Below are 115,343 nucleotides of genomic sequence, written 5' to 3'. Positions count from 1 at the left end.
ATGTTCGCCTTGATCAGACCGGTGATCACGTCCACCGAAGGACGCTGGGTCGCGAGGATCAAGTGGATACCGGCCGCACGGGCCTTCTGGGCGATACGGGCGATCAGTTCTTCAACCTTCTTGCCGACGATCATCATCATGTCGGCGAATTCGTCGACGACCACGACAATGGTCGGCAGTTTTTGCAGCAGTGGCGCTTCGTCGTGGATGCTTTCGCGCTTGTACAGCGGATCGCTCAACGGCTCGCCAGCGTCCTGGGCTTCCTTGACCTTGGCGTTGAAGCCCGACAGGTTACGCACGCCCATCTTCGCCATCAGCTTGTAGCGCCGCTCCATCTCGGCGACGCTCCAGCGCAAGGCGTTGGCGGCGTCCTTCATGTCGGTGACCACCGGGCACAGCAGGTGCGGAATGCCTTCGTAGATCGACAGCTCAAGCATTTTCGGGTCGATCATGATCAGTTTGGCGTCTTCAGGGCCAGACTTGAACAGAATCGACAGGATCATCGCGTTCACACCCACCGACTTACCGGAACCGGTCGTACCGGCCACCAGCAAGTGCGGCATTTTCGCCAGGTCGGTGATGACCGGTTTGCCGCCGATATCATGACCCAGGGCCAGGGTGACCGGGGACTTGAAGTTATCGTACTCGGGGGTCGACAAGACCTCGGAGAAGCGCACGATCTGCCGGTCTTCGTTGGGGATTTCGATACCGACCGTGGTCTTGCCCGGAATCACTTCCACGACACGCACACTGGTCACGGCCAGGGAACGGGCCAGGTCTTTCGCCAGGTTGGAGATGCGGCTGACTTTGACGCCGGCCGCAGGCTGGATTTCGTAACGGGTAATGACCGGGCCCGGGTGAATCGAATCCACCGAGACTTCGACGCCGAATTCCTTGAGCTTGATTTCCAGCAAGTGGCCGACGGCCGCCAGGGATTCAGGCGAATAATTGAGTTGTTTCTTTTCTGCCGGGTCGAGAATCGAGATCGGCGGCAAGGTGCCTTCCACGGCGCTGTCGACGAACAACGGCGCCTGTTTCTCTTTTTCCACGCGTTTGCTGGGCGCTGCGGGTTTGGGCGGAGCCGGGGCAATCACCGGCGGTACCTGTTTCTCGCGCTCGGACATGTGCTTGCTCAAGGCCTGCTCGCGCTCGATCAGGCGCTCCTTGACCTTGGCCTGCTCGCGTTTGTCGGTGACGGTCGGCGCGACCACGTCATGCACGCGATCGTCGACTTCACGCAGTTGGGCGACCAGTTGCTTGCGTTCCATACGGGCTGCCCACCAGCGATTGGCCGCGCCCTGAAACAGTTCGAACAGATCAAGGGTGATCTTGCCGGTGACGTCCATCACCTTGAACCACGACAGGTCGGTGAACACTGTCAGGCCGAACAGGAACAGCGCGATGAACAACAACGTGCTGCCCTGGATGTTCAGCGCGTTCCGGGCCAGATCGCCGAGGCTTTCGCCCAAAGCGCCACCCGCGCCGGCCGGCAGACCGGTCGCCGCATGGAAATGGATGTGGGCCAGCGCTGCACCCGACAGCACCAGAAACACCAGGCCGATCAGGCGCCAGGAGAACAGCCAGCCGCTCCACTGCCACGGCTCGTGGCGCTGGCGGAAGATCTGATACGCCTTGATCGCCAGCAACAACGGGAAAATGTAGGCGAAGTAACCCAGGACCATGAACAGGATGTCGGCGCTGTAAGAGCCGGCCGGCCCGCCGAAGTTCTGCACATCGTCGATCTTGCTGTTATGGCTCCAGCCCGGGTCGTCCTTGCCGTAGGTCAACAAGGCCATCATCAGGAACAGGCACAAGGCGCCGATGGCGATCAATGCACCTTCCTTGAGCCGGTAGTGCAATTGCTGGCGCCAGAGCGGGACGACTGTTTTAGGTGCTGCGGTGGATTTCTTCAAAACGCTTCTTTTCCTGCGCCCATGGCGCGTCCATCTGTTGAATGACTATAAAAACTGCCCAATCCAGGCAGGTAAAAAAGTTAACAGGCGCAACTGGGACTACTTTTAACACTGCGCCCCGGTTTTTCGAAATACGGCACGCAGCGCTTTTTTGATACAAACACTGTTACAAGCGAGCATTGTACGGGTTTGTTCACCCGATGCCATGCTTGAGACCTTGGGTGCAGCATAGTCAACAGCACAGTACGCGCGGTCCAATTTGAGCATGCATTCTCTTTTGTGACAAAGGCTTATGAGGTGTTTTTATGACTGAAGCGAAGCATTCCCGCCTGATCATTCTGGGTTCCGGCCCTGCCGGTTACAGCGCAGCCGTTTATGCCGCTCGCGCCAACCTCAAACCCGTTGTCATCACCGGCATACAGGCAGGTGGCCAGCTGACCACCACCGTCGAAGTCGACAACTGGCCCGGCGACGTCGAAGGCCTGACCGGCCCGGTACTGATGGAACGCATGCAAAAACACGCCGAACGCTTCGACACAGAGATCGTTTACGACCACATCCATACGGCCAAGTTGCAACAGCGCCCGTTCGAGCTCATCGGCGACAGCGGCACCTACACCTGCGATGCGCTGATTATCGCCACCGGCGCTTCGGCCCAATACCTGGGGCTGCCATCGGAAGAAGCCTTCGCCGGCAAAGGGGTTTCGGCCTGTGCCACTTGCGATGGCTTCTTCTACCGCAACCAGGTGGTCGCAGTGATCGGTGGAGGTAATACGGCCGTTGAAGAAGCGCTGTACCTGTCGAACATCGCCAAGGAAGTCCACCTGATTCACCGTCGCGACAAACTGCGCTCGGAGAAGATCCTCCAGGACAAACTCTTCGAAAAAGCCGCCAACGGCAATATCCGCCTGCACTGGAACCAGAATCTGGACGAAGTACTGGGCGACGCCAGCGGCGTGACCGGTGCCCGCCTGCGGCACAGCCATACGGGCGAAACCAATGAATTGCCGCTGGCCGGCGTATTCATCGCCATCGGCCACAAACCCAACACCGATCTGTTTCAGGGCCAGCTGAAAATGCGTGACGGCTACCTGCTGGTCAAGGGCGGCAGCGAAGGTGACGCCACTGCCACCGACATCGAAGGCGTGTTCGCCGCCGGTGATGTGGCCGATCATGTTTACCGCCAGGCGGTGACGTCCGCCGGGGCTGGCTGCATGGCCGCGCTGGATGCCGAGAAGTATCTCGATGACATCCCCACCGTTTGACGGTTAACCTCCTACAAGGCGGGCGCAACGGCCCGCTACCGCCCTCCCCTTCTGCAAGCCCGGATGCCATGCTGACTTGGTTACAACGCAACACCCTGACTTTCCCGCCGCTGGAAAAAGCCATGCGCGACCCCAACGGGCTGCTGGCCGCGGGTGGCGATTTGTCCGCCGATCGCCTGATTCAAGCCTATCGTCACGGCTGCTTTCCGTGGTTCTCGGAGGGTCAGCCGATTCTCTGGTGGTCGCCAGATCCGCGCACAGTACTGTTTCCCGACGAACTGCATGTCTCCCGCAGCTTGAACAAACTGCTGCGCCAACAGCGCTATCAAGTGACCTTCGATCGGGATTTTGCCGCGGTCATCCGCGCCTGCGCCGCACCGCGCGAGTACGCTGACGGCACCTGGATCACCCAAGCGATGCAGGACGCCTACGTCGAACTGCACAGGCGTGGTTACGCCCACTCGGTGGAGGTCTGGGACGATGGCGTGCTGGTCGGCGGGCTCTACGGCCTGGCTATGGGGCAGTTGTTTTTTGGCGAGTCGATGTTCAGCCGCGCCGACAACGCCTCCAAATATGGCTTCGCCACCCTGGTGCGCCACCTGAAAGACTCAGGTTTTGTGCTGATCGACTGCCAGATGCCTACCGATCATCTGCACAGTTTGGGTGCTCGAGCGATTCCCCGCCGCGAATTTGCCGGCTACCTTGCGCGACACCTGGATCAACCGGGCCGTGCCACCTGGGTTTGCTGAGCGACTTTTGCGCGCGTGGCTTACACTTAATGCGGGGAAACGAGTTGAGAACGCCCCCCCAATCAAAAGCTTATCCCGAGGGTTGATCATGACCGAGTTGGCGCGTTTGAAGTTCTATGCCACTCAGCCCCACTCTTGCAGTTATCTGCCCGAGGAGCAGGCCACGACGCTGTTCCTCGACCCTAGCCAGCCCATGGATGTGCATGTCTATGCAGACCTGTCTGAAATGGGTTTCCGTCGCAGTGGCGATCATCTCTACCGGCCCCATTGCCAGCATTGCAATGCGTGCGTACCGGCGCGCATTCCTGTGGCGCAATTTACGCCCAACCGTCAGCAGAAACGCATTGTCAAACGCAATGCCGACTTGCAGGTGCGTCCGACCAGACCAAAGTTCAGCGAAGAGCATTTCGACCTCTATCAGCGCTACATCGAACAACGTCACGCCGATGGCGATATGTATCCGCCAAGCCGCGACCAGTTTTCGACCTTCCTGGTGCGTGACCTGCCGTTCTCCCGCTTCTACGAATTTCGCCTCGAAGGCCGACTGCTGGCAGTGGCCGTCACTGACTTGCTGCCCAACGGTTTGTCGGCGGTCTACACCTTCTACGAGCCCGGCGAGGAGCGTCGCAGCCTGGGGCGTTACGCGATTCTCTGGCAGATCGCCGAGGCCCGGCGCCTGGGGCTGGAAGCGGTCTATCTCGGCTACTGGATCAAAAACTGCAAAAAAATGAGCTACAAGACCCAATATCGCCCTATCGAACTGCTGATTAATCAGCGTTGGGTCATCCTGAGCTAGAACCCCTTGGCTTAAACCCCATTTTTCGGGCACAATGCACGCCGCTTTTGCCTGGCGCAGTTGCACCGGGCCATTCATTGGACACCGAGGGCTTTACTGCATGTCGAAAGAAGACAGCTTCGAAATGGAAGGCACTGTCGTCGACACCCTGCCCAACACCATGTTTCGTGTGGAGTTGGAAAATGGGCACGTCGTAACCGCGCATATTTCCGGCAAGATGCGCAAGAACTACATCCGTATTCTTACCGGCGACAAAGTGCGCGTCGAGCTGACGCCCTATGACTTGAGCAAAGGGCGCATCACCTACCGCGCTCGCTAATCAAGTCAATACAAAACGCCCGGCTATGCCGGGCGTTTTTGTTTGTGCGTGAATTAGCTGCCACATTTCGAGCCATTGCACAGATCCTGTGGGAGCGGGCTTGCCCGCGATAGCGGTGGGTCTGCTTGCCCGGATGCTGAATGTGCCGCCGCCTTCGCGGGCAAGCCCGCTCCCTCAGGGTTTTGTGCTTATCGCTTGAAATCGACCCGACAGCAAAAAGGCGCCAATCGGCGCCTTTTTGCTTTGTTGCGGTGTAACGTCAGGCCATTTCAGCCGTGGTCTCGAACTCGAAGGTCAGCTCGCCGTCCTTGATGTCGATGTGTACCACACCGCCATGTTCGGCCAGTTCGCCAAAGAGGATCTCTTCGGCCAGTGGACGCTTGATCTTGTCCTGGATCAAACGCGCCATCGGACGAGCGCCCATTGCCGAGTCGTAGCCACCGGCCGCCAGCCAACTGCGAGCCGCGTCGGTGACTTCCAGCAGCACACGCTTGTCTTCCAGCTGCGCCTGAAGTTCGGTAAGGAACTTGTCCACCACGCTTTTGATGACCTCATGACTGAGGCGACCAAACTGGATAATGGTGTCCAGACGGTTACGGAATTCCGGCGTGAAGCTCTTCTTGATCACTTCCATCGCATCGGACGAGTGGTCCTGATAGGTGAAACCGATCGAAGCACGCGCTGCAGTCTCGGCACCGGCGTTAGTCGTCATGATGACGATCACGTTACGGAAGTCCGCCTTGCGCCCGTTGTTATCGGTCAGCGTACCGTGGTCCATGACCTGCAGCAGCAGGTTGAAGACTTCCGGATGCGCCTTCTCGATTTCATCGAGCAGCAGCACGCAGTGAGGCTGCTTGGTGATGGCTTCGGTCAGCAGACCGCCCTGATCGAACCCGACATAGCCTGGAGGTGCACCGATCAGACGCGATACGGTGTGGCGCTCCATGTACTCGGACATGTCGAAGCGAACCAGTTCGACTCCCAACGCCTTGGCCAATTGCCGCGCGGCCTCGGTTTTACCCACACCGGTCGGCCCTGCGAACAGGAACGAACCGACGGGCTTGTCAGGCGACTTGAGGCCGGCACGGGACAGTTTGATCGCGGTCGACAGCGAGTCGATCGCCGCATCCTGGCCAAATACCGTGAGTTTCAGGTCACGCTCAAGGTTACGCAGCAGCTCTTTGTCGGAACTGGTGACGTGCTTTGGCGGAATTCGCGCAATTTTCGCGACGATGTCCTCGACCTGAGGCACTTCGATGCGTTTCACGCGCTTCTCGATCGGTTGCAGACGCTGATAGGCGCCCGCCTCGTCGATAACGTCGATGGCCTTGTCCGGCATGTGCCGGTCATTGATGTAACGCGAGGCCAGTTCAGCAGCGGCGCGCAGGGCTTCATCGCTGTATTCGATGTTGTGGTGCGCTTCGAAACGCCCTTTCAGGCCACGCAGGATGCCAATGGTGTCTTCCACCGAAGGTTCCGATACATCAACCTTCTGGAAGCGCCGAGCCAGGGCACGGTCCTTCTCGAAGATCCCGCGGAATTCCTGGAACGTGGTCGAACCGATGCAGCGAATGTCGCCCGAAGACAGCAATGGCTTGAGCAGGTTCGAAGCATCCATGACGCCACCGGACGCAGCGCCCGCACCAATGATGGTGTGGATCTCGTCGATGAACAGAATCGCCTGCGGACGTTTTTTCAGCTCATTGAGCAGCGCCTTGAAGCGCTTCTCGAAATCGCCGCGATATTTGGTCCCGGCCAGCAAGGCCCCCAGATCGAGGGAATACACCACGCTGTTGGCCAGCAGATCCGGCACCTGGTTGTCGACAATGCGTTTGGCCAGGCCTTCGGCAATCGCGGTTTTACCCACGCCCGCCTCGCCCACCAGCAGCGGATTGTTTTTGCGACGACGCGCGAGGATCTGCGCGACACGCTCGACTTCCAGCTCACGGCCTACCAACGGATCGATACGACCCTGGCGCGCGAGTTCGTTGAGGTTGCTGGCATAAGCATCCAGAGGATTGCCTGAAGAAGAAGACTCACCGCCCTCGTCGTCCTGCATATCTTGCTCACCTTCAGAGTGATCGCCATGCCCCGGTACCTTGGAAATGCCATGGGCGATGTAGTTGACGACATCGATGCGCGCAACGCTCTGCTGTTTCAGCAGAAACACTGCCTGACTCTCTTGCTCACTGAAGATTGCGACCAGCACGTTGGCGCCAGTCACTTCGCGTTTGCCCGAGCTCTGTACGTGAAAGACAGCACGCTGCAATACACGCTGGAAGCCCAGGGTTGGCTGGGTTTCACGATCCTCGTCATGAAGAGGGATCAATGGCGTGGTGGAGTCGATGAACTCCTGCAGATCATGCTTGAGTTTGTCGAGGTTTGCGCCGCAGGCACGCAAAACGGTGGCGGCAGCCTCATTATCCAATAGGGCCAGCAGAAGGTGCTCGACGGTCATGAATTCATGACGCTTCGAACGAGCCTCCTTGAAGGCAAGATTGAGGGTGACTTCGAGCTCGCGGTTTAACATAGCTTCACCTCATACCCAAGTGGTCGGCGATTAACCGTCCTTCTCGATTTCACAGAGTAGCGGATGCTGGCTTTCCCTGGCGTACTGGTTGACCTGCATGGCCTTGGTCTCGGCGATGTCGCGGGTAAACACTCCACATACTGCCCGTCCTTCTGTGTGGACGGCCAGCATGACCTTGGTCGCCAGCTCGCGATTCAGGTTAAAAAACACCTCGAGCACTTCGACGACGAAATCCATCGGTGTGTAGTCATCATTGAACAAAACCACCTTGTACATCGGTGGCGCCTGTAAAGCAGGCTTAGCCTCCTGAACAGCAATGCCTGCGGAATCGTCGTCGTGTTCCTCCGGGTGATCTTTTTGGAGAGCCGGGCGATCCTGATTGAATGTTAGTCGAATCTGGCTGATTGCATGCATGGAAAGAAAGGTTCGTCAGTTGTGCAAATACAGTGGTGGGGGCGCTCATGAACGTTTTCAACTCCGACTGCCCGGTCACCTTGACTATCGGTAAATCGGTGTTACAAACAATAGAGCCCACAGTGGGTAAAAAAGGTCCGCGGAGTCAATCTTAATTACAAGATTAGACTGCGGATTAACTGGATGATACTCCAGTGATGGAGTCTGTTGCAGAGGGATATGAGTATGGCTGTCGGCAAGGTGAAATGGTTCAACAATGCCAAGGGGTTCGGTTTCATTAACACCGACGCCAGAGAAGGTCGCGACGAGGATGGCAAGGACATCGATTTCTTTGCCCACTTTTCGGCTATTGAAATGGACGGATACAAAACCCTCAAGGCTGGGCAAATCGTTAGCTTCGATATTGTTCAGGGCCCCAAAGGGCTGCATGCAGTAAAGATCGCGTCTGCCACCTCTCCGAACGAACAGAGCGCCACTGCCACCCGGCAAGAAACAGTGTCGGGCTGACGCAGCTCGTCATCCAGCCATAAAAAAACCGCCCGAAGGCGGTTTTTTTGTCAGCTGGTTTACGTGTGCGGCTTACATATGCGAGATGAGCGCATCACCAAACGCGGAAGACGACAGCAGTTTCGCGCCCTCCATCAGACGTTCGAAGTCATAGGTCACGGTTTTCGCGGAGATCGCGCCGTTGGTGCCTTTGATGATCAGGTCGGCCGCTTCGGTCCAGCCCATGTGACGCAGCATCATCTCAGCGGACAGAATCAGCGAACCCGGGTTGACCTGGTCCTTGCCGGCGTATTTCGGCGCAGTACCGTGGGTCGCTTCGAACATGGCCACGGTGTCGGACAGGTTGGCACCCGGCGCGATACCGATACCGCCCACTTCGGCCGCCAGGGCGTCGGAGAGGTAGTCGCCATTGAGGTTCAGGGTCGCAATCACATCGTACTCGGCCGGACGCAGCAGGATCTGCTGGAGCATGGCGTCGGCGATGGCGTCCTTGACGATGACGTTCTTGCCGGTTTTCGGGTTCTTGAATTGCATCCACGGACCGCCGTCGAGCAGGGTCGCGCCGAATTCTTCAGCGGCCACTTCGTAGGCCCATTCCTTGAAGGCACCTTCGGTGAACTTCATGATGTTGCCTTTGTGCACGATGGTCAGCGAGTCGCGGTCATTGTCGACCACATACTGCAGAGCCTTGCGCGCCAGACGCTTGGTGCCTTCCAGGGAAACCGGCTTGACGCCGATACCGCAGTTTTCGTCGAAACGGATCTTGGTGACACCCATTTCTTCTTTAAGGAACTTGATGACCTTGGTCGCTTCCGGCGAACCGGCTTTCCATTCGATACCGGCATAAATGTCTTCCGAGTTTTCACGGAAGATGGTCATGTCGACATCGCCAGGCTTCTTGACCGGGCTCGGTACGCCTTCGAACCAGCGCACCGGGCGCAGGCACACATACAGGTCGAGCTGCTGACGCAGGGCCACGTTCAGCGAACGGATGCCACCCCCGACCGGCGTGGTCAGAGGGCCCTTGATGGAAACCACGTAATCCTTGACCGCGTCCAGGGTTTCCTGAGGCAGCCAGGTGTCCTGATCGTAAACCTGAGTCGCTTTCTCCCCGGCGTAGACTTCCATCCAGGAAATTTTGCGCTCGCCGCCGTAAGCCTTCTTAACAGCAGCATCGACAACCTTGATCATGACCGGGCTGATATCAACGCCAATACCATCGCCTTCAATGAAGGGGATGATCGGGTTGTTAGGAACATTGAGAGAATGGTCCGCGTTGACGGTGATTTTGTCGCCGACGGCTGGAACCTGAATCTTCTTGTATCCCATGCTGTACTCCATTGTTTGGATTGAACATCTGGCTGCGTTCGAGCGTACCCCAGTTAAATCGGCGCGCAAACCCTATGTTCCGACCATCTGCCGCAAAGCTGCACAGTTCGCGACGTACAAGCCTGAAAGCAAAGGGAAAAGCGCCAAACTCAAGCACGGCGAATGACTCTACGCCCCACACCGGCCTGCGACCTTTAGACCAATGGACGAAAAACGTTGCCTATGAACCATCGGCAGATTGCCAGCTACCTATGTATAATGCCGCCGCTGACCACAGAGTCACGACGGCCGACCGCTCTATCACAAGACGTTGGGCCCGAATAAGCCGGATTGCTACCGCAGTCCACCCGCTTGACGCTCGACTGATGCACCCAACATCACCGCGAAGAAATCTCGACATTCGGCTCATGGATGACTTTGAACGAACGCGCTTACCCGGCGCCCCTCGAGTTTCTGCGCACGCTTTAGCAAAGAAGAGAGAGTTAATCCGAATATGCCCACCCGCTCGAAGATCATCTATACCTTCACCGACGAAGCCCCAGCCCTCGCCACCTATTCACTGTTGCCTATCGTAGAGGCTTTCACCGCCTCGGCTGATATCGCCGTTGAAACCCGCGATATCTCTCTTGCAGGGCGCATTCTGGCCAGCTTCCCCGAGCAATTGGGTGACAAAGCCGTAGCCGACCACCTCGCCGAACTGGGCGACCTGGCCGTTACGCCTGAAGCCAACATCATCAAGCTGCCGAACATCAGCGCTTCGGTTCCGCAATTGCAGGCCGCGATCAAAGAGCTGCAAGCCCAGGGCTTCGCACTGCCGGACTACCCTGAAACAGTGACCAGCGATGCCGACAAGCTCGCCAAGTCGCGTTACGACAAGATCAAGGGCAGCGCCGTGAACCCGGTTCTGCGCGAAGGTAACTCCGATCGTCGCGCACCGCTGTCGGTCAAGAACTACGCGCGCAAGCACCCGCACAAAATGGGCGCATGGGCCAAAGACTCCAAGTCCCACGTCGCTCACATGAGCACCGGCGATTTCTACGGCAGCGAAAAAGCCGCCCTGATCGACGCCGCTGACGCCGTCAAAATCGAACTGATCGCTCAAGACGGCACCACCACCGTCCTGAAAGAAAAAACCACCGTGCAAGCCGGTGAGATCCTCGATTGCGCCGTTCTGAGCAAAAAAGCGCTGCGCAGCTTCATCGCAGCCGAGATCGAAGACGCCAAAGCCAAAGGCGTGCTGCTGTCGGTTCACCTGAAAGCCACCATGATGAAGGTCTCCGACCCGATCATGTTCGGCCAGATCGTTGCCGAGTTCTATAAAGACGCACTGGCCAAGCACGCTGACGTGCTGGCGCAGATCGGCTTCAACCTGAACAACGGCATCGGCGACCTGTACGCTCGCATCAAGGCTTTGCCTGCCGAGCAACAAGCGCAGATCGAAGCTGATATCCAGGCGGTCTACGCCGTTCGTCCGTCGTTGGCCATGGTCAACTCCGACAAAGGCATCACCAACCTGCACGTGCCGAGCGACGTCATCGTCGACGCCTCGATGCCAGCGATGATCCGTGACTCCGGCAAAATGTGGGGCACTGACGGCCAGCTGCACGACACCAAGGCTGTGATCCCGGATCGCTGCTACGCCACCATCTACCAGGCGGTGATCGAAGACTGCAAGGCTAACGGCGCTTTCGATCCAACCACCATGGGCAGCGTGCCAAACGTTGGCCTGATGGCGAAGAAAGCCGAAGAGTACGGCTCGCACGACAAGACTTTCCAGATCAAGGCAAATGGCGTGGTTCGGGTTTCCGACGGTGCCGGCCGCACTCTGCTGGAACAGTCGGTTGAAGCCGGCGACATCTTCCGCATGTGCCAGACCAAAGACGCGCCGATCCAGGATTGGGTCAAACTGGCCGTCAACCGTGCCCGTGCAAGCGCAACTCCGGCCATTTTCTGGCTGGACCCAATGCGCGCCCACGACGGCGTAGTGATCGAGAAAGTTCAGGCGTACCTGAAGGATCACGACACTTCCGGCCTGGACATCCGCATCATGTCGCCAGTCGACGCAATGAAGTTCACCCTGGACCGCACTCGCGAAGGCAAGGACACCATCTCGGTGACCGGCAACGTATTGCGCGACTACCTGACTGACCTGTTCCCGATCATGGAACTGGGCACCAGCGCCAAGATGCTGTCGATCGTTCCGCTGATGAACGGCGGTGGTCTGTTCGAAACCGGCGCTGGCGGTTCGGCACCGAAGCACGTTCAACAGCTGCTGGAAGAGAACTTCCTGCGCTGGGATTCCCTGGGTGAGTTCCTGGCCCTGGCCGCTTCCCTTGAGCACTTGGGTGTTACCTACAACAACCCTAAAGCGCTGGTGCTGGCCAAGACCCTGGATCAGGCCACTGGCCAGTTCCTGGACAACAACAAGTCGCCATCGCGCAAAGTCGGCAACATCGACAACCGCGGCAGCCACTTCTACCTGGCGCTGTACTGGGCTCAAGCCCTGGCCGCCCAGACCGAAGATACTGCACTGCAAGCGCAGTTTGGCGAACTGGCCAAAACCCTGGCCGAGAATGAAGCAACCATCGTTGCCGAACTCAACGCCGTTCAGGGCAAGCCAGTGGACATCGGCGGTTACTACCACGCCAATGCCGAGCTGATCAGCAAGGCCATGCGCCCGAGCAACACCTTCAACGCCGCGATTGCTGCGCTGGTTTAAGGTTGTAAGGATGCAAAGAAGCCCCGGCCCAGTGCCGGGGTTTCTGTTTCTGGTTTCTACACATATCTATCTGTCGAAACAAAACCCTGTGGGAGCTGGCTTGCCTGCGATAGCCATTTATCATTCAACATTGATGTCGACTGACCCACCGCCATCGCAGGCAAGCCAGCTCCCACAGGATCGGGTTTCAACATTCAAACTGAGGAAGACTCATGGATTGGCTACCCCACATCACCGTTGCCACCATCGTCGAAGACAATGGTCGTTTCCTGATGGTCGAAGAACTCAAGCACGGACAAACGGTGCTCAACCAACCGGCCGGCCATCTGGACCCGGACGAAACCCTGATCGAAGCCGCCGTTCGTGAAACCCTTGAGGAAACCGGCTGGGACGTCGAACCGACCGGCGTGGTGGGCATTTATCTCTATACCGCCCCGAGCAACGGCGTGACTTACCAGCGGGTCTGCTTCACCGCAAAACCGCTCAAACACCACCCGGACTATCAGCTGGATGACGGTATCGTCGGCGCAAAATGGCTGACGCGTGACGAACTGCTGCAACAGCGCGCAAACTGGCGCAGTGAGCTGATCATCCGCTGTATCGATGATTATCTGGACGGCAAACACTTCAGCCTCGAGCTGATCCGTCCTTCTCTTTAGCCTTGCGGGCTCCGGCCTGCTAGAATCGCGTCCTTTTTCAAGACACTCATTGAATCCCTATGCGTGATCCAGCCCCTTCTGACACACAAAAGAAGCGCGTCATTGTCGGCATGTCCGGCGGCGTGGACTCTTCCGTTTCCGCTCTCCTGCTGATCGAGCAGGGCTATGAGGTGGAAGGCCTGTTCATGAAGAACTGGGAAGAAGACGATGGAACGGAATACTGCACCGCCATGGATGACCTGGCGGACGCTCAGGCCGTGTGCGACAAGATTGGTATCAAGCTGCACACCGCCAACTTCGCCGCCGAGTACTGGGACAACGTGTTCGAGCATTTCCTGGCCGAATACAAGGCCGGTCGCACGCCGAACCCGGACATCCTCTGCAACCGCGAAATCAAGTTCAAGGCGTTCCTCGACTACGCCATGATGCTCGGCGCCGACCTGATCGCCACCGGCCACTATGTGCGCCGCCGCGACATCGATGGTCGCACCGAATTGCTCAAGGGCCTGGATCCGAACAAGGACCAGAGCTACTTCCTACACGCCGTCGGCGGTGAACAGATCGCCAAGACTCTGTTCCCGGTCGGCGAGCTGGAAAAACCCGAAGTGCGCGCGATTGCCGAGAAACACGACCTGGCCACCGCGAAGAAAAAGGATTCCACCGGAATCTGCTTTATCGGCGAACGCCGTTTCAGCGACTTCCTCAAGCAATACCTGCCGGCCCAGCCAGGCGAGATCAAGACCACCGAAGGCGAAGTCATCGGCCGTCACCACGGCTTGATGTATCACACTATCGGCCAGCGCCAGGGCCTGGGCATCGGCGGCTTGAAAGACGCCGGTGACGAGCCGTGGTATGTGCTGATCAAGGACCTGGAACACAACGAGCTGATCGTTGGCCAAGGCAATGACCACCCTTATTTGTTCTCCCGCGCCCTGCTCGCCTCGGACATCTATTGGGTCAACCCGATCGATTTGACCGAGCCGCGCAAACTGACCGCCAAGGTGCGTTATCGCCAGAGCGACCAGCCTTGCACGCTGGAAAAGACCGCCAGCGGCTACCGCGCGACCTTCGATGACCCGCAACGCGCGGTCACCCCAGGCCAATCCGTGGTGTTCTACGACGGCGAAATCTGCCTCGGCGGTGGCGTGATCGAAGTGGCCGAACCCTGGACCAGCAAGGGTCAGCGTTCATGAGCCCGACTCAGGAGCAACTGACGGCCCTGGGCGGTGTGTTTCTCGCCGCCGTACTGGTCGACAAAATCGCCAAGAGTGGCCAGACCAACGAAGCCGGCCTGACCTGCATGCTCGGCAGCCTGTTGATTCGCGACCCCAAGGACACGCTGGAAGTCTATGGCGGTGACGACATCAATCTGCGTGAAGGCTACCGCGCATTGATCGGCGCCCTGGAGCGCGACCCCAGCACCCTTCAGCGCGAACCGCTGCGCTATGCCCTGTCAATGCTGGGGCTGGAGCGTCAATTGGCCAAGCGCGAAGACATGCTGGAAGTGATCGGCAAGCGTTTGCCACAGATCCAGTCCCAGGTCGAACACTTCGGGCCGGCTCATGAAAACGTAATCGCCGCCTGCGGTGCGCTGTATCAGGACACCCTGAGCACCCTGCGCCAACGGATTCAGGTGCATGGTGACATGCGCAACCTGCAGCAACCGAGCAATGCCTCAAAGATTCGCGCGCTGTTGCTGGCCGGGATCCGTTCGGCACGCCTGTGGCGTCAGTTGGGCGGTCATCGCTGGCAGTTGGTGATCAGCCGGCGCAAGCTGCTTAAAGAGCTTTACCCGCTGATGCGCAGCAGCTGAACCGCGCCCGCAATACCGCTTTGTAGTCAGTAACGCGTAATACGCCGGTCAGTTGGCAACGGACCGGCGGATTTTTTCATGTATGATACGCGCCCCATTTCGTTGCCCGACTGTCCGAGAACACCCCATGCAGCTCTCTTCGCTCACTGCGGTTTCCCCTGTTGACGGCCGCTACGCCGGCAAAACCCAGGCCCTGCGCCCGATTTTCAGCGAATACGGTCTGATCCGTGCTCGCGTCCTGGTTGAAGTGCGCTGGCTCCAGCGCCTGGCCGCTCACCCTGCCATCAGCGAAGTGCCGGCGTTCTCCGCCGAAGCCAACGCTGTATTGAACACCCTGGCGGAAAACTTCTCTCTGGAGCACGCCGAGCGTGTCAAAGAGATCGAGCGCACCACCAACCACGACGTCAAAGCCATCGAATACCTGCTCAAAGAGCAAGCGGCCAAGCTGCCAGAACTGGCTGCCGTCAGCGAATTCATCCACTTTGCCTGCACCAGCGAGGACATCAACAACCTGTCCCACGCCCTGATGCTGCGCGAAGGCCGTGATGATGTGATGCTGCCGCTGATGCGCCAGACCTGCGACGCCATCCGCGAGCTGGCCATCCGTTTCGCTGACGTGCCGATGCTGTCGCGTACCCACGGTCAACCGGCCTCGCCGACCACCCTGGGCAAGGAGCTGGCGAACGTGGTCTACCGTCTGGAGCGTCAAATCGCTCAAGTCGCCGCCGTTCCGCTGCTGGGCAAGATCAACGGCGCTGTCGGCAACTACAACGCTCACCTGTCGGCCTACCCTGAGATCGACTGGGAAGCCAACGCCCGCGCCTTCATCGAAGACGAGCTGGGCCTGGGCTTCAACCCGTACACCACGCAGATCGAACCGCACGACTACATCGCCGAGCTGTTCGACGCGATCGCGCGCTTCAACACCATCCTGATCGACTTCGACCGCGACATCTGGGGCTACATCTCCCTGGGTTATTTCAAACAGCGCACCATCGCTGGCGAAATCGGCTCGTCGACCATGCCGCACAAGGTCAACCCGATCGACTTCGAAAACTCCGAAGGCAACCTGGGTATCGCCAACGCACTGTTCCAGCACTTGGCGAGCAAGCTGCCGATCTCCCGCTGGCAGCGTGACCTGACCGACTCCACCGTACTGCGCAACCTCGGTGTTGGCTTCGCCCACAGCGTGATCGCGTACGAAGCCAGCCTCAAAGGCATCAGCAAACTGGAGCTCAACCAGCAGAAGATTGCCGCTGACCTGGACGCGTGCTGGGAAGTGCTGGCCGAGCCGATCCAGACGGTAATGCGTCGCTACAACATCGAAAACCCGTACGAAAAACTGAAAGAGTTGACCCGTGGCAAAGGCATCAGCCCTGAAGCACTGCAAACTTTCATTGACGGCCTGGACATGCCAGCCGCCGCCAAGGCTGAGCTGAAACTGCTCACCCCGGCAAACTACATCGGTAACGCTGTAGCGCAAGCCAAACGCATCTGATCGACCGCTTTACCCGTTTGAGACGCCCGGCAGCGCCGGGCGTTTTTATTCCCGTCTGAAAAGTGCTTTTTTTCAATAGGTTACACATGAATCCTGACACTCCTCTTCAACTTCTGGGCGGCATCACGGCGCGCGAATTCCTGCGTGACTACTGGCAGAAAAAACCCCTGCTGATCCGTCAGGCGATTCCTGATTTCGAAAGCCCGATCGACGCCGATGAACTGGCCGGCCTGGCGCTGGAAGAAGAAGTCGAATCGCGCCTGCTGATCGAGCACGGCGAGCGTCCATGGGAATTGCGCCGCGGCCCGTTCGCCGAAGACGAATTCAGCAAGTTGCCGGAACGCGAATGGACCCTGCTGGTGCAAGCCGTCGACCAATTCGTCCCGGAAGTCGCCGAGCTGCTGGAAAACTTCCGTTTCCTGCCGAGCTGGCGCATCGACGACGTGATGATCAGCTTTGCCGCCCCGGGTGGCAGCGTCGGTCCGCACTTCGATAACTACGACGTGTTCCTGCTGCAGGGCCACGGCAAGCGCAACTGGAAAATCGGCCAGATGTGCGATTCAGAGAGCCCTCTGCTGCAACACGCGGACCTGCGCATCCTCGCTGATTTCGAAGCCACCGATGAGTGGGTTCTGGAACCGGGCGACATGCTCTACCTGCCGCCGCGCCTGGCTCACTGCGGCGTGGCCGTTGACGACTGCATGACTTACTCGGTCGGTTTCCGCGCACCGAGCGCCGCTGAAGTGCTGACCCACTTCACCGATTTCCTCAGCCAGTTCCTGTCGGACGAAGAGCGTTACACCGACGCCGACGCCCTGCCGGCGGTCGATCCTCATCAGATCCAGCACGACGCCCTCGATCGCCTGAAAAGCCTGCTGGCCGAGCACATGAGCGACGAGCGCCTGCTGCTGACCTGGTTCGGCCAGTTCATGACCGAGCCGCGCTACCCGGAACTGGTGGTGGGCCCGGAAGAAATCGAAGAAGACGACCTGCTCGCCAGCCTCGAGCAAGGCGCGATCCTGATCCGTAACCCGAGCGCGCGCATGGCCTGGTCTGAAGTCGATGACGATCTTCTGCTGTTCGCCAGCGGCCAGAGCCGTTACCTGCCGGGCAAACTGCGCGAGCTGCTGAAAATGATCTGCGCCGCCGACGCACTGCATGTCGACAACCTTGGCCAATGGCTGAGCGATGAAGACGGTCGCGGCCTGCTGTGCGAGCTGATCAAGCAAGGAAGCCTGGGATTTGCCGATGAATAAAATTCACGTTCGTGTCGCAGACTGGCAAAAGGATAACGCCGAGATCCGGCGCATTCGTGAGACGGTGTTCATCGCCGAGCAATCCGTTCCGCCTGAGCTGGAATGGGATGCTGATGACGCAACGGCAGTCCACTTTCTGGCCTTTGAAGGCGACTTCCCGATCGGCACCGCCCGCCTGCTGCCAGATGGTCACATCGGCCGGGTGTCGGTGCTGAAGGACTGGCGCGGCTTGAAAGTCGGCGATGCGCTGATGCAAACGGTGATCGGTGAAGCCGAGGAACGCGGACTGAAGCAGCAGATGCTGAGCGCACAAGTGCAGGCCACGGCGTTCTATGAGCGCTTGGGTTTCAGCATGGTCAGTGAGGAATTCCTGGAGGCCGGGATTCCGCATGTGGACATGGTGCGTCACTCCGCCTGAGCCCCTCTGTAACTGATCGTTCCCACGCCCCGCCATCCTCGGATGCCGGGGCGTTTTGCTGTCTACGATTCAACTTGCCCCACCGCGGGCCGACAAACTGGCAATATCAAGACTTTGAAGGCCGGAGATAACGGATATGTCCCTACGCACCCTGCTCACCACGCTGCTGCTGACCTGCAGTTTTTCGGTCATGGCCGCCACCGAGATCGTGCCCTTGAACTATCGCACCAGCGACGATCTGCTGCCGGTGGCGCAGAATTTCATCGGCAAGGACGGCCAGGTCAGCGCCTATGGCAATCAGCTGATCGTCAACGCAGAACAGCGCAAGATCGACGAACTTAAGGCCTTGATCGGCCAACTCGATGTGGCCGCCAAGCGCTTGCTGATCACCGTCGACACCAACGAGAACAACTTCCAGGGTGATCAGGGTTACTCGGTGAACGGTGCCAAGCCGAGCCAGACTCGCATCATCAACCGCAGCACCGACAGCCGCGACGGCGGTATCCAGCAGGTTCAGGCCAGCGAAGGCACGCCGGCGCTGATCCAGGTCGGCCAGAGCGTGCCGCTCACCAGCACCCAGACCGACAGCTATGGCGATCTGCGCAGCCAGACCGAATACCGCAATGTCACCCAAGGCTTCTACGTCACTGCCAGCGTCACTGGCGACATCGTTCATCTGGCAATCAGTACTAACCGTGACCGGATGAGCCAGGAACGTTCCGATGTAGTGAACGTGCAAAGTACCGACACAACTGTCAGTGGTCGACTGGGCGAGTGGATCACCCTGGCCGGCGTAAATCGCCAGACTCAGGCCGACAAACAGGGCCTGACCCGCAGCTACTCGACTCAGGGCCGGGATGACATGATTCTGCGGGTGAAAGTCGATACGCTGGACTAAAGCACCAAAAACTGACTGATTAGTCGTATTAGACCAAAGATGTAGTGCTTGAAAAAAAGCACTACAAAACGTTTGACGAGCCAAAAAAGCAAAGGCATGATGGCCTCGCTCCCGCTAATCAGAGGCCCTGGCAAGGGCTTTCGAGTCGCTGTTCGCACCTACCCCGCGAGCCGATTCGTGTCTGTACCGCCCACAAGGTGTGTTTGACGAGGTTGCCGACTGGAACGAAGTTGTCCCGAGGGACGGAAGCGTATTTAGGTAACCCGGCTCCACACTGAAGTTCGCACCAAGGCCCACGACGCCCGAATGCGCTCGCCAGTTCGCCCTTACCTGCTCACTTCCCCTCGAGCCCATCGTTCATCCCGTCGCCATCCCCGCCGAACCCGACTTGACCGCCTAAGCTTCTGGTCAGCGAGCAGCCTTTTACGCCCCTTTGAATTGCGTACTTGGCTCGCAGGATTTGTCCACCCAGAACCACTTTCGATTAAAGACGCGACGAGGTTTATCCCCATGGCACTGACACGCGAACAGCAAATTGCAGCCCTCGAAAAAGATTGGGCTGAAAACCCGCGCTGGAAAGGCGTGACACGCAATTACTCCGCTGCTGACGTCGTCCGCCTGCGTGGCTCGGTTCAACCTGAGCACACCTTTGCAAAAATGGGCGCCGACAAGCTTTGGAACCTGGTAACCCAGGGTGCCAAGCCGTCCTTCCGTCCCGAGAAAGATTTCGTCAACTGCATGGGCGCCCTGACTGGCGGCCAGGCTGTGCAACAAGTCAAGGCCGGTATCCAGGCGATCTACCTGTCGGGCTGGCAAGTGGCGGCGGACAACAACTCCGCCGAATCGATGTACCCGGATCAGTCGCTGTACCCGGTGGATTCGGTTCCGACCGTGGTCAAGCGCATCAACAACTCGTTCCGTCGCGCTGACCAGATCCAGTGGAAAGCCGGCAAGAACCCGGGCGACGAAGGTTACATCGACTACTTCGCTCCGATCGTGGCTGACGCCGAAGCCGGTTTCGGTGGCGTACTGAACGCTTACGAGCTGATGAAGAGCATGATCGAAGCAGGCGCCGCCGGCGTTCACTTCGAAGACCAACTGGCCTCCGTGAAAAAATGCGGCCACATGGGCGGCAAGGTACTGGTTCCTACCCAGGAAGCCGTGCAGAAGCTGACCGCTGCTCGCCTGGCCGCTGACGTTGCCGGTACACCGACCATCATCCTGGCCCGTACCGACGCTAACGCAGCCGACTTGCTGACTTCCGATTGCGACCCGTACGACCAGCCATTCGTGACTGGCGAACGTACCCAGGAAGGCTTCTACAAAGTGCGCGCCGGTCTCGACCAGGCCATCGCTCGCGGCCTGGCCTACGCACCGTTCGCCGACCTGATCTGGTGCGAAACCGCCAAGCCGGATCTGGACGAGGCTCGTCGCTTCGCTGAAGCGATCAAAAAGGAATACCCGGACCAACTGCTGTCGTACAACTGCTCGCCTTCCTTCAACTGGAAGAAAAACCTGGACGACGCGACCATCGCCAAGTTCCAGCGCGAACTGTCCGCCATGGGTTACAAGCACCAGTTCATCACCCTGGCCGGCATTCACAACATGTGGCACAGCATGTTCAACCTGGCGCACGACTACGCCCGCAACGACATGACTGCCTACGTGAAGCTGCAAGAGCAAGAGTTCGCTGACGCTGCCAAGGGTTACACCTTCGTGGCTCACCAGCAGGAAGTGGGCACCGGCTACTTCGACGACATGACCACCGTGATTCAAGGTGGCACGTCCTCGGTGACCGCGCTGACTGGTTCGACCGAAGAAGAACAGTTCCACTGATCTGCTTCGCTTAAGCAAACGGCCCTTGCGGACCGAATAAAAAGCTAACCGCAAAGCCGCTCATCTGACGCCCCGACTGGTTCGGGGCGTTTTTTTTGCCTGCGATTTATCCGCCACCAAGAAACCCTGTGGGAGCCGGGCTTGCCCGCGATGGCGACCTGTCAGTCAACATCTGCTGCGTCTGACACACCGCCATCGCGGGCAAGCCCGGCTCCCACAGGGAACGCGTCAACCCACAAGATTTTGCGAAACGCATTGATCCAGAGCAGTTTCACGACCCGGAAAATCAGGTAAAACGACCACGCTCGCTACTTGCAGTAACACGCATATAAGACAACTTCCCAACCACTAACCCGTTAAACAGTTTGAAAACCACGACAAATAATATTGATTATCATTTAGCGAGAACTATGTTCGTTACATTCCCTACAAGACATATTTGACAAAACCCCCGCTAATGCCCGAGCGGCATGGGCTACAGGGCTTTGGAGGCGCGCTATGTCCTTATTCTTGTAAATAATTTCGCTATCTGAATTTTACTTGCTCGGTGTTTAGCCATAAAATCACCGCGATTGATTGCTGCGACATATCGTCACTGCTTTGTTTCTTTTCAAGCTCAGAGACCTTTGCTCTCTGTTAAGGATTACCAGCATGCCCGAAGCGACCGGACTCATGGCCCACAACTGGGGCTTTGCCATTTTCCTTCTGGGTGTCGGCGGCCTTTGCGCCTTCATGCTCGGCGTCTCCAGCCTCCTCGGGTCAAAAGCCTGGGGCCGCAGCAAAAACGAACCGTTCGAGTCCGGCATGCTACCTACAGGTGGCGCCCGCTTGCGGCTCTCAGCCAAATTCTATCTGGTCGCGATGCTCTTCGTGATCTTCGATATCGAAGCCCTTTTTCTCTTTGCCTGGTCTGTGTCCGTCCGCGAAAGCGGCTGGACCGGATTCGTCGAAGCTCTCGTTTTCATAGCAATTCTGTTGGCAGGTCTTGTCTACCTATTCCGAGTGGGCGCCCTTGACTGGGCTCCGGAAGCTCGTCGTAAGCGGCAAGCGAAGCTGAAACAATGAGGCTTTGGCAATGCAATACAATCTCACCAGGATCGACCCCGATGCTCCTAACGAGCAGTATCCGATTGGCCAACGGGAAACCGTTTCCGATCCGTTAGAAGATCAAGTTCACAAAAACATTTTCATGGGCAAGCTCGAAGACGTGCTCAACGGCACGATCAACTGGGGGCGCAAGAACTCTCTGTGGCCGTATAACTTCGGTCTTTCGTGCTGCTACGTGGAAATGACCACCGCCTTCACGGCGCCCCACGACATCGCGCGCTTTGGCGCCGAGGTTATCCGGGCATCGCCGCGCCAGGCGGATTTCATGGTTATCGCCGGTACCTGCTTCATCAAGATGGCGCCGATCATTCAGCGTCTCTACGAGCAAATGCTCGAGCCTAAATGGGTCATCTCCATGGGTTCGTGCGCCAACTCCGGTGGCATGTACGACATCTACTCCGTCGTTCAAGGGGTGGACAAGTTCCTGCCCGTGGACGTCTACGTGCCTGGCTGCCCGCCCCGCCCTGAAGCTTTTCTGCAAGGCTTGATGCTGTTGCAGGAGTCGATTGGCCAGGAGCGTCGCCCACTTTCCTGGGTCGTTGGCGATCAAGGCGTTTACCGCGCCGAGATGCCTTCGCAAAAGGAACAGCGCCGCGAACAGCGTATTCAGGTAACCAACCTGCGCAGCCCCGACGAAGTCTGATCCAGATCTGTTCTTACAAAGAAACGAGAAACTGGCTTCATTCTTTACGTTGACCGAAAGCGATAAATAACCATGACTACAGGCAGTGCTCTGTACATCCCGCCTTATAAGGCAGACGACCAGGATGTGGTCGTCGAACTGAACAATCGTTTTGGCCCGGAGGCGTTCACCGCCCAGCCAACCCGCACCGGCATGCCGGTGCTTTGGGTTGCCCGCGCCAAACTCGTCGAAGTCCTGACCTTCCTGCGCAACCTGCCCAAGCCGTACGTCATGCTCTATGACCTGCACGGCGTGGACGAGCGTCTGCGCACCAAGCGTCAAGGGCTGCCAAGCGGCGCCGACTTCACTGTGTTCTATCACTTGATGTCGATCGAACGTAATAGTGACGTAATGATCAAGGTCGCCTTGTCCGAGAGCGACCTTAGCGTGCCGACCGTTACCGGTCTCTGGCCGAACGCCAACTGGTACGAGCGTGAAGTGTGGGACATGTACGGCATCAACTTTGCCGGTCACCCGCACCTGACCCGCATCATGATGCCACCGACCTGGGAAGGTCACCCGCTGCGCAAGGACTTCCCGGCCCGTGCCACCGAGTTCGACCCGTTCAGCCTGACCCTGGCCAAGCAACAGCTTGAGGAAGAAGCCGCGCGCTTCAAGCCTGAAGACTGGGGCATGAAGCGTTCCGGACCGAACGAGGACTACATGTTCCTCAACCTCGGCCCGAACCACCCTTCGGCGCACGGTGCATTCCGTATCATCCTGCAGCTGGACGGTGAAGAGATCGTCGACTGCGTGCCCGACGTCGGTTACCACCACCGTGGTGCCGAGAAGATGGCCGAGCGTCAGTCCTGGCACAGCTTCATTCCGTACACCGACCGTATCGACTACCTCGGCGGCGTGATGAACAACCTGCCGTACGTGCTCTCGGTCGAGAAGCTGGCCGGCATCAAGGTGCCCGAGAAGGTCGACGTCATCCGCATCATGATGGCCGAGTTCTTCCGGATCACCAGCCACCTGCTGTTCCTGGGGACTTACATCCAGGACGTCGGCGCCATGACCCCGGTGTTCTTCACCTTCACCGACCGCCAAAAGGCGTACACGGTGATCGAAGCCATCACCGGTTTCCGTCTGCACCCGGCCTGGTACCGCATCGGTGGCGTCGCTCACGACCTGCCGCGCGGCTGGGAAAAACTGGTCAAGGATTTCGTCGAGTGGATGCCCAAGCGTCTGGACGAATACCAGAAAGCCGCACTGGACAACAGCATCCTGCGTGGCCGGACCATCGGCGTCGCCGCCTACAACACCAAAGAAGCCCTGGAATGGGGCGTCACCGGTGCCGGCCTGCGTTCGACCGGTTGCGATTTCGACCTGCGCAAGGCTCGCCCTTACTCCGGGTACGAAAACTTCGAATTCGAAATCCCGCTGGCGGCCAATGGCGATGCCTACGACCGTTGCATCGTTCGCGTCGAAGAAATGCGCCAGAGCCTCAAGATCATCGAGCAGTGCATGCGCAACATGCCGGAAGGCCCGTACAAGGCGGATCACCCGCTGACCACGCCGCCACCAAAAGAGCGCACGCTGCAACACATCGAGACCCTGATCACGCACTTCCTGCAAGTTTCGTGGGGCCCGGTCATGCCGGCCAACGAATCCTTCCAGATGATCGAAGCGACCAAGGGCATCAACAGTTATTACCTGACGAGCGATGGCGGCACCATGAGCTACCGCACCCGGATTCGTACTCCAAGCTTCCCGCACCTGCAGCAGATCCCTTCGGTGATCAAAGGCAGCATGGTCGCGGACTTGATCGCGTACCTGGGTAGTATCGATTTCGTTATGGCCGACGTGGACCGCTAAGCATGAACAGCCCGCTTATCCAGACAGACCGTTTCGCCCTGAGCGAAACCGAGCGCTCGGCCATCGAGCATGAGCTGCATCACTACGAAGACCCGCGCGCGGCGTCGATCGAAGCCCTGAAGATCGTCCAGAAGGAACGTGGTTGGGTGCCTGACGGCGCGCTCTACGCCATCGGCGAAATCCTTGGCATCCCGGCCAGCGACGTTGAAGGGGTGGCAACGTTCTACAGCCAGATCTTCCGTCAGCCCGTGGGCCGTCACATCATTCGCGTCTGCGACAGCATGGTCTGCTACATCGGCGGCCACGAGTCGGTGGTCAGCGAAATCCAGGGCAAGCTTGGCATCGGCCTGGGTCAGACCACCGCCGACGGTCGTTTCACCCTGCTGCCCGTCTGCTGCCTCGGCAACTGCGACAAGGCGCCGGCGCTGATGATCGACGACGACACGTTCGGTGATGTGCAGCCTGCCGGCGTTGCCAAATTGCTCGAGGGCTACGTATGACCCTGACTTCCTTCGGTCCTGCCAACCGCATCAAGCGTGTCGCAGAGACTCACCCGCTCACCTGGCGTCTGCGCGACGACGGCGAAGCCGTATGGCTCGACGAGTACCAGGCCAAGAACGGTTACGCCGCTGCGCGCAAGGCCTTCGCCGACATGGCCCAGGACGACATCGTCCAGACCGTGAAAGACGCAGGCCTTAAAGGTCGCGGCGGTGCAGGCTTCCCCACGGGCGTGAAGTGGGGCCTGATGCCCAAGGACGAATCCATCAACATCCGCTACCTGCTGTGCAACGCGGATGAGATGGAGCCGAACACCTGGAAAGACCGCATGCTGATGGAGCAACTGCCCCATCTGCTGATTGAAGGCATGCTGATCAGTGCCCGTGCGCTGAAAACTTACCGTGGCTACATCTTCCTGCGTGGCGAATACACCACCGCCGCCAAGCACCTGAACCGTGCAGTGGAAGAAGCCAAGGCTGCTGGCCTGCTGGGTAAAAACATCCTGGGTTCGGGTTTTGATTTCGAGCTCTTCGTGCACACCGGTGCAGGGCGTTACATCTGCGGTGAAGAAACCGCACTGATCAACTCCCTCGAAGGCCGCCGCGCCAACCCGCGCTCCAAGCCGCCCTTCCCTGCCGCCGTTGGCGTGTGGGGCAAGCCGACTTGCGTGAACAACGTTGAAACCCTGTGCAACGTACCGGCGATCATTGCCGACGGCGTGGACTGGTACAAATCGTTGGCCCGCGAAGGCAGCGAAGACATGGGCACCAAGCTCATGGGCTTCTCCGGCAAGGTCAAGAACCCGGGGCTGTGGGAATTGCCGTTCGGCGTCACCGGTCGCGAGTTGTTCGAAGACTACGCGGGCGGCATGCGCGACGGTTACAAGCTCAAGTGCTGGCAGCCAGGCGGCGCCGGTACCGGTTTCCTGTTGCCGGAACACCTGGATGCACAAATGTATGCCGGCGGCATCGCCAAAGTAGGCACCCGTATGGGTACCGGCCTGGCCATGGCGGTGGACGACAGCGTCAACATGGTGTCCTTGCTGCGCAACATGGAAGAGTTCTTCTCCCGCGAATCCTGTGGCTTCTGCACCCCATGCCGTGACGGTCTGCCGTGGAGCGTCAAGCTGCTGCGCGCGATCGAGAATGGTGAAGGGCAAGCCGGCGACATCGAGACCCTGCTGGGTCTGGTCGGTTTCCTCGGCCCAGGCAAGACCTTCTGTGCACACGCACCGGGTGCCGTGGAGCCGTTGGGCAGCGCCATCAAATACTTCCGTCCAGAGTTCGAAGCCGGCATCGCGCCTACCAGCGCCGTCGTCCCGCCTCTGGCAAAGCCGATCGTAGTCGGCGCGTAACGCTTAAAAAAGGCGAAGGGTCCGTGCCCTTCGCCTTTCGTCCGATGACGCCTTTCGAGGCTGTTTGGATTCGGACGAATAACAAGATTCCATTAGCCACGCCCGCTGACACCGGGCCAACGAAGAACTTTGAACCATGGCCACTATCCACGTAGACGGCAAAGAGCTCGAAGTCGATGGGGCAGACAACCTGTTACAGGCGTGTCTGTCGCTAGGCCTCGATATCCCTTATTTCTGCTGGCACCCAGCCCTCGGCAGCGTTGGCGCTTGCCGCCAGTGCGCGGTCAAGCAGTACACCGACGAAAACGACACCCGTGGTCGCATCGTCATGTCCTGCATGACCCCTGCCACCGACGGCACCTGGATCTCCATCGAAGATGAAGAATCCAAGGCCTTCCGTGCCAGTGTTGTTGAATGGCTGATGACCAACCACCCTCACGACTGCCCGGTCTGTGAGGAAGGCGGTCATTGCCACCTGCAAGACATGACGGTCATGACTGGCCACAACGAGCGCCGCTATCGCTTCACCAAGCGTACTCACCAGAACCAGCAACTGGGGCCGTTCATTTCCCACGAAATGAACCGCTGTATCGCTTGCTATCGTTGCGTGCGCTTCTATAAAGACTATGCCGGCGGCACTGACCTCGGCGTGTTCGGTGCTCACGACAACGTGTACTTCGGTCGCGTTGAAGACGGCACCCTCGAAAGCGAGTTCTCCGGCAACCTCACCGAGGTCTGCCCGACCGGTGTGTTCACCGACAAGACTCACTCCGAACGCTACAACCGTAAGTGGGACATGCAGTTCTCGCCGAGCATCTGCCATGGCTGCTCCAGCGGTTGCAACATTTCCCCGGGCGAGCGTTACGGCGAACTGCGTCGCATCGAAAACCGTTTCAACGGTTCGGTGAACCAGTACTTCCTGTGCGACCGTGGCCGTTTCGGTTACGGCTACGTCAACCGCGAAGACCGCCCGCGTCAGCCACTGCTGGCCAACGGCGCGAAGTTGGGCCTCGACGAAGCACTGGATAAAGCCGCTGACCTGCTGCGCGGTCGCAACATCGTCGGTATCGGTTCGCCGCGCGCCAGCCTCGAAAGCAACTACGCGTTGCTGGAACTGGTCGGCGCCGAGCACTTCTACTCCGGTATCGAAGCCGCTGAGCTTGAGCGCATTCGTCTGGTTGTGCAGGTGCTCAAAGCCAGCCCGCTGCCGATCCCGAACATGCGCGACATCGAAGATCACGATGCGATTTTCGTCCTCGGCGAAGACCTGACCCAGACTGCTGCGCGCATGGCCCTGGCCCTGCGTCAATCGGTCAAGGGCAAGGCCGAAGACATGGCCGACGCCATGCGCGTTCAGCCATGGCTCGATGCCGCGGTGAAGAACATCGGTCAGAACGCACTGAACCCGCTGTTCATCGCCAGCCTGGCTGAAACCAAGCTCGACGACGTGGCTGAAGAATGCGTCCACGCAGCTCCTGACGACCTGGCCCGCATCGGTTTCGCCGTGGCTCACGCCCTCGACGCCAGCGCGCCAGCCGTTGAAGGCCTGGACGCTGAAGCCCTCGAACTGGCTCAGCGCATCGCCAACGCCCTGCTCGCGGCCAAGCGTCCATTGATCATTGCCGGCACCTCGCTGGGTTCCAAGGCGTTGATCGAAGCCGCGGCGAACATTGCCAAGGCCCTGAAGCTGCGCGAGAAGAACGGTTCCATCAGCCTGATCGTGCCAGAGGCCAACAGCCTCGGCCTGGCCATGCTCGGTGGTGATTCGGTCGACGCAGCCCTGCAAGCGGTGATCGACGGTAAGGCCGACGCCATCGTCGTGCTGGAAAACGATCTGTACACCCGTACCGACAAAGCCAAGGTCGATGCTGCCCTGAATGCCGCGAAAGTGGTGATCGTGGCGGACCATCAGAAGACCGCCACCAGCGATCGCGCGCACCTGGTTCTGCCAGCCGCCAGCTTCGCTGAAGGCGACGGTACGCTGGTCAGCCAGGAAGGCCGCGCCCAGCGTTTCTTCCAGGTCTTCGACCCGACTTACCTCGACGCAAGCATTCTGGTTCATGAAGGCTGGCGCTGGCTGCATGCCCTGCGTTCGACCCTGCTGAACCAGCCGATCGACTGGACCCAACTGGACCACGTCACCGCTGCCGTTGCTGCGAGCAAACCGCAACTGGCGCGCATCGTCGATGCCGCACCGTCCGCCGCGTTCCGCATCAAAGGCCTGAAACTGGCTCGCGAACCGTTGCGTTACAGCGGCCGGACCGCCATGCGCGCCGACATCAGCGTGCACGAACCGCGTACTTCCCAGGACAACGACACCGCGTTCTCGTTCTCCATGGAAGGTTACTCGGGCTCGGTCGAACCGCGTCAGCAAGTACCCTTCGCCTGGTCTCCGGGCTGGAACTCGCCGCAAGCCTGGAACAAATTCCAGGACGAAGTCGGTGGTCACATCCGCGCTGGCGACCCGGGCACTCGCCTGATCGAAAGCACCGGTGATTCGCTGAACTGGTTCGCCAGTGTTCCGCGCGCGTTCAACCCGGCTCCGGGCACCTGGCAGGTCGTGCCGTTCTTCCACCTGTTCGGCAGCGAAGAGAACTCTTCCAAAGCCACGCCGGTTCAAGAACGCATTCCAGCCGCTTACCTGTCGCTGGCCAAGTCCGAAGCCGACCGCTTGGGCGTCAATGACGGTGCCCTGCTGAGCCTGAACGTGGCCGGCCAGACCTTGCGTCTGCCGCTGCGCATCAACGAAGAGCTGGGTGCCGGCCTGGTCGCATTGCCGGCCGGTATTGCCGGCATTCCGCCTGCGATCTTTGGCAAATCCGTTGACGGTCTGCAGGAGGCAGCGCTATGACCTGGTTCACGCCTGAAGTGATCGACGTAATCATCGCGGTCCTCAAGGCCATCGTGATTCTGCTCGCCGTGGTGGTGTGCGGCGCGTTGCTGAGCTGGGTCGAGCGTCGTCTGCTCGCCCTCTGGCAGGACCGTTACGGTCCGAACCGCGTCGGCCCGTTCGGCGCGTTCCAGATTGCGGCCGACATGATCAAGATGTTCTTCAAGGAAGACTGGACCCCGCCGTTCGCCGACAAAGTGATCTTCACGTTGGCACCGGTCGTGGCCATGAGCGCCTTGCTGATGGCCTTCGCGATCATCCCGATCACCCCGACCTGGGGCGTGGCGGATATCAACATCGGCATCCTGTTCTTCTTCGCCATGGCCGGTCTGTCGGTCTACGCGGTTTTGTTCGCCGGCTGGTCGAGTAACAACAAGTTCGCCCTGTTGGGCAGCTTGCGGGCCTCGGCACAAACCGTGTCGTACGAAGTGTTCATGGGCCTGTCGCTGATGGGCATCGTGATCCAGGTCGGCTCGTTCAACATGCGCGACATCGTTGAATACCAGGCGCAGAACCTGTGGTTCGTCATTCCGCAGATCTTCGGTTTCCTGACCTTCTTCATCGCTGGCGTCGCCGTGACTCACCGTCACCCGTTCGACCAACCGGAAGCGGAACAGGAACTGGCCGACGGTTACCACATTGAATACGCCGGCATGAAATGGGGCATGTTCTTCGTCGGTGAATACATCGGCATCGTGCTGATTTCGGCGCTGCTGGTGACCTTGTTCTTCGGTGGCTGGCACGGTCCGTTCGGCATTCTGCCGCAGATCCCGTTCATCTGGTTCGCACTGAAAACCGCGTTCTTCATCATGTTCTTCATCCTGCTACGCGCCTCGATTCCGCGCCCACGGTATGACCAAGTGATGGATTTCAGCTGGAAGTTCTGCCTGCCGCTGACCCTCGTCAACATGCTGGTGACCGCTGCGGTCGTGTTGCTCAACACGCCCGCCGTCGCGGCTCAGTGAGGATAGAGAATCATGAAGTACATTTTTGACATCGTGCATGGCTTCTTCACCCAGCTTCGCAGCCTGGTGATGATCTTCGGCCATGCCTTCCGCAAGCGCGACACGCTGCAATATCCGGAAGAGGCGGTGTACCTGCCGCCACGCTTCCGTGGCCGTATCGTGCTGACCCGCGACCCCGACGGCGAAGAGCGTTGCGTAGCTTGCAACCTGTGCGCCGTGGCGTGCCCGGTCGGTTGCATCTCGCTGCAGAAAGCTGAAACCGATGACGGTCGCTGGTACCCGGAGTTTTTCCGTATCAACTTCTCGCGCTGCATTTTCTGCGGCCTCTGCGAGGAAGCCTGCCCGACCACCGCGATCCAGCTGACACCGGATTTCGAGATGGCCGAGTTCAAACGTCAGGACCTTGTGTACGAGAAAGAAGATCTGTTGATCTCCGGCCCCGGCAAAAACCCTGATTACAACTTCTATCGTGTTGCAGGTATGGCGATTGCCGGTAAGCCAAAAGGCTCCGCGCAGAATGAAGCCCAGCCGATCAACGTGAAGAGCTTGCTGCCTTAAGGAAGAAAGATGGAATTCGCTTTCTATTTCGCATCGGGTATCGCTGTTGTGTCCACGCTTCGCGTGATCACCAACACCAACCCCGTGCACGCCCTGCTCTACCTGATCATTTCGCTGATCGCCGTGGCCATGACGTTCTTCGCCCTCGGCGCACCGTTTGCCGGTGTACTGGAAGTGATCGCCTACGCCGGCGCCATCATGGTGCTGTTCGTGTTCGTGGTGATGATGCTGAACCTGGGCCCCGCCTCGGTTCAGCAAGAGCGCGTCTGGCTCAAACCCGGCATTTGGCTGGGCCCGGTCGCACTCGGCGCCCTGCTGCTGGCTGAACTGCTGTACGTGCTGTTCAGCCACTCCAGCGGCCAGGCCCTCGGCCACACCACCGTAGACGCCAAGGCCGTGGGCATCAGCCTGTTCGGTCCTTATCTGCTGGTGGTCGAACTCGCCTCGATGCTGCTGCTCGCCGCAGCCGTCACGGCGTTCCACTTGGGCCGCAACGAAGCCAAGGAGCAATGACGATGCCTGCTATCCCTATGGAGCATGGTCTGGCGGTTGCCGGCATCCTGTTCTGCCTCGGTCTGGTCGGCCTGATGGTCCGGCGCAACATTCTTTTCGTGCTGATGAGCCTGGAGGTCATGATGAATGCCTCCGCGTTGGCGTTCATCGTTGCCGGTAGCCGCTGGGCGCAGCCGGATGGACAGATCATGTTCATCCTGGTGATCAGCCTGGCAGCCGCCGAGGCCAGTATTGGCCTGGCGATTCTGTTGCAGCTGTATCGCCGCTTCCACACTCTCGATATCGACGCTGCCAGCGAGATGCGCGGATGAACCTTCTCTATCTGACTTTCGTATTTCCTCTCATAGGTTTCCTGCTGCTGGCGTTCTCACGCGGTCGCTGGTCGGAAAACCTTTCGGCGCTGATCGGCGTCGGCTCCATTGGCCTGTCGGCAATCGTCACTGCTTACATAATCTGGCAGTTCAACGTTGCACCACCTGAAGGCGGTCACTACACCCACGTGTTGTGGCAGTGGATGGCGGTAGAAGGCTTCACGCCTAACTTCGCGCTGTACCTGGATGGTCTGTCCCTGACCATGCTCGGTGTGGTGGTCGGCGTCGGCTTCCTGATCCACCTGTTCGCGTCCTGGTACATGCGCGGTGAAGCCGGTTATTCGCGCTTCTTCGCCTACACCAACCTGTTTATCGCCAGCATGTTGTTCCTGGTCCTGGCCGATAACCTGCTGTTCGTGTACTTCGGCTGGGAAGGCGTGGGCCTGTGCTCGTACCTGTTGATCGGTTTCTACTACAGCAACCGCAACAACGGTAACGCGGCACTCAAAGCCTTCATCGTGACCCGCGTCGGCGACGTGTTCATGGCCATCGGCCTGTTCATCCTGTTCCAACAGTTGGGCACGCTGAACATTCAGGAACTGCTGGTCAAGGCGCCTGAGCACTTCAAGGCCGGTGACTTCTGGATCGTTCTGGCGACCCTGATGCTGCTGGGCGGCGCTGTCGGTAAATCCGCGCAACTGCCGCTGCAAACCTGGCTGGCGGATGCGATGGCCGGCCCGACTCCGGTTTCGGCACTGATCCACGCCGCGACCATGGTAACCGCCGGTGTCTATCTGATCGCCCGTACTCACGGCTTGTTCGCCCTGGCGCCGGACATCCTGCACCTGGTGGGTGTTGTGGGTGGCGTGACGCTGGTGCTGGCAGGTTTTGCCGCACTGGTTCAGACCGACATCAAACGTATCCTCGCCTACTCGACCATGAGCCAGATCGGCTACATGTTCCTGGCTTTGGGCGTAGGTGCGTGGGACGGCGCGATCTTCCACCTGATGACCCACGCCTTCTTCAAGGCGCTGTTGTTCCTTGCATCCGGTGCTGTGATCGTTGCCTGCCACCACGAGCAGAACATCTTCAAGATGGGCGGCCTGTGGAAGAAACTGCCACTGGCCTACGCCAGCTTCATCGTCGGCGGCGCAGCCCTGGCGGCCTTGCCTCTGGTGACCGCGGGCTTCTACTCCAAGGATGAAATCCTCTGGGAAGCGTTCGCCAGCGGTAACCAGGGTCTGCTTTATGCAGGTCTGGTTGGTGCGTTCATGACCTCGCTGTACACCTTCCGCCTGATCTTCATCGCGTTCCACGGTGAAGCGAAGACCGAAGCACATGCGGGTCACGGCATTGCTCACTGGCTGCCACTGTCGGTGCTGATCGTACTGTCGACGTTCGTCGGCGCAATGATCGTTCCGCCGCTGCACGGTGTGCTGCCGGAAAGCGTCGGCCATGCCGGCGGCGAAGCCAAGCACAGTCTGGAAATCGCCTCGGGCGCCATCGCCCTGGCCGGTATCCTGCTGGCCGCGCTGCTGTTCCTCGGCAAGCGTCGCTTCGTCACCGCCATCGCCAACAGCGGCGTCGGCCGTTTCCTTTCGGCCTGGTGGTTCGCTGCCTGGGGCTTCGACTGGATCTACGACAAACTGTTCGTCAAGCCTTACCTTGCGATCAGCCATGTACTGCGCAAAGACCCGCTCGACCAGACTATCGGTCTGATCCCGCGTATGGCCAAAGGCGGTCACACCGCCCTGAGCCGCACCGAGACCGGTCAATTGCGTTGGTATGCCGCCTCGATGGCTGCTGGTGCCGTGCTGGTAATCGGCGCCGTCGTGCTGGTAGCGGTCTGATATGAACCTTGCGAACTTGCGAAAGGAAACGAGCCCGTCATGATTCTGCCTTGGCTAATCCTGATTCCCTTCATCGGCGGCCTGCTGTGCTGGATGGGTGAGCGCTTCGGCTCTACCCTCCCGCGCTGGATTGCGCTGTTGACCATGTCCCTGGAACTCGCTCTCGGCCTCTGGCTGTGGGCCCATGGCGACTATTCATTTGCTCCGGCGCCTGGCGCCGATCCGACCTGGGTGATTGAGTTCAAACACGTCTGGATCCAGCGTTTCGGCATCAACGTGCACCTGGCCCTCGACGGCCTGTCGCTGTTGATGATCCTGCTGACCGGCTTGCTGGGTGTCCTCTCGGTACTCTGCTCGTGGAAAGAGATCCAGCGTCATGTGGGCTTCTTCCACTTGAACCTGATGTGGATCCTGGGCGGTGTCGTCGGCGTGTTCCTCGCCCTCGACCTGTTCATGTTCTTCTTCTTCTGGGAAATGATGCTGGTGCCGATGTACTTCCTCATCGCGCTCTGGGGTCATAGTTCTTCGGATGGCAAGAAAACCCGGATCTACGCGGCGACCAAGTTCTTCATCTTCACTCAGGCTTCCGGCCTGATCATGTTGGTGGCGATCCTGGGGCTGGTACTGGTCAACTTCAACGACACCGGTGTGATTACCTTCAACTACGCCGATCTGTTGAAGACCAAGATGTCGATGACCACCGAGTACATCCTGATGCTCGGCTTCTTCATCGCCTTCGCGGTCAAGCTGCCAGTGGTGCCGTTCCACTCCTGGTTGCCTGACGCTCACGCCCAGGCACCGACCGCGGGTTCCGTGGACCTGGCCGGTATCTTGTTGAAGACTGCGGCGTATGGCCTGCTGCGTTTCGCCCTGCCGCTGTTCCCGAATGCCTCGGCCGAGTTCGCGCCGTTCGCCATGACCCTGGGTCTGATCGGGATCTTCTACGGTGCGTTCCTGGCCTTCGCGCAAACCGACATCAAGCGTCTGATCGCCTTCTCGTCCGTTTCCCACATGGGCTTCGTGCTGATCGGCATCTACTCCGGCAGCCAGCTGGCGCTGCAGGGCGCAGTGATGCAGATGCTGGCGCACGGTCTGTCGGCGGCGGCACTCTTTATCCTCTCCGGTCAGCTGTACGAGCGTACCCACACCCGCGATATGCGTGAGATGGGTGGCCTGTGGTCGAAGATTGCCTACCTGCCGGCTCTCAGCCTGTTCTTCGCCGCCGCGTCCCTGGGCTTGCCGGCGACCGGTAACTTTGTCGGCGAGTTCCTGATTCTGATCGGCACCTTCGCCAGCGCCCCATGGATCACTGTGATTGCGACGTCCGGCCTGGTGTTCGGTTCGGTCTACTCGCTGATCATGATCCACCGTGCCTACTTCGGCCCGTCGAAATCGGACGCGGTGTTGCATGGCATGGACGGTCGCGAACTGATCATGGTGGTTGGGCTTGCGGCGCTGCTGATCTACATCGGCGTGTACCCGCAGCCGTTCCTCGATACCTCTGCCGCGACGATGCATGGCGTGCAGCAGTGGCTCGGCACCGCCTTCACTCAACTCGCTTCGGCCCGGTAAGAGCGCTATGGAATTCACGACTCAACACTTTATCGCGCTTGCGCCGTTGTTGATCACCAGCGCCACGATCATCGTGGTGATGCTGGCTATCGCATGGCGCCGCAACCACTCACAGACCTTCCTGCTGTCGGTGGCAGGTCTGAACCTGGCTCTGCTGTCGATCCTGCCAGCTCTGAAAGTCGCGCCGCTGGCCGTGACTCCACTGCTGCAGATCGACACCTTCGCCTGCCTGTACATGGCGCTGATCCTGGTCGCCACCCTCGCTTGTGTCACCCTCGCCCACGCCTACCTCGGCGATGGCGGTTCGGGTTACCCGGGCAACCGTGAAGAACTTTACCTGCTGATCCTGATGGCCGCCGCCGGTGGCCTGGTGTTGGTCAGCGCGCAGCACCTGGCCGGCTTGTTCGTCGGTCTGGAACTGCTCTCGGTACCGGTTTACGGTCTGGTGGCTTATGCCTTCTTCAACAAGCGCTCGCTGGAAGCCGGTATCAAGTACATGGTGCTGTCGGCCGCCGGTTCCGCGTTCCTGTTGTTCGGCATGGCCCTGCTCTACGCCGACGCTGGCAGCCTGAGCTTCAACGGCATCGGTCAGGCCCTGGCGGCCACCGGTCTGCCAAGCTCTCTGGCTCAACTGGGCCTGGGCATGATGCTGATCGGCCTGGCGTTCAAATTGTCGCTGGTACCGTTCCATCTCTGGACCCCGGACGTTTACGAAGGTGCCCCGGCACCGGTGGCAGCGTTCCTGGCCACCGCGTCGAAAGTCGCTGTGTTTGCGGTGATGGTGCGTCTGTTCCAGATCTCGCCAGCGGCGAGCAGCGGTGTGCTGAGCGACGTGCTGACCATCATCGCCATCGCGTCGATCCTGTTCGGTAACCTGCTGGCACTGACCCAAAGCAACCTCAAGCGTCTGCTGGGTTACTCGTCCATCGCCCACTTCGGCTACCTGCTGATCGCCCTGGTGGCGAGCAAAGGCCTGGCCGTGGAAGCCATCGGCGTGTACCTGGTCACCTACGTGATCACCAGCCTCGGCGCGTTCGGCGTGATCACCCTGATGTCCTCGCCGTACAACGGCCGTGACGCGGACGCCCTGTACGAATACCGCGGCTTGTTCTGGCGCCGTCCGTACTTGACCGCCGTCCTGACCGTGATGATGCTGTCCCTGGCCGGTATCCCGCTGACCGCGGGCTTCATCGGCAAGTTCTACATCATCGCTACCGGTGTCGAATCGCACCAATGGTGGCTGGTCGGCTCCCTGGTGCTGGGCAGCGCCATCGGCGTCTTCTACTACCTGCGTGTGATGGTCACCCTGTACCTGATGGAACCGAACCTGCGTCGCCACGATGCCCAGCTGCACTGGGAACAACGTGCAGGCGGCGTAATGCTGCTGGCGATTGCCGTACTGGCATTCTTCCTCGGCCTGTATCCACAGCCGCTGCTGAACCTGGTTCAACAATCGGGGTTGGCGGGTTGATCGCTTAAGCGATTCTCGGTAACAAACAAAAACGGCACCTTCGGGTGCCGTTTTTGCGTTGGCTAACAGCACATCGCTACCACCCCTTCTTCCTCTTCAAGACGATCCACCCGCCGTTTTATGTGTGAAAAATCTCGCCTCCCTTTAGGAAAATTCATCACGTGCACAAGAAAAATCCAGTCAGGCGTCTTCACCGCTGACGTTGCTTCAATCACTCGCTGAAAAATCCCACATTACCTCCGCCGAAAAACGTTGACCCAGGTGAGGCTTCCCGAATTTCCTCAGGGGATTCAACCCCCGACACTGCTGTTGCTCTCTGGCCCGGCAGCGTTTCAAGCCTAGGTTGATGTGTACGTATTTCGACACCCTCCCCAACCCGGAACTGAAACGCCTGGACATTTTTGACCCTCCACAATTCGCCTTATAGATTTGGCTCGTGCTTGAAACAGCACCTTCAACCATAAAAAAAGGAACTTCCCAATGGGTTACATAAGTAGCTGGAACGCCAACAAAATCGTGGAACTGGATGAGCAGGAAACCAGCCATCCGGATCACATCGAAGCGCTGCAACTGAGCGAAGAGGAACTGGCGGAACTCGACGCCGAGTAACGGAATGAACGGGGGATGAAAATCCCCCGTTCTTTTTTGAGGAAGGTAAGCATGGACAGAGCAAGGATAATCGAGCGCGAACTCACGCCAGAGCAGGCACATCAGCGTATCCAAACCGAACTTGGCCGTCTGGGACTGACCCCGGTCACCCGCACCCTTGGCCACCACGTTGTTTCGGTACAGGCAGCACTCACTGACAACGACGGCCAACCCTTGGCCCGCGGCGCCGGCAAAGGTTATGCGGCCGCAGCAGAGCTGGGTGCTCTTTATGAAGCCCTTGAGCACTACTGGACAGACTCGCTCACGGCAGACGACTTTCACTTCGTCTGCGCAAGTTACTTCGCTCAGACAGCGCTGTTCAGTGAAGACCCTGTGTTGCGCATCGCCGACCAGCAAAACAAGCGGGTCCCGTGCCGAATCTATACGTGCCCCGGACAATGCCCGCCGTTTTCCTATCCGGTCGCGCTGACCTCCCCCAACACCGTACAGTCTGTGTTTGAGCACGAGGCGGCGGACTGTCGCGCCCTACACCGTTATTCCAGCAACAGTGGCACCGCCATTGGTGCCAGTTACAACGAAGCCCTGCTGCATGCCATTAATGAATGCATCGAACGGGATGCTGTCTCGCTGTTTCTGCTGGATCACTTTTACTACCAGAATCACCCGCCACTGCGCCAGGTCACCCGCCCCAGCCATGACACTGTTCTCGGCCGACTGTGGGCGGATGCCGAACGGGAAATCGGCGCGGATGTCGTGCTGCTGGACATCAGCCGCGAGTTCGTAGCACGCACCTTCCTGGCTTTTTCCGCTGCACCCGGCGTTCACATTCGCATATTCGGCACGGGTTGTTCCCTGGATCCACGCCATGGTGCCTGGCGCGCGCTCACGGAACTGGTGCAACTGCACCTCGCCGCGTCAGAGCCCGAATACAAGCAGTACCTGTTCAATGCGCAGCGCCACCTGCACCCCTTTCCCCGCTTACTGCGCTGCTTGCAATTCAACCCTGACACCCTGCTGCATCGCTGCGCTCAGCACACGGTGATACTGCCCGAAGCCTGCGTGGATACGTCGTTGCCATTGCAGATCGAGCAATTGACCAGGGATCTTCAACACCACGGCCGGACCCTAGGCGCAACAACCCTTCATCAAACCGAACTCGGCACCACTCTGGTCAACGTGGTGATTCCCGGGCTCGAACGGTTTTTCATCGTGTCCAGCGGCAACGTGGTGATTCCCCACACCCGAGGTCGGCGGCTGGAAAAACGGTATCAGGGAATTAACCCATGAACAGTCGAGCAAAAGACACTCCAAAGGCGCGTGAGCTCTCGCTGGCAAAAAACATGGCCAACCACATCACGTGCGCCGGCCCGATCAGTTGTTTCGTCGAGCCACCGGGCAATGGCTTGCATCAGGTATTTTTGCTGCGTGTGAGGGGCTGTGACTGGGTGGGCCGCAAGGTGTTGCAGCGTGACCAGCATCATCGCTGGGGCCTGAGCAGCATCTTGATCCCTGCCATGTTGTTGGGACCGCACAGGCAGTCGCAATGGGGCAACGAAGGTGTGTCGATCTACTTTCAAGCATCGACGGAGAAAGAAAGAACCGAAGCCTTCGAAACGGCACTGACCTGCCCGGACAGCGAGATCCATTTTCCCTTTGCCGTGACGGACGATAGCGGTCAGGAGGCCGTTTGCCCATCCGACTACTGGCAAGGCAACGAATCCCTCGCCGCGCTATTGAACGCAGACGAACTTCACTTTCGCGAACACTGCGTGACCGTGCTCAGGACACTCTTGAAACCCGGCGACCTGGTGTACGACCCGGCCTGCTCGACCGGCGAGTTCATCGCCCATCTGGCCACCGAACTCGCCGATGGCCGCTACCTCGGAACAGATCGTTCAACCTCAATGATCGAATATGCGCAACAGCGCCATAGCGCTTCCTCTGTCGAGTTTCGGGTGATGGAGGCCACAACATCCACTGAATCCAATATTCGCTGCGAGGTACTGATCCTTCGCTTCCTGAATGCCGAAGTCATGACCCGCCGCCAAGCACACTGCGCATTTGAAAGCCTGGTACGTTGCGTGAAGCCTGACGGCACGATTCTGGTGTTCGGACACTCCCCGGTTTTACTGGCGCTGCCCTGGCTGGCGCACACCTTCGCACTGGCGATCATCTGCAGCGTATCGGCGCGCACCGGGTGCCAGGAGTTGTTTCAGTTCTACCGCCTGACGGTTCCGACCGTATGACCGGCGCAAACGGTTACCTCGCCACCGATGACGGCCATCAACTGTACTGGGAGCGCCACGGAACTCTCGGCGGCGAGCCGGTGTTCTTCTTGCACGGAGGCCCGGGCGGGCGCTGTAGCCGCCATCATCTGGAGTTCTTCGATCTGCGCTGTTTTGACGTCATTCTGCTTGACCAACGTGGATGTGGCCGTTCACGTCCGTACGGGCAAACCCGCCGCAACAGCACCGGCCTGAACGTCGAAGACATCGACGCTTTGCGTCTGCACCTTGGGTTGGAGCGCATCAGTTTGCTGGGGGTTTCCTGGGGCAGCTGGCTGGCCATCCAATACCAGCAGCGCTACCCCGCCGCCCTGCTGAAAACCACTCTGGTGTCGATTTTCGTACCGTTTGAGGCGAACAGAAGTGCCTACGAAGAAGCGATCGATGCGGCCTTGTCCGAAGTCGGTGGCGGTACCACCCGGGACATCCACCAAACATTGAACAACGGGGGTTGCGAACAACAGCGCCAGGCCGCCATCCACTGGTTGCAAGCCACGTTGCGACTCAACGGGCAATCGATGCCCCTTGGTGCACTCAAGGTGTTTGTCGACGAAGAGGCCGTGCATGCCATCCGCCTGGAACTGCATTACCACGTCAATCGCTACTTCTTCAGCGTGGATGACGAAAACCTCTCGCTCAATACCGACACCCTGGTGATACAAGGCATCAAAGACACTTTCGGCATGGCCAGTCTGCGCTGGTTGCGCGAGCGCCAGCCCATTCACTGTCGCCTGCTGCGCGCTGGGCACAACGCTTTCGAATTGCCGGTATTGAAAGCCGTGCGCCAGTCGTTGAAGCGCGCATATACGCTGTAGACCACGCCGACATGACGAAATTGTAATTCCCCCATCACCTTGGCGTTATCCGCAGATTGCAACGATGTCACCCGGCGACCATGCCGGTGGGCCCTTGCCCGCCGAACCACGCGATCATCAGCAAGTTCGAATCCGGGTTTACCCAAGGCACCGTTGGGGTTGGGGTCGATGCGTTTGCGATGATCGGCTTGAAACTCGACACCGGTGGCGGGCGCAACGCTAACGCGGGCAAGCCCGGCTCCCACAGGTTCTGTGGTGTACACAAGTTCGGCAAGCATCGCGGAAAACTGTGGGAGCGGGCTTGCCCGCGATGGCGTCGGCACAGCCAACATCTTCGTCGACTGCCCCCCCGCCATCGCGAGCAGGCTTGCTCCCACAGGGCTATGCAGCCGGCTCGACGTTATCCAACGCCTGATTCACCGCCAATTCTCCCAGCATCACCACTTGTGCAATTCCCAGCAAAGTCTTGCGGTGGCTGCCTTCCAGCAGTGCGGCGAAGTCACCGAGCATGACCGTGGCCGAGGACAATGACTCGCTGGCATTGGCCAGCAGGGATTCGGTGTCGGCTTTGGGATTGGCGAAAAACATCTGGTTGGGGGTGTAGGGCGTGGCCATGACGTGGGCGGTAGGGTTCAGGTAGTAATCGAGCGCACGTTCGGCAGCTTCGTGGAGTTTTTTGGAGTCGAGGGAGGTGTAGGGGGACGTTGAGTCGGCGTCCGCAACGGTGTCTACTTCGGGAGGGTTGGGTGTTGGCTTTTTCATTGTGTTTCTCCGGTCTAGCGGTGGAGCTGGCCCATTCGGTTTCCGAACGAAGGGGTGGCAGCTGTGCGCAGGTTGGAAACCCGGGGAACGGAGAACCCGGTTGACCCGAAGGTCTCCCGCGCACAGCCGCCATAACGGAGTGCACACATTGAAGGTGCGCAAGCATACGTTATGAAAGGCGCTTGTGCGCTCAGTTCGCCTCGGGGTTTCCAATCCCGGTCGCTGAATTGGCAGCGACGTACACAGGCTAGAGACCGGACGTCCGACGGACAACCTGAAAACATTGTGGGAAGGTTCAGCCTTTGCGACACAACTTTTAAACATCCCGAATTGAAATACGATCTGTGTGGTGCGCGGACAAACCGGAATTCCGATTAAAAAACGCACCTGTAGAAGCTGCCGAAGGCTGCGATCTTTTGATTTCTCTTCTAAAAATCAAGATCAAAAGATCGCAGCCTTCGGCAACTCCTACAGGGGACGGTGGTTTCAGTCACCACGGTGCGCACGGGGATCGGATGTCGGTCATGCGCCCTCACCCACCGCGCTGCGACAGTCTCCCGCCACGGTGTATTTGATGGTGTTGAGCTGGCCCCGGGAATCTTCATAGGTCATTGAAGTGGGTACTACAGCGCAGGCAACCCGCGGTCATACGACACTTGCCACTTTCACTACATCCAGTTTCATCCCGTATTCATAGTCTTTCACCACCCGGCGCCGGTTTGCCCTGGTTGGCGGCGTATTGCGCCATGGCTTTGGTATTGGCGCTCAACATCTTCTCGAACGTCCTGTCACCACCACCTTCAGCGAACACATTCAGGGACATCGCCATAACCCCGACAAACGTAATCAACTTAAAGAACTTCATATTCACTTTCTTCAAAAACCGGCTCATAAACAAGCCCGGCATCAGGACTCGATGACGGGCTTGTTCAAACGCGGCACGCTTACAAGTCTTTGGTCTTGTCGTCTTTCTATTCATTCACAACGACGCGGTCGCCCGCCTGCTCTTTGGCGACAAACTTCTCTACCGACCGGTCATTGGCCGCCATCATTTTTTCGAATGCCCGGTCGCCACCGCCTTCAGCCAACACCACGGAAGACATCACCAACGCCGCTGCAAACGCACTCAGTTGTGCACGTTTCATGTTTGATTCCTCGTTTAATTAACTAACGGGATCAAGGTAACAATCCGAACCTTTCGTGACGGTGGCGTGGAGATTACATATCCGTTATGTGGGAGGGGCAGTCATTGCAGAGTATTGATCACTCAGAAAATCTGCAGACCGAGAAATACCTGTGGCGAGGGAGCTTGCTCCCGCTGGGGCGCGAAGCGGCCCTTGCTCTTCATCTGAAAAGCGGGGCCTGCTGCGCAGTCCAGCGGGAGCAAGCTCCCTCGCCACAGGGGTTGTATTCACAAAGTTGGTTTAGGGGGGGAGGTACTTCCTCATCCCGTCGATGGGCTAGCTGATACAACGCAGGCAATATCAACAGCGTGAGAATGGTCGAGGATAGGATCCCGCCGATCACCACCGTTGCCAGCGGACGCTGTACTTGCGCACCGGTTCCGGTTGCCAGGGCCATGGGCCTGGCCATCGTGCGTTCGATCAGGAGCCTGCATCAGGGGTGGCCGAAATTGAAAGCCTGCCCGGTGCGATGACCGTGTTCATACTGGTTTTTCCCAGAAACGAAAATGCAATGTAGATACCGTCTTGAACCTCACCGAGCAAGCGCAGGTTTCGGGTCATAAGACTGGCCCGCATCTTCCCCCTCCTCCCCGATATCCAGAATCCCCTCGCCAGAAAATCAGCCGCGTCCTACATCCCGATCCTGTCTTCGACTTTAACGTAATGACTTGACTGAATTGGGCAGGAACAGAAGCCTTGACCTATTCGATTCTTGTGATAGAAATATACGCAGGTAACGTACAGAACATGGACGCTCTTTTTATCGAATTACCCGTATTTCAAAAGCATCGAAGTGACTACCTGGATGATGATCTGTTTCACCGGTTCCAGCAGGAGCTGCTGCAAAACCCGGAAGCGGGGGATGTCGTCGAAGGCACCGCAGGTCTGCGCAAAATTCGGGTGGTGGATGAGCGGCGAAACAAGGGCAAGCGCGGTGGGCTGAGGGTGATTTATTACTGGCGGTCCGGTTTCGACCAATTCTGGCTCTTTACCTTGTATGGCAAAAACGAACAGGATGATCTGACGCCACAACAGAAAAAACTGCTTAAAGAAATGCTTTATCGAGAAATCAAAGCGAGAACGAGCGATGAAACGTGACATTTTTTCCGAGCTGGTAGAGGGGTTTGAAGCCTTGGCCGATGAGCGCCAAGGTAAAGTCACTCTACGCACGCACAAAGTAAAACTGGCCAAACTGGCTCCGATTACGGCAGAGGAAGTGGTTGGCATCCGCCAGCAACTGAATCTCTCCCGGCCGGTGTTTGCGATGTACTTGCGCACCAACACCCGGACGCTGGAGAACTGGGAGCAAGGACGGGCGAAACCTAATGCTCAGGCGACAACACTGATCCGGCTGGTTGAGCGCTTTCCAGAGACGGTTCAACAATTGGCGGCGCTGACCTGAAGTGTTTGCGGCGTTTTCCATGACGCCTTCGCGAGCAAGCCCGCTCTCATCCTCAGTCTAATTCCTGCGCAAGACACAAGCGGGCTTGCTCGCGAAGGCGGCCCATCAGGCACAAATGAAAACGGCACCTTTCGGTGCCGTTTCGCTTCACGCGGTACAGCTGTTTACTTACGCGCCGCCTCCCACGATTTCAGCAGTTCGGCATAGCTCACGGTTTCGCCTTTAGGCTTCTCGTTCGCCAGTTTCGCTTTCGGCGCACCCGGTTGGTCGAACCAGTACTGTGCATCCCGCTCCGGATTCATTTTCGGCGCGCAGGTGGCTTGAGCCTTCGAGCGTTCCAGACGGGTCATGATCGCGTCCTGATCCTTGGCCAAACCGTCCAGTGCCTGTTGTGGCGTTTTCTCGCCACTGGCCGCTTCGGCTATGTGGCTCCACCACAGTTGCGCCAAACGAGGATAGTCCGGCACGTTGGTCCCGGTCGGGGTCCATTGGACGCGGGCCGGGCTGCGGTAGAACTCCACCAGGCCACCGAGTTTCGGCGCCAGGTCGGTCATGGCTTGCGAGTTGATGTCCGACTCGCGAATCGGCGTCAGGCCGACGATGGTTTTCTTCAGGGACACGGTTTTCGAGGTCACGAACTGCGCGTATAGCCAGGCCGCGAGCTTCTGTTTCTCAGGCGTGGATTTCATGAATGTCCAGGAACCGGCATCCTGATAACCGAGCTTCATGCCCTCCTCCCAGTACGGACCTTTTGGCGAGGGTGCCATGCGCCATTTCGGCGTGCCGTCGGCGTTCATCACCGGCAGGCCAGGTTTGGTCATGTCGGCGGTAAACGCGGTGTACCAGAAGATCTGCTGGGCGATGTTGCCTTGGGACGGCACCGGGCCAGACTCGGAGAAGGTCATGCCCGCCGCTTCCGGTGGCGCGTATTTCTTCAGCCAGTCGACGTACTTGGTGGTTGCATAGACTGCCGCGGGGCCATTGGTATCGCCGCCGCGGGTCACGCTGGAACCGACCGGATGGCAGTCTTCGACACGGATGCCCCACTCGTCCACCGGCAAGCCGTTGGGAATGCCCTTGTCGCCAGCACCGGCCATGGAGAACCAGGCATCGGTGAAGCGCCAACCCAGCGACGGGTCTTTCTTGCCGTAGTCCATGTGCCCGTAGATACGCTTGCCGTCGATTTCCTTGACGTCTTCGCTGAAGAATTTGGCGATGTCTTCATAGGCCGACCAGTTCACCGGCACGCCCAGTTCATAACCGTATTTTTCTTTGAATTTGGCTTTCAGATCCGCCCGCTCGAACCAGTCGGCACGGAACCAGTAGAGGTTGGCGAACTGCTGGTCGGGCAGTTGATAGACCTTGCCGTCCGGCGCGGTGGTGAACGAGATGCCGATGAAGTCTTTGAGATCCAGCGTTGGCGAGGTGTAGGCCTTGCCTTCGTTGGCCATCAGGTCGGTGATCGATTCGGTCTTGCCGTAGCGAAAGTGCGTACCGATCAGGTCCGAATCGTTGACCCAGCCGTCATAGATGTTCTTGTCCGATTGCATCTGGGTCTGCAGCTTTTCCACCACGTCGCCTTCCTGCAGCAAGTCGTGGGTCAGCTTGATCCCGGTGATCTCGGTAAAGGCTTTGGCCAGCGTTTTGGATTCATATTCGTGGGTCGCGATGGTTTCCGAAACCACCTTGATACTCATCCCGCGAAACGGCTCGGATGCCTTGATAAACCACTTAAGCTCTTCCAGCTGTTGTTCAGCAGTCAAGGTGGACGGTTTGAACTCGCTGCCAATCCATTTCTTGGCGGCGTCTTCATAGGCATCGGCCCAGGCTGTAGCACTCAACCCGCTGAGTGCCAGCATGGCTGCCAATGAAACGCTATGTCGCAGCTTATTGTTTTTGTCGAACATAGAGACCTCCTGTTTGATTTTCGGAGCAACATTGCCGAGCAATTCGACTAGCCCCAACGCATCACAGCCAACAGCCACACCAGAGACAACGCGAACGCTACCCAGATGCTCCAGTCGGTGACGCCGATTACCAGCAAATGCAGGTAGGCGCTGCCGAGAAGACCGATAAACAGCCGATCGCCACGAGTAGTAGCAATCGGCAGAAAACCACGCCGAGGGACACTCGGCGAACGCAATTCCCAGGTCGTCATACCCGTCAGGATCAAGGCAATGACGCTGAAGAACGCCGCCGTGGGGCCAGTCCAACTCATCCATTCCATCATCAGTTCCTCATACCCGACCCAGGGCAAAGCCCTTGGCCACGTGGTTGCGAACAAACCAGATCACCAGCATGCCCGGCAGGATGGTCAACACCCCCGCTGCCGCCAGCACACCCCAGTCGATGCCGGACGCCGAGACCGTGCGGGTCATCACCGCCGCGATAGGCTTGGCGTTTACCGAGGTCAGGGTTCGCGCCAGCAGCAGCTCGACCCAGGAAAACATGAAGCAGAAAAACGCCGTGACGCCGATCCCGGAGCCGATCAGCGGGACGAAGATCTTCACGAAGAACTTGGGAAAACTGTAGCCGTCGATGTAGGCGGTTTCGTCAATTTCCTTGGGAACGCCGGACATGAAGCCTTCAAGAATCCACACCGCCAACGGCACGTTGAACAGACAGTGCGCCAACGCTACCGCGATGTGTGTGTCGAACAGTCCTATCGAGGAATACAACTGGAAGAACGGCAGCAAAAACACTGCCGGTGGTGCCATACGGTTGGTCAACAGCCAGAAGAACAGGTGCTTGTCGCCGAGGAACCGATAGCGCGAGAACGCATACGCGGCCGGTAATGCCACGCTCAGCGAAATCACAGTGTTCAGGCTCACGTAGTACAGCGAGTTGAGGTAACCGGTGTACCAGCTCGGGTCGGTGAAGATCACCTTGTAGTTGGCGAAAGTGAAATCCTGGGGAAACAGCGTCAGACCGCCGAGGATTTCGGTGTTGCTCTTGAAGGACATGTTCAGCAGCCAGTAGATCGGCACCAGCAGGAACAGGATGTAGATCAGCAGTGGAATAAGCTTTCTCTTGCTCATGGCGGGCCTCACCGATTGGCGTCAGAGTGAGTCATGGCGGTGTAGAACAGCCACGACACCAACAGGATGATCAGGAAGTACACCAGCGAGAAAGCCGCCGCCGGGCCGAGGTCGAATTGTCCTACGGCCATTTGGGTCAAGGTCTGACTCAAGAAGGTCGTGGCATTGCCCGGACCGCCCCCCGTCAGTACGAACGGCTCGGTGTAGATCATGAAGCTGTCCATGAACCGCAGCATCACCGCGATCAGCAGCACGCTCTTGAGCTTGGGCAACTGGATGTGTCGGAAAACCGCCCAGGCCGACGCTCGATCAATCCGCGCCGCCTGGTAATACACGTCCGGAATCGCCCGCAAACCGGAGAAACACAACAGCGCCACCAGCGACGTCCAGTGCCACACGTCCATCACCAACACCGTGACCCAGGCGTCCATGGTGTTGGATGCATAGTTGTAGTTCAGGCCCATGGCCTTGAGGCTGGCGCCGAGCAGACCAATGTCCGCGCGGCCGAAAATCTGCCAGATGGTGCCGACCACGTTCCAAGGGATCAGCAGCGGTATCGCCAGAATGATCAGCACCAGCGACGACCAGCGGCCCTTGATCGGCATGGTCAGGGCGATGGCGATGCCCAACGGGATTTCGATCAGCAGCACGCAGCCGGAGTAGATGAACTGGCGCAGCAACGAGTCATGCAACCGTGGGTCGAGCAACACCTGCCTGTACCAGTCGGCGCCGACGAAGTAGCGGCTCGACTGGTCGAAGATGTCCTGCACCGAGTAATTGACCACGGTCATCATCGGGATCACCGCACTGAATGCCACCAGCAGGAACACCGGCAACACCAGCCACCAGGCCTTGTTGTTCTGCACCTTGTTCATGGCAGCACCTCCAGCAGGTAATCATCGGCATAGACCATCAGCCATTGCGCCGGAAAACTGATGTAGGCCGTGCCTTCGGGCACCGGTTTGTCTTCGGCCAGGCGTACTTTCAGCGGCGCGCCGTCGAGGTTCAGGCTCATGATCTTGTAGGTGCCCAGGTCTTCAACGTGTACGACCTGCGCCTGCATCGCGTCATCACAGGGTTCGTCCCACACATGAACGAACTCCGGACGAATGCCGACCTTCAGGGTTTTCCATTCGGACTCGGCGATTCGTTTCTGCATCGCGTCGGACAATGGCAAGTGGGTCCCGGCAAAACCGACACCGCCGGCTTGTGGCTGGACCTCGATCAGGTTCATCCCCGGGCTGCCGATGAAATAACCGACAAAGGTGTGGCTCGGCCGCTCGAACAATTCCCGTGGCGTACCGAACTGCACGATCTGCCCGCCATACATCACCGCGATCTTGTCAGCGAAAGTCGAAGCCTCGAGCTGATCGTGGGTGACGTAGACCATGGTGATATTGAACTGCTCGTGGATCTGCTTGAGCTTGCGTCGCAGCTTCCATTTCAGGTGCGGGTCGATCACCGTCAGCGGTTCATCGAAGAGGATCGCCGATACGTCATCGCGCACCAGCCCACGGCCCATGGAGACTTTCTGTTTTTCATCGGCGGTGAGATTGCGCGCCTTCTTGGACAGCAATGCCTGGAGGTCGAGGACTTCAGCGATTTCCTGCACCTTGGTGTGAATTTTCGCCTCGGCCATGCCCTGATTGCGCAACGGGAAGGCCAGGTTATCGAACACCGTCATGGTGTCGTAGACCACCGGAAACTGGAAAACCTGGGCGATGTTGCGCTTTTCCGGGGTCAGTTCGTTGACCACTTTACTGTCGAACAGCACTTGGCCCTGAGACGGACTGAGCAACCCGGAAATGATGTTGAGCAAGGTCGACTTGCCGCACCCCGAAGGCCCGAGCAGCGCATAAGCACCGCCCTGCTCCCAAACGTGGTCCATCTCGCGGATCGCGTAATCCTCAGGGCCGGTCGGCGTAGCGGTGTAGCTGTGGGCAAGGTTCTGCAAACGGATTTCGGCCATCAGGCAACCCTCGCAATGCGGCGACCGGGCGCCTGGACCAGCCGCCCCTGCATATCGAACACAAACAGTTTATGGGTCGGGATATAGATGCGAATCGGCGCATCGACGTCGTATTCGTGAACACCCGGCAAGTGCAGCACCAGCAAAAAATACTCGTTGCGCACGTGCAGGAAGGTTTCCGAACCGCTGATCTCGGCCACCTCGACGGTCACCGCCAGTTCCAGGTCATCGTCGTTGCTCGGCACCAGCGAAATGTGGCTGGGGCGCACACCGAAACGGAACTCGCCCTCGCCCACCGGCCGCAGATCGACGTTCAACGGGAAGTGCACAAAATTGGCGAAACTGACTTCGTTGCCGACGATCCGCCCCGGCATCAGGTTGATCGGCGGCTCGGAGAACAACTCCGCCGCCAGCACGGTTTGCGGCTGGTGATAAACCTCGGAGGACTTGCCGCTCTGAATCACCCGACCTTCGTGAAGAATCGTGGTGGTACCACCCAGCGCCAGGGCTTCGTTGGGTTCCGTGGTAGCGTAAATCGCGATGGTGTGCCGGGCCTTGAACAGCTCGCGCATTTCCTGGCGCAGCTCTTCGCGCAGCTTGTAGTCGAGGTTGACCAGTGGCTCATCGAACAGAATCAGCTCGGCGTCCTTGACCAGCGCCCGGGCCATGGCCGTGCGCTGTTGCTGGCCACCAGAGAGCTCCAAAGGATGGCGCTGGAGGAATTTCTCGATGCGCAACATCTTCGCGGTTTCCAGCACTTTGCTCTGGATCAGCTCATTGGAAACACCGGACTGACGCAGCGGCGAGGCGATGTTCTCGAACACCGTCATGGTCGGATAATTGATGAACTGCTGATAGACCATCGACACGTTGCGTAAACGCACCGGGCGCTGGGTGACGTCGACGCCGTTCATCAGGATGCGACCGCTGTCGGGCTTGTCCAGACCTGCCATCAGGCGCATGAGGCTGGTTTTGCCGGACAGCGTGCGACCAAGCAAAACATTGAACGATCCGGGTTCGAAGTTAAGGCACGCATCATCGATCCAGGTCTGACCCTCGACGGTACGGCTGACGTGCTCCAGGATTAGTGACATGGCTCGGCCTTTTTATTATTGGAGTCAAGCGACTGGAGCACTACAGCGACATTCGTGCCAGAAATTCCAAGCGATTGATCTGGCTTGAAAATCCTTAAAATGAGGTAAAAACAGCGTTCGTTGCTGAACAGAAATGAACAACCGCGACTGAACAATTGAACAGTTCAACGGTTGACAATGAACAATAGTGAACAACACTCTACGGATGCTTTTTACCGTTCCTGGAGCAATGCCAGCGTGCGGAACCTGTGGGAGCGAGCCTGCTCGCTCCCACAGGGAACTACCTATAACAACAATAAAAAGCTTTATTCAGAGGCTGACTGTAATGGCCGCACCTTCCCCCGCGTTATCCCACGACGCCATCATCCAGGACTCCTGGTCCCGCTGCCGCGCGTTTGGGCTCGATCATCAGAGCGCGCCGGCGTTCGATCAGCTGCCGGCCGATGGCATCGCCCAGTTGCTGGAGAGCCAGCATTCACTGGTGCAGACCACCCATCAGGAAGTCCTGCCGTATTACGAGAACATCCTCAGTAACTCCAATTGCCTGATCATGCTCGCCGACAATCAGGGCCAGGTGCTGACGTCCTGGGGTACCCAGCGTTTCATCGAACCGAGCCTGACTCGCGGTTTCAGCGCTGGCGCCAGCTGGATGGAGCGTTGCAGCGGGACCAATGCGATCGGCACCGCGTTGGCCTGCGAGCAGGCGGTGCACATCGAGCACGATGAACATTTTCTCAAGGCCAACCGCTTCATGACCGGTTCCGCCGCACCGATTTTCGATGCCGAGCGCAAAGTGATCGCGGTGCTGGATGTGTCCAGCGACAGCTACCTGCCACCGTCGCACACCTTGGGCATGGTCAAGATGATGAGCCAGACCGTGGAGAACCGGCTGATCCTCAACCTGTTCCATGGCCAGCATTTCCAGCTGACCTTCAACACCGGGCTGAATAACCTCGACAGCCAATGGGCCGGATTGCTGATCTTCGACGAAACCGGTCAGGTGCTGTCGGCCAATCGCCGGGCCGACAACTTGCTGGGCATCAGCCTGTCGCGGGTCAGCGTCGAAAGCCTGTTCAAAGTCTCATTGCTGGAATTGCTGAACCAGCCGGACGGCCTGCCATTTGCCCTGCAAGCCTCGGGGCGCAACCGGTTTCAATGCCTGTTGAAACGACCGAAACAAGCGCCGATTCAGGCTAGGCTATTTTCTGAAACAAAGAGCGTCGAACCCAGCGTGGCGGTGCCCGCCGCGATCAGCCTCAATACCCTGCATTTTGGCGACAGCCGCGTGGAAAAAGCCGTGCGCCAGGCCGAACGCTTGCTGGAAAAGGACATTCCGCTATTAATCCACGGGGAAACCGGGGTCGGCAAGGAAGTCTTCGTCAAAGCCCTGCACCAGGCCAGTTCACGCAGCAAACAGCCGTTCATTGCCGTCAACTGTGCCGCGATCCCCGCCGAACTGGTGGAGTCCGAGCTGTTTGGCTATGAGAAAGGTGCGTTCACCGGCGCCAATCAGAAAGGCAGCATCGGGCTGATCCGCAAAGCCGATAAAGGCACCCTGTTCCTCGATGAAATCGGCGATATGCCGTTGCCGACCCAGGCCCGGCTACTGCGGGTGTTGCAGGAGCGTTGCGTGCAACCGGTGGGCAGCAGCGAGTTGTTCCCGGTGGACATTCGGATCATTTCAGCGACTAACCGCTCATTGCGCGAGCAGGTTCAGCTGGGGCGGTTTCGTGAGGATTTGTATTACCGCATCGGCGGTTTGACCCTGGAACTGCCGCCGCTGCGGGAACGCAGCGATAAAGAAGCGCTGTTCAAACGGCTATGGGAACAGCACCGCGAACCGAGCCAATGGGCTGGCTTGAGCCGTGAAGTGATGGAGCTGTTCAGTCGTCATCCGTGGCCGGGGAATTTGCGTCAGGTCAGCAGCGTGATGCAGGTAGCGCTGGCCATGGCCGAAGAGCAGCCCGTGCGGCCGGAGCATTTACCGGATGATTTTTTTGTCGATCTGGAGATGGAGCCGGTGGATTCTCCGGAGACGTTGGCGGTGGATTTGAATGATGCCGAGGAATTGAATCGGCAATTGCAGGCGGCGGGAGGCAATATTTCCCATTTAGCCCGGAGGCTGGGCGTTAGCCGGAATACCCTGTACAAGCGATTACGTCAGGTTGAGTGACGAAGACCACATGGATTGTGTTCGGCTTGAGACCATCGCGGGCAAGCCCGCTCCCACAGGGATTTGTGTCGTATACAGAACCGGGGTCCACCTCGGTCATTGTGGGAGCGGGCTTGCCCGCGATGGCGCCAGCATGGGCACCGCCGCACTTACACCCTGCACATAAACAAAAACCCGCACAAGGCGGGTTTTGTTTGATCGTTCCCACGCTCTGCGTGGGAACGATCATCAGTCAGCCAATCGCCAGGTCGTCCCGCCCTTGCCGTCTTCCAGCACCACGCCCATGGCGGTGAGCTGGTCGCGGATGCGGTCGGATTCGGCCCAGTCCTTATTGGCACGAGCCGTCAAACGAGCCTGGATCAGTGCATCGACCTCAGCCGCATCAACCCGCCCTTCGGCACCGGCCTGCAGGAAGTCATCGGCTTCAAGTTGCAACACACCCAACACGCTGGCCAATTCTTTCAAACGAGCCGCCAGACCCGCCGCCGCATCGAGATCGCTCTCACGCAGACGGTTGATCTCGCGGACCATCTCGAACAGCACCGCGCAGGCTTCCGGCGTGCCGAAGTCGTCGTTCATCACCTGAGTGAAGCGCTCGACAAAGGCTTCGCCACCGGCCGGCGCCACGTTCGGTAGGCCTTTCAACGCGTGGTAGAAACGCTCGAGCGCGCCTTTGGCGTCCTTGAGGTTGTCTTCCGAATAGTTGATCGCGCTGCGGTAGTGGCTCGATACCAGCAGGTAACGCACGACTTCCGGGTGGTACTTTTCCAGCACGTCGCGAATGGTGAAGAAGTTGTTCAAGGACTTGGACATCTTCTCGCCATTGATGCGAATCATGCCGCAATGCATCCACGCGTTGGCGTAGGTCTTGCCGGTGGCCGCTTCGCTCTGGGCGATTTCGTTTTCATGGTGCGGGAACTCGAGGTCGCTGCCGCCGCCATGAATGTCGAAGGTCTCGCCGAGGCAGCAGGTCGACATCACCGAGCACTCGATGTGCCAGCCCGGACGTCCGTCACCCCAAGGCGATGGCCAGCTCGGCTCGCCTGGCTTGGCGCCTTTCCACAGCACGAAGTCCAGCGGGTCCTGTTTCGACTCGTCGACTTCGATCCGCGCGCCGATGCGCAGGTCTTCGATCTTCTTGCGCGACAGCTTGCCGTAGCCCATGAACTTGGCGACGCGGTAGTACACGTCGCCATTGCCCGGTGCGTAGGCATAGCCCTTGTCTATCAGGGTCTGGATCATCGCGTGCATGCCGGCGATGTGGCCGGTGGCGCGCGGCTCCATGTCCGGTTTCTGGATGTTCAGGCGCGCTTCGTCTTCGTGCATCGCCGCGATCATGCGCTCGGTCAGCGCTTCGAACGACTCACCGTTTTCACGAGCACGATTGATGATCTTGTCGTCGATGTCGGTGATGTTGCGCACGTAGGTCAGGTCGTAACCGCTGAACCGCAACCAGCGGGTCACCAGGTCGAACGCGACCATGCTGCGGCCATGGCCCAGGTGGCAGTAGTCGTACACGGTCATCCCGCAGACGTACATGCGCACCTTGTTGCCATCCAGAGGCTTGAAGACTTCTTTGCTCTTGGTGAGCGTGTTGTAGATCGTAAGCACTTTAATTTCCTTGAATCACTGGCCCCACGAATCACGCAAGGTCACGGTACGGTTGAACACCGGATGACCGGGTTTCGAGTCCTTGATATCCGCGACAAAGTAACCTTCGCGTTCGAACTGGAAACGGTCTTCCGGCTGTGCATTGCCAAGCGAAGGCTCGGCACGACAACCGGTGAGGACTTGCAGCGAGTCAGGGTTGATGTTGTCCAGGAAACTGGCGCTGTCTTCGGCCTTCTCAGGGTTGGCCGAGCGGAACAGGCGATCGTACAGGCGCACTTCACACTCGACGCTGGCCGCGGCCGGCACCCAGTGCACCACGCCTTTGACCTTGCGGCCTTCAGGGTTCTTGCCGAGGGTTTCCGGGTCATACGAGCAACGCAGTTCGACGATGTTGCCATCGGCGTCCTTGATCGCTTCGTCGGCGCGGATCACGTAGCTGCCGCGCAGACGCACTTCGCCAGCAGGCTCCAGGCGCTTGTAGCCTTTTGGCGGCTCTTCCATGAAGTCTTCACGGTCGATGTAGAGCTCACGGGCGAACGGCAGAACGCGCACGCCCATGTCTTCTTTCGGGTGGCACGCCAATTCGAGGTTTTCGACCTGGCCTTCCGGGTAGTTGGTGATCACGACTTTCAGCGGACGCAACACGCACATGGCGCGTGGGGCGCTGTGGTCGAGGTCGTCACGGATGCTGAATTCCAGCATGCCGAAATCGACGACGCCGTCGGAACGGTTGGTGCCGATCATTTCGCAGAAGTTGCGGATCGATTTCGGCGTGTAGCCACGGCGGCGGAAGCCCGACAGCGTGGACATGCGCGGATCGTCCCAGCCATGAACGTGCTTTTCATCGACCAGTTGCTTGAGCTTGCGCTTGCTGGTGATGGTGTAATTCAGGTTCAGGCGACTGAACTCGTACTGACGCGGGTTCGCCGGTACGGGCAGGTTCTCGAGGAACCACTCGTACAGCGGACGATGGCTTTCGAACTCCAGGGTGCAGATCGAGTGGGTGATGCCTTCGATGGCGTCCGACTGACCGTGGGTGAAGTCGTAGTTCGGATAGATGCACCACTTGTCGCCGGTCTGGTGGTGATGCGCGTGACGGATGCGATACATGATCGGGTCGCGCAGGTTCATGTTCGGCGAGGCCATGTCGATCTTGGCCCGCAGCACGCGTGCGCCGTCCGGGAATTCGCCGGCGCGCATGCGGGCGAACCAGTCGAGGTTTTCTTCCACGGAGCGGTCACGGAACGGGCTGTTCTTGCCCGGCTCGGTCAGGCTGCCACGGTATTCCTTGGCTTGCTCAGGGCTCAGGTCATCGACGTAAGCCTTGCCGGCCTTGATCAGCTCTACCGCCCAGTCGTGCAACTGGTCGAAATACTGCGAGGCATAGCGCACTTCACCGGACCATTCGAAGCCCAGCCATTTGACGTCGCTTTCGATCGCGTCGATGTATTCCTGGTCTTCCTTGGCCGGGTTGGTATCGTCGAAACGCAGGTGCGTGACGCCGCCAAATTCCTGGGCCAGACCGAAGTTCACACAGATCGACTTGGCGTGACCGATGTGCAGGTAGCCGTTGGGCTCAGGCGGGAAACGGGTGACGATCTGCGTGTGCTTACCCGAGTCCAGGTCCGCCTGGATGATCGGGCGCAGGAAATTGACCGGCACGGCAGGGCCAGTCTTGGAATTCGAGGTAGGGTCGACAGTGGGCTTGCTCATAGGATCCTTGAACGTACAAGTGCGCGGCCAGTTGGCCAAATCAAAGCGGCTGTTATAAATCAAAGGGGCTTATCATAGCCGATGCTGTCAAGTGGCTGACAGAGCAGGCCGGCAATCGGTTGCATTTAATCGGTTGCCAATGAAAAACAGCCTCGAAATTCGCGCCCGGCACGCTAAACTGCCTGCCTTGGCCGACACTGGCCGGACTGGTTGAGGGCCTGAACGCCCCGAAACCCACGAATTCATAGAAAACGCTTTACCTCATAAAGAGTGATGATCATGACCCAAGTCAAACTGACCACCAACCAAGGCGACATCGTCCTGGAACTGAACGCTGAAAAAGCCCCGATCACCGTGGCCAACTTCATCGAGTACGTTAAAGCCGGTCACTACGAAAACACTGTTTTCCACCGCGTCATCGGCAACTTCATGATCCAGGGCGGCGGTTTCGAGCCAGGCATGAAAGAAAAGAAAGACAAGCGCCCAAGCATCCAGAACGAAGCCGACAACGGCCTGCCGAACGTGAAGTACAGCGTAGCCATGGCCCGCACCATGGAGCCGCATTCGGCTTCCGCCCAGTTCTTCATCAACGTGGCTGACAACAGCTTCCTGAACCACAGCGGCAAAACCGCTCAGGGTTGGGGCTACGCCGTATTCGCCAAAGTAGTCGAAGGCACCGACGTGGTCGACAAGATCAAAGGCGTGGCCACGACTTCCAAAGCCGGCCACCAGGACGTACCAGCAGAAGACGTGATCATCGAGAAAGCCGAGATCATTGAGTGATACTGCTGATTTCAGACTTGCATCTGGAAGAGGAGCGCCCGGACATTACCCGGGCGTTTCTGGATTTGCTCGCTAGACGTGCCCGCTCAGCGAGTGCGCTGTACATTCTGGGCGACTTTTTCGAGGCGTGGATTGGCGACGATGCCATGACGCCGTTCCAGCGTTCCATCTGCCAGGCCCTGCGCGAACTTAGCGACAGCGGCACGGCCATTTTTCTGATGCACGGCAATCGCGACTTCATGCTTGGCCAGGCCTTCTGTAAACAGGCCGGTTGCACGTTGTTGAAAGACCCGAGTGTCGTGCAGTTTTACGGCGAGCCAGTGCTATTGATGCACGGCGACAGCCTCTGCACCCGTGACGTCGGCTATATGAAGCTGCGACGCTACCTGCGCAACCCGATCACCCTGTTCATCCTGCGGCACCTGCCCTTGCGTACTCGCCATAAACTGGGGCGCAAGCTGCGCAGCGAAAGTCGTGCGCAAACGCGGATGAAGGCCAATGACATTGTTGATGTCACGCCGGAAGAAGTGCCGCGGATCATGCAGCACTATGGCGTGAAAACCTTGATCCACGGGCACACCCATCGCCCCGCCATCCACAAATTGCAGATTGGCGAGCAGTCGGCCAAACGCATTGTGTTGGGGGATTGGGATCGTCAGGGCTGGGCACTGCAGGTGGATGAGCAAGGGTTTGCGTTGGCGCCGTTTGACTTCGCCCCGCCGCCACAACTGGCAGCACCCACAAACTAACGCCCGCTCCCACAGGGGTTTGTGTTTATCTCAATGACCGGCGACAGCAGGCCCTGCCTTCGCCGCAAACGGCGGTTTCGCCAGCCACACCAGCACAATCAACCCCATGAACGCCCACCCCAGCAACGTGAAGTAATCCACGGTGGAGAGCATGTACGCCTGGCTGGTCAGCACATGATCCAGTTGCGCGTAAGCCGGGTTACTCGCCCCGCCGAGCGCATTCAAGGCATCCCGAGTCGCCGGCTCAAACGTGGTGATGCTTTCACTCAAATACGCATGGTGCTGATCGGCGCGGCGAATCCAGATCCAGGTGGTCAACGACGCCGCAAAACTACCGCCCAGGGTCCGCAGGAACGTCGCAAGCCCTGCGCCGTCGGCAATCTGGCTCGGCGGCAAATCCGACATCAAAATGCTCAAGGTCGGCATGAAGAACAGCGCCACGCCAATGCCCATGAACAGCTGCACCAAAGCGATGTGCTGGAAGTCCACTTCATTGGTAAACCCGGCGCGCATGAAGCAACTCAAACCGATGCACAGGAACGCACCACCGGCCAGCAGGCGCAGGTCGAATTTGTGCGCGTACTTGCCGACAAACGGCGACAGCAGCACCGGCAGAATGCCGATCGGCGCCACCGCCAGTCCGGCCCAAGTGGCCGTGTAGCCCATCTGGGTTTGCAGCCATTGTGGCAGTATCAGGTTGATCCCGAAGAACCCGGCGTAACCCAACACCAACACAATGGTGCCGATGCGGAAATTACGGTAAGCGAACAGCCGTAGGTTGACCACCGGATGTTTGTCGGTCATTTCCCAGATCACGAACACCGCCAGTGCTATCACCGAAATGGCCGCGCCGATCAGGATGAAGTTCGACTCGAACCAGTCCAGGTCATTGCCCTTGTCGAGGATCACCTGCAACGCGCCGACGCCAATGATCAAAGTGATCAAACCCACGTAATCCATCGGCTGGTAACTGGTCACCACCGGCCGCGCCTTGAGCTGCGAGCGCACGACCATTACCGCAAAAACACCGATCGGCACGTTGATAAAGAAAATCCACGGCCAGCTGTAGCTGTCAGTAATCCAGCCGCCGAGGATCGGCCCTGCAATCGGCGCCACCACCGTGACCATCGCCAGCAACGCCAGGGCCATGCCTCGCCTGGCGGGCGGATAGACGGCAATCAACAGCGTCTGTGTCATCGGATACAACGGCCCGGCCACCAGGCCTTGAAGCACACGAAAGCCGATCAGCTCCGGCATCGAGGTCGAGATACCGCAGAGAAACGAGGCCAGCACGAACAGCATCGTCGCCCAAAGGAACAGCTTCACCTCACCAAAGCGTCGGCTGAGCCAACCGGTCAGCGGCAGCGCAATGGCGTTGCTTACGGCAAACGAGGTAATGACCCAGGTGCCCTGCTCCGAACTCACGCCCAGGTTGCCGGAAATCGTCGGCAAGGCCACGTTGGCGATGGTGGTGTCGAGCACCTGCATGAAGGTCGCCAGCGACAGGCCGATGGTGCTGAGCAGCAGGCTGGGCGGCGTGAAAGACGCGTTATTGCTCATCGCAAATCCTTTGAAACCTGATTGGCGCTACGTCTGTTACAGACGCAGCTGACCTTGTGGGAGCGAGCCTTTGTGGCGAGGGGGCTTGTCGGAACGCCGCATCGCCCCGTTGGGTCGCGAAGCGGTCCCAAAAGCTTTGCGACTGCTTCGCAGCCGAGCGGGAGCAAGCTCCCTCGCCACAAAGGCTCGCTCCCAGGGTCGGTGTCAGCGTTGAACGGTTTTACTGACCACGGCGCTGTTGTCGTGGATCAGCTGGGTGATCATCGCGTCGGCCTCGGCCAACTGACGGTCGTAGATGCCGGTGCTGAGCGAAGCCTTTTGCGGCGGCAGTTGCGCCAGCACCGGACCACTCTGGTCACGCAGGTTCACATCGACCTGAGTCGACAGGCCGACCCGCAATGGGTGCTTGGCCAGTTCTTCGGCGTTGATGTGAATCCGCACCGGCACCCGCTGGACGATCTTGATCCAGTTACCGGTGGCGTTCTGCGCCGGCAGCAAGGCAAACGCGCTGCCAGTCCCGGCGCCGAGGCTGTCGATGGTGCCACTGTATTTGACGTCGCTGCCGTAGAGGTCAGCCTCGATGTCCACCGGCTGACCGATACGCATGTCACGCAGTTGGGTTTCCTTGAAGTTGGCGTCGATCCACAGTTGATCCAGCGGGATCACCGCCATCAGCGCCGTACCCGGCTGGACCCGCTGCCCCAATTGCACGCTGCGTTTGGCAACATAACCGGTGACCGGCGCGATCAAGGTGCTGCGGGCATGGGTGAGGTACGCCTGACGCAATTGCGCGGCGGCGGACATCACGTCCGGGTGCGACGACACCACGGTGTCATCGACCAGCGCGCTGGTGGTCATCAGCTGTTGCTTGGCGTTGGCCAGGGCGTTTTGTGCCGAGGTCAGGTCATCGCGGGCGTGGGACAGTTCTTCCTGGGAAATCGCGCCTCCAGCGGCGAGGTTTTTCCGGCGATTGAAGTTGTCCTGCGCCTTTTGCACCTCGGCCTGCTGTGCATTGACCTGGGCTTTCATGCCGTCGACGTTGCTGTACAAACCACGCACCTGACGCACGGTGCGGGCCAGATTGGCCTGAGCACTTTGCAGCCCGACTTCGGCGTCGTTCGGGTCGAAGTTGACCAGCACCTGGCCTTCGTGGACCAGATCGCCATCGTCGGCACCGATGCTGACCACGGTGCCGGTAACCAACGGCGTGATTTCCACCACGTTGCCGTTCACATAAGCGTCGTCGGTGCTTTCGTTCCAGCGACCGTAAAATTGGTGATAACCCCAGACGCCGAGCCCGGCGAGGATCACCACGACGGTCAGTGCAAACAGCATCACTTTGCGTTTGCGTGGGTTGCTCGTGTCTTGAGCGTTGTCAGGGGCTTTGGATGTATCGACAGTGGCCATGACGGGTACCTTGAATTAGTTGTGCTGCGTGGCTGGGGTTGCGTTGGCTGCGGTCAGGGTTTCGCCCTGGAAGCCGCCGCCCAGTGCCTGCATCAGTTGAATCGACAGGTCGATCTGCTCGGCATTCAGGTTGGCCAGCTGACGCTGGGCCTGGAGCAATTGCTGCTCGATGCTGAGCACGTCCAGGTAATTACCGATGCCGGAACCGTAGCGCTGGACCACGGTGTTGTAAGAATCCTGGGCAATGTCGGTGGCGTGCTGCTGTGCACCGATCTGCCGACCGATATCGCGCAACTGGTTGATGGTGTCGCCGACATCGCCCAGGGCTTTCACCAGGCTTTTGTTGTACTGCGCCACCGCGAGGTCGTAATCGGCGTCGCGGGAATCGAGGTCGGCCCGCAGGCGGCCGCCGTCGAAAATCGGCACCGAGATCGTTGGCGCAACATTGAAGAAGCGACTCGCCGAACCGAACATCGCATCGCCCAGCAACGACTCGACACCCGCCGCTGCGCTCAGGTTGAGGTTGGGGTAGAACTGAGTCTTGCCCGCCGCGATGTTTTTGCTCGCGGCTTCAACCCGCCAGCGTGCCGCCACCAAGTCCGGACGACGACCAAGCAATTCCGCCGGCAACACCGACGGCAAAGCGACGGCGCTTGCCTGGAGAACTTTCGGTCGGGCGATTTCGTTACCACGATCCGGACCTTTGCCCAGCAGCACGGCCAAGGCGATTTTCGCGCTTTGCAGGCGTTTCTCGGCGTCGATCAGGCTGGCTTCGGCGCTGGCTTCCAGGCTTTCGGTCTGCTGGAACTGGTACTGGCTGTCGATCCCCGAACTCAGGCGACGCTGGCTGAGGTCGAGCATTTGTTGGGTACGCTTGAGGTCTTCGCTGGCCAGGTCATGGATGATGTGCGCCTGCCCCAGATCGCTGTAAGCGTGGGCGACGTCGGCGGACAAGGTCAGTTGCGCAGCCTGCTGATCGACTTCGGCGGCACGGGCCTGGCCCAATGCGGCTTCCCAGGCATTGCGCTGACCGCCCCAAAGGTCGAAGTTGTAATTGAAACTCGCGTCAACGTTGCGCACGGTGGAGTAAGTGCCGCCCTGCCCGCTCGGGTCCTGATCGCGAGCCAGACGCGAACGGCTGACACCGGCGCTGGCATCCAGGGTCGGCATCCGCGCGGCGTCGGCGGCATAGGCAGCGGCGCTGGCCTGATGGGCGCGGGCGTCGGCGATTTGCATGTCCGGGCTGTCGTGCAGGGCTTCGCGGATCAGGCCATCGAGTTGTGGATCGCCAAGGCTTTTCCACCAGTCGCTTTTCGGCCACGCCGCGGGCGACAGGGTCACGCCGTTGAGGGATTGCCCGGCCTTGAGATTTTTCGCATCGAGGCTGACGCCTTCGGTGGTCAGGCCGCTGTAACTGGCGCAGCCGGCGAGGCTCATGGCCAACAGCACCAGGCTCAGACCGCTACGCAGGCTTTTACTGTTCATGGCCACCTACCCGCAGCAGAGTGATCGAGTCACCCGCGGCTACCAGAATTTTCTTCAGGATTTGTTCCAGGGTTTTCAGTTCTTCCGGGGTGATGGCGCCAGCCAGTTCATTCATGGCATCGGCGCCGATCTGCGGCAGCTGATCGGTCAGCTGCTGGCCCTGTTCGGTCAGCACCAGCTGAACCTGACGCCGGTCTGCCTCGGAGCGTTGGCGAGCGAGGAAACCTTTCTGTTCCAGACGATCGAGCATGCGGGTCATCGAACCGCTGTCCAGCGACAGGTGACGGCACAGCTCGGCCGGGGTATCGACGCCGAACTGGGCCATGATGATCAGCACTTTGAACTGCGCGGCGGTGATGCCGTGGGGTTCCATGTGCGTGTCGATGATCCGGTCCTTGAGCAGCGCGGCGCGCCCGAGCAGGAGGCCGAGATGGCAATTGTGGAAATCGTATGAGGTGAAATGTTTCATCTGACCGCCAATTAGCTGCCTAGGCAGAGAATGTATGTCGAGATGTTACTGCCTAGGCAGCGAATGTCAACGTAATAGTTAGGTTGCTTTGTATTTGACTGATAAATGGCGATAGTTTTTGCGGTGAACACTCTGACGCCATCGCGGGCAAGCCCGCTCCCACAGGGATCACACTGAACCTTGTGGGAGCGGGCTTGCCCGCGATTGGGGGCGACGCGGTATCGGGAAGAAAACGCGGGCCTAGAAATCCCGCTTGTAGAAGATGTCCAGCGAACTGGCCACGCCGCTGGCGGCTTCGAGGTAGACCTTTTTGCTCAGTTTGTAGCGCAAGGCGATGGTGTTGGCCGGCTCGAACACGCCGACGCCATAACGCAGGCTGAGTTTTTCCGAGATGTTGCCGCTGGCCACCACGGCGGTGCTGGTGCCGCTGCCTTGGGTATCGAGCTGGAAATCCTGAATCCCCAAGTCCTTGGCCAAACCGCTGGTTACACCCGAACTACCCATCAAACCCAACCCGAGGGCAGCCTGGGCGAGCATGTTGTTGTCTTCACCGGTGGTGCTCAGCGGACGCCCCAGCACCAGATAGGACAACGCCTGCTCCTGACTCATCGCCGGTTCGGAAAAGATCTGCGTGGTCGGCTGCTCGGCGCTGCCACTCAGGCGAATGCCGGCGATGACGTCGTCGGTCTGGCGAATCGCTTCGATATCGAGATACGGCTGATCAATGGGACCTGCAAACAACAGACGCGCCCGGCGCACCGTCAGTCGCTGACCGTAGGCGCGATAACGCCCGTCGTTGAGCCACAGCTCGCCACGGGTGTCCATGTTGTCGCCGATGTGCACCTGACCTTGCAGGTTGGCGGTCAGGCCGAAGCCGGCAAAGCTGAGTTTGTCCTGCCCGACCACTACATCGATGTCCATCGCCATGGCCATCGGCGGTTTACCTTCTTCGGTTTGCTGACCGACGATCACCGTGTCATCGGAGACCTTGACCGTGGACGGCGGCAGCTCGCGCACGGTGATTTCACCCTTGGGCACCAGCACTTTGCCGACGATTGCCAGCCTGTCGTCCTTCATGGAGATCTTCAGGTCCGGCGCGACTTCCAGCGCGGCGTAGGGTTCGACGGTGACAGGTAAGTGCGAGCCCTTGAGCGCCAGATCCACCACCAGCGCCTGGCCCCAGGCGATATTGCCATTGAGGCTGCCCTGCCCGGTCTTGCCGCTTTTCCAACCGCCGTTCAGTTGCACGGTTTCGCCGGCAATCACGGCTTGAAGTTGCAAGGCTTCGAGTGCCATCGGCAGTTCAGGCCCGGAGATTTCACCGTCGCGCAGCTCAAGGTTGCCATTGACCAGCGGCGCCAGCAGTCCGCCGGACAATGTGCCGCTGCCGCTCAAATGCCCGGTGAGTTTCTCGACCATTGGCACAAACGGCCGCGCCACCGACAAGTCCAGACCACTGAGGCGGAATGAACCGGTCAGCGGTTTGTTCTTCGGCAGCGGGTTGATCTGCGCCTGAACCATCAGTTCACCGAGTTTGCCGCCAACAAAATTGAGATCGGTGTCGATGCGTTTTGGCGTGAGTTTGCTGGTGAGTTTCAGCGTCTGGTACGGGAAGTCCAGCCATTGCTCCTTCTCACGCATACGCAAGGTGCCGCCGCTGGCGTCGATGCTGACCAGACCGTTCGGACCGCTGGCCGGCAAGTCCAGTTGCAGGTCGGCGTTGAGCTTGCCCTTCCAGGCAAAATCCTTTGGCAACCATTGCGCGAGGCTGTCGATGGGGAACTGCTTGAGGTGATAACGCAGCTTCGGCTCGGGCATCAAGCGCTGGTCTTCGCCACACAGGCTGGCCGGGCCGGACATCCAGCAATGGGCACCGAAGTTGATTTTGCCATCCGCCAGTCGTTCAAGCTTCGCCGGATTTTGCAGTTTCCAGTCCTGACCGCCGGCCTGGATATCACCACTGGCCAGACGCCCGCGCCAATTGCCCTTGTCCAGCGTACCGTCGAGACCGAGCGCCAGTTTCAGCTTCGGTCCTTGCAGGTCGAGGGCGAGTTTCTGGTTTTTGATGTCGCCCTGACCGCTGGCGGTCAACGTGCCCAGTGACGTGTCGCCGGTTTGAATGCCGCTACCCTTGAGGTCGATCTTCGCCCGCTGGGCGTTGTCGAGGGTGGCGTCCAGATTGAGACTTTGCAGGCGATTGTCTTCGAAGGCCAGTTGCGTGCCTTGCAGGCCGAGTTTGCCTTGTGGCGCCTTGAGCGTGCCGGCGACATCGACCCGGCCATTGAGCTGCCCGCGCAGTTGCGGCCAGAGCTGGGCCAGACGCGGCATCTTGATGTCGATCCGGCCGGCGAGTTTCTGTTGCAGGCTGCCCTGGCCGTTGATGCTGTTGTCACCTAGGCGAATCTGCAACGCGCTAAGGTTCCATTGCTCGCCGCCGCCATCGGCCTTGGCTTGCAACACCGCCGGTTGCCCGCGCAGCTTGCCTTTCAAGTCCAGGTCGGCGGTCAGGCTAAGCGCTTCGTTCTTCATCTCACCTTTGCTGCGCAATGACCCAGCCAAGGTGCCCGGCAACTCCGCGAGCCAGTACGCCGGATTGATTGCCGAGAGGTCCAGCGCCGTATCCCAGGCGATACCGTCGGCAAACTGCAGGTTCAGGTGCCCTTCGGCCTTGCCCTGCCCGGCTTCGAGTTTGAATTGCGGCAGGTGGATTTTGCTCAGATCGCCGCTGAACGGGCTGTTCAGGCTGAACGCCCCGGCCGGGCCATCCAGTGCGGCTTTGAAGTTACCGATGTAGTTGCCGTCGGTGTAGGAGACTTCACCGTTGAAGCTGCGCAGCGCTACTTGCGGCTCGTCGATCAGCGGATAGAGACGGTGCCACGGGAAATCCAGCCAGTCGATTTTCGCCTCAGCGCTCAGGCCTTTGCTCCAGTCCACAAGCCCGGTGAGCTTGAGGCTTTGTTTGTCGTTGGCCGTCAGGTCAAGGCCGGCGATCTGCGCGCCCTTGGCGTCGACCTTGCCTTGCAGCAACAGCGCAACCGGGCCTTGCTCGGCAGGCAACGTGGCTTTGCCGAACAACTGGTAACCGTTTTTCAGGTCGCCGTCGCCGGTGAGTTCCAGTTGATTGAGTTGCAGGGTGTCCGGTAGATCAGCGCTGGCCTTGAAGCCGTCGGCGGTGATGCGCACTTTGGCCGGCAGGTTTTCCACCAGCGGTTGCAGTTCGCCGGTGAGTTGCCCGTTCAGGTAACCGCTGCTGTCGGCTTTCAGGTTCAGGGTTTTCAGCAGATCGCCGTCGACTTTCAGGGCCAGAGCCCAGGGCTCGGGGGCCGACAGGGTCAGTTTGCCCTCGGCTTTGAGCGGCCAGTTGCCAGAGGGTTGCAACAGGCCGGACAGGTTCAGGCTCAGTTCATCACGCTGCAAGTGCACCGAGTCGATCTGCAAACCCTTCTCGGTCCAGTGCGCCGCCAGTTGCAGCCCCTTGAGTTCTTCACTGCCGTTGAACAGCAGGCGGCCGATTTTAACGTCGCCCAATTCGATGGCCAGCGGCAATTTCAAGTCTGGAAGACTGATCGGGCCGCTGCTTTGCTCTTCCACGCCCGGCGGGAATTGCAGGCTGACCTGCTCGGCCTGCAATTGCTCGATACACAACGTCATGCGCATCAGGCACAGCGGCGACCAGGCGAAAATTGCTTTGTTCAGCTCAACCCGACTGCTGTCCTGCTGCCACACCAGATGATCGGCGCTCCACTGCCCACCCAAACGGCCCTGGAAATTCTCCACAGTCAAACCCGGTACAAACCCGAGCGCCCAGCGACTGCCCGTCGGAGTGCCCAGCACGGTGACCAGTGTCAGCACGATCAGCATCAGCAGCGCCGGAATCGCCAGCAGCGTTATTTTCAAACCACGCTTCACAGCTCAGGCCCCATGGAAAAGTGCAGTCGAATGCCGCCGTCATCGTCCATCGCGTGGGCCAGGTCGAGGCGAATCGGCCCCACCGGTGAGACCCAGCGTACGCCGATACCGACACCCGTCTTCAGGTTCGGCAGTTCGAGCGTGTTGAAGGAGTTGCCCTGGTCGATGAAGGTAGCGACCCGCCATTTTTCGGCAATGGAGTATTGATACTCGACACTGCCGGCCACCATGTAGCGGCCACCGATGCGGTCGCCATCGGAGTTTTCCGGGGACAGGCTCTGGTAATCGTAACCGCGCACGCTCTGATCGCCACCGGCGAAGAAGCGCAAGGACGGCGGCACCGATTTGTAGCCGTTGGTGGCGCTGCCGCCGACCTGCACCCGACCGAGCAAGCGGTGTTTGTCGAAGACCGTGGTCAGGCCTTTGACCAGCGCCGTGCCGTAGACCAGGTTGGTGTCCGAACCTAATCCTTCCTTGGCGACTTTGGTTTCGAATTGCAGGCGATAGCCGTTGTGCGGATCGATGCGGTTGTCGCTTTTCAGGTACGAATAACTCACGCCAGGCATCAGCAAAGTGCTGAGCCCCGAATCGTCACCGAGTTGGTATTCCTCGCGTTGCCACTTGAGCGACACCACCCGCTGCCAGCCGCTGGGCAACTTGCTGTGCCACTCGGGGCCGAGGGTCAGCAGTTTGCTGAGGGTATCGGTGCCAGCGATTTCTTCATATTGATAACCACCGGCAAAGCGCAGTTTGTCGGTCAATGGTGGGTCCAGCGGAACATCGTAAAACAGCCCGACGTTCTGCCGAGGCGCCGAAATTTCGGCCTCCCAGCCATAGCTGTGCCCCTGAGGATTAACCCAATGGCGGGTCCAGTTGGCTTTGACCCGTGGACCGACGTCGGTGGAAAAGCCCAGACCGAGCCCCATGGTCCGTGGTTTGCGGGTTTCCAGTTTGACCGCCACCGGAATCACGTCGTCCTTGGACGCGGTCGGCGCCGCGTCCACGCGCACGCCCTCGAAATAGCCGCTCGATTGCAGCGCCTGATTGAGTTCGGCGATCAGTTCGGAGTCATAGGGCGCACCAGCCTTGAACGGCACCATGCGTTGCAGCAGGTCTTCGTCGAACGGTGTGTCGCCTTCAAAACTGACTTTGCCCAGCGCATAACGTGGGCCGCTGTCGTAGATCAATTCGATGTCGGCGACGCCGGCACGCGGGTCCACCAACAGTTTCTGGCGGGTGAAGCGCCCACTGAAAAAGCCATAGCGCGAGGCCTGGTTCTGGATCAGCCGCTTGGCGTCTTCGTAACGGCCATGGTTAAGCACCGCGCCGGGTTTCAGCAGATCGCTTTTCGGTACACGAAAGGATTTGAACGAGGCCGCCGGGCCGTCGATGCGCACCGTGACGTTGCGCAAATGGATCGGCTCGCCGGGGTCGATATTCAGCACCAGGCGCGGCGTCTTGCCGCCCTTCACGTCGCTGTCGATTTGCGGCTGGTAATAACCCAAAGCCTGGGCGGCCTTGCGCGCTTGCTCTTCGGCGCCGCGACTGAAGCGTTGCAAGGCTTCTTCATCGCGATCGCCGAGGCTACCGATATAGCCTTCTATATTGGCCTTCAGTTCATCGTTGGACGGTTTGATCCGCACATCCAATTCACTTTGCGCCAGCGCCGCGCAGCTGGAAATCAGTATCAACACGCCGCTGGTAAATCTTCCGGAAAACTTCATAGCGCGGATGCTATCACGAGCCTGGGGGCCTGATAGAGCCTGACCTGCCGCGAAAGTTCTACTGTTATGCCGTTGCCGTTTGTAACACCTGCGGGTTGGCGTGGAAAAATACGTGCTCGCGAATCGGTCCTACGGCCACTTCACCGATTTCCTCGTAGCCCTGACGCTTATAGAACTCCAGATAACGAGGATTCCCGGTGTCGAGGATCACGCCCTGTGAGTGCTCATCGACCGCGCACCAGTTATGGACCGCTTGCAGCAGTTGCTCGCCGAAGTGCTTGCCCTGGAATTGCGGATGAACCCCCAGCAATGGCAAAACATGCACCGAGTCGGACGGCACGCACGCCATCACGGCGGCGTGGTAATCGAGGTAGCGTCGGGTGCAACGAAAACCGGTGCTGAGCACCATCCGCAGGCGCCAGGCCCAACTTTCGGTAATACCCAGGCGACGTTGCGGCGGTGCAATCAGAGCGATGCCGATCAAGCGATCATTCACCAGCAGGCCAATGGCCGGCAAATCCTGCAAAAAGTGCTGTTTGACCAGTTCCCGCACCGTCGCCCTCACTCGTTGTTCATAACCGGGGCGTTCGGCTTCGAACAGATAGCCGAACGTCGGCTCGTGTCGGTACGCCTGGTACAACAGGGAACGTGCTTCGCGGGAATAGCCGCTGTCGAGCATGTGAATATCGGCGATGACGGTCGAGGTTTCGGGCATAACGGCAGATCTCCCCTGGGCGCGGCTCAGAAGGCCACGTTCTTATTGGTACGAGCCTTTGGGTGGCTTCACAGTTCCCCACACAGGTATAGACCAAGCCAGGATCTTCATCGACTGGGCTGACGCCTTCGCGGGCAAGCCTCGCTCCCACAATATCCGTGGCGCTCATAGATTTTGTGTACGCCACGGACACTGTGGGAGCGGGCTTGCCCGCGAAGAGGCCCGATCTGCTAGCACATCCCTCCCACAGTTTCAGTGGCGTTCGCAGACTTTGTGTACGCCACGGACACTGTGGGAGCGAGGCTTGCCCGCGAAGAGGCCCGATCTGCCAACACATCTCTGACAGAACACAACGAATCCCCTCACCCCAAGGCTGGCCCCATTCCTACATGTCAGCTAGCATCGCACTTTTGCCAGGACTGCCGACCATGAAGATCGTCTCCTTCAACATCAACGGGCTGCGCGCTCGCCCGCATCAGCTGGCGGCGCTGATTGAGAAACATCAACCAGACGTGATCGGATTGCAGGAAACCAAGGTCCACGACGACCAGTTTCCCCTGGCCGAGGTTCAGGCACTGGGTTATCACGTGCATTTCCATGGGCAAAAAGGCCACTACGGCGTGGCCCTGCTCTCGCGCCAGGAACCGATTGCCTTGTACAAAGGTTTCACCACTGACGAAGAAGACGCTCAGCGACGCTTCATCTGGGGCACGTTCGCCGACGCCAATGGCGTGCCGGTGACCATCATGAACGGCTATTTCCCACAGGGCGAAAGCCGCGATCACCCCACCAAATTCCCGGCCAAAGAACGTTTCTACAGCGATTTGCAGCAATTGCTGGAAAGCCAGTTCAGCAACGACCAGCCTATTGTGGTGATGGGCGATGTGAACATTTCCCCGGAAGACTGCGACATCGGCATCGGCCCGGACAACATGAAACGCTGGCTGAAAACCGGCAAATGCAGCTTCCTGCCCGAAGAACGCGAATGGATGGCCCGCCTGAAGAATTGGGGTCTGGTCGACAGTTTCCGTCACTTGAACCCGGACGTTGCCGACCGTTTCAGCTGGTTCGACTACCGCAGCCGCGGCTTTGAAGATGAGCCCAAGCGCGGGCTGCGGATTGACTTGATCATGGCGTCCCATGGGTTGTTGCCGCGAGTGAAGGATGCCGGCGTGGATTACGATCTGCGCGGGATGGAAAAACCTTCCGATCATGCGCCGATCTGGCTTGAGTTGAGCTGACCCGGTTTTGCTGATCGTTCCCACGCGCAGCAAAGGAATGCATCCCGTGACGCTCTGCGTCACATTCAATAGCGGAACGCGGAGCGTCCCCGGCGGCGTTCCCACGCAGAGCGTGGGAACGATCATTGTCATCGTTCAGAAACCTTACTGACTTATTCTCCCGGCACTTTCCCAGGCTTATAGGTGTCGGCATGACGCTGCGCGTGTTGTTTCTGTCGATGCTCACCGCTCTGCTGCCGTTGACGGTGTCGGCCAGCGATTTGCCGACACCCGAACATGGCCCGGTGCTGCGCATCCAGGGCTCCAACACCATTGGTGCGGCACTAGGCCCGGCACTGATCGAGGGCTTGATGCGTGAACAGGGCCTGCTCAAGGTTCACCGCGAAACCCCGGACAAAGCCAACGAACAACGCATCGTCGGCGAAACCGTTCAGGGCCGTCGAGTCGAAGTGGAGGTTGCGGCCCACGGCTCCAGCACCGGGTTCAAAGCCCTGAAAAACGCCTCTGCCGAGCTCGCTGCCTCCTCGCGCCCGATCAAGGACAGCGAACGGCTGGATCTTGAGCCGCTGGGCGATCTGAAAAGCCCGATTGCCGAGCAAGTCATCGCCATCGACGGGCTGGCAATCATCCTTCATCCACACAATCCGCTGCAGCAACTCAACACCGTACAACTGGCGCGAATCTTCAGCGGCGAAGCGAAAACCTGGGAAGAACTCGGCGGCACCGGTGGGACAATTCATCTCTATGCGCGGGACGATCAATCGGGCACCTATGACACGTTCAAGGAACTGGTCCTCAGCCCGCGTGGGAAAATGCTGAGCGGCAACGCGAAACGCTTCGAATCCAGCGAGCAATTGTCCGACGCCGTCAGTCTGGACCCGCAAGGCATTGGCTTCATCGGTTTGCCTTATGTGCGCCAGGCCAAAGCCGTGGCCATTGTCGATGGCGACTCCCAGGCCATGCAGCCGCTCAATAGCCTGATCGCGACGGAAGATTACCCGCTGTCCCGTCGGCTGTTCTTTTACCTACCGCCGAATGGGAGAAATCCCTGGGCCAAGGCCTTGGTGACGTTTGCCCAAAGCAGCAAAGGCCAGGCGATCGTTGCGGCCAATGGCTTTATCGCGCAGACGGTTCAGGCCATGGCCGTCACACCGAATGCGTTGATGCCCGAGGGTTATCAGGCACTCAGCCGTCATGCCCAGCGGCTGACGGTGAATTTTCGTTTCGAAGAAGGTAGCGCGACGCTGGACAACAAGGCCCGGCAGGACCTGTCGCGGGTGCTCGACTATATAAAGCAGCACGACAAAACCAATCGGCAGGTGACGCTGGTAGGGTTTGGCGACGCCAAGAGCGACCCGGCGCGGGCCGACCTGCTGTCGAAACTACGGGCCATGGCGGTGCGGCGAGAGCTGGTGAAAAGCGGCGTGGTGTTTCGCGAGATTCGCGGGTTCGGCGCCGAGATGCCGGTGGCGACCAACAGCGGGGATGAGGGGCGGATCAAGAATCGGCGGGTTGAGGTTTGGGTGTATTGAATCTGATGTTTATGGGCTGAATGGGCCGACGCCATCGCGGGCAAGCCCGCTCCCACAGTGTCCGTGTCGTACACAAAAGCTGTGAACACCACTGCACCTGTGGGAGCGGGCTTGCCCGCGATGAACGATGACGCGGTGCCTGTCAGTGACCGCTACGCATCATCTCTTTAGGCACATATTTGCCGATCTCGAACTTGCCGATCGCTGCGCGGTGTACTTCGTCCGGGCCGTCGGCCAGGCGCAGGGTGCGTTGCATGGCATACATGTAGGCCAGCGGGAAATCGTTGGAAACCCCTGCCCCGCCATGGATCTGGATCGCCCGGTCGATCACCCGCAATGCCACGTTCGGCGCGACGACTTTGATCTGCGCGATTTCGCTCTTCGCTACCTTATTGCCGACGGTGTCCATCATGTACGCGGCTTTCAACGTCAGCAGACGCGCCATGTCGATCTCCATCCGCGAGTCGGCGATTTTGTCGATGTTACCGCCCAGGCGCGCCAGGGGTTTGCCAAACGCGGTGCGGTTGACCGCACGTTTGCACATCAGCTCCAACGCACGCTCGGCCATGCCGATCGAACGCATGCAGTGGTGAATCCGACCTGGGCCAAGGCGACCCTGAGCAATTTCGAAGCCGCGCCCTTCACCCAACAGGACGTTTTCGTACGGCACCCGAACGTTCTCGAACAGTACTTCGGCGTGACCGTGAGGCGCGTCGTCATAACCGAACACCGGCAGCGGACGCACAATCTTCACGCCCGGGGCATCCACCGGTACCAGAATCATTGAGTGCTGCGCATGGCGCGGTGCATCCGGGTTGCTCAGGCCCATGAAGATCAGAATCTTGCAGCGCGGATCGCAGGCGCCAGAGGTCCACCATTTCTTGCCGTTGATCACCCATTCGTCGCCATCACGCACAGCGCGGGCGGCCATGTTGGTGGCGTCGGACGAGGCCACGTCCGGCTCGGTCATGGCGAACGCCGAGCGGATCTCGCCGCGCAATAGCGGTTCGAGCCAGCGTTGTTTCTGTTCTTCATTGGCGTAACGCACCAGCACTTCCATATTGCCGGTGTCCGGTGCGGAGCAGTTGAACGGCTCAGGGCCCAGCAGCGAACGGCCCATGATTTCCGCCAATGGCGCATATTCGAGGTTGGTCAGGCCGGCGCCGAGTTCGGATTCAGGCAGAAACAAATTCCACAGGCCTTCAGCTTTGGCCTTGAGTTTGAGTTCCTCCATGATCGCCGTCGGCTGCCAGCGATCGCCCTCGGCGACCTGGCGTTCAAACACCGCTTCAGCGGGATAAACGTAGGTGTCCATGAACGCGGTCACGCGCTCACGCAGTTCCTGGACCTTGGGCGAATAAGCGAAATCCATGGCAGCTCTACCTTTTTATCTGGGGTTCAGAGGAGTTGTTCAGGTCATGCAATCGATGCTAGAACAGCTACGAAAATTTACCTAACCTATTCTCGGCGTGTATTAACATTCATCACCGATATATGATCGACTGAGTGCCAAGGCCCTCGGGTCCGATCAAGACGCCCCTAAAAACAAGAGTGCAGCGCATGAATCTGAGCAAGGTCGACCTCAACCTTTTCATCGTCTTCGACGCGATCTACACCGAAGCCAACCTGACTCGCGCCGGGCAGATTGTCGGCATTACTCAACCGGCCGTCTCGAACGCTCTGGCCCGCCTGCGCGAGACCTTCAACGATCCGCTTTTCGTGCGCACTGCCCAAGGCATGGTGCCGACGCCAATGGCGCAAAACATCATCGGCCCCGTGCGCAATGCCCTCTCCTTGCTGCGCGTGTCGGTGCAGGAAAGCCGCATCTTCAACCCGTTGCAGGCGGTCAAGACCTACCGCATCAGCATGACCGACCTCACTGAAGCGGTGATCCTGCCGCCGCTGTTCCAGCGCCTGCGTCGCCTGGCGCCGACGGTGATCATCGAAAGCTTCTTGTCCAAACGGCGTGAGACCACCAAGGAATTGGCCGCCGGGCGTCTCGATTTCGCAGTGGATGCGCCACTCAACACCGACCCGCAGGTGCGTCACGTCAAGTTGATGGAAGACCGTTACGTGTGCGCCATGCGCAAGGGCCATCCACTGGCAGGCAAAGACAAATTCACCCTCGACGATTATCTGTCCCTGACCCACATCCATATCTCCAGCCGTCGCAGCGGTCTGGGCTATGTCGACCTGGCCCTGGGCAAAATGGGCATACAGCGCAAAATCGCCCTGCGCTCCCAGCATTACCTGATGGCGTCCCAGGTGTTGCAGCAGACCGACATGGTCATGACCGTGCCGGAACGCTTCGCCCGTCGCCATGACTTGTACTCGGTGAACCTGCCGGTCAAAGAAGTTCCGCCGGTGGAAACACACCTCTACTGGCACGAAAGCACCGACCAGGACCCGGCCAACCGCTGGATGCGCGAGCAGATGATCGAGTTGTGCCAACAGGTCACGGCGCATGAGAAGAAGTTCGATAAGGTGTAGGGCTTTGGACCGCAGCGCCCTCATCGCGAGCAGGCTCGCTCCCACAGGGAATCTCTGTTTTACACAAATGTTGTGTTCAACATAGCTCTATTGTGGGAGCGAGCCTGCTCGCGATGAGGCCCGCAAGCACACCGAAGATCCATGCCCCTTGACGTAAACGTCAACCTGCCATTAGCTTAGCGCCATGACCTTTTTCGAGCGCTTCCATGAGCAGCCAGACCTATAGCATTTCCGACCTCGCCCGCGAGCTCGACATCACCACCCGGGCCATTCGCTTCTATGAGGAGCAAGGCCTGCTCAGCCCCGAGCGTCGTGGCCAGGAACGCATTTATTCGCCCCGTGACAAGGTCAGCCTGAAGCTGATCCTGCGGGGCAAGCGCATTGGTTTTTCCCTGGCCGAATGCCGCGAGCTGATCGAGCTCTATGACCCTTCCAGCGGTAACACCAAGCAACTGCACAGCATGCTGGTGAAAATCGCCGAACGTCGGGAACAACTCGAACAGCAACTGCTGGACATCGAACAGATGAAACTGGAACTCGACACGGCTGAAGAGCGCTGTACCCAGGCGCTGGAACAGACGATCAAGAGCCAGGAATCAGTCCAGTAGATCTACACAATTCCCTGTGGGAGCGGGCTTGCCCGCGATGAGGGCATGACATTCAACATTGATGCTGACTGACCCACCGCCATCGCGGGCAAGCCCGCTCCCACAGATTCTCTGAACATTCAGACAATCAGCACAGGTCGATTCCCATGTCCCTACCCACCCACGTACGCCTGGTCGAAGTCGGCCCCCGCGACGGTCTGCAAAACGAAGCCCAGCCCATCAGCGTTGCCGACAAGGTGCAACTGGTCGACGCACTGAGCGCCGCGGGCCTGGGCTATATAGAAGTCGGCAGTTTCGTCTCGCCCAAATGGGTGCCGCAAATGGCCGGTTCCGCCGAGGTCTTCGCGCAAATCCAGCGCAAACCGGGCGTGACCTATGGCGCCCTCGCCCCCAACCTGCGGGGCTTTGAAGATGCCATTGCCGCCGGGGTCAAGGAAGTCGCCGTGTTCGCCGCAGCGTCCGAATCGTTTTCCCAGCGCAACATCAATTGCTCGATCAGCGAGAGCCTGGAGCGCTTCGTACCGATCATGGATGCCGCCAAACAACACGGCGTCAGCGTGCGCGGTTACGTGTCCTGCGTGCTGGGCTGCCCTTATGAAGGTGACATCGCACCGGAGCAAGTCGCCCGGGTCGCTCGCGAGCTCTATGCGATGGGCTGCTACGAGGTTTCGCTGGGGGACACCATCGGCACCGGCACCGCTGGCGCGACCCGCAAGATGTTCGAAGTGGTTTCGGCCGATGTGCCACGTGAAAAACTAGCCGGGCACTTCCACGACACCTATGGCCAGGCCATGGCCAACATCTACGCCAGCCTGCTGGAAGGCATCGCGGTGTTCGACAGCTCCATCGCCGGCCTCGGTGGCTGCCCATACGCCAAGGGCGCCAGCGGTAATGTCGCGACTGAAGACGTTGTTTACCTGCTCAATGGCCTGGGCATCGAGACCGGAATCGACCTGGATGCCTTGATTCGGGCCGGCCAACAGATTTGCGCTGTGCTGGGGCGCCCTACCGGTTCGCGCGTGGCCAACGCCCGCAGCGCGCAGTGACAGGTGTGGATGTGTCCGGGTGTTACCGCGTGTGCTGAAACGTGGGCGGAAACGAGTAACACGGAAACAAATTGTCAGGTTTGGGTGGGATAAGAAATCCTACGAAAAACTCAAAGCATTGAATTTAAAGGGTTTTTAAAAGTTGGCACGGCTTCTGCTATCTCTATGGCATAACAAGAATAAAAACTGCAAACCAATAAAAATAAGACGTAACGACTCTGACATAACAAGAACAACACGGCAGAGACGCAGCTAACAGATTTTTTTGGAGAGGATGTGCTTTTCTGGGTGCTTTTCGAAGTAACCCGCAACCGGGCAGAGAACAATAAAACTACCCTCAGGTAGCTCCCGAATTGGTTGGATCGCTTAGCGAAAAAGTAGATCAGCGCTCAAAAAAATACGTTTGCTCTTGATCCCGAATGGGGATCGACAAAAACAGCGGTAAAGGGCCACGGTTACCAAAAACAACAACAGACCGCCCCTCAATAATAAAAAAAGAGCACGTACGACAAAATTAAAGGGGAGCTTCGGCTCCCCTTTGTGCTTTCTCGTGTTTGCCATTTCCATTGCGCCCCCCTTGTGGAAGCGAGCCTGCTCGCGATAGCGGTGGATCAGTCGCATCTCTATTGGATGTGCTGCCGTCATCGCGAGCAGGCTCGCTCCCACAAGAAATTGAGGTCAGGCCTGGTTATCTCGCAGCTCCTCAATGCTGATCTCACGCATCCGAAACTTCTGGATTTTGCCGGTCACGGTCATCGGAAACTCCTCGACGAATTTGAAGTAACGCGGCGTCTTGAAGTGTGCGATGCGCTCCTTGCACCAGGCTTGCAGCTCCTGCTCGGTGGCGCTGTGGCCGGGGTGGAATTTGATCCAGGCAACGATCTCTTCACCATAACGGGAACAAGGAATGCCGATCACCTGCACGTCGGCGACCGCCGGGTGGGTGAAGAAGAACTCTTCCAGCTCCCTTGGGTAAACATTCTCTCCGCCACGGATGATCATGTCCTTGTTACGCCCGGCGATGCACACATAGCCTTCGTCGTTCATGCTTGCCAGATCGCCGGTGTGCATCCAGCCCGCCTCATCGATAGCCTCGGCGGTGCCTTGCGGATTATTCCAGTAGCCGAGCATCACGCTGTAGCCCCGAGTACACAGCTCACCAATGGTGCCGCGTGGCACCAGGTTGTCCGCCTCGTCGATAATTTTGCTTTCCAGTTGCGGCTGGGTTCGGCCAACGGTGGTGACGCGCAGTTCCAGTTCGTCTGACGGACCGGTCTGCAAAGACACAGGGCTGGTTTCCGTCATGCCGTAGGCAATTTGCACTTCGCTCATGTGCATTTCGCTGATAACCCGGCGCATTACCTCGATCGGACAGGTCGCCCCGGCCATGATCCCGGTGCGCAGGCTCGACAAATCAAACTCGGCGCGCTTGGGCTGATCGAGCATGGCGATGAACATGGTCGGCACGCCGTAAAGCGCGGTGGCTTTTTCTTCAGCGACGGTGCTCAGCGTCAGCAATGGATCGAAAGCGTCGCTGGGGTAAATCATGGTGCTGGCGTGGGTGACGCAGCCAAGATTGCCCATGACCATGCCGAAGCAGTGATACAGCGGCACCGGAATCACCAGCCGATCATTGGCGGTCAGCCCGAGGCTTTCGCCGACCATGTAACCGTTATTGAGAATGTTGTAGTGACTGAGGGTCGCGCCCTTGGGGAAACCGGTGGTGCCGGAGGTGTACTGAATGTTCACCGCTTGGTCGAAATGCAGGCTGTCCTGACGTTCGCGCAATTGCTCGATCGACACGCTGGCCGCCAGATCGGTCAGCTGCGACCAAGGCAGGAAACCCGATGGCGGTTGCGCATCCAGGCTGATCACCCCGCGCAGTTCCGGCAGACGTTCGCTCTGCAACTGGCCGATGGATTGCTCCGCCAGTTCCGGTACCAGCCCTTGCAACATGCCGTGATAGTCGGAGGTCTTGAAGGCGCCGGCACAGACCAGCCATTGGCAACCGGACTGCTTCAACACGTATTCGAGTTCGGACCTGCGGTAAGCCGGATTGATGTTGACCAGAATCACGCCGATTTTCGCGCTGGCGAACTGGCTGATGCACCACTGGGCACAATTCGGCGCCCAGATGCCGAGCCGGTCACCGGTCTGCAAACCCAACGCCAGAAATGCTCTGGCGTGCAAGTCGACGGCCTCTGACAGCTGCTGCCAAGTGTAGCGCAGCTGTTGATGACGCACGACCAACGCCTCCCCATTCGGGTATTGCGCGACCGTGTTATCGAACGCCTGACCGATGGTCATCGCCAGCAAGGCTTTGTCCTGGGAACCACGGGTATAGCTGCGCTGCGGGTTTGCACTGGGTTGATCCATGATGACCCCTATTGTCTTTATTGTCGGAGCGAGGCTTGTGTGGCGAGGGAGCTTGCTCCCGCTCGGCTGCGCAGCAGTCGTGAAATCAGCAATCAGGTGCTGCCTGCCACACCTCGGTTGCTGATTTTGCGACCGCTTCGCGCTCGAGCGGGAGCAAGCTCCCTCGCCACAGTCTTTCAGAACTTGCTCTACTCTCGCTCAAGTTGACGTTAACGTAAAGGGTGATTGACAGCCATTCGTCACAGGCTTACGTTAACGTAAAGGTGAGAGCCGAATCACTGCCCTCCCCGCCCTACAAAAAAGCCAAAAGGTGCCCCATGAGCTACCCATCCCTGAACTTTGCCCTCGGTGAAACCATCGACATGCTGCGCGATCAGGTTCAGTCCTTCGTCGCCAAAGAGATCGCCCCGCGCGCCGCTCAGATCGACATCGACAACCTGTTCCCGGCCGACCTGTGGCGCAAATTCGGCGACATGGGCCTGCTCGGCATTACCGTGCCAGAAGAATACGGCGGTGCTGGCCTGGGTTACCTGGCGCACGTCGTCGCCATGGAAGAAATCAGCCGTGGTTCGGCCTCGGTCGCCCTGTCCTATGGCGCCCACTCCAACCTTTGCGTCAACCAGATCAACCGCAACGGCACTCACGAACAGAAAAGCAAATACCTGCCCAAATTGATCAGCGGCGAGCATATCGGTGCCTTGGCCATGAGCGAACCGAATGCCGGTTCCGACGTGGTGTCGATGAAACTGCGCGCCGACAAACGCGGCGATCACTACGTACTCAACGGCAGCAAAACCTGGATCACCAACGGCCCTGACGCCAACACCTACGTGATCTACGCCAAGACCGACCTGGAAAAAGGCCCGCACGGCATCACCGCGTTCATCGTCGAGCGCGACTGGAAAGGCTTCAGCCGCAGCAGCAAGTTCGACAAACTCGGCATGCGCGGCTCGAACACTTGCGAGCTGTTTTTCGATGACGTCGAAGTCCCGGAAGAAAACATCCTCGGCGTGCTCAACGGCGGCGTGAAAGTGCTGATGAGCGGTCTCGACTACGAGCGCGTAGTGCTTTCCGGTGGCCCGACCGGGATCATGCAAGCCTGCATGGACCTGATCGTTCCTTACATCCACGACCGCAAGCAGTTCGGCCAGAGCATTGGCGAATTCCAGTTGATCCAGGGCAAGGTCGCCGACATGTACACCCAACTCAACGCCAGTCGCGCCTACCTCTATGCGGTGGCCCAGGCCTGCGAGCGCGGCGAAACCGCGCGCAAGGACGCCGCCGGAGTGATCCTCTACAGCGCCGAATGCGCGACCCGGATGGCCCTCGACGCGATCCAGATTCTCGGTGGCAACGGTTACATCAATGAATTCCCGGCCGGCCGTTTGCTGCGTGACGCCAAGCTGTACGAAATCGGCGCCGGCACCAGTGAGATCCGTCGCATGCTCATCGGTCGCGAACTGTTCAACGAAACCCGCTAAACGGAGCTGCACATGGCCATCCTGCATACCCAGCTCAACCCCCGTTCAGCGGAGTTCGCGGCCAACAGCGCGGCGATGCTCAAACAGGTCGACGCCCTGCACACCCTGCTTGCGCAAGTGCAGCAAGGTGGCGGCCCGAAGGCTCAAGAACGCCACACCTCGCGGGGCAAACTGCTGCCGCGTGAACGGATCAATCGTCTGCTCGATCCGGGTTCGCCATTTCTCGAAATCAGCCAATTGGCGGCCTACGCGGTGTATGGCGAAGACGTTCCCGCCGCTGGGGTGATTGCCGGTATCGGCCGGGTGGAAGGCGTCGAATGCATGATCGTCGCCAACGATGCCACTGTGAAAGGCGGCTCGTATTACCCGCTGACCGTGAAAAAGCACCTGCGCGCACAAACCATCGCCCAGCAAAATCGCCTGCCCTGCATCTATCTGGTGGACTCCGGCGGCGCCAACTTGCCGCGTCAGGATGAAGTGTTCCCGGACCGCGAACACTTCGGGCGGATCTTCTTCAACCAGGCCAACATGAGCGCCATGGGCATTCCGCAGATTGCGGTGGTCATGGGCTCGTGCACCGCCGGTGGCGCTTATGTACCAGCGATGGCCGATGAAGCAATCATGGTCCGTCAGCAGGCAACGATTTTCCTCGCTGGCCCACCGTTGGTGAAAGCTGCGACGGGTGAAGTGGTCAGCGCCGAAGACCTCGGCGGGGCCGATGTGCACTGCAAGATTTCCGGTGTTGCCGACCATTACGCCGAGAGCGATGAACACGCCCTCGCATTGGCCCGGCGCAGCGTCGCCAACCTCAATTGGCGCAAGCTCGGTGAACTGCAACAACGCACGCCGATCGCGCCGCTGTACAGCCGCGACGAGTTGTACGGCGTGGTGTCGGCGGATGCCAAGCAACCATTCGACGTGCGCGAAGTGATTGCGCGCCTGGTGGACGGCTCGGTGTTCGATGAGTTCAAGGCGTTGTTCGGCACTACGCTGGTCTGCGGCTTTGCTCACTTGCACGGTTACCCGATCGCGATCCTCGCCAACAACGGCATTCTTTTCGCCGAAGCCGCGCAGAAAGGCGCGCACTTCATCGAACTGGCCTGCCAGCGCGGCATTCCATTGCTGTTCCTGCAAAACATCACCGGTTTCATGGTCGGCCAGAAATACGAAGCAGGCGGCATCGCCAAGCACGGCGCGAAACTGGTGACCGCCGTGGCCTGCGCCAAGGTGCCGAAATTCACCGTGATCATCGGTGGCAGCTTCGGCGCCGGTAACTACGGCATGTGCGGTCGGGCTTACGATCCACGCTTCCTGTGGATGTGGCCGAACGCGCGGATTGGCGTGATGGGAGCAGAACAGGCGGCGGGCGTGCTGGTGCAGGTCAAGCGCGAGCAGGCCGAGCGCGGTGGTCATGGTTTCAGCGCCGAGCAGGAAGCCGAGATCAAGCAACCGATCCTCGATCAATACGAAGAACAGGGGCATCCCTATTATTCCAGCGCTCGACTGTGGGACGACGGTGTCATCGACCCGGCGCAGACCCGCGACGTGCTGGCCCTGGCCTTGTCGGCATCGCTGAATGCGCCAATCGAACCGAGCCGCTTCGGCGTGTTCCGGATGTGATTTTCTGTGGGAGCGGGCTTGTGTGGCGAGGGGGCTTGCCCCCGTTCGATTGCGAAGCAATCGTAAAACCGGTTATCGCGTTCGCGAGCAAGCACGCCCCCACAAGGACCGTGGAGACGGATGAATATGAGCGACTTCAACACCCTCGAACTGCTGAGCGATCCAAGGGGTTTTGCGACCTTGTGGCTCAGCCGTGAAGAAAAGAACAACGCCTTCAACGCCGAAATGATCCGCGAACTGATCCTCGCGCTGGACAAAGTGTCGAGCGATGCCAGTCTGCGTTTTCTGCTGATCCGCGGTCGCGGCAAGCATTTCAGCGCCGGCGCCGATCTGGCCTGGATGCAGCAATCGGCCGAACTCGATTACCACACCAACCTCGACGACGCCCGGGAACTGGCGGAGTTGATGTACAACCTCGCCAAGCTGAAAATCCCGACCGTGGCGGTGGTACAAGGCGCGGCCTATGGCGGCGCGCTGGGCCTGATCAGTTGCTGTGACATGGCCATCGGCGCCGACGACGCGCAGTTCTGTCTGTCGGAAGTGCGCATCGGCCTCGCGCCGGCGGTCATCAGCCCGTTCGTGGTGCAAGCCATCGGCGAGCGCGCGGCACGGCGCTATGCCTTGACCGCCGAACGTTTCGGCGGGCAACGGGCTCGGGAAATTGGCTTGTTGTCGGAAAGCTACCCGATGGCTGAACTGGAGCAGAAAGTCGATCAGTGGATCGACAACCTGCTGCTCAACAGCCCGGCGGCCATGCGCGCCAGCAAGGATTTACTGCGTGAAGTCGGCCATGGCGCACTGACCCCGGCGCTGCGGCGCTACACCGAAAACGCCATCGCCCGAATCCGCGTCAGCCCCGAAGGCCAGGAAGGCCTGCGCGCCTTCCTGCAAAAACGCTCGCCAACCTGGCAAGCCGAAACCACCCTCAAGGAGCCGCGTTGATGAGCGCACCTGTTCTCACCACCCTGTTGGTGGCCAACCGCGGCGAAATCGCTTGCCGAGTGATGCGCACAGCCAAGGCTCTGGGCCTGACCACTGTGGCCGTGCACAGCGCCACCGACCGTGATGCCCGGCACAGCCGCGAAGCCGATATACGCGTCAACCTGGGCGGCAGCAAAGCCGCCGACAGTTACCTGCAAATCGACAAACTGATCGCTGCCGCGAAAGCCAGCGGCGCTCAGGCGATTCATCCCGGTTATGGTTTTCTCTCGGAAAACGCCGGGTTCGCCCGCGCGATCGAAGCGGCCGGCCTGATCTTCCTCGGCCCGCCCGCCTCGGCCATTGACGCCATGGGGAGCAAGTCCGCGGCCAAAGCCTTGATGGAAACCGCCGGCGTGCCACTGGTGCCCGGCTATCATGGCGAAGCTCAGGACCTCGACACCTTCCGCGACGCCTGCGAACGCATCGGTTATCCGGTGCTGCTCAAGGCCACGGCGGGCGGTGGCGGCAAAGGCATGAAAGTGGTCGAGGACGTCAGCCAATTGGCCGAAGCCCTGGCCTCGGCGCAACGTGAAGCGCAGTCGTCGTTCGGCGACTCGCGGATGTTGGTGGAGAAGTACCTGCTCAAGCCACGCCACGTGGAAATCCAGGTATTCGCCGACCAGCATGGCAACTGTCTGTACCTCAACGAACGTGATTGCTCGATCCAGCGTCGGCATCAGAAAGTCGTCGAAGAAGCCCCGGCTCCGGGTCTGAGCCCGGAACTGCGTCGGGCCATGGGCGAAGCCGCCGTGCGCTCGGCACAGGCTATCGGCTACGTCGGTGCCGGCACCGTGGAGTTTTTGCTGGATGCGCGCGGTGAGTTTTTCTTCATGGAGATGAACACGCGCCTGCAAGTCGAACACCCGGTCACCGAAGCCATCACCGGCCTCGACCTGGTGGCCTGGCAGATTCGCGTGGCTCGCGGTGAAGCGCTGCCGATGACTCAATACCAGGTGCCGCTGATCGGCCATGCGATCGAAGTGCGGCTGTACGCCGAAGACCCAGGCAACGATTTTCTACCGGCCACCGGACGTCTGGCGTTGTATCGCGAGTCCGCCGCAGGACCGGGGCGTCGCGTGGACAGTGGCGTTGAAGAAGACGACGAGATTTCGCCGTTCTACGACCCAATGCTCGGCAAGCTGATTGCCTGGGGCGAAGACCGTGAACAGGCGCGGCTGCGTTTGCTGAGCATGCTTGATGAGTTTGCCATTGGTGGACTGAAGACCAACATCAACTTCCTGCGCCGAATCATCGGCCACCCTGCCTTTGCCGCGGCGGAGCTGGATACCGGTTTTATTCCGCGTTATCAGGAACAACTGCTGCCAGCACCTTCAGACCTCAGCGATGAATTCTGGCAAGCGGCCGCGCAGGCATTCGCCCAGAGTCAGCCGAGCACGACCCGCGCTGATGACCTGAGTTCGCCTTGGGGTATCGGCAACGGATTCCGTGCCGGACTACCGACAGAAATCACCCTGCATTTGAGTTGCGAAGGGCAAGACCGGGCGCTGACCCTGGGCGATGCCGACGCTTATACCGCACAGTTCAAGGGTGAATACCTGCTGACCGAACATAACGGCTTGCGCCAACAGCATCGGGCAATCCGCCGTGGCGATACGCTATATCTGCAATGGGACGGTGAACTGCGCCGCATCGAGTCGTATGACCCGATCAGTGCCGTCGAAGCCAGTCACAGCCATCAGGGCGGACTCACCGCGCCTATGAACGGCAGCATCGTGCGAGTGCTGGTGGAGGCCGGGCAAACGGTCGAAGCCGGGGCGCAATTGGTGGTGCTGGAAGCGATGAAAATGGAGCACAGCATTCGCGCGCCCCACGCCGGAGTGATCAAGGCGTTGTATTGCCAGGAAGGCGAAATGGTCAGCGAAGGCAGTGCTTTGGTGGAGTTGGAACACGCGTAAAATGAAGATCGGTCCTACGCATTGCGAGGACCGATCTGATTAGAATTTGGCAGTCGCCTGAACCACCACGCCGATGATTCGGCATTCTTCGGTGTAAAGGGCTTTCGGATAGGTCGGATTGAGCGGGACCAGGTAACGCTGCCCGCCCTCTTCGATCAGTTTGCGAAAAACCGCCTCGGCGCTGCCAGGCCATTGGGCGATCACCAGTTTGCCAGGCTCCGGCACGATGGCCGGGTCCACCAGAATCAACATGTCCGCGGCAATGCTCATACCCGAGGGTGCGGTCATCGCATCACCGACCACCACCAGCCAGAACGCAGCGCCCTGTGCGTGGTAATCGGACAGCTCGAAGCGCGGCTTGCTGACAGCCGATGAAGCGCCGTAGGTCAATAACTCCCCGTCGCGCACCTCCCCGGTTTCCCGCCAGTCACTGACCGGGTAGCGAAAGTACGGGTTGTACTTCTGCGTCAGAGAGATCTCTTCATCCTGTGAGATCTGCGGTTCCCTGATCACCATCGCGACTTCCAGATAGTCCATCCCCAGCGCCTGCAAGACACGGTTCATCTCTTGGATGCGGGGCTGACGACGTTTATTCAGCCAATGGCCGACGCCGCCCTGGGACATTCCGATGCGCTCGGCGAGTATCTCTTGAGTGACTTTGAGTTCACTCATTTTGGCCTTGACCAATTCAATCCATTTATCCATGTGCGGCACGATACGTGGGGTACTCCGACCAACAAAACACAAATTGTAGTATTTAAATTCAAGACACAAATACAGTACGTACTAAGCTGGGCTCACGGATTTGAATCTATCACGGAGCTCGCCATCGTCATGACCATCCCCAGCATTCCCCTGCCCGATACGCAATTCGACACTACGCTCAACTCGCCAAAAGGCTCTGCTGCCGCACAGCGGGCACTGGACTATTACTTGAAACCAGCTGTGTCAGAAGAGGCCGGCGAAGAACGTTTCTTCGATGTGAACCGTAACATCAGCAGCGAAGAAGCACTGGTCCATGCTTCGGATCTGTTGCGCTGTGCCGCCGCCACCGCGCATGAATCAGCCAACCAGCTGCAGGGCGCAAGCCGGGATCTGGCGTTTTCGACGGTGCACATGATCGACATGGCCAAGGCGATGGTCGACCGGTCCCTGGAGGGCAATCAGAACGATTGAGGAGGAAGCGCTCAGGAGCTGAACAGGAAAATTTCCAATCGCGCAGATAAAAACATTTGACTTGCAAATGATAATGATTATTATTGCATGCATCTGATCGCGAGATCAGTCGATGGCCCAAGGGACCTTAGGTCGGTCTCCTGGACTATCTCCTCATCAGGCTAATCACGGTTTTTGACCCGGCTTTTTGCCGGGTCTTTTTTTTGCCAGTTATTCTGGCTTTTGCTTCAGGCTAATGAAGTCTGTGGATGCTGCAAATTCGATTGGCGCGGATGATATCAAAAGAATATCTGTTGGCAAGAGAGGCCCGGTAGCATTGGGCCAAACTAACGAAAATAGCACTTGAGAATCACTCGCGCAGTCTCTAAGCTGCATCGGCGTCAAGGAGGACGCCCCCCCTTTTTATCCCCCGCAATTTCCCCCGGTTTCTCCCTCCCTTGCGTGTAAAGTAGCAGCCATAAAAATCATATTCAGGAACCGATTATGGCCGTGGGTAAATCTTCTTTCGACATCAGTGCAAACTTCGACAGCGGCAACATCGAAGTGCTGGACATCAGCAATCCTTTGCAAGCGCTGCTGGCGATCAAGCCAGACACCCGCAGCCAGCACTTCCAGTGGTTCCACTTCAAGGCCAGCGGTCTGCACGTTGGTCAAGATCATTGGTTTCGTCTGAACAACGCCAGTAAATCCTCGTACAACAAGGCTTGGGATGGCTATCAGGCGGTGGCGTCCTATGACCATGTCAACTGGTTCCGGGTGCCGACCATTTTTGAAGGCGACTGCCTGCGTTTCAGCCTCGAAGCCACTGCCACCCATGCCTGGTTCGCCTATTTCGAACCTTACAGCCGTGGCCGCCATGACTGGCTGATCGAACAGGCCCTGACCAAAGCCGGCACCGAACTGCTGGCCACCGGCAAAAGTGTTGAAGGTCGCGACATCCAGTTGTTACGCAAAGGCACGGGTGCCGAAGGTCAGCGCAAGGTCTGGATCATCGCCCAACAACACCCCGGCGAACACATGGCCGAATGGTTCATGGAAGGCGTGATCGAGCGCCTGGAAAAACACGACGACCCGGTGCTGAAAAAACTCCTGGCCAGTGCCGACCTGTACCTGGTGCCGAACATGAACCCGGACGGCGCCTTCCACGGTCATTTGCGCACCAACGCCATGGGCCAGGACCTGAACCGTGCGTGGCAGAGCGCCAGCCAGGAAATCAGCCCGGAAGTGCTGTTCGTTCAGCAGCAGATGGAAAAGTATGGCGTCGACCTGTTCCTCGACATCCATGGCGATGAAGAAATCCCCCACGTGTTCACTGCCGGTTGCGAAGGCAATCCGGGCTACACGTCGCGGATCGAAAAACTCGAAGAACATTTTCGCAATCATCTGAAACATCAGACCAAAGACTTCCAGACCAAACACGGCTACACCCGCGACGAGCCTGGCAAAGCCAACATGACCCTGGCCTGCAACAGCGTCGGTCAGAAGTTCGACTGCCTGTCGCTGACCCTGGAAATGCCCTTCAAAGACCACAACGACGCACCGAACCCGCTGACCGGCTGGTCCGGCAAACGTTCGAAGCAGTTGGGCAAGGATGTGCTGACGACCATCGCCGACATGGTCGATACCTTGCGTTGATTATTTAAGATCAAAAGATCGCAGGCTTTCGCCAGCTCTGTACGCCTGTAGGAGCTGGCGAAGGCTGCAATCTTTTGATGTTTCACTCGGCAGCAATCCGCACACAATCCTCCGGCCCCAACAAACGCCCATCTTCGGCACGCAGTTCCAGCGGCCGCACCGGTCGACCGTTCTCACGATCGACAACCCGCGAATGTGCCTCCCCCGCCTCAAAGAAAAACGCCTCGCCCCACTGCCGTAACCCGATGATCAACGGGAACAGGCCCTTGCCCTTCTCCGTCAGCACGTATTCCTGATACGCGCTGCCGTCCGACGCTGGCACCAGATCGAAAATCCCGTGAGCCACCAATGTGCGCAGGCGTGCCGAGAGAATATTTTTGGCCATGCCCAGATTGCGCTGGAACTCACCGAATCGCCGCAGGCCATCGAACGCATCGCGCACGATCAATAACGACCACCAATCACCAATCGCGTCCAGTGAACGGGCGACCGGGCATTCGGCGCCTTCCATGCTTGTACGTTTAACCATGACCACGTCCGCCGGCAACAAATGTGGTTGCAATATAAAACCAGACTCCCTACCGTACAACTGGTTTTATTTTGAAACCACCAAAGGAAGCCTGTGATGAAACCTGACCTCCCGTTAAGCGGCGCAGTGGTGCTGCTATTTGCCGTCGCCTGCGGCCTGGCCGTTGGCAATGTGTATTACGCTCAACCGCTGCTCGATGCCATGGCCGAAGCCTTCGCCATGGACCCGGCAACCATAGGTATCGTCATTACCCTTACCCAGATCGGTTATGGCGTGGGTCTGTTGTTGCTGGTTCCGCTAGGGGATTTGCTCAACCGTCGCCGGCTGATCGTCGTACAAACCCTGCTGTCGGCGCTGGCGTTGTTGATGATCGTATTAGCGCCGAGCAGCATCTGGCTGTTGCTCGGCATGGCGCTGACCGGGTTACTGGCGGTCGTGACGCAAGTCCTTGTGGCTTACGCCGCGACCCTGGCCATCCCGGCGCAACGTGGACGAGTGGTGGGCGTGATTACCAGCGGCATTGTCGTCGGTATTTTGTTGGCACGAACGATGGCGGGCGGCATGGCCGATCTGGCCGGTTGGCGTTCGATTTATCTGTTGTCCGCCGGGTTGACCCTGATGATGGCGCTGCTGTTGTTTCGTGTGCTGCCCAAGCACGAAGAGGCGCGACCGGATAGCGCTTACGCTGCGTTGATCGGCTCGGTCTTCACGTTGTTCAAGGAGGAACCGGTATTGCGTCAACGGGCCATGCTTGCCCTGCTGACCTTCGCCAGCGCCATGGCGCTGTGGACACCCTTGGTGTTGCCGCTGAGTGCCCCGCCGCTTTCACTTTCCCACACCGAAATCGGACTGTTCGGCCTGGCCGGAGCCGCCGGTGCGCTGGCCGCCGCGCGCGCCGGGCATCTGGCCGATCGCGGGTTGGGTCAATGGACCAGTGGACTATCGTTGCTGCTGATGCTCGCCTCATGGCTGCCCATCGCCCTCACCCAATCCTCGTTATGGGCGCTGCTGCTCGGGGTGATTACGCTGGATCTGGGTTTGCAGGCCGTTCATGTCACGAGCCAGAGCATGATCTACAGCGTGCGCCCCGAAGCGCAAAGCCGACTCACCGCTGGCTACATGCTGTTCTATTCGATCGGCAGCGCCTTGGGTTCTATCGGTTCGACGGCGATGTACGCCTGGGCCGGATGGATTGGGGTGTGCTGGCTGGGTGCGGGGATCAATGCCGTGGCGTTGATTTATTGGTGGCTGACGCTCGCCACCAAAACACCCAACACCTGTGGCGAGGGAGCTTGCTCCCGCTCGGCTGCGCAGCAGTCGTAAGAGCGTCTGACTAACTGCATTTGGGGCTGCTGCGCAGCCCGACGGGAGCAAGCTCCCTCGCCACAGTCGCGCCAGCCTCCTGATCAACCGCGATCCTTACCCCGCAACATGCTGTTCAGCACATCATCCCGGCGCACCCAGCCGTGAAACAACGCCGCTGCCAAGTGCAACAACACAGTTAGAAACAGCAGATACGCCAGATACCCATGCGCCTTGCGCAGGAACGCAAACACCTGCGCATTCGCCGGCAGAATCGATGGCAACTGCAACGAACTACTGAGCATCACCGGATCGCCGGCCGCCGAAATCATCGCCCAGCCCAACAACGGCAAAATCAGCATCAAGGCGTACAGCAAAACATGCGAAGCCTTGGCCGCGAATGCTTGCCAACCCGGCAGGTCCGCCGGCAGTGGTGGTTGCCGAGTCGAAAAACGCACGGCCAGGCGCACGATCACCAGCAACAGAATCGCAACGCCCAAAGGTTTGTGCAGGTGGATCAGCCACTCATGACGCTCGGACACCGAGGCCACCATACCCGCGCCGATAAACAGCATCGAGATGATCATCAGCGCCATCAGCCAGTGCAGCAGCCGCGCCAATGGTGCGAAATGGTTCGGTTGAGCACTCATTGTCGAGACTCCTGTTTGGCGGTGGGCAATTGCTTCACTTCGCTGGTGCGGCGCAGGTAGGAACGGGCGTAACCCGCTGAGCGAGCGGCAAGCAGCGGGTCGTCGGAGCCTTCGATACCGCTGGGCAACACCAACGGGTCGTAGTTGATGTCACGACACTCGCCATCGAGTTGCGGCTGGGTGCTTTCAAGCACCAGCGTGCCGGCGTTCAGCACTTTTCGGCCGTCGGGCCAGGCCTTGCTCGCGTCGTTGACCGGGTCCCCGGGGTTCGCCAGAGTGATGTCCAACTGCCAACGTAACGGGCCGGCGGATAAGCGCTGCACCAGATCTTTCTCGAGGAAATCACCGCCCTCGGGGGCCGTTGCTCCTGCCGCGTCCTGAGCCAATGGGGTCATGCTCCAACGCACCGCCTGCCGTTGCCCGGCCGCGTTCACCAGGTAAAACGCGTTGACGCTGTTATAGGTTTCCGTCGCGTAACTGGCCGACGGTTTGGCGGTTTTGATCCAGGCCAGAAATGGCGCAGCTTCCGGATGAGAACCGAAAAACGCTGGCACAGCCGCCGGGTTCGGTTTGCCGGTAGCCGGATCCGGTGACTGTGCTTGTTGCAACTGATAGAACGCCTCGGGCGTGCCCACCGGGAACACCGGCATGCTGTTCATCCCGGTGCGCCACTGCTGGCCGTTAGCCTGGGTGAAACGCAACGCCAGGCTGCGGATCGGCACGCTATTGTCCGGTGCGTAAGGGTTGCCGGCAGGCAGCGCGAAACGCCCGATCACCGGGGTCCGCGCCTCGCCGAACACTTGGGCGCTGGAATACTCGCGCATCTGGCCACTGCTCTCGAAATGCCCGATCACGCACACCCCTTTGGCGTGATTGCGACGAAACCCCGGGTGCACGCCGTTGTTTTTCTCCAGCACATTGACCAAGTCTTTCGGCGTCAGGCGCTGTGGGTCGAGTGTGCCGTTGACGTAGGCAAAAGCCCCGGCCAGCGCGGCGACCACCACGGCAATGCCAGTCAGGCGCAACGTCAGGCTCGTGGCACTCAGCGGTGGCCGAGACGGCCCTGTTGTAGATGAACGATCAACCATGAAAGTCTCCAGGGCAACGGGCTACAGGGGAAAAGACCTATGAGACGAACGTCACGTAGGATTATTCCCTCTGAACTGTAGTTTCTTTCAAAGCGCTGCGAGCGACGGATCCTCAAGGCTGGTCAAACACGGTTAAAACACGGTTCACGCTTCTCCAAAAAGGCCTGCATACCTTCCTTTTGCCCCTCCGTAGCAAACAAACCATGAAACACTCTTCGCTCGTACAGAAGGCCATCGCGCAACCCCGACTCCAGTGCCCGGTCCACCGCTTCGCGCGCAGCCCATGTGGCGGTTTTAGCGAAACCGGCAATCATCTGCGCGGCGACCAAGGATTGCTCCAGCAGATCGCAGGAAGCGATTACACGCGACACCAGCCCTGCCCGCTCAGCCTCTTCGGCCGACATCGTGCGTCCGGTCAGTATCATGTCCATGGCTTTCGACTTGCCAATCAGGCGTGTCAGACGCTGGGTCCCTCCCATACCGGGCATCACCCCCAACCTGATTTCCGGTTGGCCAAAGCGGGCAGTATCCGCGGCGAAGATCAGATCGCACATCATCGCCAACTCACAACCGCCACCGTATGCATAACCGGCAACAGCGGCCAGTTTGGGCGTACGTAATGCGGCAAAGGCTTCCCACTCGGCAAAATAGTCCTCGTGAACCATGTCCAGGTAAGACTTTTCGTACATTTCCTTGATATCCGCGCCAGCCGCAAAAAACTCCGCCGTCCCGGTAATCACAAAACAGCCGACCCCGGGGTCGCGGTCCAGCCGTTGCAATGTGTCCAGTAGTTCGCGCATCAGGGCCGAGCTCAAAGCATTCCTGGCTTGGGGGCGATTGAGACGAATCAATACAACTCGATCATGACGTTCGATCAGTGTGTGCATGGTGACCTCATTGAATACGGGTGAAATATTTGAATGAAAAAACACGCGTGGCGAGCATCAGGAATCCCAGATTGCGCCATAAGCCGGAATCCCCCGCCCCTCCATTTCCTCAACCACTCGCTGAGTGAGCGTCTGGTTCGAAATGCAGATCACCGCCTCGGCACCGAACGTTCGAACGGCGTCATAGGCCAGTTGCACAAGGTCTGGCTTGCCGAGCACATCGGTGTCCCAGATCAAGGCATCAGGATTGGCCCGCAGGATTTCTTCCACCAACTCATCACCGTAGGTTTTTCGGGGGCTACGGGTCGACCAGACCAGACGTATCGGTACTTGTTTGGCCAGCAAATGCGGCAGCACCGGCCCGATGCCGCTGCCCGTGGCGATGTACACCACCGATTTGAACAGCGTTTCGATGTGTGCCACGCCGGCAGTGGTGATGCCTTTGACCCAGACATGAGTCGGCATTTGCTCGATCAACTCGCCGGTCCAATCGCCCGCCCGGGAAATGATCAGGCGAAAACCGGCTTCTCCCGGTGTGGGGATATTGGCAAAGGAATGCCACTCCATAAGCGGGTTGAGACTGATCGCGTTAGACGACCCGGCGAACGGCGTGACATGGCCAAAACGGGCTATCACCGCATGAGAAGAAGGCCTGATCAGTTGCACCGGCACTTTGCGCAGACGAAACCATGGCAAGGCAATACTGAACGTCAGCACGATCAGCATCCAGAATGGCACCGACGTCGATAGCACCTCGTGCACCGGGATCTGCGGGTTCTGATCCCGGGTAAACAGAACGGTCCATACCCAGAACAGGCCGAGTGCGGTCCATCCACCAAAGCGGTGCATTCGCTCGAACCCGTTGTGAAAACGCGAGCGAATCCGTGGATGAGCCATGATCGCCACCAGCAACAAGATGCTCAGCAATCCGGCGCTCACTCCCAGTAAGGCCAGGGAAATCCCACCCAGGCCCGCAATCCAGTGCCAGATCAAGGAGCCACACAACAGCGCGAACCAGCCAATAGCCGCCAGCGCGCCGCCGCTGTGCAGGCCGCCGAAGTGATAAACCTTGGCCAGTGAGCGGCGAATTGCAAGTGGCCAGCAAGTGGGCGCCCGGGTTGCCAGCCAGAACAGCAGATTGATGATGTATTGCTGGCGAATCAAAATCGCCATCGACAAATTTGCCACCACCAGACCCGACAGCGCCTCAAGGACAATTCCGGAGGATGTCCACCACTGCCCGGCGGTCAGCCCATGCGCCAGCGCCGCAACATTGAGTGCAAGCACCAGGGCTACCAGGCGGTTGTAATGAGAAAATATCGACAACGTTCCCAATCGCCGCCACAGCGCGCGTTTTGCGGGCAGCGCGGTAGCCGGAATCGCCCCGCTCATGCGCTCACACCTTGCCTGGTCGCCGCGGCAAGGTCGGCCTGATGCGTCATCGCCCATTCCAGCAACAAGCGTTTGTCGACCTTGCCCCGTGATGTCAGCGGAATTTGCTCCACGGCGAGGATCAGCGAAGGAACGCAATAGTAGGCAAGCCGTTCTTCACAGCGACGCCTTGCGGCATCGATGTCCGTAGTGACGGGATAGACGAAGGCCACCAGATGGCGACTGTCGAGTTTCAACGTGACCGCCCGCTCGCACCGCTCCGTTGACTCCAGAGCCGCCGAAACAGAATCGAGCTCCACCCGAAACCCTCTGACCTTGACCTGATCATCGACGCGTCCCAGGTGTTCAAGTTCGCCGTTCGCTGTCCAGCGCCCCAGATCACGAGTGCGGAACATCATCCGGCCCTGCCCTAGAAACGGGTCGGGCCGATAACGTTCGGCGGTCAGGGTCGGGTTACCCAAATAACCGGCCGTCACACAGTCGCCTCCGGCCCACATCTCGCCTTGCTCACCCACCTTGCAGAGCCGGCCCGCCTCGTCCAGTACGTACACGGTGTTGTTGGGCGTGGGTTTGCCAATCGTCAACGCACCTGCACCCCTGTAATGCTGCAGGGTATTGACGATGGTGGTTTCGGTCGGGCCGCAGGCATTGTAAAAAGTGCAGAACGACGACCAGCGACCAGCCAGGGGTTGCGGGCACGGCTCTCCTGCAAGGGCCACGACCTTGGCTTGCTGACAACGCAATGGATCGAGTGTGCCGAGAATCGAGGGTGTGGCGATCAGCACATCGCATTGTTCGGCAGTCTGGCCGATGTCCTTGCCACGGATCATCAAGGTCGCGCCATGAGCCAGGCAACCGAGTATTTCCCAGGCCGCCATGTCAAAGGCAATGTTAAGTATCTGTCCGACCTTGAGCCCAGGCCGCATGCCGAGACTGCCAGGGCCTGTCAGCAAAATATTGCACACATTGCGCTGGGTCACCCGGACTCCATTGGGCAGGCCGGTGGTACCGGAGGTAAACAGAACGAAACACTGTGGATCCGGTGTCGCGGTCAGCGAACAGCCCTCATTCAGATCGTCTGCTGGTGTTGACTCCACCTTCATGAACTCATCGAGGCAAATACAGAGTTGCTGCGATGTCCGGGGAATTCGCGACTCGAGGCTCGACAGCGTCAGCACCACCCGCGTCGAGGCCACTTCCATGATGTGGCGCAATTGCGCGGCGGGAGTAATCCCTACGTCCTGAGGGATGTAGGCAGCGCCCACTTTCAATGCTGCCAATATTCCCACCAGCATCGGGATCGAGCGTTCCACAAACAAAGCGACGTGATCGCCCGGGATAACGCCCTTCTGACGTAACACCGCAGCCAGGCGATTGGCCTGCCGGTTTAATTCGCCGTAGCTGATGGTCTCTCCCAGATGATCGGCGGCAAGGCCCTGCGGATTAACCGCGGCTTGTGCTTCGATGGCGTGATGAATCAGCAGAAACTCTGGCTGAACCGTTGGCCCACGACCGAATCGCTGCCACGCGTCCTGGGGATCGGTCGAAAGCAGCGAGCAGGCCGCTGCCGATTCAAGGTTAAATTCGCACTCTTGCATGTCAAAAAGTCTCTTCAGGCTCAATATCAATGTCCAAGCACAGGAGGGTCTGCACAGCCCGGTGAGAGGCTGGGCTGATTGCCTGTGCTGCTGCATGGGTTGAGCCACGAAGTTCGATGCCATTACATGGATTACAAATCCATCAGAAAACTCCTACAAAATTTTCCCGCCGAGGGAATAACCTGCTGTGGCCGGCGTCCTTCTTGTCAGTGCCACTCATCACAGCCAGAGAACACGCTTTTTCCATGAACAACATCGACGGACAATTGCGTGAAATCATTCCCAGACTGCGGCGTTTCGCCGTATCGCTGACGCGCAACCCCAGCAGCGCCGACGACCTGGTGCAGACCTGCCTCGAGCGCGCGTTGTCGAGTTGGGGCGACAAACGTCCCGAGGGCGACTTGCGTGCCTGGCTGTTTTCGATCCTTTATCGCCAGTTTCTCGACGCTCATCGCCGCTCCCGGCGTTATGCGCGGATGCTCGAATTCTTTACCGGCCATGATGATGCGCAGCCTTCAACAGAACGCACGGTGATCGCCCAATCGACCCTGCAAGCCTTCGATCAGCTCACCACCGAACAGCGCGCGCTGCTGCTCTGGGTGTCGGTGGAAGGCTTGAGCTATAAGGAGGTCGCCAAGATTCTCGACGTCCCCATCGGCACCGTGATGTCGCGCCTGTCCCGCGCACGCCAGGCCTTGCGCCAGCTCAGCGACGGCGAAATCACCCACCCTTCCCTGCGGAGACTCAAATGATCAGCATGCCTCCCAGCGAACGTGACCTGCACGCCTACGTCGATCACCAACTCAGCGATGCCGACCGACATTTGGTGGAAACTTATCTGGCCAACAACGCCGAAGTGGCCGCGCAAGTACGCGCCTGGCAGCACGATGCCCAACAATTGCGCGCGGCCCTGAGCGGCGTCTTGCAGCAACCGGCTAACCCGCAACTCGACCCCGCAATGATTCGCCAGCGAGTCAAACGCCAGTCGCGCCGCCATCTGGCCAGCGCGGCGATGTTGCTGATCGCGGTCAGCGTCGGTGGTTTGAGCGGTTGGCAGGCGCGGGAAATGACCCTGATCAGCGCCCCTCTGCCGATGACCGATGCGATGCAGGCCTACCGGCTGATTGCCCAGCAAGGCATCCTGCCGGCGGACTACACAGTCAGCGATGACGGCGATATGCAGGGCTGGCTCGATCGGTATTTCAATCAGGCTCATCGTCTGCCGAACCTGACCGCTGCCGGATACAAACCCATCAGCGGTCGGCTGCTCAGCACTGAACAAGGGCCGGCGGCGATGGTGGTGTACGAGGATCAGGGTGGCCACAAAGTCAGCTTTTACGTCCGTCCACCCGGGCCGAAAAACACTCTATTGCCTCGCGGTAGTCGCAGCGACGGTGAACTGCAAGCAGAGTACTGGTCGGGGGCCGGGTACAACTATGCGATGGTCAGCCCGAGTGATACGCCGGCGGCGCAGATGCTTAAACAGACTGCGCAGTTCTGATCATCACCGCCAATCCCTGTGGGTGCGACCTGTGGCGACACTCAGCGCCGCCACCGCCCGGCCTTCGCGGTCGAGGATCGGCACGGCCACCCCGGCCATTCCTTGCAATACGCCGGTATTGCGCCCGGCGTAACCAAGGGTGCGCACATTCTCGACTTCCGAGCGCAGGAACACTTCGTCGTACAGATGAAAATCCTTGAGCCGCGGCAAGTTGTAATGAATCACCGTGTCGCGCTCCTCTTCCGGCAGAAACGCCAGAATCGCCAAGCTGCCCTGCCCCACGCCGAGCGCCACCCGCCCGCCGATATCTCCCGTAAACGTGCGGATCGGAAACGGCCCTTCGCTGTGGTCCAGACAGCCACCACAACTTTCCCGCTATCATGTCGCCCATTTCCAGGCCCTCACGCCCTTCTCCTTATCAATAGCGAACCTGCCCATGGATACCCTCGCACAACTGCGCGCCGGCCAACTGTCGGGCATCACCCGCCTGGACTTGTCCTGCGGACTGACCGAGTTCCCCCGGGAAATCTTCGACCTGGCGGACTCGCTCGAAGTGCTCAACCTCAGCGGCAACGCCTTGCGCAGCCTGCCGGACGACCTACACCGCCTGACCCGTTTGCGCGTGCTGTTCTGCTCGGACAATCAGTTCACCGAACTGCCCGCTTGCCTTGGCCAGTGCACCGCGCTGACGATGATCGGCTTCAAGGCCAACGCCATCGAAAACGTGCCGGGCGCCGCCCTGCCGCCGCTGTTGCGCTGGCTGATCCTGACCGACAACCGCCTCACGGATCTGCCGACCGAACTGGGTGAATGCCCGCACCTGCAAAAACTCATGCTCGCCGGCAACCAGTTACAGCGTCTCCCCGAAAGCCTGAGTCATTGCCATCGACTCGAACTGATCCGCATCGCCGCCAATCAGCTCACCGAGCTTCCCGAGTGGCTGCTGACCCTGCCGAGCCTGACCTGGCTGGCGTACGCCGGTAACCCGCTGGAAACCGAAGCCGACGCTGCCGCCCTCCAAGCTACGGCGAGCATTCCCTGGTCCCAACTGAGCCTGGAGAAAAAACTCGGCGAAGGCGCGTCGGGGGTTATTCATCAGGCGTTGTGGGAGCAGACGAAACAGGTCGCGGTAAAACTCTACAAAGGCGAGATGACCAGCGATGGCTCGCCGCTGCACGAAATGAACGCCTGCATCACCGCCGGCATCCACCCCAACCTGATCCGGGTCGAGGGCCGGATTGTCGATCACCCGCAGCAAACAGCCGGGCTGGTGATGCAACTGATCGATCCGAGTTACCGCAACCTGGCCGGGCTGCCGAGCCTCACGTCCTGCACCCGCGACGTCTACGCCGACGACACCCGGTTCAGCGCTGACGTGGCGCTGCGCATCGCCAGTGGCATCGCTTCAGTGGCTGAACATTTGCACCGCCAGGGCATCACTCACGGCGACCTCTATGGTCACAACATTCTGTGGAACGAGCACGGTGATTGCCTATTGGGCGACTTTGGCGCGGCGTCTTTCCATGCCACTTCGGACAGCCTTGAAAGCCGCGCACTGCAGCGGATCGAGGTGCGGGCATTCGGGGTGCTGCTGGGGGAATTGCTGGCGCGGATCGACTCGGGATTGAGCGATGAAGGGCGTGAGCCGTTAGAGGCGTTGCAGCAGCGCTGCTGTGAGCCGGATGTGCTGGCGCGGCCGGGGTTCAGCGAGGTTGTGCGGGAGTTGGCTGCGTTCAACTAGCAGCAAATATAAAACCTGTGGCGAGGGAGCTTGCTCCCGTTCGGTTGCGCAGCAGCCGTCGCTTTTTGGGGTCGCTTCGCAACCCAACGGGAGCAAGCTCCCTCGCCACAGGCAAGCCCCCTCGCCACAAGTCAGACCACAAACTGTCGGAACCGCTTAACCCGCCAACCCGACAAACATGTCCTGTACGTCATCATGGTTATCGAGGCCTTCGAGGAACGCTTCGACTTCCGCCATCTGCTCGTCGCTCAGGCCGCTGACCGGGTTCTTCGGCTGGTAACCCAACTTGGCCGACAACACGGTGAAACCCTGCTCCGGTAGCGCTTTCTGGACCGCATCCAGGTCTGCAGGTTCGGTCAGGAACAGCGTCGCGCCGTCTTCACCCGGTTCGAAATCCTGGGCACCGGCTTCGATCGCAGCCATTTCCGGATCGGCGTCAGGGCTGTCCGGGGACGCCTCGATCATGCCGACGTGGTTGAAGTCCCAGGCCACCGAACCGGAAGCGCCCAACTGGCCCTTACGGAACGCGACGCGGATTTCAGCGACGGTGCGGTTGATGTTATCAGTCACGCATTCGACGATCAGCGGCACCTGATGCGGTGCGAACCCTTCATACGTCACGCGATGGTATTGCACGGTTTCGCCCAACAGGCCCGCGCCTTTCTTGATCGCGCGATCCAGGGTTTCCTTGGGCATCGAGGCTTTCTTGGCCTGCTCGACCACCAGACGCAGGTGTGCGTTGGTGGCAGTATCGGCACCGTTGCGGGCGGCGATGGTGATTTCTTTTACCAGTTTGCCGAAGATCTTGCCCTTGGCGTTAGATGCCGCTTCTTTGTGTTTAACCTTCCACTGTGCGCCCATTACTCACTCTCTTGATCTGTGGCGCCGAGACATCTATTGGCCGACGCATGGCGCAAGTTTATACGGCCTAAAGATGCCAATCGACCAAAAATTCCAAGATCTTCACCCCGTGAAGAATCGACATCTTCACCAGTGTTTGTAGGGCGATTCTGAAAAGTCGATTTACGGTGACGCTTCAGGGTCGTGGTTCCGTACCCTCTGCGCCCATCCTCCCTGGCAGAAGCGCGTTCGATGCACAACGACAAGGAAAGCCCCTTCACCCTGACACTCCTCGACGGCGATTTGAGTCTGCAGGTGTTGCAGTTCAGTGGCCGTGAAGGTCTCAACCAGCCCTATCGATTCGACATCGACGTGATCGGCCTCGCCCCGGCGATGCACCTCGACCAATGGCTGCAACAACCGGCGTTTTTGCGGTTGGCGGATGACCAAGGCATTCACGGCGTGATCCACAGCGTCAGTCGCGAACATCGCGGCAAGCACCGGGTCGGCTACTCTCTGGTGCTCGCGCCTCATCTTCAAGACTTGGATCGGCACCGTTCGCGTCGGGTGTTTCATCGTCTCAGCGTGCCCGCGATCATGCGCCAGTTGCTGGAGGAGCATCAGTTGCCCGAGCGCAGCTATCGCCTCGAACTGGTAAACGGCTGCTACCCGCCCCGACCTTTTTGTATTCAGTACGATGAGAGCGATCTGGCCTTCCTGCAGCGGCTGTGTGAAGAGGAAGGCATCCACTATCACTTCGAACATCAGCACGACGGACACGTGCTGGTGCTGGCCGATGACAGCTTGAGTTTTCCTCAGGAACCGCTGCTGATGCCGTTCCAGGACGACGCATTCAACGACTCCACCTTGCCAGTCATCAGCGAACTGTTCCAACGCCATGACCCGGCCCCCGCCCCTGCACGATGGGAGGCCAGAAACCGCGGCGCGCAGGTGATCGGCGATGGAGCGGCCAACCACCCGTTCACCAGAACGGGGCCGATGACGGCACGCCCCGCGCCCGAACAGCTGCATCACGACCAGCTCAGCCGCCGACGGCTGGAACGCCTGCGTTGCCCACAACGGCAGATCCACGGCCAAAGCAACCAGAGCGAACTGTGCAGCGGACGTATCCTGCAAGTGGCGCAGCACCCGCTCTCGAGCTTCAACGATCAGTGGCTGCTCACCGATATCCGGCACCAAGGACAGCAGCCGTCGATTCTCGCCGAGCACCAGCCCGGCAGTGCTCGGCGCTACAGCAATCAGTTCACGGCCATTCCCTGGTCAACGGTCTTCAGGCCGGCGCTCAAACAAACCAGGCCGAGCATCCCGGGCTATCAGACCGCCCGGGTGCAGGGCCCCGCCGGACAACCCGCGGTGCTCGATGATTTGGGCCGGATACAGGTCAGACTATGGCCGACGCAGGCATCCGACGCGGATGAATCCGACGGTTTCTGGTTACCGGTCGCCCTCGCAACGCCGGACGCTCGGATCGATCCGGCCAGGCTGCCGATGGCCGGCACCGACGTTCTGATCAGTTTTCTCGACAGCGACCCGGACCGACCGGTGCTATGTGCTGGCATGGGCCATCCCCAGCCTTCCCGCCCCCCTCCCGAGCCACGCCGCGATGGCCGTCTGCTGCTCGATTGGCTGGTCAACCGCTCGGATCTCGCCCCCTGAGCCTCACCCCTTGTAGGTCTTGCCCGCCGCCGCGGCAAACTTCGCTAGCCGCACGTCGAGGTGCCGTGGCCGATGCCCGTGATCCTCCGCGCGCTCCTCACGAAAAAGCGCCAGTACCTTTGACGGAACTGGCGCTTTTTTGTGGCCGATTACTTGATTCAGAGCATTGAACAGCCCATTGGTCTCAGGCAAATCCCCCAAACAGGATTACAGTTAACCCACGCCGTCGAACAAGAACGGTGACTTCAGACCAGACCTGTGAGGAAACACTGTATGCCCTGGAAAAATTCCGAATCGCGCTACAGCACCGTATCGATCGCGCTGCACTGGTTGATGCTGGTTCTGCTAATAGTGGTTTACGCCTGCATCGAATTGCGCGGGATATTCCCCAAAGGCAGTGGCGGCCGGACGCTGATCAAGGAAGCGCATTTCATGCTCGGCTTGACGGTGTTCGTGCTGGTCTGGCTGCGTCTGTTCGCCCGCAGTCTGGGGCCGGCACCGCAGATCTTCCCCGCCTCGCCTCGTTGGCAAACCCTGCTCGCCAAACTGATGCATTGGGCGCTGTATATTTTCATGATCACCATGCCGATTCTGGGCTGGCTGATTACTAGCGCCGAGGGGCATCAGGTGATGTTCTATGGCATCGATCTACCGTTGCTGATCGAAGAAAACAAACCGCTGGCCAAGCAGCTTGAGGGCTGGCATGTGCTCGGCGGGACGATCGGCTATTGGCTGATCGGCCTGCACGCCGTGGCTGGGCTTTATCACCATTATGTGGTGCGCGATAACACCTTGCTGCGGATGATGCCCAAGCGCGGTTGAGCTCGGCTACCGAAACCACTGATATCTGCGGTGAGAAGGCTTGCCCTAATGCTGGTAAGTCGCAGAACCTGTGGGAGCGTGGCTTGCCCGCGAAGAACGATGACGCGTAATACCCTGAAAAACCGCGGTGCATTTTTCGCGGGCAAGCCTCGCTCCCACAGGATTTTCGTCGCTCAAATTTCTTAGCCCTCTCGCCGTGAACTGAAACCCCGGCGGCCCTGCAAGCCGCCGGTGTGGATGAAGATCAGCCGCGTGCCCCGGGCAAATTTACCCGCCTGGGCTTGTTGTTTGAGCGCAAGCAACGCTTTGCCGGTGTACAACGGTTCGAGGGGAATGCCGCTGGCCTGTTCGGTCTGCTCGATGAACGCAAGCAACGGCGGATCGACTTTGGCAAAACCGCCACGGCTGGCGTCCAGCAGTTCATAGGCGGGATCGATCAGGCCGGCTTCCTGCACAATCATCTCAACCTGCTGCGCCACGCCATGATCGTCAGGCACCGCCAGCGCGCCATACACCGGATGCTCACCCGCCTCGGCCAGAAACAGCCCGGCCAGGGTCGTGCCCGTTCCGCAGGCCAGCCACCAACCATCGTAGTGGTTCCAGCCCAGACCGCTCAGTTGTTCGTAGGCCATCTCCTTCAGCCGCATGCAGCCCTTCGCCCCAAGCCAGCCGCCGCCACCTTCCGGCACTGGATGTAGCGCAGGGTATTGCTCCCGCCATGGCTGCCAGAAACCCGGTTCGTGTCGCGCTCGATAACCGCCATAACCCAACCAATGCAAGTGCATGCCGAACGCCTGCAAGTCCTTCACCGTCGGGGTGTCTTGCGGATGCCCGCGCAGTAGGCCGACCGTGGTGAAACCAAAGCGTTTGCCCGCTGCGGCCAATGCATGGAGATGGTTGGAATGAGCACCGCCCAGGCTGATGATGCCTTGGGCGCCGGTCTGGTCGGCGGCTTTCAGGTGTTCGATGAGTTTGAACCATTTGTTGCCGCTGATCAGCGGGTCGATCTGGTCCAGACGCAGGATTGCTACTTCGATGCCGGCGGTGGTGAGCCAGTCGAGGTGAAGGGGTTCGAGGGGGGCTTGGGGTAGCCAATCGTCGGGTGGGAGAAGCATCGAGTGCCGGCTCTGGGAAAGAAGCCGGCATCTTAGCAGCCTTGAGGATGCCATCGCGGGCAAGCCCGTTCCCACAGGGATTTTGCGTCGCTCACAAAATGCATGAACAACATAGAATCTGTGGGAGCGGGCTTGCCCGCGATGGCCATTGGCACGCGGGGCCTGCTGTTACAACTCAGCCGCCAACCGCGAACCCTGGTTGATCGCACGCTTGGCATCCAGCTCCGCCGCCACGTCCGCGCCGCCGATCAAGTGCACACTCTGCCCGGCAGCGACCAGACCTTCCTGCAATTCGCGCAACGGATCCTGCCCGGCGCAGATCACAATGTTGTCCACCGGCAGCACCTGCGGTTCGCCGCTTTCACCGATGCGGATGTGTAGGCCTTCGTCGTCGATCTTCAGGTATTCGACACTGTTGAGCATCTGCACCTGCTTGTTCTTCAGACCCGTGCGGTGAATCCAGCCGGTGGTCTTGCCCAGGCCGTCGCCGACCTTGGATGTCTTGCGTTGCAGCAGGAACACTTCACGGGCCGGTGCATGCGGTTCAGCCTTGATCCCAGCAACGCCACCGCGCGCTTCGAGGTGTGTATCGATGCCCCACTCCTTCCAGAACGCTTCACGATCCTGACTGGTGGCCACGCCTTCGTGAACGAGAAATTCCGACACGTCGAAACCAATACCACCGGCGCCGATCACCGCGACGCGCTTGCCCACCGGTTTGCGCTCGAGGATCACGTCCAGGTAGCTCAGCACCTTGGCGTGTTCGACGCCCGGAATTGCCGGGGTTCTTGGGGCGATGCCAGTGGCGAGAATGATTTCGTCGTAACCGCCATCGACCAACTGCGCCACATCCACACGGGTGTTCAGGCATAGCTCGACGTTGGTGGTCTGCAATTTTCGGTTGAAGTAGCGCAGGGTTTCGAAGAACTCTTCCTTGCCCGGCACGCGCTTGGCGATGTTGAACTGACCGCCGATTTCGCTGGCCGAATCGAACAGGGTCACCTGATGACCACGTTCAGCAGCCACGGTCGCGGCAGACAGCCCCGCAGGACCCGCGCCGACCACGGCGATTTTCTTGATCTGCTGCACCGGCAGGTAATTGAGTTCGGTTTCATGGCAGGCTCGCGGGTTCACCAAACAACTGGTCAACTTGCCGCCAAAGGTATGATCCAGGCAGGCCTGGTTGCAACCGATGCAGGTGTTGATTTCATCGCCACGACCGGCCGCAGCCTTGTTGACGAAATCCGGGTCGGCGAGGAACGGGCGCGCCATGGACACCATGTCGGCATCGCCGTCAGCCAGAATCTGCTCGGCGACTTCCGGGGTATTGATGCGGTTAGTGGTGATCAGCGGAATTCCTACCTCCCCACGCAGCTTGGCCGTGACCTTGCTGAACGCCGCACGCGGCACCTTGGTGGCGATGGTCGGAATCCGCGCTTCGTGCCAGCCGATACCGGTGTTGATGATCGTCGCACCGGCCTGCTCGATGGCCTTGGCCAATTGCACGATCTCTTCCCAACTGCTGCCGCCTTCCACCAGGTCGAGCATCGACAGACGGAAGATAATGATGAAGTTGGGGCCTACCGCTTCGCGCACCCGACGGACGATTTCTACCGGCAGACGCATGCGGTTTTCGTAAGCGCCACCCCAGCGGTCAGTGCGATGGTTGGTGTGGGCCGCGAGGAACTGGTTAATGAAATAACCTTCGGAGCCCATGATCTCGACGCCGTCGTACTCGGCTTTTTGCGCCAGGGTCGAGCAAGTGACGAAATCGCTGATTTGTTTCTCGATGCCTTCCTCGTCCAGCTCTTTAGGCTTGAACGGGTTGATCGGCGCCTGGATCGCGCTCGGTGCCACTTGTTTCGGGCTGTAGGCATAACGCCCGGCATGAAGAATCTGCATGCAGATCTTGCCGCCTGCCTCGTGCACCGCTCGGGTGACGATCAGGTGCTTGAGCGCCTCTTCCTCGGTGGTCAGTTTGGCCGCGCCGGAGTAAACCCCGCCTTCATCGTTCGGGCCAATACCGCCGGTGACCATCAGGCCAACGCCGCCAAGGGCACGCTCGGCGAAGTAGGCAGCCATGCGCTCGAAACCGCCGGGTTTTTCCTCAAGCCCCGTGTGCATCGAGCCCATCAGGGTGCGGTTGCGCAACGTGGTAAAACCCAGGTCCAGCGGGGCCAACAGGTGCGGGTAATGAGCGGCGGCCATCGGTAACTCCACAACGAGCGATCACGGAAAAAATGCAGGAGCTCTTCGGCCCCCGTCAGTCATGTTCGACAGACTAAGAGTCGCACTGCTGTCACTCAATGACCGTAACTGACAACTTAATGATCCAAATGTGCAGCGCCCCTTGGCAATTACCGACCGGCGCCCTTACCTAGGCGCGAACCATGCGTGAGTTTCACTCGAAGTCCACGAAACCGGAAATTCGATTGTCGCAAGGAAGAGATGTCCGAACGACTGACACTGTGCCTTTTTTCCAAGATTTAGTCCGGCAGGGGGGAGGAATGGGGGAAGCGTAGATCTGGCGTTGCGGGTTAGGGCTGCGCTGCGAAAGCAATCGGACACTCAGGTGGTTATCTGAATTGTGAGGCATTGATCCACTCGGTACGGTTCAACGGACGTTCGCCGTTGCTTATTTTAAGAACATGCGTGTCGAGGAAGAGAGGCTTTGCGGTGGTACGGTGACCGGTCATCGCAACCAAATAACAGACAAAAGTCGCCTTCAGAGGAGCCTGCTACATTCGAAAAATTCTTACGTATGCGATGGGAAGTTAAGCCAGTTATTGGCTCACCTCGATAGAGGTAGTGAAACTCGTTACTCCTTCAACGGTAACCGGAGAAGCTGACAACGGATGACCCGCACTATCACGCGAACCATTTGATTTGGTTCTGCAGCGAGAGCCATTCCAGCGAAAAGGTAACGAAGGTTCGGGTGCTCAGAGGGACATGACGGTGGCCGGGGTAGACGATGTCCAGTGCAAAGCCGGGCATGACCCAGCCTGAACAGAGCGGTAGTAACGCTCTGGTTTTAAGATCTTGATCTACCAAATATAAAGGCAGGCGTGCCGCTCCGATGCCCAACAATGCGGCGCCGCGCACTGCCGTGTAACCACCGAAGCGAGCGCCTGCGGTGATGTCGACCTCGCACGACTGTGCACCCTTGGTGAATAACCACTGGTTGGAGTCGGCCAAATGATTATTCACTACGCAAGGCACGCTTGCGAGTTCGTAAGGCTGTTCGAGCCAGCCATAGTGGCCAATGAAGTCTGCACTGGCGACAACGACTTGTTGCAACACCCCTGCGGGGCGAGACACCAAATAAGCATCTTGCTGATTAACAGAACGGAAACCAACGTCGAAACCATCAGCCACAAGGTCACGAGGTTGCAGGGTGAAATCTACATCGAACTCAATAGCCGGATGTACCTTTTGAAAGGCCTGGATCAGTGCGGGTATCACTCGATCGGCGAATGAGTTGGGCGCAGTCACGCGTAAACGCCCGCCGACCTCAAGGCGAGTGGCGCCTACGATTCGCTCCGCATTGGTCAGCATTTCGCGTAACTGCTGCGCATACTCCAAATAGCGATTACCGGCGTCGGTGAGGGTCAGACGTCGAGTAGTGCGGAGCATGAGCTGGACACCGAGGGCCTTCTCCAATGCAATGACTTGCGCGCTGGCGTGCGCCTTCGAGCATCCCAAGGCATCAGCAGCCTGCGTGAAGCTGCCACAACTTGCGACCGTAGCAAAGATCAGTGCCTGGTTGGATCGGAGCAGAATTGTCTTCACAGTAAGATAGTCATTCCATGGAGGTCGATTTATCGATTTGAATAACCGAATTACTCTAACAGTCTGATTGCCAATGCCTTGTTAGCGTTTTGTTACAAGGGATTAGGTTTCTAATTAGTCCATGGTCTGGATATAAATGTTAATTCGTTCGAGGCACCCTCAATGAGACCGTCGTCCATATTCAAACTCCCGTGCGCGTTGTGTATGCTTCTACTGTTGTCCAGCCCGCTCACCCTAGCGCAAGCCAAAGTTGAGTCGCGAGAGGATGAAGCTGTAACCAGAGTTCTGGTGGTGTTTCACTCTGATGCAGGCGGCACATGGAAGATGGCGCAAGCGATCGCGAAAGGCATTGAAAGTGTTCCCCGGGTCCAGGCTGTGCTGCGTCAAGTACCCGGATTGAGCGAGGTCGCATCCTTAGTACCGGTCGTAAAGGTAGAGGAGCTGAGCGAGTACGACGGTATTGCGTTGGGTTCGCCGGTACACTTTGCAGGTAGTACTCCGCAAATGCGCAGTTTTATCGACTCCACACTTGATCTTTGGTCCCAGCGGGCTCTGGAGGGTTTACCAGCAACGGTCTTTATGTCCGCTGGCAGTGGAGCGGGACGGGAGGCAGCGGTACAGTCGCTTTGGAGCGCTCTAGCCTCCCATGGCATGATGATCGTGACGACGGGCATCATGGGCAACGCGGAGATCGACAAGCGTATCCCTCAAGGTGTTAATCCATTCGGAACCGTAGCTCTGACCGGAATACCAGGCGCTTCTCGTCCCTCGCCGGGAGAGTTGCATGTGGCTCAACTTCAGGGGCAGGCCTTGGCACGTACCGCTCGAGCAACGCAGCTGTTCAGAACAAGATCGCCCGTCGCCCAGCAAACAAGCCACTCGTCCTCTAACCCGGCGGCCAAAGTCAGTGCAGTGGATCAGCGCATTGCAAACCTTGGGCTGGACCTTCGACTGCCGGCACCGGCCGGCAGTTATGTGCCATTCAAGCGCGTTGGCAATCTGGTGTTTATCAATCAGGTGGCGTCGCGTGATGGCAAGATCCTGCACCCTGGCACTGTCGGCGCGAAGGTGTCCGAAGCGCAGGCCCGCGAGGCGACTCGACTAGCTATGACCAATGTGCTAGCGGCGTTGCAGCAAGCCGCGGAGGGTGACCTCAGTCGGATTAAACAGGTGGTGCAACTAACCGGCTTCTTCAAGACAGACGCGCGCTTTACCCGACATGCGGACCTAATGAACGAAGCCTCCGCGCTGGCAATCGACGTATTTGGCGATGAAGTGGGTCGTCATACCCGTGGAACCGTAGGGGCGATCTCTTTGCCGCTGGATTCTGCTGTTGAGATTCAGGCGGTGTTCGAATTATATCCTGACGTGTTTGAAGATAACCTAGGGTGATTAGCGGAAACTTCCATGGGCACCACAGCCTCGCCATTGGCGTTTTCAAGTCCGGCAAATAGCGCGTCTTCCTTCTCGAAGTTGCGGGAGAAATTGATCAACAGCACACCGCTGTCTACCAAATCAATGGCCTAGGCATATTCGCCCGTGCTGTCGGTACTGCCATCGTTGATAAACACGATCATTGAACACCGACACGATCAATCAACGTCCGTATTGATGAGGGCGAACGCATGGCGCCACAACCTACCACCAAGGCAGAATGCAGCCAAAAAAATAATTCATGAAAGTCTATTGCTACGAATTTTATTAACTTCTTAAATATCGGAGCACCCTACTTTTTCACGCCGCACTCATTAAAAATCTTCGAACATTTGGAAAAACACACAACGCTTTTTTTGCGCTCGCAAAACGGAGGTACTGTTGACATCATTTCGAAACTAATAGAGCAAGGCAAGATTTAGCGAACAAAAAAAAAAATACATAAGAACTTCATCAGTGGGCATGTCATTTTTGGCTGAATAGGAGCAGAAGAGATGATCACTTTATTTTTTCCGAACGGCATGCAATTTTTACAGCGAAGCAAAAATTCGACATTTGACATACAGACACCTCCTCACGTCGCCCGCCCCTGACCTCCCCCTTCACAGCTGACACTCGGAGAATATCCGAGCCTGGATGACGCTCGACCTTCAGTCGTCTGCTCGATCAGCAACCAAAATCCTTAACACTTAGGTAGAGGATCTTACGTAGAATGACAATCGGCTTGGTTTATTTGGTTTTTACTGAAAAAATCATTTAAATATTGAGCGAAACCTACCGCTAACCCTTTGTTTTCCCATAGGCTCGCCCCATCTTTGAATGCAAACCACGCTCTGCACACGGCCGTTGACTGTTTCCCCATGCGCAAACTTTTGTACCTGACCTTCTCCATGGCGTTGATCGCCGCTCTCACGACCTACGCAATGTGGGCCGCGGACCGTCCGGTGGGTCATTACCTGTCGGACCTGCGCATCAGTCTCGCGGTCGATCAGGGCACTCCCGCCGATCGTGGCAATCTGCTGGGTATCCAGCCCGAGCTGTTCCCCACCGACTACCAAAGCCCCGAACGCCTGCACCGCAAGCTCGCGGCTTACTTGCAGAAGGCTCAGGATCAGGGCCTGCTGAATGAAAAGACCATCGTCGTACTGCCCGAACATGTCGGCACCTGGCTGATGATCAGCGGCGAGAAAGACGAGTTGTACCAAGCCACTACGCTCAAGGAAGCCATGAACTGGCTGGCGGTGAGCAACCCGTTGCAGTTCATCCGCGCCCTGATCAGCGCCGAAGGCGGTAGCCGGCTCGACGACGCGCACTTGCGGATGAAAGCCAAGAAAATGGCCAAGAGTTACCAAGCGCTGTTCGGCGGCTTGGCGAAAGAATTCCGCATCACTCTGGTGGCGGGTTCCATCGTGTTGCCCGAGCCGAGTGTCAGCGATGGCACCCTGAAGATTGGCCGCGGTGCCCTGTACAACAGCAGCGTAGTGTTCGGTCGCGATGGTTTGCCGATCGGCCAGCCACAGCGGCAAATGCACCCGACTTTCGCTGGGCACGACACTGTCCAAGCCAATTCCGAACACACAATCAACGTCGTCGATACCCCGGCTGGACGTCTGGGCGTGCTGATCGGCAGCGACAGTTGGTATCCGGACAACTATCGCAAACTCGACGATCAAGGCGCGCAACTGGTGGCGGTCCCGGCGTTCGTCGTCGGGCGCGGGTCCTGGGATAAACCGTGGCGCGGCTACAAAGGCCAGTCCACGCCGAACTCTGTGAGTCTCAAGGCTGGCGAACTCAGTGAAGGTCAGGCTTGGCATCGGCTGACGCTGATCGCCCAACCGTCCGGCAGCCAGGCCATCGCCGGCATGAGCGTGTTCCTGCGCGGTCAGTTCTGGGACAAGGGCAGCGCCGGTCAAAGCTTCCTCAGCAGCAACGGGCAACAATTCGCCGACGGCGATGCCCGGGGCGCACGTTTACTGAACCTCTGGCTGTAAGCGATGAAACCGCAGCCGATGCGCCTCGGAGATTTGTCGGTGAGTTTCGTCCATAGTCTGGCCGACGCCGTCCGCAGCCATGGCCTGGACCCACAACCACTGCTTGAACAATACGGCCTTGATGCCGCACGGCTGGCCGAAGCCGGCGCCCGTCTCTCGATCCCGCGCTACATGCGCCTGGGTCACGGCGCCATTCAACTGACCGACGACCCGGCATTGGGTTTGCGCATGGGCCAGTTCAGTCGCCTGAGCCAGGCTGGCCTGGCCGGAGTCACCGCCGCCCAAGCCCCCACCGTGCGGGAAGCAGCGCGCTGCCTGATTCGCTTCGAAGCGCTGTACGGCTCCAACTATCGCGGCCAGTCGAGCTTTCATGAAGACGCCCAAGGCGCCTGGCTGCGGTTCTATTCCATCAGCCCCTATAACGCCTACAACCGCTTCGTGGTGGATTCGATCATCGCTGGTTGGTTGCAGCAGTTGTCCAGCGTAAGCCCTGCCCCGCTACGCGCCGAACGGATCGAGATCGAATTTGCAGCGCCTGATTACCGCGAGGCGTACGCCGTGCTGGAGGATTGTCCGATTCAGTTTGGCGCCGAACAGAACCAACTGCGCCTGAGCCTGGACAGCCTCGCCCAGCGCAACCCGCAGCACTGCCCGAGCACTTGGCGGCACCTGCTGCAACTGTGTGAACGGGAACTGGAGCAACTGACACGCACCCGCAGCCTTCGTGAACGCATCACTCAGCTACTGGGGCCGTTGCTCAATGGTGGTCGGGAACCCGACCTGGAAGAAGTGGCGGCACGCCTGAAGCTGCCAACCTGGACCTTACGTCGCAAACTCGCCGAGGAAGGCACGCAATTTCGTGCAATTCTCAACGATACACGCCGCGACCTCGCCATGACCTACATCCGCGACACCGAACTGGCGTTCGGGGAAATCGCCTACCTGCTGGGTTTTGCCTCAGCCGAAGCCTTCCAACGGGCCTTCAAACGCTGGAACGGCCAGCCCCCCGGCGAGTTTCGCCGCAGTCATCGCCAATCCGCGTAAGACTTACAACTCTGTAGCGTCTTCGGCCGGTTCCAGCGGGTCCAGTTCAAACGCCTGATACTCGAGCAGTTCTTCTTGATAATCGTCCATTATTAAACCCCCATCGCCTGTTGAAAAAATCGTCTGAATAAATGACCAGCACCCTGAGCATAAAGTGCCCATATGAAAGAAAAATGACGCTGGCACGACAAGGGGGCGTTCTCAATTAGCTTCCCCCGGCGCGGCGGGGAAACTAATTGAGAACGCCCCCACGTCGCTACTGAATAAAACGTAGCAGGTGGTCAGGAATTTATCACAGGATTTTTTCGATACGAACCGTAGGAATACAGCTCGATTTGATGTGGATCAATCTTGAAAGGTGTTACGGGATCGGAGTCGTCTGACCCGATCCGTAACATCAGCCTATTACTGGCCGGAGACAGGCATGGCCGAAATTGGCTCGCTCGGAGGGGTCATGGTGCTTGAGTCCGCCGATGGAGTCGCCGTTTCCGCAGACGAAGTCGGCTCGCTGCCCTGCGCCGGGGTAATCGGTGCCGTTTCAGCAGGTGGCACAACAGGCTCCGAACTGGCTGGTGCGGGTTCAGCTGCCGGCGCTGGAGCAGGAGCAGGAGCAGGAGCAGGTTCTGCCGACGGGGTCGGCGCCAATTGAGCCGGCGCAGCCTTGGCTTCAGGCACACCCAGATCAGTCTTTGGCTTCTCGATAATGTGCGCGGCTTTCTTCGCTTCCGGCGGCAGGAACAACTCGACCAAGGCAAAGAAACGCTCGTAGAACTTGGCCGAGGATACGGTTTCGCTGGCGACTTTTACCATCGAGTCATCGGACGAGCCGATCGGCATCGATACCGAGCCCAACACACCCACACCGAGGCTGGCGGAGTTGTTGGTCTTCTTCAGCGCATAACGGTCCTGAAGAGCGTTAGCGAACATGGTCGCGTGGTGCCCCTCGCTGCCGTCATCGGCACAGACCACACTGAAGCTGATCTCCATGTGGGTCTCGCCAGTCTGCTGGAAGCTCTTGTGTCCACTGACCAGCTTCGGATCGGCGCTGGTGATGATGTAACCCTGGCTGAGCAAAGCCCGACGGGCAGCCTCGCAGGTTTGCGCATCGGTCACCGGGTAATTGCGCGAGAACGTTCCGGAGTCGTCGAAGTTCTCATGCTCGTAGATGGCGGCCTTCTTCGACGAACAACCGGCAGCGGCGGCCAGCACCAAGGCCAGCCCGACAACACGCATGGGAATTGATTTAAACATTGAACATCCTGAGGAAAACGGTTCGGGGCGTATTGTGCAACAGATCGATGCTTAGCGTCGCACCGTTTAGTGTCTTGAAACAGTTACAAGTCTACTGACTGTTACTGACAGGAAAAAGTCGCGCGGTAAATAAGCAGGCGACGGGTAGCTCATGCCGTTTTTGTTTCACCCATAAAAAACCCCAGCCTTTCGGCCGGGGTCTTTGTGTCGCGCAAAGCTCAGTCAAGCATCAGAAACGCTTGATCTCAGCCTCGCTTTCCAACAGTTTGCGGTAAGCCGCAAAGTCTTGCTGGCCAATGCGCGAGGCGAGGAAGCGACGGTATTGAGCCTTCTCTTCTTCGGTCGGTGCCGCAGCTTCGTTCACGCCGTTCAGACGCACGATCACCAGGCTACCATCGGCCAGGGTCACGCTGCTGAAGGTCGACTTGTCTTTGGCAACCGGTTTCGGCATGCGGAACAGCGCTTGCAGCACAGTTGGGTCGACCCCTTCCTGAGCGCGAGTCGCCGCTTGAGTCACTTTCCAGTTCTGGCCGTCGATCGCCTTGTCCAGTGCAGTCTTGCCATCGCGCAGGCTGACGATCAGTTGATCAGCCTTGGTCTTGGCGGCAGCACTGGCATGCTCCTTGGTCAGTTGCGCACGGATGCTGGCAGCCACGCTTTCCAGCGGTAGCTGCTCAGGCTTGCGGTGCTCCTTGGCGCGCAGCACGATCACGGTTTCCGGGTCCAGCTCGATGGCGGTGCTGTTGGCACCCTCATCCAGCACTTCAGGACTGAACGCAGCGGTCACCACGGCACGGTTGGCCGCAACACCTTCGCCACCTTCACGGCCGAATGGCGCGGAGGTATGAACGGTCAGCTTCAGGTCCTGTGCTGGCTGGGCCAGATCGGAGGCCTCGAACGAAGAGTCTTCCAATTGCTTGGTCACCTCGACGAAACGCTGCTCGACCTGCTGGGTTTTCAGCTCGCGGGTCAGCTTGTCTTTCAGGCTGGCGAACGTTGGCACTTCAGGGGCTTCAACGCCCAGCAGCTTGATCAGGTGGAAACCGAAGTCAGTGCGAACCGGCTCCGAAACCTGATCCTTGGCCAACGAATACAGGGCTTTTTCAAACGCTGGATCATAGACGCCTGGACCTGCATAGCCGAGGTCACCGCCGTTGTTCGCCGAGCCTGGATCCTGGGAGAATTCCTTGGCCAAGGCCTCGAATGTCTCGCCTTTGGCCAGACGCGCCTGCACTTCTTCGATTTTGGCCTTGGCTTGCGCCTCGGTCACCTTATCGTTCACTTCGATCAGAATATGCGCAGCCCGGCGTTGCTCGGACAGGTTCGCGGTTTCTTTCTGATACGCCGCTTGCAGGTCTTCGTCCTTGACGCTGACCTGATCAAAGAAGGACGCCTTCTTCAATTCGAGGTAGTCGATGACCACCTGATCCGGCGTCATGAATTCCTTGGCGTGTTCGTCGTAGTAGGCTTTGACTTCGTCGTCAGTCAGTTTCACCGCCGCAGGATCTGCCTTGACGTTCAAGGTGGCGAAATCGCGGGTCTGTTTTTCCAGACGGGCGAAGGCCAGAACCTGTGCATCGGTGACAAAGCCGCTACCGGCCAAGCCAGCGCGCAGCTGACCGATCAGCATTTCCTGAGCCAGCATCTGGCGGAATTGCAGACGGCTGTAGCCGAGTTGACGGATCACCTGATCGAAGCGCTCGGCGCTGAACTTGCCGTCCACCTGGAATTCAGGCGTTTGCAGGATGACCTGATCCAAAGCCGCTTCGGAGAAAGCGAATTTCGATTTTTCTGCGCCTTGCAGCAGCAGTTTGCGATCGATCAGGCCTTTGAGGGCCGATTCTCGCAGCATTTTTTCGTCGAGCAAGGAAGCATCGAAATCCTTGCCAAGTTGTTGCATGAGCTGACGGCGTTGCATATCAACCGCCTGGTTCAGCTCGTTTTGACTGATTTCTTCACCGTTGACCTTGGCCGCATCCTGGCTGTTGGTCGTCGCCTGGAAAATGGCCTCGATACCGGTGAAAGCCATCAGTACAACGATGATCCCGATAATGGTCTTGGCAATCCAGCCTTGTGAATTGTCCCTGATATTCTGCAGCATGCGTCCCCCAGAAACGGTTGAACTTCAAAATTAGGCAACCGTGGAGCGTGGGTAGAATCCGGATAGAAGAAAGGCGCATCCGAGGATGCGCCTTCTCGTAACTGGCGGAGCGGACGGGACTCGAACCCGCGACCCCCGGCGTGACAGGCCGGTATTCTAACCGACTGAACTACCGCTCCGCTGCCAAGTCAGGAATGACCCCGACCCGGATAGGCAAAAACCTGAATCGAACTTAGTTGACAGCTTCTTTCAGTGCTTTACCGGCTTTGAAACCTGGCTTTTTGGCGGCGGCGATTTCCAGCGTCTTACCGGTCTGTGGGTTACGACCGATGCGAGCTGGACGATCGGTCACGGAGAAGGTACCGAAACCAACCAGAACAACAGAGTCGCCAGCCTTGAGAGCGCCAGTGACGGATTCGATTACAGCGTCCAGCGCACGGCCAGCAGCAGCTTTCGGGATATCAGCGGATGCAGCGATAGCATCAATCAGTTCCGACTTGTTCACTCTAAGTCCCCTTATATCTATTTGAGTTTGATTCTAAGTTTTTTGGTGAAAGCAAAAAAACGAGTGCTGAATGGCCTACAGACACTTAAGAGCCGCTTTATAACAAGGGCTCTAAAAAACTGTCAACAAGCCCCCCAGGCAAATGCGTACTAATGCGTGCTAATTCTTTCCTTAGAGTCAGACTCGCGTTTTTCATCCTTTGCAACGATCTCCGGAACCACATCCGGCAAGGGCTCCGGCGCGTATTGCAGCGCAATTTGCAGGACCTCGTCAATCCATTTAACTGGTTTAATCTGTAGATCTTGCTTGATATTGTCAGGAATTTCCTTCAGATCGCGTACGTTCTCTTCAGGAATGATCACCGTCTTGATTCCGCCACGGTGAGCAGCCAGCAGTTTTTCCTTCAAACCACCGATCGCCAGCACCTGACCACGCAAGGTGATTTCGCCGGTCATGGCAACATCCGCGCGTACAGGAATGCCAGTCAATGCTGACACCAGGGCCGTGCACATGCCTACACCGGCGCTAGGGCCATCTTTCGGCGTTGCCCCCTCAGGCATATGGATGTGCGTGTCGCGCTTCTCGTGGAAGTCCAGAGGAATCCCCAGGCTCTTCGCACGACTACGGACAACGGTCAGGGCTGCGGTGATCGATTCGACCATCACGTCACCCAGGGAACCCGTCTTGATCAACTGGCCTTTACCCGGCACGACCGCGGCTTCGATGGTCAGCAATTCGCCGCCCACCTGAGTCCACGCCAGGCCTGTTACCTGGCCGATCTGATCCTGCGACTCAGCCAGACCGTAACGGAATTTACGCACGCCCAGGAAGTGCTCGAGCATGTCGGCGGTAACCTTCACCGAGAAGCGTTTTTCCATCGAGTGCTCTTTGACCGCCTTGCGGCAAACCTTGGCAATCTGGCGCTCCAGCCCACGTACACCGGCTTCGCGGGTGTAGTAGCGGATGATGTCGCGAATCGCTTCGGCGTCGAATTCCAGCTCGCCCTTCTTCAGACCGTTGGCCGTAATCTGCTTTGGCGAAAGGTATTTGACGGCGATATTGATCTTCTCGTCTTCGGTGTAACCCGGCAGACGAATCACTTCCATCCGGTCCAGCAGTGCTGGCGGAATGTTCATCGAGTTGGAGGTGCAAAGGAACATCACATCGGACAGGTCGTAGTCGACTTCCAGATAGTGATCGTTGAAGTTGTGGTTCTGCTCGGGATCGAGCACTTCCAGCAACGCCGATGCCGGATCGCCACGCATGTCGCTGCCCATTTTGTCGATTTCATCGAGCAGGAACAGCGGGTTGCGGACACCCACCTTCGTCATCTTTTGAATCAATCTTCCTGGCATCGAACCGATATAAGTCCGGCGATGGCCACGAATTTCCGCCTCATCGCGCACACCACCGAGGGCCATACGGACGAATTTGCGGTTGGTGGCGTGAGCGATCGACTCCGCCAGAGAGGTTTTACCCACCCCTGGAGGACCAACCAGGCACAGCACAGGACCACGAATCTTCTTCACGCGCTTCTGCACGGCGAGGTATTCGAGGATCCGCTCTTTGACTTCTTCCAGACCATAGTGGTCGGCGTCGAGAATATCTTCGGCACGAGCGAGGTCCAGACGCACCTTGCTCTGGGCCTTCCACGGCACCTGAACCAGCCAGTCGATGTACGAACGCACCACCGTCGCTTCCGCAGACATTGGCGACATTTGCTTGAGTTTGTTCAGTTCGGCCTGAGCCTTGGCCAACGCGTCTTTCGGCAGACCAGCGGCATCGATACGCTTTTTCAACTCTTCGATTTCGTTGTGGCCTTCGTCGCTGTCGCCCAGCTCTTTCTGAATGGCCTTCATCTGCTCATTCAGGTAGTACTCGCGCTGGCTGCGCTCCATTTGCTTTTTAACGCGGCCACGAATGCGTTTTTCGACTTGCAGCAGATCGATCTCGGCATCCAGCAACGCCAGAACGTGCTCGACCCGGGCCGACAAATCGATGATTTCGAGGATTTCCTGCT

96 protein-coding genes, 1 tRNA gene and 5 pseudogenes (2 of these 102 running past the window's edge) are annotated in these 115,343 nt (G+C 59.0%); 57 read left to right on the top strand and 45 right to left on the bottom strand.

Translation table 11 applies throughout. The features are described from left to right. Positions 1–1,913: the 5' portion of a DNA translocase FtsK gene (locus AB3226_RS24470; RefSeq protein ID WP_367374948.1), read on the bottom strand. Its footprint begins 493 nt before the window's first position; 1,913 of the gene's 2,406 nt are visible here — the first part of the coding sequence; it begins with the start codon at positions 1,911–1,913; the stop codon falls past the left edge of the window. Positions 1,914–2,218: 305 nt separating this feature from the next. Between AB3226_RS24470 and trxB the strand changes: the two genes are divergently transcribed. The 4 genes from trxB (at position 2,219) to infA (ending at position 5,042) form a co-directional block, all read left to right on the top strand. Further along, positions 2,219–3,178, top strand: coding sequence for a thioredoxin-disulfide reductase (trxB, locus tag AB3226_RS24465; RefSeq protein WP_367374947.1), 960 nt, complete (start codon positions 2,219–2,221; stop codon positions 3,176–3,178). Positions 3,179–3,246: 68 nt separating this feature from the next. Then, positions 3,247–3,927, top strand: coding sequence for a leucyl/phenylalanyl-tRNA--protein transferase (gene aat / locus AB3226_RS24460; RefSeq protein WP_367374946.1), 681 nt, complete (start codon positions 3,247–3,249; stop codon positions 3,925–3,927). Positions 3,928–4,015: 88 nt separating this feature from the next. Further along, positions 4,016–4,723, top strand: a complete 708-nt coding sequence (locus AB3226_RS24455) for an arginyltransferase (protein WP_367374945.1) — start codon at positions 4,016–4,018, stop codon at positions 4,721–4,723. A 100-nt stretch (positions 4,724–4,823) separates the two neighbouring features. Beyond that, positions 4,824–5,042, top strand: a complete 219-nt coding sequence (infA, locus tag AB3226_RS24450) for a translation initiation factor IF-1 (RefSeq protein ID WP_002553999.1) — start codon at positions 4,824–4,826, stop codon at positions 5,040–5,042. A gap of 259 nt (positions 5,043–5,301) precedes the next feature. On the opposite strand, the gene clpA is transcribed toward infA, so the two are convergent. Further along, a complete protein-coding gene (gene clpA / locus AB3226_RS24445) occupies positions 5,302–7,572 on the bottom strand; it encodes an ATP-dependent Clp protease ATP-binding subunit ClpA (protein WP_038982525.1) in 2,271 nt (756 codons plus the stop codon). A 30-nt stretch (positions 7,573–7,602) separates the two neighbouring features. After that, positions 7,603–7,986: an ATP-dependent Clp protease adapter ClpS gene (gene clpS, locus AB3226_RS24440; RefSeq protein ID WP_038982524.1), complete on the bottom strand. Its 384-nt coding sequence runs from the start codon at positions 7,984–7,986 to the stop codon at positions 7,603–7,605. Positions 7,987–8,211: 225 nt separating this feature from the next. Between clpS and AB3226_RS24435 the strand changes: the two genes are divergently transcribed. Further along, positions 8,212–8,493: a cold shock domain-containing protein gene (locus AB3226_RS24435; protein WP_367374944.1), complete on the top strand. Its 282-nt coding sequence runs from the start codon at positions 8,212–8,214 to the stop codon at positions 8,491–8,493. A gap of 72 nt (positions 8,494–8,565) precedes the next feature. Here AB3226_RS24435 and icd read toward each other — a convergent pair whose 3' ends face one another. Then, positions 8,566–9,822 (bottom strand): NADP-dependent isocitrate dehydrogenase, encoded by a 1,257-nt coding sequence (gene icd / locus AB3226_RS24430; RefSeq protein ID WP_007905029.1) that lies wholly within the window; start codon positions 9,820–9,822, stop codon positions 8,566–8,568. A 493-nt stretch (positions 9,823–10,315) separates the two neighbouring features. On the opposite strand from icd, the gene AB3226_RS24425 reads away from it, so the two are divergent. From AB3226_RS24425 to AB3226_RS24295, 27 genes and pseudogenes are all read left to right on the top strand, one after another. Then, the gene (locus AB3226_RS24425) at positions 10,316–12,541 is read left to right on the top strand and encodes an NADP-dependent isocitrate dehydrogenase (protein ID WP_367374943.1); all 2,226 of its coding nucleotides are present in this window, start codon (positions 10,316–10,318) and stop codon (positions 12,539–12,541) included. Between the two features lie 212 nt (positions 12,542–12,753). After that, entirely contained in the window at positions 12,754–13,200 is a 447-nt protein-coding gene (locus AB3226_RS24420) for an NUDIX hydrolase (RefSeq protein ID WP_008014882.1), read from the top strand. Positions 13,201–13,259: 59 nt separating this feature from the next. Beyond that, on the top strand, positions 13,260–14,393 hold the full coding sequence (gene mnmA / locus AB3226_RS24415) for a tRNA 2-thiouridine(34) synthase MnmA (RefSeq protein WP_007905035.1): 1,134 nt from the start codon (positions 13,260–13,262) through the stop codon (positions 14,391–14,393). Continuing rightward, a complete protein-coding gene (gene hflD / locus AB3226_RS24410) occupies positions 14,390–15,013 on the top strand; it encodes a high frequency lysogenization protein HflD (RefSeq protein WP_048396927.1) in 624 nt (207 codons plus the stop codon). Before mnmA ends, hflD begins: the two co-directional genes overlap by 4 nt. Before the next feature lie 127 nt (positions 15,014–15,140). Continuing rightward, positions 15,141–16,511, top strand: a complete 1,371-nt coding sequence (purB, locus tag AB3226_RS24405; RefSeq protein WP_367374942.1) for an adenylosuccinate lyase — start codon at positions 15,141–15,143, stop codon at positions 16,509–16,511. An 86-nt stretch (positions 16,512–16,597) separates the two neighbouring features. Continuing rightward, positions 16,598–17,767, top strand: coding sequence for a JmjC domain-containing protein (locus AB3226_RS24400; RefSeq protein WP_367374941.1), 1,170 nt, complete (start codon positions 16,598–16,600; stop codon positions 17,765–17,767). Then, a complete protein-coding gene (locus AB3226_RS24395; protein WP_367374940.1) occupies positions 17,760–18,185 on the top strand; it encodes a GNAT family N-acetyltransferase in 426 nt (141 codons plus the stop codon). Before AB3226_RS24400 ends, AB3226_RS24395 begins: the two co-directional genes overlap by 8 nt. A gap of 136 nt (positions 18,186–18,321) precedes the next feature. Continuing rightward, complete coding sequence (locus tag AB3226_RS24390; RefSeq protein ID WP_367374939.1) at positions 18,322–19,083, top strand: secretin N-terminal domain-containing protein; 762 nt, start codon at positions 18,322–18,324, stop codon at positions 19,081–19,083. Between the two features lie 510 nt (positions 19,084–19,593). Next, positions 19,594–20,919 (top strand): isocitrate lyase, encoded by a 1,326-nt coding sequence (gene aceA, locus AB3226_RS24385; protein ID WP_007905048.1) that lies wholly within the window; start codon positions 19,594–19,596, stop codon positions 20,917–20,919. Between the two features lie 651 nt (positions 20,920–21,570). After that, positions 21,571–21,984: an NADH-quinone oxidoreductase subunit A gene (locus tag AB3226_RS24380; protein WP_007905050.1), complete on the top strand. Its 414-nt coding sequence runs from the start codon at positions 21,571–21,573 to the stop codon at positions 21,982–21,984. 10 nt (positions 21,985–21,994) lie between these two features. Further along, positions 21,995–22,669, top strand: a complete 675-nt coding sequence (locus tag AB3226_RS24375; RefSeq protein WP_007940869.1) for an NADH-quinone oxidoreductase subunit B family protein — start codon at positions 21,995–21,997, stop codon at positions 22,667–22,669. 72 nt (positions 22,670–22,741) lie between these two features. Next, a complete protein-coding gene (gene nuoC / locus AB3226_RS24370; RefSeq protein ID WP_123722022.1) occupies positions 22,742–24,526 on the top strand; it encodes an NADH-quinone oxidoreductase subunit C/D in 1,785 nt (594 codons plus the stop codon). Between the two features lie 2 nt (positions 24,527–24,528). Beyond that, positions 24,529–25,026, top strand: a complete 498-nt coding sequence (nuoE, locus tag AB3226_RS24365; RefSeq protein ID WP_367374938.1) for an NADH-quinone oxidoreductase subunit NuoE — start codon at positions 24,529–24,531, stop codon at positions 25,024–25,026. Then, the gene (gene nuoF / locus AB3226_RS24360) at positions 25,023–26,378 is read left to right on the top strand and encodes an NADH-quinone oxidoreductase subunit NuoF (RefSeq protein WP_367374937.1); all 1,356 of its coding nucleotides are present in this window, start codon (positions 25,023–25,025) and stop codon (positions 26,376–26,378) included. Before nuoE ends, nuoF begins: the two co-directional genes overlap by 4 nt. Before the next feature lie 136 nt (positions 26,379–26,514). Beyond that, positions 26,515–29,229 carry an NADH-quinone oxidoreductase subunit NuoG gene (gene nuoG, locus AB3226_RS24355; protein ID WP_367374936.1) on the top strand — a complete coding sequence of 905 codons (2,715 nt, stop codon included), beginning with the start codon at positions 26,515–26,517 and terminating at the stop codon, positions 29,227–29,229. Continuing rightward, complete coding sequence (nuoH, locus tag AB3226_RS24350) at positions 29,226–30,233, top strand: NADH-quinone oxidoreductase subunit NuoH (RefSeq protein WP_052967022.1); 1,008 nt, start codon at positions 29,226–29,228, stop codon at positions 30,231–30,233. The genes nuoG and nuoH overlap by 4 nt, the downstream gene beginning before the upstream one ends. A gap of 9 nt (positions 30,234–30,242) precedes the next feature. Then, positions 30,243–30,791 (top strand): NADH-quinone oxidoreductase subunit NuoI, encoded by a 549-nt coding sequence (nuoI, locus tag AB3226_RS24345; protein WP_052967023.1) that lies wholly within the window; start codon positions 30,243–30,245, stop codon positions 30,789–30,791. 9 nt (positions 30,792–30,800) lie between these two features. After that, a complete protein-coding gene (nuoJ, locus tag AB3226_RS24340; RefSeq protein WP_105343952.1) occupies positions 30,801–31,304 on the top strand; it encodes an NADH-quinone oxidoreductase subunit J in 504 nt (167 codons plus the stop codon). Between the two features lie 2 nt (positions 31,305–31,306). Then, the gene (gene nuoK, locus AB3226_RS24335) at positions 31,307–31,615 is read left to right on the top strand and encodes an NADH-quinone oxidoreductase subunit NuoK (protein ID WP_007946416.1); all 309 of its coding nucleotides are present in this window, start codon (positions 31,307–31,309) and stop codon (positions 31,613–31,615) included. Beyond that, a complete protein-coding gene (nuoL, locus tag AB3226_RS24330) occupies positions 31,612–33,465 on the top strand; it encodes an NADH-quinone oxidoreductase subunit L (RefSeq protein WP_367374935.1) in 1,854 nt (617 codons plus the stop codon). Before nuoK ends, nuoL begins: the two co-directional genes overlap by 4 nt. A gap of 39 nt (positions 33,466–33,504) precedes the next feature. Further along, positions 33,505–35,037, top strand: a complete 1,533-nt coding sequence (gene nuoM, locus AB3226_RS24325; protein WP_367374934.1) for an NADH-quinone oxidoreductase subunit M — start codon at positions 33,505–33,507, stop codon at positions 35,035–35,037. A 7-nt stretch (positions 35,038–35,044) separates the two neighbouring features. Continuing rightward, on the top strand, positions 35,045–36,508 hold the full coding sequence (gene nuoN / locus AB3226_RS24320) for an NADH-quinone oxidoreductase subunit NuoN (protein WP_008014910.1): 1,464 nt from the start codon (positions 35,045–35,047) through the stop codon (positions 36,506–36,508). 480 nt (positions 36,509–36,988) lie between these two features. Then, positions 36,989–37,117: a hypothetical protein gene (locus AB3226_RS24315; RefSeq protein WP_367374933.1), complete on the top strand. Its 129-nt coding sequence runs from the start codon at positions 36,989–36,991 to the stop codon at positions 37,115–37,117. A gap of 51 nt (positions 37,118–37,168) precedes the next feature. After that, complete coding sequence (locus AB3226_RS24310; protein WP_367374932.1) at positions 37,169–38,404, top strand: YcaO-like family protein; 1,236 nt, start codon at positions 37,169–37,171, stop codon at positions 38,402–38,404. Continuing rightward, entirely contained in the window at positions 38,401–39,363 is a 963-nt protein-coding gene (locus tag AB3226_RS24305) for a class I SAM-dependent methyltransferase (RefSeq protein WP_367374931.1), read from the top strand. The genes AB3226_RS24310 and AB3226_RS24305 overlap by 4 nt, the downstream gene beginning before the upstream one ends. Then, entirely contained in the window at positions 39,360–40,217 is an 858-nt protein-coding gene (locus AB3226_RS24300; protein WP_367374930.1) for an alpha/beta fold hydrolase, read from the top strand. The genes AB3226_RS24305 and AB3226_RS24300 overlap by 4 nt, the downstream gene beginning before the upstream one ends. A gap of 107 nt (positions 40,218–40,324) precedes the next feature. After that, positions 40,325–40,435, top strand: a pseudogene (locus AB3226_RS24295) (OprD family outer membrane porin); the annotation flags it as partial. A gap of 163 nt (positions 40,436–40,598) precedes the next feature. On the opposite strand, the gene AB3226_RS24290 reads toward AB3226_RS24295, so the two are convergent. From AB3226_RS24290 to AB3226_RS24270, 5 genes and pseudogenes are all read right to left on the bottom strand, one after another. Beyond that, positions 40,599–40,979 (bottom strand): DUF6124 family protein, encoded by a 381-nt coding sequence (locus AB3226_RS24290; protein WP_367374929.1) that lies wholly within the window; start codon positions 40,977–40,979, stop codon positions 40,599–40,601. A gap of 522 nt (positions 40,980–41,501) precedes the next feature. Beyond that, positions 41,502–41,844 (bottom strand): annotated as a pseudogene (locus tag AB3226_RS24285) (DUF2790 domain-containing protein). 106 nt (positions 41,845–41,950) lie between these two features. Beyond that, on the bottom strand, positions 41,951–42,124 hold the full coding sequence (locus tag AB3226_RS24280; RefSeq protein ID WP_367374928.1) for a co-regulatory protein PtrA N-terminal domain-containing protein: 174 nt from the start codon (positions 42,122–42,124) through the stop codon (positions 41,951–41,953). Between the two features lie 199 nt (positions 42,125–42,323). Then, positions 42,324–42,560 carry an efflux RND transporter permease subunit gene (locus tag AB3226_RS24275; RefSeq protein WP_367374927.1) on the bottom strand — a complete coding sequence of 79 codons (237 nt, stop codon included), beginning with the start codon at positions 42,558–42,560 and terminating at the stop codon, positions 42,324–42,326. A gap of 23 nt (positions 42,561–42,583) precedes the next feature. After that, positions 42,584–42,739, bottom strand: a complete 156-nt coding sequence (locus AB3226_RS24270) for a hypothetical protein (RefSeq protein WP_367374926.1) — start codon at positions 42,737–42,739, stop codon at positions 42,584–42,586. 171 nt (positions 42,740–42,910) lie between these two features. Between AB3226_RS24270 and AB3226_RS24265 the strand changes: the two genes are divergently transcribed. Both AB3226_RS24265 and AB3226_RS24260 read left to right on the top strand, forming a co-directional pair. Next, positions 42,911–43,261 (top strand): toxin, encoded by a 351-nt coding sequence (locus AB3226_RS24265; protein WP_367375838.1) that lies wholly within the window; start codon positions 42,911–42,913, stop codon positions 43,259–43,261. Continuing rightward, positions 43,251–43,565: a DNA-binding transcriptional regulator gene (locus AB3226_RS24260; protein WP_030130910.1), complete on the top strand. Its 315-nt coding sequence runs from the start codon at positions 43,251–43,253 to the stop codon at positions 43,563–43,565. The genes AB3226_RS24265 and AB3226_RS24260 overlap by 11 nt, the downstream gene beginning before the upstream one ends. Positions 43,566–43,729: 164 nt before the next feature. Here AB3226_RS24260 and AB3226_RS24255 read toward each other — a convergent pair whose 3' ends face one another. From AB3226_RS24255 to AB3226_RS24230, 6 genes are read right to left on the bottom strand one after another with little or no spacing between them, the layout of a single operon-like run. Then, complete coding sequence (locus tag AB3226_RS24255; RefSeq protein ID WP_367374925.1) at positions 43,730–45,472, bottom strand: extracellular solute-binding protein; 1,743 nt, start codon at positions 45,470–45,472, stop codon at positions 43,730–43,732. 47 nt (positions 45,473–45,519) lie between these two features. Continuing rightward, positions 45,520–45,792, bottom strand: a complete 273-nt coding sequence (locus AB3226_RS24250) for a DUF2160 domain-containing protein (RefSeq protein ID WP_258622733.1) — start codon at positions 45,790–45,792, stop codon at positions 45,520–45,522. Between the two features lie 10 nt (positions 45,793–45,802). Continuing rightward, positions 45,803–46,603, bottom strand: coding sequence for a carbohydrate ABC transporter permease (locus AB3226_RS24245; RefSeq protein WP_007896138.1), 801 nt, complete (start codon positions 46,601–46,603; stop codon positions 45,803–45,805). 8 nt (positions 46,604–46,611) lie between these two features. Further along, the gene (locus tag AB3226_RS24240; RefSeq protein WP_123358323.1) at positions 46,612–47,478 is read right to left on the bottom strand and encodes a carbohydrate ABC transporter permease; all 867 of its coding nucleotides are present in this window, start codon (positions 47,476–47,478) and stop codon (positions 46,612–46,614) included. Next, on the bottom strand, positions 47,475–48,572 hold the full coding sequence (locus tag AB3226_RS24235) for an ABC transporter ATP-binding protein (protein ID WP_367374924.1): 1,098 nt from the start codon (positions 48,570–48,572) through the stop codon (positions 47,475–47,477). The genes AB3226_RS24240 and AB3226_RS24235 overlap by 4 nt, the downstream gene beginning before the upstream one ends. Next, a complete protein-coding gene (locus AB3226_RS24230) occupies positions 48,572–49,666 on the bottom strand; it encodes an ABC transporter ATP-binding protein (protein WP_367374923.1) in 1,095 nt (364 codons plus the stop codon). Before AB3226_RS24230 ends, AB3226_RS24235 begins: the two co-directional genes overlap by 1 nt. A 325-nt stretch (positions 49,667–49,991) precedes the next feature. Here AB3226_RS24230 and AB3226_RS24225 point away from each other — a divergent pair, with 325 nt between their 5' ends. Continuing rightward, positions 49,992–51,839, top strand: coding sequence for a sigma-54-dependent Fis family transcriptional regulator (locus AB3226_RS24225; protein WP_367374922.1), 1,848 nt, complete (start codon positions 49,992–49,994; stop codon positions 51,837–51,839). A 228-nt stretch (positions 51,840–52,067) separates the two neighbouring features. On the opposite strand, the gene cysS is transcribed toward AB3226_RS24225, so the two are convergent. Together cysS and AB3226_RS24215 are read right to left on the bottom strand one after the other, a co-directional pair. Next, positions 52,068–53,450 (bottom strand): cysteine--tRNA ligase, encoded by a 1,383-nt coding sequence (gene cysS / locus AB3226_RS24220; RefSeq protein WP_367374921.1) that lies wholly within the window; start codon positions 53,448–53,450, stop codon positions 52,068–52,070. A gap of 15 nt (positions 53,451–53,465) precedes the next feature. Continuing rightward, positions 53,466–55,163, bottom strand: coding sequence for a glutamine--tRNA ligase/YqeY domain fusion protein (locus tag AB3226_RS24215; protein WP_367374920.1), 1,698 nt, complete (start codon positions 55,161–55,163; stop codon positions 53,466–53,468). A gap of 279 nt (positions 55,164–55,442) precedes the next feature. Between AB3226_RS24215 and AB3226_RS24210 the strand changes: the two genes are divergently transcribed. Then, the gene (locus AB3226_RS24210) at positions 55,443–55,946 is read left to right on the top strand and encodes a peptidylprolyl isomerase (RefSeq protein ID WP_367374919.1); all 504 of its coding nucleotides are present in this window, start codon (positions 55,443–55,445) and stop codon (positions 55,944–55,946) included. Next, positions 55,943–56,695: a UDP-2,3-diacylglucosamine diphosphatase gene (lpxH, locus tag AB3226_RS24205; RefSeq protein ID WP_367374918.1), complete on the top strand. Its 753-nt coding sequence runs from the start codon at positions 55,943–55,945 to the stop codon at positions 56,693–56,695. Before AB3226_RS24210 ends, lpxH begins: the two co-directional genes overlap by 4 nt. Positions 56,696–56,725: 30 nt before the next feature. On the opposite strand, the gene AB3226_RS24200 is transcribed toward lpxH, so the two are convergent. The 7 genes from AB3226_RS24200 to AB3226_RS24170 form a co-directional block, all read right to left on the bottom strand. Continuing rightward, positions 56,726–58,255, bottom strand: a complete 1,530-nt coding sequence (locus tag AB3226_RS24200) for a DHA2 family efflux MFS transporter permease subunit (RefSeq protein ID WP_367374917.1) — start codon at positions 58,253–58,255, stop codon at positions 56,726–56,728. Positions 58,256–58,459: 204 nt separating this feature from the next. Continuing rightward, entirely contained in the window at positions 58,460–59,662 is a 1,203-nt protein-coding gene (locus AB3226_RS24195; protein ID WP_367374916.1) for an efflux RND transporter periplasmic adaptor subunit, read from the bottom strand. Positions 59,663–59,677: 15 nt separating this feature from the next. Beyond that, the gene (locus AB3226_RS24190) at positions 59,678–61,147 is read right to left on the bottom strand and encodes an efflux transporter outer membrane subunit (RefSeq protein ID WP_367374915.1); all 1,470 of its coding nucleotides are present in this window, start codon (positions 61,145–61,147) and stop codon (positions 59,678–59,680) included. Further along, positions 61,137–61,616 (bottom strand): MarR family winged helix-turn-helix transcriptional regulator, encoded by a 480-nt coding sequence (locus AB3226_RS24185; protein WP_007896150.1) that lies wholly within the window; start codon positions 61,614–61,616, stop codon positions 61,137–61,139. Before AB3226_RS24185 ends, AB3226_RS24190 begins: the two co-directional genes overlap by 11 nt. A 240-nt stretch (positions 61,617–61,856) precedes the next feature. Continuing rightward, positions 61,857–65,525 (bottom strand): translocation/assembly module TamB domain-containing protein, encoded by a 3,669-nt coding sequence (locus AB3226_RS24180; RefSeq protein ID WP_367374914.1) that lies wholly within the window; start codon positions 65,523–65,525, stop codon positions 61,857–61,859. Next, positions 65,522–67,249 carry an autotransporter assembly complex family protein gene (locus AB3226_RS24175; protein WP_367374913.1) on the bottom strand — a complete coding sequence of 576 codons (1,728 nt, stop codon included), beginning with the start codon at positions 67,247–67,249 and terminating at the stop codon, positions 65,522–65,524. Before AB3226_RS24175 ends, AB3226_RS24180 begins: the two co-directional genes overlap by 4 nt. A 64-nt stretch (positions 67,250–67,313) precedes the next feature. Next, positions 67,314–67,964 (bottom strand): N-acetyltransferase, encoded by a 651-nt coding sequence (locus tag AB3226_RS24170; protein WP_123358310.1) that lies wholly within the window; start codon positions 67,962–67,964, stop codon positions 67,314–67,316. A gap of 428 nt (positions 67,965–68,392) precedes the next feature. Here AB3226_RS24170 and xthA point away from each other — a divergent pair, with 428 nt between their 5' ends. Further along, positions 68,393–69,205 (top strand): exodeoxyribonuclease III, encoded by an 813-nt coding sequence (xthA, locus tag AB3226_RS24165; RefSeq protein WP_123358309.1) that lies wholly within the window; start codon positions 68,393–68,395, stop codon positions 69,203–69,205. 191 nt (positions 69,206–69,396) lie between these two features. Beyond that, positions 69,397–70,737 carry a substrate-binding domain-containing protein gene (locus AB3226_RS24160; protein WP_367374912.1) on the top strand — a complete coding sequence of 447 codons (1,341 nt, stop codon included), beginning with the start codon at positions 69,397–69,399 and terminating at the stop codon, positions 70,735–70,737. 142 nt (positions 70,738–70,879) lie between these two features. Here the strand turns inward: AB3226_RS24160 and AB3226_RS24155 are convergent, their stop codons facing one another. Then, the gene (locus AB3226_RS24155) at positions 70,880–72,109 is read right to left on the bottom strand and encodes an acyl-CoA dehydrogenase (protein WP_367374911.1); all 1,230 of its coding nucleotides are present in this window, start codon (positions 72,107–72,109) and stop codon (positions 70,880–70,882) included. A 188-nt stretch (positions 72,110–72,297) separates the two neighbouring features. Here AB3226_RS24155 and AB3226_RS24150 point away from each other — a divergent pair, with 188 nt between their 5' ends. The 3 genes from AB3226_RS24150 (at position 72,298) to AB3226_RS24140 (ending at position 74,881) form a co-directional block, all read left to right on the top strand. Continuing rightward, positions 72,298–73,227 (top strand): LysR family transcriptional regulator, encoded by a 930-nt coding sequence (locus tag AB3226_RS24150; protein ID WP_367374910.1) that lies wholly within the window; start codon positions 72,298–72,300, stop codon positions 73,225–73,227. Positions 73,228–73,433: 206 nt separating this feature from the next. Then, positions 73,434–73,835 (top strand): MerR family DNA-binding transcriptional regulator, encoded by a 402-nt coding sequence (locus AB3226_RS24145; protein ID WP_367374909.1) that lies wholly within the window; start codon positions 73,434–73,436, stop codon positions 73,833–73,835. 146 nt (positions 73,836–73,981) lie between these two features. Continuing rightward, positions 73,982–74,881, top strand: a complete 900-nt coding sequence (locus AB3226_RS24140; RefSeq protein ID WP_367374908.1) for a hydroxymethylglutaryl-CoA lyase — start codon at positions 73,982–73,984, stop codon at positions 74,879–74,881. Between the two features lie 678 nt (positions 74,882–75,559). On the opposite strand, the gene AB3226_RS24135 is transcribed toward AB3226_RS24140, so the two are convergent. Next, positions 75,560–77,257 carry an AMP-binding protein gene (locus AB3226_RS24135; protein ID WP_367374907.1) on the bottom strand — a complete coding sequence of 566 codons (1,698 nt, stop codon included), beginning with the start codon at positions 77,255–77,257 and terminating at the stop codon, positions 75,560–75,562. Between the two features lie 317 nt (positions 77,258–77,574). On the opposite strand from AB3226_RS24135, the gene AB3226_RS24130 reads away from it, so the two are divergent. The 4 genes from AB3226_RS24130 (at position 77,575) to AB3226_RS24115 (ending at position 83,255) form a co-directional block, all read left to right on the top strand. Continuing rightward, positions 77,575–78,738 (top strand): isovaleryl-CoA dehydrogenase, encoded by a 1,164-nt coding sequence (locus AB3226_RS24130; protein ID WP_008014292.1) that lies wholly within the window; start codon positions 77,575–77,577, stop codon positions 78,736–78,738. Between the two features lie 12 nt (positions 78,739–78,750). Continuing rightward, positions 78,751–80,358 (top strand): carboxyl transferase domain-containing protein, encoded by a 1,608-nt coding sequence (locus tag AB3226_RS24125; protein WP_367374906.1) that lies wholly within the window; start codon positions 78,751–78,753, stop codon positions 80,356–80,358. A 126-nt stretch (positions 80,359–80,484) separates the two neighbouring features. Next, positions 80,485–81,300, top strand: a complete 816-nt coding sequence (locus tag AB3226_RS24120) for a gamma-carboxygeranoyl-CoA hydratase (protein WP_007904070.1) — start codon at positions 80,485–80,487, stop codon at positions 81,298–81,300. Then, a complete protein-coding gene (locus AB3226_RS24115) occupies positions 81,300–83,255 on the top strand; it encodes a biotin carboxylase N-terminal domain-containing protein (protein ID WP_367374905.1) in 1,956 nt (651 codons plus the stop codon). Before AB3226_RS24120 ends, AB3226_RS24115 begins: the two co-directional genes overlap by 1 nt. A 39-nt stretch (positions 83,256–83,294) precedes the next feature. Here the strand turns inward: AB3226_RS24115 and AB3226_RS24110 are convergent, their stop codons facing one another. Beyond that, entirely contained in the window at positions 83,295–83,960 is a 666-nt protein-coding gene (locus AB3226_RS24110; protein WP_367374904.1) for a LexA family protein, read from the bottom strand. Between the two features lie 129 nt (positions 83,961–84,089). On the opposite strand from AB3226_RS24110, the gene AB3226_RS24105 reads away from it, so the two are divergent. Next, entirely contained in the window at positions 84,090–84,431 is a 342-nt protein-coding gene (locus AB3226_RS24105) for a DUF6124 family protein (protein ID WP_367374903.1), read from the top strand. A 483-nt stretch (positions 84,432–84,914) separates the two neighbouring features. Next, positions 84,915–86,066 (top strand): M14-type cytosolic carboxypeptidase, encoded by a 1,152-nt coding sequence (locus AB3226_RS24100; protein WP_367374902.1) that lies wholly within the window; start codon positions 84,915–84,917, stop codon positions 86,064–86,066. 82 nt (positions 86,067–86,148) lie between these two features. Here the strand turns inward: AB3226_RS24100 and AB3226_RS24095 are convergent, their stop codons facing one another. Beyond that, positions 86,149–86,595: a helix-turn-helix domain-containing protein gene (locus tag AB3226_RS24095; RefSeq protein ID WP_052967753.1), complete on the bottom strand. Its 447-nt coding sequence runs from the start codon at positions 86,593–86,595 to the stop codon at positions 86,149–86,151. 96 nt (positions 86,596–86,691) lie between these two features. Between AB3226_RS24095 and AB3226_RS24090 the strand changes: the two genes are divergently transcribed. Beyond that, entirely contained in the window at positions 86,692–87,918 is a 1,227-nt protein-coding gene (locus tag AB3226_RS24090; RefSeq protein ID WP_367374901.1) for an MFS transporter, read from the top strand. A gap of 83 nt (positions 87,919–88,001) precedes the next feature. Here the strand turns inward: AB3226_RS24090 and AB3226_RS24085 are convergent, their stop codons facing one another. From AB3226_RS24085 to AB3226_RS24065, 5 genes are all read right to left on the bottom strand, one after another. After that, complete coding sequence (locus AB3226_RS24085; RefSeq protein WP_367374900.1) at positions 88,002–88,547, bottom strand: cytochrome b; 546 nt, start codon at positions 88,545–88,547, stop codon at positions 88,002–88,004. Further along, on the bottom strand, positions 88,544–89,635 hold the full coding sequence (locus AB3226_RS24080) for a catalase family peroxidase (RefSeq protein ID WP_367374899.1): 1,092 nt from the start codon (positions 89,633–89,635) through the stop codon (positions 88,544–88,546). The genes AB3226_RS24085 and AB3226_RS24080 overlap by 4 nt, the downstream gene beginning before the upstream one ends. A 122-nt stretch (positions 89,636–89,757) precedes the next feature. Further along, positions 89,758–90,522 carry an enoyl-CoA hydratase-related protein gene (locus AB3226_RS24075; RefSeq protein WP_367374898.1) on the bottom strand — a complete coding sequence of 255 codons (765 nt, stop codon included), beginning with the start codon at positions 90,520–90,522 and terminating at the stop codon, positions 89,758–89,760. A 57-nt stretch (positions 90,523–90,579) separates the two neighbouring features. After that, positions 90,580–91,914 (bottom strand): hypothetical protein, encoded by a 1,335-nt coding sequence (locus AB3226_RS24070; protein ID WP_367374897.1) that lies wholly within the window; start codon positions 91,912–91,914, stop codon positions 90,580–90,582. Continuing rightward, positions 91,911–93,512 carry an amino acid adenylation domain-containing protein gene (locus tag AB3226_RS24065; protein ID WP_367374896.1) on the bottom strand — a complete coding sequence of 534 codons (1,602 nt, stop codon included), beginning with the start codon at positions 93,510–93,512 and terminating at the stop codon, positions 91,911–91,913. The genes AB3226_RS24070 and AB3226_RS24065 overlap by 4 nt, the downstream gene beginning before the upstream one ends. A gap of 245 nt (positions 93,513–93,757) precedes the next feature. Between AB3226_RS24065 and AB3226_RS24060 the strand changes: the two genes are divergently transcribed. Together AB3226_RS24060 and AB3226_RS24055 are read left to right on the top strand one after the other, a co-directional pair. After that, complete coding sequence (locus AB3226_RS24060; protein ID WP_367374895.1) at positions 93,758–94,264, top strand: RNA polymerase sigma factor; 507 nt, start codon at positions 93,758–93,760, stop codon at positions 94,262–94,264. Continuing rightward, entirely contained in the window at positions 94,261–95,013 is a 753-nt protein-coding gene (locus tag AB3226_RS24055) for an anti-sigma factor (RefSeq protein ID WP_367374894.1), read from the top strand. Before AB3226_RS24060 ends, AB3226_RS24055 begins: the two co-directional genes overlap by 4 nt. A gap of 30 nt (positions 95,014–95,043) precedes the next feature. Here AB3226_RS24055 and AB3226_RS24050 read toward each other — a convergent pair. Then, positions 95,044–95,370 (bottom strand): annotated as a pseudogene (locus tag AB3226_RS24050) (IclR family transcriptional regulator C-terminal domain-containing protein); the annotation flags it as partial. 79 nt (positions 95,371–95,449) lie between these two features. Between AB3226_RS24050 and AB3226_RS24045 the strand changes: the two are divergent. Further along, a complete protein-coding gene (locus tag AB3226_RS24045) occupies positions 95,450–96,754 on the top strand; it encodes a leucine-rich repeat-containing protein kinase family protein (RefSeq protein ID WP_367374893.1) in 1,305 nt (434 codons plus the stop codon). Between the two features lie 156 nt (positions 96,755–96,910). Here the strand turns inward: AB3226_RS24045 and AB3226_RS24040 are convergent, their stop codons facing one another. Beyond that, positions 96,911–97,615 carry a YebC/PmpR family DNA-binding transcriptional regulator gene (locus AB3226_RS24040; RefSeq protein WP_052967776.1) on the bottom strand — a complete coding sequence of 235 codons (705 nt, stop codon included), beginning with the start codon at positions 97,613–97,615 and terminating at the stop codon, positions 96,911–96,913. Positions 97,616–97,846: 231 nt separating this feature from the next. Here AB3226_RS24040 and AB3226_RS24035 point away from each other — a divergent pair, with 231 nt between their 5' ends. Further along, complete coding sequence (locus AB3226_RS24035; RefSeq protein WP_367374892.1) at positions 97,847–99,271, top strand: type VI secretion system Vgr family protein; 1,425 nt, start codon at positions 97,847–97,849, stop codon at positions 99,269–99,271. Positions 99,272–99,274: 3 nt separating this feature from the next. Here the strand turns inward: AB3226_RS24035 and AB3226_RS24030 are convergent. Then, positions 99,275–99,382 (bottom strand): annotated as a pseudogene (locus tag AB3226_RS24030) (hypothetical protein); the annotation flags it as partial. Positions 99,383–99,544: 162 nt separating this feature from the next. Here AB3226_RS24030 and AB3226_RS24025 point away from each other — a divergent pair. Next, complete coding sequence (locus tag AB3226_RS24025; RefSeq protein ID WP_038982411.1) at positions 99,545–100,093, top strand: cytochrome b; 549 nt, start codon at positions 99,545–99,547, stop codon at positions 100,091–100,093. Between the two features lie 182 nt (positions 100,094–100,275). On the opposite strand, the gene AB3226_RS24020 is transcribed toward AB3226_RS24025, so the two are convergent. The 3 genes from AB3226_RS24020 to AB3226_RS24010 form a co-directional block, all read right to left on the bottom strand. Continuing rightward, positions 100,276–101,208 carry a 1-aminocyclopropane-1-carboxylate deaminase/D-cysteine desulfhydrase gene (locus AB3226_RS24020; protein WP_367374891.1) on the bottom strand — a complete coding sequence of 311 codons (933 nt, stop codon included), beginning with the start codon at positions 101,206–101,208 and terminating at the stop codon, positions 100,276–100,278. A gap of 168 nt (positions 101,209–101,376) precedes the next feature. Next, the gene (locus AB3226_RS24015) at positions 101,377–103,416 is read right to left on the bottom strand and encodes an FAD-dependent oxidoreductase (protein WP_367374890.1); all 2,040 of its coding nucleotides are present in this window, start codon (positions 103,414–103,416) and stop codon (positions 101,377–101,379) included. Between the two features lie 660 nt (positions 103,417–104,076). Continuing rightward, complete coding sequence (locus AB3226_RS24010; protein WP_367374889.1) at positions 104,077–104,997, bottom strand: LysR substrate-binding domain-containing protein; 921 nt, start codon at positions 104,995–104,997, stop codon at positions 104,077–104,079. Between the two features lie 204 nt (positions 104,998–105,201). On the opposite strand from AB3226_RS24010, the gene AB3226_RS24005 reads away from it, so the two are divergent. Further along, on the top strand, positions 105,202–106,389 hold the full coding sequence (locus AB3226_RS24005; protein ID WP_367374888.1) for an Atu1372/SO_1960 family protein: 1,188 nt from the start codon (positions 105,202–105,204) through the stop codon (positions 106,387–106,389). Between the two features lie 8 nt (positions 106,390–106,397). Here AB3226_RS24005 and AB3226_RS24000 read toward each other — a convergent pair. Then, a pseudogene (locus AB3226_RS24000) lies at positions 106,398–106,571 on the bottom strand (glycosyltransferase); the annotation flags it as partial. 720 nt (positions 106,572–107,291) lie between these two features. On the opposite strand from AB3226_RS24000, the gene AB3226_RS23995 reads away from it, so the two are divergent. Beyond that, positions 107,292–108,422 (top strand): carbon-nitrogen hydrolase family protein, encoded by a 1,131-nt coding sequence (locus tag AB3226_RS23995; protein WP_367374887.1) that lies wholly within the window; start codon positions 107,292–107,294, stop codon positions 108,420–108,422. 3 nt (positions 108,423–108,425) lie between these two features. Beyond that, positions 108,426–109,466 carry an AraC family transcriptional regulator gene (locus tag AB3226_RS23990; protein ID WP_367374886.1) on the top strand — a complete coding sequence of 347 codons (1,041 nt, stop codon included), beginning with the start codon at positions 108,426–108,428 and terminating at the stop codon, positions 109,464–109,466. A 405-nt stretch (positions 109,467–109,871) separates the two neighbouring features. On the opposite strand, the gene AB3226_RS23985 is transcribed toward AB3226_RS23990, so the two are convergent. From AB3226_RS23985 to lon, 5 genes are all read right to left on the bottom strand, one after another. Beyond that, on the bottom strand, positions 109,872–110,717 hold the full coding sequence (locus tag AB3226_RS23985) for a DUF2242 domain-containing protein (RefSeq protein ID WP_367374885.1): 846 nt from the start codon (positions 110,715–110,717) through the stop codon (positions 109,872–109,874). 229 nt (positions 110,718–110,946) lie between these two features. Beyond that, positions 110,947–112,818 (bottom strand): SurA N-terminal domain-containing protein, encoded by a 1,872-nt coding sequence (locus AB3226_RS23980; protein WP_367374884.1) that lies wholly within the window; start codon positions 112,816–112,818, stop codon positions 110,947–110,949. Between the two features lie 102 nt (positions 112,819–112,920). After that, positions 112,921–112,997, bottom strand: a tRNA-Asp gene (locus tag AB3226_RS23975). Positions 112,998–113,050: 53 nt separating this feature from the next. Continuing rightward, on the bottom strand, positions 113,051–113,323 hold the full coding sequence (locus AB3226_RS23970) for an HU family DNA-binding protein (protein ID WP_002552737.1): 273 nt from the start codon (positions 113,321–113,323) through the stop codon (positions 113,051–113,053). Between the two features lie 149 nt (positions 113,324–113,472). After that, positions 113,473–115,343: the 3' portion of an endopeptidase La gene (gene lon / locus AB3226_RS23965; RefSeq protein ID WP_367374883.1), read on the bottom strand. Its footprint extends 526 nt past the window's final position; only the last 1,871 of its 2,397 coding nucleotides appear in the window; the start codon falls outside the window, past its right edge; its stop codon occupies positions 113,473–113,475.

This window comes from Pseudomonas lini (assembly GCF_964063345.1).
GTDB classification, from domain to species: domain Bacteria; phylum Pseudomonadota; class Gammaproteobacteria; order Pseudomonadales; family Pseudomonadaceae; genus Aquipseudomonas; species Aquipseudomonas lini_B.
The sequence above is the reverse complement of the archived record's forward strand: the minus strand, read 5'-3'. Positions and strand labels throughout refer to the sequence as shown.

Bases quoted from the DNA above. Each gene is read 5' to 3' on its own strand.
- trxB (WP_367374947.1), top strand. From the start codon at position 2,219: ATGACTGAAGCGAAGCATTCCCGCCTGATCATTCTGGGTTCCGGCCCT.
- aat (WP_367374946.1), top strand. From the start codon at position 3,247: ATGCTGACTTGGTTACAACGCAACACCCTGACTTTCCCGCCGCTGGAA.
- AB3226_RS24455 (WP_367374945.1), top strand. From the start codon at position 4,016: ATGACCGAGTTGGCGCGTTTGAAGTTCTATGCCACTCAGCCCCACTCT.
- infA (WP_002553999.1), top strand. From the start codon at position 4,824: ATGTCGAAAGAAGACAGCTTCGAAATGGAAGGCACTGTCGTCGACACC.
- clpA (WP_038982525.1), bottom strand. From the start codon at position 7,572: ATGTTAAACCGCGAGCTCGAAGTCACCCTCAATCTTGCCTTCAAGGAG.
- clpS (WP_038982524.1), bottom strand. From the start codon at position 7,986: ATGCATGCAATCAGCCAGATTCGACTAACATTCAATCAGGATCGCCCG.
- AB3226_RS24435 (WP_367374944.1), top strand. From the start codon at position 8,212: ATGGCTGTCGGCAAGGTGAAATGGTTCAACAATGCCAAGGGGTTCGGT.
- icd (WP_007905029.1), bottom strand. From the start codon at position 9,822: ATGGGATACAAGAAGATTCAGGTTCCAGCCGTCGGCGACAAAATCACC.
- AB3226_RS24425 (WP_367374943.1), top strand. From the start codon at position 10,316: ATGCCCACCCGCTCGAAGATCATCTATACCTTCACCGACGAAGCCCCA.
- AB3226_RS24420 (WP_008014882.1), top strand. From the start codon at position 12,754: ATGGATTGGCTACCCCACATCACCGTTGCCACCATCGTCGAAGACAAT.
- mnmA (WP_007905035.1), top strand. From the start codon at position 13,260: ATGCGTGATCCAGCCCCTTCTGACACACAAAAGAAGCGCGTCATTGTC.
- hflD (WP_048396927.1), top strand. From the start codon at position 14,390: ATGAGCCCGACTCAGGAGCAACTGACGGCCCTGGGCGGTGTGTTTCTC.
- purB (WP_367374942.1), top strand. From the start codon at position 15,141: ATGCAGCTCTCTTCGCTCACTGCGGTTTCCCCTGTTGACGGCCGCTAC.
- AB3226_RS24400 (WP_367374941.1), top strand. From the start codon at position 16,598: ATGAATCCTGACACTCCTCTTCAACTTCTGGGCGGCATCACGGCGCGC.
- AB3226_RS24395 (WP_367374940.1), top strand. From the start codon at position 17,760: ATGAATAAAATTCACGTTCGTGTCGCAGACTGGCAAAAGGATAACGCC.
- AB3226_RS24390 (WP_367374939.1), top strand. From the start codon at position 18,322: ATGTCCCTACGCACCCTGCTCACCACGCTGCTGCTGACCTGCAGTTTT.
- aceA (WP_007905048.1), top strand. From the start codon at position 19,594: ATGGCACTGACACGCGAACAGCAAATTGCAGCCCTCGAAAAAGATTGG.
- AB3226_RS24380 (WP_007905050.1), top strand. From the start codon at position 21,571: ATGCCCGAAGCGACCGGACTCATGGCCCACAACTGGGGCTTTGCCATT.
- AB3226_RS24375 (WP_007940869.1), top strand. From the start codon at position 21,995: ATGCAATACAATCTCACCAGGATCGACCCCGATGCTCCTAACGAGCAG.
- nuoC (WP_123722022.1), top strand. From the start codon at position 22,742: ATGACTACAGGCAGTGCTCTGTACATCCCGCCTTATAAGGCAGACGAC.
- nuoE (WP_367374938.1), top strand. From the start codon at position 24,529: ATGAACAGCCCGCTTATCCAGACAGACCGTTTCGCCCTGAGCGAAACC.
- nuoF (WP_367374937.1), top strand. From the start codon at position 25,023: ATGACCCTGACTTCCTTCGGTCCTGCCAACCGCATCAAGCGTGTCGCA.
- nuoG (WP_367374936.1), top strand. From the start codon at position 26,515: ATGGCCACTATCCACGTAGACGGCAAAGAGCTCGAAGTCGATGGGGCA.
- nuoH (WP_052967022.1), top strand. From the start codon at position 29,226: ATGACCTGGTTCACGCCTGAAGTGATCGACGTAATCATCGCGGTCCTC.
- nuoJ (WP_105343952.1), top strand. From the start codon at position 30,801: ATGGAATTCGCTTTCTATTTCGCATCGGGTATCGCTGTTGTGTCCACG.
- nuoK (WP_007946416.1), top strand. From the start codon at position 31,307: ATGCCTGCTATCCCTATGGAGCATGGTCTGGCGGTTGCCGGCATCCTG.
- nuoL (WP_367374935.1), top strand. From the start codon at position 31,612: ATGAACCTTCTCTATCTGACTTTCGTATTTCCTCTCATAGGTTTCCTG.
- nuoM (WP_367374934.1), top strand. From the start codon at position 33,505: ATGATTCTGCCTTGGCTAATCCTGATTCCCTTCATCGGCGGCCTGCTG.
- nuoN (WP_008014910.1), top strand. From the start codon at position 35,045: ATGGAATTCACGACTCAACACTTTATCGCGCTTGCGCCGTTGTTGATC.
- AB3226_RS24315 (WP_367374933.1), top strand. From the start codon at position 36,989: ATGGGTTACATAAGTAGCTGGAACGCCAACAAAATCGTGGAACTGGAT.
- AB3226_RS24310 (WP_367374932.1), top strand. From the start codon at position 37,169: ATGGACAGAGCAAGGATAATCGAGCGCGAACTCACGCCAGAGCAGGCA.
- AB3226_RS24305 (WP_367374931.1), top strand. From the start codon at position 38,401: ATGAACAGTCGAGCAAAAGACACTCCAAAGGCGCGTGAGCTCTCGCTG.
- AB3226_RS24300 (WP_367374930.1), top strand. From the start codon at position 39,360: ATGACCGGCGCAAACGGTTACCTCGCCACCGATGACGGCCATCAACTG.
- AB3226_RS24290 (WP_367374929.1), bottom strand. From the start codon at position 40,979: ATGAAAAAGCCAACACCCAACCCTCCCGAAGTAGACACCGTTGCGGAC.
- AB3226_RS24280 (WP_367374928.1), bottom strand. From the start codon at position 42,124: ATGAAACGTGCACAACTGAGTGCGTTTGCAGCGGCGTTGGTGATGTCT.
- AB3226_RS24275 (WP_367374927.1), bottom strand. From the start codon at position 42,560: ATGGCCCTGGCAACCGGAACCGGTGCGCAAGTACAGCGTCCGCTGGCA.
- AB3226_RS24270 (WP_367374926.1), bottom strand. From the start codon at position 42,739: ATGCGGGCCAGTCTTATGACCCGAAACCTGCGCTTGCTCGGTGAGGTT.
- AB3226_RS24265 (WP_367375838.1), top strand. From the start codon at position 42,911: ATGGACGCTCTTTTTATCGAATTACCCGTATTTCAAAAGCATCGAAGT.
- AB3226_RS24260 (WP_030130910.1), top strand. From the start codon at position 43,251: ATGAAACGTGACATTTTTTCCGAGCTGGTAGAGGGGTTTGAAGCCTTG.
- AB3226_RS24255 (WP_367374925.1), bottom strand. From the start codon at position 45,472: ATGTTCGACAAAAACAATAAGCTGCGACATAGCGTTTCATTGGCAGCC.
- AB3226_RS24250 (WP_258622733.1), bottom strand. From the start codon at position 45,792: ATGGAATGGATGAGTTGGACTGGCCCCACGGCGGCGTTCTTCAGCGTC.
- AB3226_RS24245 (WP_007896138.1), bottom strand. From the start codon at position 46,603: ATGAGCAAGAGAAAGCTTATTCCACTGCTGATCTACATCCTGTTCCTG.
- AB3226_RS24240 (WP_123358323.1), bottom strand. From the start codon at position 47,478: ATGAACAAGGTGCAGAACAACAAGGCCTGGTGGCTGGTGTTGCCGGTG.
- AB3226_RS24235 (WP_367374924.1), bottom strand. From the start codon at position 48,572: ATGGCCGAAATCCGTTTGCAGAACCTTGCCCACAGCTACACCGCTACG.
- AB3226_RS24230 (WP_367374923.1), bottom strand. From the start codon at position 49,666: ATGTCACTAATCCTGGAGCACGTCAGCCGTACCGTCGAGGGTCAGACC.
- AB3226_RS24225 (WP_367374922.1), top strand. From the start codon at position 49,992: ATGGCCGCACCTTCCCCCGCGTTATCCCACGACGCCATCATCCAGGAC.
- AB3226_RS24215 (WP_367374920.1), bottom strand. From the start codon at position 55,163: ATGAGCAAGCCCACTGTCGACCCTACCTCGAATTCCAAGACTGGCCCT.
- AB3226_RS24210 (WP_367374919.1), top strand. From the start codon at position 55,443: ATGACCCAAGTCAAACTGACCACCAACCAAGGCGACATCGTCCTGGAA.
- AB3226_RS24200 (WP_367374917.1), bottom strand. From the start codon at position 58,255: ATGAGCAATAACGCGTCTTTCACGCCGCCCAGCCTGCTGCTCAGCACC.
- AB3226_RS24195 (WP_367374916.1), bottom strand. From the start codon at position 59,662: ATGGCCACTGTCGATACATCCAAAGCCCCTGACAACGCTCAAGACACG.
- AB3226_RS24190 (WP_367374915.1), bottom strand. From the start codon at position 61,147: ATGAACAGTAAAAGCCTGCGTAGCGGTCTGAGCCTGGTGCTGTTGGCC.
- AB3226_RS24185 (WP_007896150.1), bottom strand. From the start codon at position 61,616: ATGAAACATTTCACCTCATACGATTTCCACAATTGCCATCTCGGCCTC.
- AB3226_RS24175 (WP_367374913.1), bottom strand. From the start codon at position 67,249: ATGAAGTTTTCCGGAAGATTTACCAGCGGCGTGTTGATACTGATTTCC.
- AB3226_RS24170 (WP_123358310.1), bottom strand. From the start codon at position 67,964: ATGCCCGAAACCTCGACCGTCATCGCCGATATTCACATGCTCGACAGC.
- xthA (WP_123358309.1), top strand. From the start codon at position 68,393: ATGAAGATCGTCTCCTTCAACATCAACGGGCTGCGCGCTCGCCCGCAT.
- AB3226_RS24160 (WP_367374912.1), top strand. From the start codon at position 69,397: ATGACGCTGCGCGTGTTGTTTCTGTCGATGCTCACCGCTCTGCTGCCG.
- AB3226_RS24155 (WP_367374911.1), bottom strand. From the start codon at position 72,109: ATGGATTTCGCTTATTCGCCCAAGGTCCAGGAACTGCGTGAGCGCGTG.
- AB3226_RS24150 (WP_367374910.1), top strand. From the start codon at position 72,298: ATGAATCTGAGCAAGGTCGACCTCAACCTTTTCATCGTCTTCGACGCG.
- AB3226_RS24145 (WP_367374909.1), top strand. From the start codon at position 73,434: ATGAGCAGCCAGACCTATAGCATTTCCGACCTCGCCCGCGAGCTCGAC.
- AB3226_RS24140 (WP_367374908.1), top strand. From the start codon at position 73,982: ATGTCCCTACCCACCCACGTACGCCTGGTCGAAGTCGGCCCCCGCGAC.
- AB3226_RS24135 (WP_367374907.1), bottom strand. From the start codon at position 77,257: ATGGATCAACCCAGTGCAAACCCGCAGCGCAGCTATACCCGTGGTTCC.
- AB3226_RS24130 (WP_008014292.1), top strand. From the start codon at position 77,575: ATGAGCTACCCATCCCTGAACTTTGCCCTCGGTGAAACCATCGACATG.
- AB3226_RS24125 (WP_367374906.1), top strand. From the start codon at position 78,751: ATGGCCATCCTGCATACCCAGCTCAACCCCCGTTCAGCGGAGTTCGCG.
- AB3226_RS24120 (WP_007904070.1), top strand. From the start codon at position 80,485: ATGAGCGACTTCAACACCCTCGAACTGCTGAGCGATCCAAGGGGTTTT.
- AB3226_RS24115 (WP_367374905.1), top strand. From the start codon at position 81,300: ATGAGCGCACCTGTTCTCACCACCCTGTTGGTGGCCAACCGCGGCGAA.
- AB3226_RS24110 (WP_367374904.1), bottom strand. From the start codon at position 83,960: ATGGATAAATGGATTGAATTGGTCAAGGCCAAAATGAGTGAACTCAAA.
- AB3226_RS24105 (WP_367374903.1), top strand. From the start codon at position 84,090: ATGACCATCCCCAGCATTCCCCTGCCCGATACGCAATTCGACACTACG.
- AB3226_RS24100 (WP_367374902.1), top strand. From the start codon at position 84,915: ATGGCCGTGGGTAAATCTTCTTTCGACATCAGTGCAAACTTCGACAGC.
- AB3226_RS24095 (WP_052967753.1), bottom strand. From the start codon at position 86,595: ATGGTTAAACGTACAAGCATGGAAGGCGCCGAATGCCCGGTCGCCCGT.
- AB3226_RS24090 (WP_367374901.1), top strand. From the start codon at position 86,692: ATGAAACCTGACCTCCCGTTAAGCGGCGCAGTGGTGCTGCTATTTGCC.
- AB3226_RS24085 (WP_367374900.1), bottom strand. From the start codon at position 88,547: ATGAGTGCTCAACCGAACCATTTCGCACCATTGGCGCGGCTGCTGCAC.
- AB3226_RS24080 (WP_367374899.1), bottom strand. From the start codon at position 89,635: ATGGTTGATCGTTCATCTACAACAGGGCCGTCTCGGCCACCGCTGAGT.
- AB3226_RS24075 (WP_367374898.1), bottom strand. From the start codon at position 90,522: ATGCACACACTGATCGAACGTCATGATCGAGTTGTATTGATTCGTCTC.
- AB3226_RS24070 (WP_367374897.1), bottom strand. From the start codon at position 91,914: ATGAGCGGGGCGATTCCGGCTACCGCGCTGCCCGCAAAACGCGCGCTG.
- AB3226_RS24065 (WP_367374896.1), bottom strand. From the start codon at position 93,512: ATGCAAGAGTGCGAATTTAACCTTGAATCGGCAGCGGCCTGCTCGCTG.
- AB3226_RS24060 (WP_367374895.1), top strand. From the start codon at position 93,758: ATGAACAACATCGACGGACAATTGCGTGAAATCATTCCCAGACTGCGG.
- AB3226_RS24055 (WP_367374894.1), top strand. From the start codon at position 94,261: ATGATCAGCATGCCTCCCAGCGAACGTGACCTGCACGCCTACGTCGAT.
- AB3226_RS24045 (WP_367374893.1), top strand. From the start codon at position 95,450: ATGGATACCCTCGCACAACTGCGCGCCGGCCAACTGTCGGGCATCACC.
- AB3226_RS24040 (WP_052967776.1), bottom strand. From the start codon at position 97,615: ATGGGCGCACAGTGGAAGGTTAAACACAAAGAAGCGGCATCTAACGCC.
- AB3226_RS24035 (WP_367374892.1), top strand. From the start codon at position 97,847: ATGCACAACGACAAGGAAAGCCCCTTCACCCTGACACTCCTCGACGGC.
- AB3226_RS24025 (WP_038982411.1), top strand. From the start codon at position 99,545: ATGCCCTGGAAAAATTCCGAATCGCGCTACAGCACCGTATCGATCGCG.
- AB3226_RS24020 (WP_367374891.1), bottom strand. From the start codon at position 101,208: ATGCTTCTCCCACCCGACGATTGGCTACCCCAAGCCCCCCTCGAACCC.
- AB3226_RS24015 (WP_367374890.1), bottom strand. From the start codon at position 103,416: ATGGCCGCCGCTCATTACCCGCACCTGTTGGCCCCGCTGGACCTGGGT.
- AB3226_RS24005 (WP_367374888.1), top strand. From the start codon at position 105,202: ATGCTTCTACTGTTGTCCAGCCCGCTCACCCTAGCGCAAGCCAAAGTT.
- AB3226_RS23995 (WP_367374887.1), top strand. From the start codon at position 107,292: ATGCGCAAACTTTTGTACCTGACCTTCTCCATGGCGTTGATCGCCGCT.
- AB3226_RS23990 (WP_367374886.1), top strand. From the start codon at position 108,426: ATGAAACCGCAGCCGATGCGCCTCGGAGATTTGTCGGTGAGTTTCGTC.
- AB3226_RS23985 (WP_367374885.1), bottom strand. From the start codon at position 110,717: ATGTTTAAATCAATTCCCATGCGTGTTGTCGGGCTGGCCTTGGTGCTG.
- AB3226_RS23980 (WP_367374884.1), bottom strand. From the start codon at position 112,818: ATGCTGCAGAATATCAGGGACAATTCACAAGGCTGGATTGCCAAGACC.